This is a genomic window from Streptomyces liliiviolaceus, from assembly GCF_018070025.1.
Classification (GTDB): Bacteria; Actinomycetota; Actinomycetes; order Streptomycetales; family Streptomycetaceae; genus Streptomyces; species Streptomyces liliiviolaceus.
The window spans coordinates 3,206,745-3,321,533 of sequence record NZ_JAGPYQ010000001.1; the positions used below are offsets into that span (position 1 = coordinate 3,206,745).

Below are 114,789 nucleotides of genomic sequence, written 5' to 3' on the forward strand. Positions count from 1 at the left end.
TCCCGGTCTCGATCTACGACGCCGAGAACCGCCAGCAGTCGTTCGGCCAGGTGCGCAACGCGTTCATCCGCGTCGTGAACCAGGCGGGCGAGGCGGAGATCGCCCGGTACGACCTCTCCGAGGACGCCTCGACGGAGACCGCCATGGTCTTCGGCGAGCTGTACCGCCACGGCGCGGAGTGGAAGTTCCGCGCCATCGGCCAGGGATACGCCTCGGGCCTGCGCGGCATCGCGCAGGACTTCGGCGTCAACGTCTGAGCCGTTCCTCGGGGCCCAGACGCCCCGAGTCGCTCCACCGCTTCCCGTCCGGCGCCGCACACTCCTAGTGCGGCGCCGGACGTGCTGCTACCACGGCACAACCAAACGGCTTCACCGGGGAGGACCAAACATGGGTGTCACGCTCGCCAAGGGAGGCAACGTCTCCCTCTCCAAGGCCGCACCGAACCTCACGCAAGTGATGGTCGGGCTCGGCTGGGACGCACGCTCCACCACCGGAGCGGATTTCGACCTCGACGCCAGTGCGCTGATGTGCAACGGGGGCCGGGTGCTCGGCGACGAGTGGTTCATCTTCTACAACCAGCTCAAGAGCCCCGACGGCTCGGTCGAGCACACCGGTGACAACCTCACCGGTGAGGGCGAGGGCGACGACGAGTCCATCCTCATCGACCTCCACAAGGTCCCCGCCAACGTGGAGAAGATCGTCTTCCCGGTCTCCATCCACGACGCCGACAACCGCGGCCAGACCTTCGGCCAGGTGAGCAACGCGTTCATCCGGGTCGTCAACCAGGCCGACGGCCAGGAGCTCGCCCGCTACGACCTCTCCGAGGACGCCTCCACGGAGACCGCGATGATCTTCGGCGAGGTCTACCGCTACGGCGGCGAGTGGAAGTTCCGCGCGGTCGGCCAGGGCTACGCGTCCGGGCTGCGCGGCATCGCCCTCGACTTCGGGGTCAACGTTTCGTAAAGCCGCGTGCACGGAAGGCGACCCCTGTGAGCGGAGGGGTTGCCGTGCTGTCACGGCGTGGTGCCGGCGCATGAGACGGCCCAGGTGGCAGAAGGTGCGTCACCTGGGTGGGGACCCCCTTGGACCTGCGACTCTTCGGGCGAAAGGGCCCGGCCCTCTCCTTCGGGGAGTCGGCCCTCTAGACTTCGAGGTCAATGTTTCGTAAAGCCGGGTACGGCGGGGGGAAACCCCCTCCGGACTTCGTCCGGGGGTAGCCCCCCAACCTCACGATTGGGTAGCCAGTGGTTCTGAAAACCTTCGGCTGGTCGTTCGCGGTCACCGCGCTCGGCCTGGTCGCAGCGGTTTTGATCGGCGGATGGACCGCGTTCGGGATCGTGCTGATCCTGTCCATCCTCGAAATCTCGCTGTCCTTCGACAACGCGGTGGTCAACGCCGGAATCCTGAAGAAGATGAGTGCCTTCTGGCAGAAGATCTTCCTCACCGTCGGCATCCTGATCGCCGTCTTCGGAATGCGGCTCGTCTTCCCCGTCGTGATCGTCGCGATCAGCGCCTCGCTCGGCCCCATCGAAGCGGTCGACCTCGCTCTGAACGACGCCGACCGCTACCAGGAACTGGTCACCGACGCCCACCCGTCGATCGCCGCCTTCGGTGGCATGTTCCTGCTGATGATCTTCCTCGACTTCATCTTCGAGGACCGGGACATCAAGTGGCTGGGCTGGCTTGAGCGCCCGCTCGCCAAGCTCGGCAAGGTCGACATGCTCTCCGCGTGCATCGCCCTGATCATCCTGCTCGTCACCGCGCTGTTCCTGGCCCCGCAGGCCCATCTGCACGCCGGCTCCGCCGACAAGGCCGAGACGGTCCTGCTCTCCGGCGTCGCCGGCCTCATCACCTACCTCGTCGTCGGCGGGCTCTCCGGGTTCTTCGAGAACCGCCTCGAAGAGGCCGAGGAGCGCGAGCACGAGGCCGAGGAGGAGGCCAGGGCCAAGGGCAAGGAGATCTCCGCCGGCGCCCTGGTCGGCAAGGCCGCCTTCTTCATGTTCCTGTACCTCGAAGTCCTGGACGCGTCCTTCTCCTTCGACGGCGTCATCGGCGCGTTCGCCATCACCAACGACATCGTCCTGATGGCACTGGGCCTGGGCATCGGCGCGATGTACGTCCGATCGCTGACCGTGTACCTGGTCCGCCAGGGCACCCTCGACGACTACGTCTACCTGGAGCACGGCGCCCACTACGCCATCGGCGCCCTCGCCGGCATCCTCCTGATCACCATCCGCTTCGAGGTCAACGAGATCATCACCGGCCTCATCGGCGTCGTCCTGATCGCCTGGTCCTTCTGGTCCTCCGTCCGCCGCAACAGGGCGCTGGAGGCCGCGGAGGGAAAAGCTGACCCCTCGGACGACAAGACAGAGGTCTCGTCCGGGGTGTGACACCGGTCAGGTTGAGGAACGCTCTGTGAGGGGCGGCTGCCGAGGAGTCCTCGGCAGCCCCCCGGCGCATGCGGGCCCCGATCCTTCGTCGGGGCGGGGTGAAGGGCGAGGTGGGGGCGGGAATGAGTTTCTGGGATGGCCTGTGGCGCGGGCGGTCGACGCAGTTCGACTCGGGCAGCGCGGCGACGAACGCCATCGAACTGACCAAACGGAACCAGACGATCTCACTCAGCAAGCAGGGTGCGGCCACCGGCAATCTCCGTATCAACCTCTCGTGGCGGATGCGGACCTCGGACATAGGCGGGGCCCAGCGGGGCAGTCTGCTGCGCCACCCCTTCAAGGCGCTGAAGCCGGAAGTGGTCCAGGCGCACACCCAGTCCATGGTCAACGTCGACCTCGACCTCGGCTGCATGTACGAGCTGGCCGACGGCAGCAAGGGAGTCGTGCAGCCGCTCGGGGGCTTCCTGGGTGACCTGAACGGCGCGCCCTACGTGAAGCTCAGCGGCGACGACCGGTTCGGCTCCGGCTCGGGCGAGACGATCTTCGTCAACCTCGATCACCGGGAGAACATCAAGCGGCTGCTGGTCTTCGTGTACATCTACGACCAGACCCCGGCGTTCGACCGTACGCACGCGATCGTGACGCTGTACCCGAGCAACGGACCCCGGATCGAGATCGGGCTCGACGAGCGGCACTCCCAGGCGCGGTCCTGCGCGGTCGTCATGATCGAGAACGTCAAGAACGAACTGGTGGTACGGCGCGAGGTGAAGTTCGTGTACGGCTTCCAGGCGGAACTGGACCGCCTCTACGGCTGGGGCCTGCAGTGGGGCCGCGGCTACAAGGCGAAGGCCGACCGTTAGCGCCCGTCAGGCCCGGCCCCGTGAGGGGCGCGGGGAACGGCGCGCCCGGCCACGAATCACCCGCGGTCGTGGACGCACGGGGACCCGTCAGGGGCGCGGGGAACTGCGCGATCCGCCCCCACCGGCCCGCAGCCGACGCACTGCCCGCGGTTGGCTCCGCCGGGGCGCCCTTGAGGTCGGGAGCGCGCGTTCAGGGGCGGGTGCGGCGCCGTCGTGGCCGGTCGCGCAGTTCCCCGCGCCCCTAGGGGCGCTAGCGCCCCTAAAGGCAGAAGATTGCGCCGTTCCCCGCGCCCCTGAGGGGGCAGGGCGTCGGCGCATGTCTCTATCGCCCGATGAACTGCGGCCCCTGCGGCGGGAGTCGGAAGTCCGGGTCGGGGCCCGGCCCCACCGGCTGGGGGTAGCCGTACCCGGACGGAGCCGCCGCGGCGGGCTGGGGCGGCGGCGGATACCCGTACGCCGGCGCACTGGTCGGCTGCGGATACCCGTAAGCCGGCTGCGTGGCCGGCGGCTGCTGCCGCGTCGGCTCCGGACCGGGCGCGGCCGGCGGATACCCGTACGCGGGCTGCACCGGCTGCTGCGGCACCTGCGTGGTCGGCTCCTCGGGCGGCAACGGCTGCGAACCGGCCTGCCCGGGGGACGCCGCGCCTTCCTCGGCCCGGGAGGCCCCGGAGGCCACGGACGCTCCGGCGGTGTCGGACTCGTCCACGTAGATGCCGAAGTCGGCCGCAAGCCCCTGCAACCCGTTCGAATAGCCCTCGCCGAGAGCCCGGAACTTCCAGCCCTCGCCGCGCCGGTACAGCTCACCGCAGATCAGCGCGGTCTCCTCACCGGTCTCCGGCTTGATGTCGAAGTACGCCAGCGGCTCGGCGTCCGCGATCGTGGCGTCGAAGACCACGATCCGCAGCCCGCGTACCTGGTCGAAGGTGACGTCTTCGGCGGAAGCGACAAGGAGAATCCGTCCCACACCATTGTCAACGCCCGCCAGATCCGACTGAATCGTATCGGTGAGTCCCTCGGCGAGACCGTCGTTCACGCGCTTCTTGCCGAGTCGCCAGACCTTCCCCGAAGGATGCCGGGGCTGGTTGTAGAAGACGAAGTCCTCGTCGGACCGCACGCGGCCGTCGGGACCGAGGAGGAGTGCGGAGGCATCCACGTCCGGGACACCCCGTCCCGGCGTCCAGCGCAGCACGGCGCGCACCGCCGTGGCGTCCAGCGGGACGTTCGACCCCTTCAGCATGGCGTGCGTCATACGGTCATCCTGCCTTCTCGGCCCAGGTCACGACAACGTGGGGGTGCGCTCCCGTCGAGCTCCCGCCCGGCTCCCCGTACGGATGTACGCACGGGCGGACGGCACAATGGTGTTTGTCCGCGTTACCTGAATTTCATGCCCGATGGGAATCCCGGACACGGATCTCTACGTACTATTACCGGCCACATATCGTCAGGCCATCCAGCCGCCCCGGGGGAGACTCATGCGTCATTTCGGGCACATTGCCCCTGAGGTGCGGGACCGCCTCTTCTTCCAGGAGCCGTGCGTCTTCACCGCGGACTCCTCGCCCCGGGTGCTGGCCGCCGCACTCGGAGCCACTCTCTACAGCCCCGCGACCAGGCCGAAGCTCGCCGACGACATCGTGAAGCAGGCCGGTGCCGGAGTCGTATCGATGGTGGTGTGCCTGGAGGACTCGATCGGCGACGCGGACGTCGCGGACGCCGAGGAGAACCTCGTCCGGCAGTTCCGTGAACTGGCCGACCGCCCCGATGACGAGCTTCCCCTGCTCTTCGTCCGGGTCAGAGCGCCCGAGCAGATACCCGACCTCGTCCGGCGGCTCGGCGCCTCCGTGCGGCTCCTGTCCGGATTCGTACTGCCGAAGTTCACCGAGGAGCGGGGCATCCCGTTCCTGGAGGCGCTCACCGAGGCCGAGGGCGCGAGCGCGCGGCGGCTCTTCGCCATGCCCGTCCTCGAATCGCCCGAACTGCTGTACCGCGAGTCCCGGGCGGAGATCCTCGCCGGGATCTTCCGGGCCGTCGACAAGTACCGCGACCGCGTGCTCGCCCTGCGGCTCGGCGTCACCGACTTCTGCTCGGCGTACGGACTGCGCAGGGCTCCCGACATGACCGCGTACGACGTGCAGATAGTGGCCTCCGTCATCGCCGACGTCGTGAACGTCCTCGGGCGGGCCGACGGCACCGGTTTCACGGTGACCGGGCCCGTGTGGGAGTACTTCCGCGTCCAGGAGCGCATGTTCAAGCCGCAGCTGCGCCGCAGCCCCTTCCTCCCTGAGGCGGACGCCCTGCGCGCCACCCTCATCGAGCACGACATGGACGGCCTGCTGCGGGAGATCTCCCTCGACCGGGCCAACGGACTGCAGGGCAAGACCTGCATCCACCCCTCGCACGTACTGCCCGTGCACGCCCTGTCCGTGGTCAGCCACGAGGAGTTCAGCGACGCCCAGGACATCCTGCGTCCCGAGCGGGGCGGCGGAGGCGTGCTGCGGTCCGCGTACACGAACAAGATGAACGAGGTGAAGCCGCACCGTGCCTGGGCGGAGCGCACCCTCCAGCGCGCCGAGGTCTTCGGCGTCACCAACGAGGACATCGGCTTCGTGGAGCTGCTCGCCGCCGGAATCCCCGGCTGACACCCTCATCCTCGGTTGACACACGTCCCCGGCCGACATGCAAGGAACTCATGAACAAAGCTGTGAACGACGGGTCCGGCGTCTGGTCCGCGACGGGCTTCCGCCCCGGAACCAGGGCCGGAGCGCGCGGCCCCGTCGACGGGCGCGCCGACGGAACCGGCGAGGGCCGCGCCGGTGAGGACTCCGCCGGTGAGGTCTGGTCCGGGAGCTGGGTCGCCGGGCGCCTCGGCGTCGAACTCGTCGGGGACGAGGGACTCGGGGAACTGCTCGGGCTCGCGCTCCGGCGCAACCCCAAACGCGCGCACCTGCTCGTGTCGAACGTGCTGGGCAAGCACGTACCGCAGTCACCCGCCGTCGTGTACGGCTACGGATTCGCGCTCGGGCTGCGCGTACGCGACCTGCTCGGGGAGGACGAGGCCGGCCGGGCCGTCGTCCTCGGGTACGCGGAGACGGCCACCGGGCTCGGCCACTCGGTCGCGGACGGCGTGGGCCTCGCCTCCTGCCTCCACTCGACCCGGCGCCCGGTCGAGGGCGTCGCGACGGCCGGCGGCTTCGAGGAGTCCCACTCGCACGCCACCTCGCACCTGCTCCTCCCGGAGAACCCGGACCTGCTCGCCACCGACGGTCCGCTCGTCCTCGTCGACGACGAGTTCTCCACCGGCAACACGATCCTCAACACCATCCGTGACCTGCACGCACGCTATCCGCGCGGCCGGTACGTGATCGTCGCCCTGGTCGACATGCGCTCGGCGGCCGACCTCGGCCGCCTCGCGGACTTCGCCCAGGAGATCGGCGCGACCGTGGACCTGGTGACGGCGGCCTCCGGCACCGTACGGCTGCCCGAGGGCGTACTGGAGAAGGGGCAGGCGCTGGTCGCCGAGCACGAGCGTGAGGCGGCTGTCGCGGCTCCCGCTCCCGGGTTCCGCCCGGAGCCCGGCACGATCGCCCGCGTCGACCTCGGCTGGCCGCAGGGCCTCGCCGACGGCGGACGGCACGGCTTCACGCCCGAGCACCGCGTCCGCCTGGAGGGCGCCCTGCCCGCCATGGCGGCCCGAATAGCCGAGGCACTCCCGCTGCGCGCCCGCCGCGGCCGCGTCCTCGTCCTCGGCTTCGAGGAGCTGATGTACGCGCCGCTGCGGCTCGGGGTCGCGCTGGAGAAACTGACCGACGCCGAGGTGCGCTACTCCACCACCACCCGCTCACCCGTGCTCGCCGTCGACGACCCCGGCTACGCGATCCGCACCCGGCTCGTCTTCCCCGCCCACGACGGCCCGGCCGACGGGCCCGGCGAGCGGTACGCCTACAACGTGGCGGGCGCCGGCTTCGACGCCGTCGTCGCCATGGTCGACTCGGCCGCCGACACCCCCGAACTGCACGCCCCGGACGGCCTGTTGGCGCAGCTCGCCGCGCACGCGGGCAGTGTGCTGCTCGCGGTCGTCCCCTCGTACGTCCCCGAATCCGTACCGGAAACCGCAAAAGAACCTGTACCAGAGTCAGTTGAAAGGTCCTCGATGCTGCCCGAGCCCCTCCGTGGCCCCGACTTCTCCTCGTACGCGGCGGACGAGGTCGGCTGGCTGCTGCAGGACCTCTCGGACACCCGCCTCGAAGCGCCGGTCGAGGAGCGGGAGGAGGCCATCCAGAGCGGTGGCGCCCACTACGCGGAGTCGCTGCCGGTGGAGTACCAGCCGAGCCCCGAGTACCAGGAGCTGTTCCGCGACGCGCTCGCCGGCTCTGCCGCCCGGATCGCCCTGGCTGTCGGCGCGGTCACCGAGACCGTCCTCGCCGAACGCTCACCGCGGCCCGTGCTCGTCTCCCTGGCCCGCGCCGGGACCCCCGTCGGCGTCCTGATGCGCCGCTGGGCCCGGCACCGCCACGGCCTCGACCTGCCGCACTACGCCGTCTCCATCGTGCGCGGACGCGGCATCGACGCCAACGCCCTGCGCTGGCTGGCCGCCCACCACGACCCGGCCGACGTCGTCTTCGTCGACGGCTGGACCGGCAAGGGCGCCATCACCCGCGAACTCGCCGAAGCCCTGCGGGAGTTCGAAGCCTCCGACGGCATCGGCGGCTTCGACCCGGAGATCGCGGTCCTCGCCGACCCCGGCTCCTGCGTGCGCACGTACGGCACCCGCGAGGACTTCCTCATCCCCTCCGCCTGCCTCAACTCCACGGTCTCCGGGCTCATTTCGCGTACGGTGCTCCGCGCGGACCTGGTCGGGGAACACGACTACCACGGGGCGAAGTTCTACCGTGAACTCGCCGCCACGGACGTCTCCGTCGAGTTCCTGGACGCGATCTCCGCCCGCTTCGACGAGGTCGGCGACGCGGTGGACGACCGGGTCAAGGAACTGCTCTCCGCGGACCGTTCGCCGACCTGGGAGGGCTGGGCGGCGGTCGAGCGGATCAGCGAGGAGTACGGCATCCACGACGTGAACCTCGTCAAGCCGGGTGTCGGCGAGACGACCCGGGTGCTGCTGCGCCGCGTCCCCTGGAAGATCCTCGCCCGGACCGGGGCGGGCGCCGACCTCGACCACGTACGCCTGCTCGCCGAACAGCGCGGTGTACCCGTCGAGGAGGTCGCCGAACTCCCGTACACCTGCGTCGGGTTGATCCACCCCAAGTACACGCGCGGCGCGACCGGCGCCGACGGCAGGGCGGTGACGGTCTGATGCCCGGACCCGCTCCGCGCACCCTGGTCGCCAGCGACCTCGACCGCACGCTCATCTACTCCGCCAACGCGCTGGCACTGACCGGACCCGACGCCGAGGCGCCGCGCCTGCTGTGCGTCGAGGTGTACCAGAACAAGCCGCTGTCGTACGTGACCGAGACCGCGGCCGGGCTGCTCACCGAACTGGGCGGCGCGGCGGACTTCGTCCCGACCACGACCCGTACGCGCGAGCAGTACCACCGCATCCGACTCCCGGGCCCCGCCGCGAAGTACGCGATCTGCGCCAACGGCGGCCACCTGCTCGTGGACGGTGTCTCCGACCCCGCCTGGCAGGCCCGGGTGACCGCGCGCCTGGCGGACGAGTGCGCCCCGCTGGACGAGGTGCGCGCGCACATGGCGGCCACCGCCGACCCGGCCTGGGTGCTCAAGCAGCGGGTCGCCGAGGACCTCTTCGTGTACTTCGTCGTCGAGCGCGAACTGCTCCCGGCCGACTGGGCGAAGGAACTGGCCGCCTGGGCGGAGAACCGCGGCTGGACGGTCTCGGTCCAGGGCCGCAAGGTCTACGCCGTACCGAAGCCGCTCACCAAGAGCGCGGCCATGCGGGAGGTGGCCCGCCGCACGGGCGCGGACCTCACGCTCGCGGCCGGCGACTCCCTGCTCGACGCCGACCTGCTGCTGGCCGCGGACCGCGCCTGGCGCCCGGGCCACGGCGAACTGGCCGAGGCGGGCTGGACGGCGCCGGGGGTCACCGCGCTGCCGGAGCGGGGGGTGGTCGCGGGGGAGCGGATCCTCGGGGAGTTCCTCAGCGCGAGCGCGACTCGGTAGGGGTGGGGTCGGGGGTACGGGGGTCCTTCGCCTCACGGCGTCGGCCGCCGCGCCCCGGCCGGAAGAGGCGCACGCCCACGAGCACCAGCAGCGCGAGGGCGGCGCCGGCCAGCACCACCTTCGAGTACGTGGACACATAGCCGGCGACGTCGGTCCAGTTCTCGCCGAGCAGATAGCCGGCGAGGACGAAGACGGTGTTCCAGATGGCGCTGCCGAGCGTGGTCAGACAGAGGAAGACGGGCAGGGGCATGCGCTCGACGCCCGCCGGCACGGAGATCAGGCTGCGGAAGACGGGGATCATCCGCCCGAAGAAGATGGCCTTGGTCCCGTGCCGGGAGAACCACGCCTCGGTCTTCTCGATGTCCGACACCTTGACCAGCGGCAGCCGTGCCGCGATCGCGACGGTGCGGTCGCGGCCGAGCAGCGCGCCCACGCCGTACAGCGCGAGCGCCCCGACGACCGAACCGGCCGTCGTCCACAGCAGGGCGGCGAACAGGTTCATCTGCCCCGTGCTCGCCGCGAACCCCGCCAGCGGCAGGATCACCTCGCTCGGGATGGGCGGGAACAGGTTCTCCAGGGCGATGGCGATGCCCGCGCCGGGGGCGCCGAGCGTGTCCATCAGGCCGTTGATCCACTGCGGTGCGCTGCTTTCGGTCACGCACCGACGCTAGAGAACGAAAGCTGAAGCCAGACTGAAGCCGGAAGCCGGAAGCCGGAAGCCGGAAGCCGGAAGCCGGAAGCCGGAAGCCGGACCGATGGTGGGCGTCAGCCGCAGCAGCCCCCGCCGCAACAGCCGCCTCCGCCACCACCACTCGCGCCGCCCGGTGCGGGCGCGGGCGCCGAGGCGGAGCCGCCGACCGCCACCGTCGACAGCAGCTTCACCGTGTCGTCGTGACCGGCCGGACAGTCCGTGGGCGCGGACGACTCGGCCATCGGACGGCTCTTCTCGAAGGTGTCGCCGCAGGTCCGGCAGCGGTATTCATAGCGAGGCATGCGCTCAGGTTAGCGGTCGGAGCGCCCCTCTCCCAGAGGAGCCGGAGCGGGAGCCGCACCGGCCGCGGGGGCTGTGCCCCGGTCCAGTGCCTTCGCGCGCAACTCGGCCCCCGCCTTCACCCGCTGCTCACGCTCGGCCTGTTCGGGATGGCGGGACCGCCAGTACGGGTTGTCGTGGGGCAGGGCCGAGCCGACGCGCCCGTACATCCCGAAGAACATCAGCATCACGCCGACCACGAAGCTGAACAGCACGTTCGGGATGCGGAAGGCGAGGAAGTTGGCGTCCGTGTCGAGCAGGGCGAGGTTCACGAAGCCGCTGAGGATGAACAGGACACCGAGGACCATGTTGATCGTCGAGGCGACGTTGCCGCCGATGACCATGCCGACGAAGAGCAGCAGCCCGGCGCAGATCGAGATCACGCTCAGCGCGCCGTTGGTGCTCAGCCCCGAGACCTTGTCCCCCTGGGTGTCGAAGAATCCGACCCGGTCGATCAGCCCCAGAATCCCGAAGGCGAGCAGCACGAGCCCCATGAGCCCCGCGCCGATCCGGTAGAACGTACTGAGCCGATGATCGACCGGCAGATGCTCATCGAGCCTGATCCGCCGCCTGGGCGCCGTACGAAGAACATGCGAGGCCATGTCCGCCTCCTCGGGTGCGATCCGCGGGTGGATCTCGGGTGGATCTCAGGTGGGTGCGACTGGAGGGCGCCAGTCCTCTCCCACCCCAGCATCCGCCCGAAGAGCCGCTCCCGCCATCTCTGGCCCGAACCGGCCAGGGCACACTGTGCCTGTCCGTACAGGCGGTTCTGACCGGGGGAGACGTGCACAAGGGTTGGCCGAAGCGCTGGTGGACGACGGCACTCGTGGCCGCGGCACTGGCAGGCATCGTGGTCTACGACGTCTGGCGGATCGCGGAGCTCCTCGCGAACCCGCAGCCGCAGCCGGACTGGTGGGAACTCGCCGGCCGATGCCTGGGCGGAACGTGGTTCGCGTTCCTCGGGGCATCGACGGCCCGACGCGCGATCGCTCTCCGGACGGAGGCAGCGCACGACCGCTGAACCCTGACGGCCCCGACGCCCCTGCTGGGAAAGCCCAAGGCCCAGGCATCCGGCATCACACCGGCTGACCTGGGCCTTGGTTATGTCCTGGACCTGGTGGGCGCGGACGGTTTCGAACCGCCGACATCCGCCTTGTAAGGGCGGCGCGGTCGCTGGCGGGGCCGGCGCAGGTCCATTGCGCTGTCCGGGCTGCCCAGCTCATCCGCGCATCCCGACTGCGGCGAACCGCCATTGACCGTGGTTGACCGCACGATATGGCACGCATGTGGCACGGAGCTGGCACGCCCTGGCTGAGCTCCCGGCGCCCCTGCTAATGGCTGATCGGGATCTCGTAGACGATCTCGCAGTGAGCCACGGGCACCACGATGTCCGCCGTCTCGACGGGCCGTCCCTGATCGCTGTAGTACGTCCGCCGGATGTGCGTAACGAGCGCGGCCTTCTGAATACCGAGCAGCGAGGCTTCCTCGGCGGTCGCCTGCCGGGGCTCGGGCTGCTCCACGGCATGGCTCACGGTGATGCCGATAGCGGCCATGCGGTTCACGACGCCTGCTCCGGCGTGCGGCCCTCCCTCGGGAAGAACGATGAGTGTCCCCGCGGTGAGGTCGTACGGCTCCCAGCTCGTCGACAGCTGCACCGGCCGACCGTCGGCCAGAAACTCGTACGACGTCCGGACGCACAAGGCACCCTCGTCGACGCCCAACCGTGCCGCGACATCCGCTGGGGCCGGCACCTTGGCGTCAGTCCGACTCTCCCAATCGCCCAGCTTGCCGACAGCCTTCATGTCCGCGCGAAAGGGCGATCCAGTGGGCTGCTCGCGCGCTGAGGACCGAACGATCCGAACACGCTGCTGAGGCTCGGCGACGTACGTACCTGATCCGGCGCGACCTTCCAGCAACCCTTGGGAGATCAGCAACTCCTGCGCCCGACGAATCACGTTCTCGCCCACGCCGAGCTCCTGGCCGATCTGGGCGCGGGAAGGGAGCCGGTCACCTGGCTCCCACACATGCTCCGTGATTCGTCGCCGGAGCTCATCGGCGACGCGGAGGTAGGGCGGTTGCTCAGGCATGTGGAAAATCTAGTCCACTAGCTCTAATCTAGTTAACTAGCTTCACTCAAAGTGATCGCTGGTTAACGGAGGCTGCCCTGTGCCCGCTTCGGGAGTTCGCGCGGCGGCCATCGCTGCCCGGCTGTCTGCCGTCGGACTCCCCGCGCGCGTGGAGGAACACGCCGAGTTCACATCGGTCGAAGCGGAGGTGCCGGAAGTGCTCTCCGCCGAGTCGTGGAGGGAGGCCTTGGAGGTGGTGGCCGAGGCCGATCGGTTCGGCCTCCTCGCCACGAGCCTCGGTGACCGCACTCTCTGGGCGGTCTTACGCAATACGGCCCCGCGACGGACGACGTCGCAGGACCGAGCCATCAGCGACAGGAGCTGATTCAGCGTGCTCAACCGCATCCGCCGTGCCGCCACGCTCACCAAGGGGCGGCACTCATCCAAGGGAAAGCATCGCCGCCCCTTAACGCCCGCCCGGCCGTCGGCCGCTCCCGCTTCTGTCGCGTTCACCGACGAGCCGACGGTCATCTTGGCTCGGGCCTCCGACTTGGCGGGGCATCGTTACGTGCTGACAGGCGAAGAGAACGCGCTCGTCCGCCCGTACATGCTGGCTTGGGAGAAGCAGACTCGACACCGTCGAGCAGTTCCCCAGGTTCCCTACCTGCCGGCCGAAGCGCGAGCCGCGTTCGTGGGGGTCGTCTGATGTTGCCTCGACAGCAGCCCCCCAGCTCGAACGCTTCCTACCGTTCTATCGCTTGCCGAATCGGTACGCACCATGCGTGTGCTGAGTCCTCTCCGGCTTCGGCTCCGATCGATGTGCCAGTGATCTACGAAGCCTGTGACTGCCTGTGTCATCCCGTGGCCTACTGCCTTACCGCCGAAGAAGGCGAACCGCTGAGCGACCGGACGCCTGGCAGTGCACCGACGTTCAACTTCGACGCCACTGGAGGACAGACGCGGTGATGACGGAGAAGAGTGAACTACGGCTGCTTCCGTGGGCAGGGCCAGAAGGTAAACCGTGCTACCTGAGCACCAGCGATGCCGACGGTTTCATGTCCCGCCTGGCAGATCGCATCGAGACGGATCAGCTCGACATGGCGTCCGAGCTCCTGAAGTACGCACTTCAGGTACTTGATCACCAGGCGGGAGACTTCGACGGACTGCCTCTTCTTGTTGCCCAACTGGCTGGGGCACTGGAAGACGTACTGCGTGTGGCGGCCAGCCGCGGGAGCCGCTTGGAGGCACCGGAAAATCCTTGAGGAGAAGAACGTCTGACCGTTGAGAGCCCCTCACGGTTAGGTCGTGTCCAACATGGCAAGGAGCCCCAGGCAATGGCCGAGGGCTCCTTGCCATCGTTGATGACAACCGGTTGCAACGACTGGCCGATCGCACGCCTACACGTCCTGCCTCACCGCACCGACCTGGTCGAGAAGTACACGGCTCTGGAGGCCGCTTGTATCCCACGTACTTGAGCCGGTCAAAGGGCCTGGCGATGGCTGACCATTCTGCTTCGGTCCACGGATGGTCCATGGGGCGGGACTCGCCGGCTGGCTCAGGAGCACTACGGAGCGGCCCAGACACCCGGGCTTGTCCCCTGCTGTGCGCCACTGAAGGCTGCCGCGCTCCAGAAGAACGCTAGTGCAGCCATTAAGAGAGGACGAAGCCGCCGGGCCCCAACTAAATGAGACGACGTACAAGCCGCGGCTTCTCGCGCCACCGTCGACCATGTAGGAGCTCGTGAGGACACAAGATGAGACGATGCGCGGATGGCGGGAGATGTCTTCGGTTTCCATGTACCTCGTGTTTGCCGCATCCGCGGCGAGAATGTCAAAACAGATGAAATTGCCCATCTATCCGGCGAGGGATTGCGCCCTGATTACGAGGATTTGATCACGGATGGGGTAAACCTCCGTGATGGAGCGCTGGCACCGCCTGCGGTGGTGGCGGCAGCCGGGGCCATGGTCGTGCTGGGTGAGCCGGGCGCGGGAAAGACTTCGGTGCTGGAGGATCTGACCAGCGACCTGCCTCGCGTCGGAGACGCCTGGGGCAGAGACGCCGACGCCTGCTTGTGGATCTCGGGTGCGGACCTGACGGAAGGTTCGTACCAGGACGAGCTGGGACGCCATATCGATGCGCTGCCGCAGAACGGGGCCGACACGGGGTCTTCGGGTGTGCTCACGGTGGTCTTGGACCAGGCCGACGAAAGCCCATATCTTGGGCGTTTGCCGCGACGCTTGAGGAAGGCGTTGGACAATCGAGACCTGAGCCGCGTTCGGTTCCTGATGGCCTGTCGCTCGGCTGACTACCCAGCGACGATGACACCTGTACTGGCCGGAGCGTTTCGTGCGTGCCGACAGGTCGATCTGGCTCCGCTGAGCCGGAAAGAGGCTGTGGAACTGGCCAACAGCGCCGACGTTCACGGGGAGGAGTTGGTAGCGGCGGCCGAGCAGGCAGGTGCCGCGGCGCTGGCCGGCGTTCCGCTGACGTTGGGACTGCTCGTTCTCATCTACAGAGCCGATGGTCAACTGGTTGGATCTCCCGAAGACTTGTTCGCCCGGAGTGTGGCGCACCTTGCGGAGGAACCCGACCCGGGCCGCCTAAGCCTGGCGACGGAGACCACTGCTCCACAGCGCCTGCGGGTGGCAGGGCGTATTGCCGCTTGGATGTTGCTGTCCGGTCGGCGGACTGTGTGGAGGGGCAAAGCACTTGAAGCAGGGGCCTTCGACCTGCCGGGAGGCTTGCTGGCCGGAGGCTTTGAGCGGGCACCGGCGGGGTCGTACGAGGTCAGGCCCTCGATTGTCAAGGAGACGCTGGCGACGGCTCTGTTCTCGTTGCCGGACGACAACAGGGCTACGTTTCGGCACTCGTCGGTGGCCGCGTATCTGGCAGCCAAATACCTGACAGATCGGGGGACCACACAACAGCAGCTCGCGAATCTCTTCCTTGTCCGTTCTCCGACCGGAGACACAACGAGCGTTCCGCCACCTCTACGGGAGACCGCTGCCTGGTTGGTGGCCCTGAACTCGACGGCAACCGCCTGGCTGGCTGACGCCGATCCTGAAAGCCTGGCCGTGCACAGCGCCCTCGTACGTTCGGACGAGGTGCGGCAGCTGACGGTGGCCAGACTCCTGGAACGCGCGCTCGAAGTTGAACTCAGTGACACCCGCTGGCAGCTCTCCCGATGGGATCTGTTCCACCCTCTGCTCGCGGACCAGCTCGCCGATGTGCTTGCGGCAGCTCCTAGTAGCGAATCAGCCGAGTGGCGCACCCGGGCGCGTGTTCGGCTGGCCGTCCAGCTGGCCCAGGAGGCCGGAGGCGCGCATCCGAGACTGGCGGATGAACTCCTGAAGGTGGCGGAGCAGGATGCCTGGCATCAAACAGAACGGCGCCTGGCCGCACGTGCAGCGTTCGCATGCGACGCCGAGCGAGCCGTTCCCGTACTCACGCGCATTCTCACCTCGCTGAGCGAGCCAACCTACGCGGCATCGATCGACCCCGATCACGATCTTCGGGGCACGATCCTGCTGCTGCTCTGGCCAGACCACCTGGACGTGACTGCGATGCTGGCCGCACTTCGCCCTCCGCCGAAGCGCAACTACAACGCCTACACAGAATTCTTGCGAACCATGGCAGGCAAGAGCACCGACGAGCACATGCCGTCTTTCTTGGACTGGACCCGTACGGCCGTCGTCGACCAGGACCCATCTGGCGCCGGATTCGGTTTCGAAGCGCACAGCACCGAAACCGACTGGGTCAACTCGTTGATCGATCGAGCATTGCGAAGTCGGCATCCGGAAGCACACCTTGGCACCCTGGCGAAGATTCTTCTCGGTCTATGCCGAAGGAACTATGAACTCCGCCTGCCCGAATGCCTACAGCCCGCTGCGCAGGGGCCGGAACTTTCGGCAACTCGGTCACTGCGTCGATACCTGGCAGGGGCCCTGGTCGAGGAGGCCGCCGCCTCGGGAATGGAACCACGTGAAGCGTCCCAGGTCATCGCGTACGACTGGAAATACCAGCGCCCGTTTAGGTTGGATACTAGGAACCAGCCCGACGTCCCCGTACGACACCAGTTGCTGGACGCAGAAGACTTCAAGTGGGCCCGCGAACAGACGACGCATGCCGCGTCAACTGGAAGCGACAAGCTCGTCGCCGTCTATGGCGAACTGGCCGCCTGCCTATTCCCCCGTGACGACCACGTCGCATTCGAGTCGGCTTATGACCAGGATCACCCGGCATGGCGCTACCTACGCGCCTTCTACGACCCCATCGAGCTCGGCAGTCCGCTGGCTGAAGCGCTGCGCCGCAACCATGAGGCGACGAAAAAGCCCGAGTGGCCACAGGCGGCGGTGTTCGCGGACAACCAAAGGAAGCTGCTCACCCAAGCCAAAGACGGCGACAACAGCAGCCTATGGCTCTTTCTTTGGAACCTGCGTGCCGACCCTCACACGGGACGGTTCACCCACCTGGAGTCCGACGACATCCGTCAATGGCCCGGTGCCACCGCATACAGTGACGATCTGGCGGACCTGACGGACCTCGCGCTGAGTTATCTGACAACCGAGAACGACCACGCCGATACTTGGCTCGGCCAGTCAAAGCACGACAAGCGATCCTGGGCCGGCTATCTTCTTCTCACCGAGGTGCACCGCGCCGAGCGACTTGATGAGCTAACTGGGCCCGTGTGGACCTCGTGGACAGCGGCAATTCTCAGCGAGATGCCACTGGGGGCGAGCAGCTTTACCGAATCCGTGCGCAGAGATCTGCTGCATCGAGCCGCCACACACGCACCAGGATCTCTCGCCCTCAGAGCCACCCAACTGGCGTCGGCTGCAGTCACAGTCGGTCGACAGCCCATCGAGCTTAACCCCATTGACCCGCTCTGGGATCCGGAGCTTCGGACGGCAATGGAGGACCTCGCCGTGCGACTCTCCTCTCTGCTCGAAGTTCCGCTTGCAGCTGGCGACAACTCAGTTCCGGACAGAGCCTACGAGAGTGACGCCCTCACGCTGCCGGACAGTGACGAAGGCCGGCAAGTTGCTCTGCGTACCTGGTACAGCCTGCTTGGCTCTCTGCTGAGAACACAAAGCCCGACAGCGAACGCCATCATCGACGCGGCGCTCGACGGAAACCCGCGGACGCAGTTGGCCACACAGGCCGCTCTTTATGCAGCGAGGCTCCTGCTGGCAACCGATGCCCAGAAGTATTGGCCACGGGTCAAAGAATTCGCGGAGGGAGACGATGAACTCGGTCGCAGACTGGCCGCCCTGTGTACACACGATGAAACGCACCACAAAATTAACCGCGCCCTGACCGAAGCCGGACTCGTAGATCTCTACCTTTGGCTCAGCGGTATCCATGTCCCCGAAGCGGATGCGCCGTTCCAGTCAGAGGGCTGGGTTAGCACAGAGCAAGAGGTGCAGGACTGGAGGGACGGTCTGCTGCGCGAGCTGGCCCAGCGAGCGACCACAGAGGCGGTCCAACTGCTGCGGCGCCTCGCTGATCGGTATCCAGACCGCTTGTCCGTGACTGTGGCGCTCATCGCGGCTACGAAACAACACGCAGCCGCAAACTGGAATCAGGTAAATCTGGAGGACGTCGTCCAAGTTCTCCAGAGTCCCACACGGCGGGTGATCCGCAGCAGTGCGGACCTACTTGATGTCGTCTACGAAATCCTGGAACAGGTGGAGAAGGAGCTTCCTTCACACTGTGAATTGCTGTGGGACAGGAAACCAGGGGCGCGAGCGAAGAAAAAGACAAGTTCCACGGCAGCCGTGCCAGCTGTTCCGGATACTTGGCGCCCCAAGCCCGAGGCTGCACTTTGCGCCTATATCGCACACGAACTGATTCATCGTCTGGCTGGCCATAAGGTCTCAGTGAACCGGGAGGTACTGGTTCGCCCAACCGACCCCTATGGGGCAGGGGACCGGACCGACATCCTCATCGAAGCCCAGATCTCACCGACGGATACCCCCGACACGACTACCCCGGTGTCAATCAAACTCGTTGTTGAACTTAAAGGATCTTGGAATCCGGGCATCACCACCTCGCAGGAGACACAGCTGGCAGACCGGTATCTGCCGGAAGTCGAAACAGATGTCGGAATCTACCTGATCGGTTGGTATCCCATTGAGCTCTGGGATGTCACCCGAGACGGGCGCAGGACGCAAGCGAAAAAACTGACGCACGACAAACTGATGGCTGATCTGGAAGAGCAGGCATCGATTCTTTCCAAGGCGCGGACGATTCAGTTGAGACCTCTGGTAATTAACGTCCCACGGCCCCACAAGCAATGATGCCTCTGCTGTGACATCGTCGACGCTCATTGCTAGAGCTTCCGCAACACCGACACTCGGTGAGGCTGTGGAGACGTACCTGCTCCCTCTTGTAGATCTACTGCAAGGGCGGCATGGACGTCTGACGCTGCATGTGCACGCAGTGAGTGGGCTGGACAACCACTTTAGGAGAGAGGGTGGGTGATCTGGTGGCTGAGCTGCGACTTCGCCCATCGAGGGAGGGGCTGGGTACCCGACCGCGAGGTACCGGTGTTAACCGTGGCTGACCCCTGCATCTGGCACGGTTGTGGCACGAGCATCAGCCGACGAAGGCCAGCAACGATGGCGGGCATGCCTGCCGACCGGGCGCGTATGTCTCGCTGCACCCCCGCCTGCCTCAACCACGCTACCGGGTTGTGTCGTCAACCAGGGGAAGTCACGATGGCTGGCTCGTGACGACGGTGCGCGAGCCCTCAGCTTGGGAAGCTGCGGGCATTTATAACTGGTAGGCCTGCTGAACTAGGCTTTCACCTGGCACCGGGTCTCATCGCCCTCGGTCGCTTTCGCCGTGGTTCCCCGCTGTTCCTCGTTTGATCTGGTGCGCTTGTGGTGTGTCGGCCGTGTCCTGCCCTGGAGTCGTCGGCTCGTCTGCTCCGCCGTACAGATTGGCACGGAGACGCTCCATGGCCGCTTCAAGGCGTGGGCCGTAATCGGGCATGAAGATCTCGCTCAGCGTCTTGTCCAGCGTTCCGGAGATCGCATAGATCGGCGACCAGACAGCTCGGTCGTGCATGATCCCCTCCAGGTCGTCGGACTGGAACATGACTCGATAGAGCCAGTCCGACAGCACGAACGCTTGCTCGCGCGTGAGCTTGATGGTGATCGCTTCCTCGTCCACGCCCTCAACCTAGCTGCCGGCACTGGCGGTGTCGTGGGTCGGCGCTTCCATGAGGGCCAACACGTTTTCCAACTGTGAGGCTGCGGTGTTGGGGTGCGTGCAGAGGCGTTCACCTGGATTCATGGGCGGTCGGCTGTCGGAGCGGGGGCAGCTCCGGGTCTCGCCTGAACGGCCGTGAACGGTGCTGACTGAGACGGAAACTGAGACGGCCGCGTGTACTGCCTACTGGCACGGCAGATAGTGGGGTAGGTCGCAGACGACGTCCCGGGTATGCAGCCTGCGGAGGTTCTGGCCCAATCCGAAGGGATACGGATGCATCGCCCACTTGGCGCGATGGCCAGCTTCGTCATGCTCCCTGAGCACAGTATCGACGGCAGTCCAAGGAGCGTGAGCTAACACCGGATGCGGATTCGGGGTGGGGCTGGCCGGGTGCCGGACTCACCCCGGCAGGTATGTATTGTCGTTCGTACGCATTGTAAATCGGTATTCAAGTCCGTTCGACGGACCCCAATTTTGGGGCAGCGCCCATCGACCCAATGAGCCCGAAAAGTCAGCTATGTATGGGCGGCTTCGTCTCCTGAGCGCGTTTGCTGATGAAGTTCTGTCGCTGCTGTCCACTGGTATCCGAGGGCCTTGATGCGCTGTCCTGTCGTGTGGACGCTCGCCGTGCAGCGGTAGCGCTTTTCAGAGCGTTGAAGTACGCCGATCCGGGAAGAAGTCAGGAACTCGAGGGCTTCCACGACCGTGTCCTCGTCGACGCGGTACCCACGAGTCCGAAGCTCTCGTCGGATCGACGTTAGATCGAGCCAGCCACCCTCCTCCAGGGGGTCCTCAGCTTCGGCATTCAAGATGTCCACCAAGGCGTACTCGAGGCGGCTGCGCATGTCCTGGGCCTCCCAGTACCGGCGCAGGGCGTCACCGCGCTGAGCTGCCTTCAGTGCTGGCTCAACGAGGGGCGCCAGTTGGGTCAGGGTGAGCGGCGTCTGCTCCTGGCGACGGACGACTTCGGCCATCAGCCCGGTATCGATCACGGCGATGGCGGGATCGTCGTCGGCTTCCTTGAGCATGCGACGTTCGAAGCCTGGCCCAACGAGGAGGTGAATATGTGCCCCGACCCTGACTCGATGCTCCGACAACCCGAACAACGGCTGGTCCCTGACAGGACCAGTGGCCGAACTCTTCGCCTCGATAGCCAGGATCCGCGAATCTGCACCGACACCGAAGCGCACATGGCCGTCCACCCCTCCGGAGCCGCCTACGTGCTGGCCTGGCATGCCCAGGTAGCCCAGCGCAACGACGACGGCCTTCTCCAAGCGCTTGGGGTTGGCGCTGTCCCGTGCGGCATCCTCCAGCACCGCAGCGATGTGTGAACCCAAGGAAACGACTTGGTGAGTGGTGCCGGAAGGGCTGTCGTTGTGGTGGATTTCGGCGGCTCCGTCGGACGGAGCGCGACCGGCGGCGTCGTTTGGCTGGAAGCAGGGCAGCGACTCCTTGAACGATCGCCCAAGAGCCGTCGTACGGTAGGTGGTCTGCGAGAGCCGGGTGACGAGCCCGCAGGCATCCAGCAGGTTCAGGCGCGTATTGACCGTGCTGCGGGACAGAGGCTTCCCGCGGTTGGGGAGGTAAAGCGAACTACGTTCCGTAAGTGTGCCGGTCGTGGGTCGAACCGCCTGGTCAAGTTCTCCCAGGACTTCGCCGAAAAATGCGATCGCGGAATGAACAGTGCGTGCAAGGTCGAGCGGTTCGCCCGACTGGACCCAAGCAAGGGCAGCCGGCGTGGCGGTCCAGCTCTCGGATGACGTTCGCTGAATCAGTCCGAGCGCCTTCAGGGTGTCCTTGGCCGTTCGTGCCGTGGCCACAGTTTGGGCCTTGGGGAAGTTGCTCTGTACGGATCGCACGAAGTCCGCGTCACTGATCGACGGAATGGCCGCCTCGGTGAGCACCCGCAGCGCATCCAGCACCCCGCCGTTAGCAGCGATTCCCGGAATGTAGAGATTCGCGCCGTCCGCCCTCTCCCTGAGGCCGGATTGGTCGAGCTGTTCGACAAGCCTGGCGATGACTCCGGGTGTGGGGGCGAGCTGTACGACGGTGTCGGTCTGGTCGCGATCGGGCTTCCCCAGCTCGATGGCCGCAAGAACGCGCCGGCCTGCTTCTGTCAGGTGGACCTGATGGTCGAAGAGGTCAACCATTCCCGTGACAGCGAGCCAACCCGTGCGATCACGTACAGGGGCTGCGGTCTCCCACTGCAGGTCGAACTCTTCGCGGGCCAGCTCCAGCAACTGATCATGTGTACGAGGCCCGGAGGACAAGGCGTCCATGGCTTCGCCCACGAACCTGACGTTGCAGTGGAGCACTTCAACGAGCACGGCAGGGTCGCCACTTTGACTCCAAGAGGCGGCAGCCGCACTGGGCGTAAGCGTCGCCCTCGCGTGAGAGAGCAGTCCGGCGCGGACGAGCCGCTGAAGCTGGTGCCTGTCCAGTCCACCGGTCCGAGGTAGTGGCACGTGATCGCTTGAGGCTGGCTCCCTGTTGGCAGACAGCTCTTTGATAAGCGCTTGAAGTGTGATGAGCCAGGTCGACCTTGCGCCTGGCAGCACTGGCATACCTGTTGATCTTTCTGCCCAGGCCCGTGTGCGTATGAGGTCTCCCATGGCTACGCACGTTACGTTCATCGTGGCGGCGATGGATCAATCTTTGGAGAAAATGTTGCCGGGAATCGCAGGAGTCATTTCGCACATCGGGTCGCCCCTTGGCTCCTCCGACTGAACAGTGTTCATCGGGTGATCGGAGATCGCGAGGCGGGTGCGGGTGAACAGGAGGGCATGTTTCCTCTGTCCGTCCTCGGGCGGCTCCCATGAGCCGCCCGGCATCCAACCTGATGAGCCTGAAGACACTTATGGCATGCGAATGGCACGTGGGCAAAATAAAGAAGCCCTGGGCCGTTGGCTTGCGGCCTTTCGTGGAGCGGGTCGCGAGAATCGAACTCACGCTCTGAGCGTGGGAAGCTTGGGTTTCTGGGCAGGACTACCACACCGAGCTGAGACGGAACCCTGTGTCGTCCCATGGCGACTTGTGGTCGCCTCCCCGCTGTTCCCCGTGAGTCCGCGCGGGGTTCTGGCACGAGAATGGCACGCCTCTTGCCCTCGTCATACCCGAACGACTGGAGGCGGGGTCTTGGATGCCACTGTGCCTCAGGCGACGAACGTCAACCACGGTGGTGGGTGCGTCGAACGATCAGGCGCGCGTATGTCAGAGCAACCATCACTGGGCCTCAGCCACGGTGCCCGGTGACGTCCGTCAGAGCAAGCCGCGTCGGCAGCACTGGGGTTGTGGGCCGTTGGGCGATGACCTCTTTGTCCCGAAGCAACTGGGGCGGGGCAGCTACCTTGGGCTGGAGCGGTTCTCACCTGAGCTGATGGTCCGCAGCAGTTCGCGCTCGTTCGCCGGAGTTCGTGGACGTTGTCACGCAGTTAGACACTCACATGGTGCCGCTCCTCGTCCGTGGGGGAAGCGTGCTGGAGCGATAGACCGTCCAGCAGAAGGTGCCACCTGGCTTCCGGGGTGTCTAGCGCAACAGAGAAATTGGATGCAGGCTGTGCCTGGGGCCGGCCCGGGACCAATCCGATGGTCTGGCTTCGTCGATTACCGAGGGGGCACTTGCCAGCGCTGGCTCCGCACCGAGTACGGTCGCACCCTGCCTCAACTCGCTTACCGAAACGACGGTTACCCATAAGTTGCGGCCGAAAGAGGATTAGGGCAGAAAGCCACCAGTGTGACGGGGAACCGGCAATGCCGCACGCGCGTCTGAAAGGTGGTAGGAGACTCATTTCAGTTAGGGAGGCACGAGTGAAGCGGGCATTAGTAGGGCTTACAGGGCCGGTTTGCTACGATTACAAGAATTACTTGACGGTTCGGTCAGGAATGTTCCCTAATCCGATATTGGAGAACGTTACCGGCCTGGTTCTCTCTTACGACGAAATTTGGTTTGTATGTAGGGAGCTATGTCCGAGCGACCTCCAAAAGGCACCCTTCGTTAAATTTATCGAGGACGATCCACTCCTCTTGGATCGCGCTATCGTTGCCCTAGAGCAGTTCACGAACATGGCGATCGGCATCCCCCAAGACGAGATTATGCGGCGGGATAGAATAGCTGATAGGGGAATGCATCGCTCGATAGAGCGTATCACCCAAGCGGTCCCATTTGAGTTCACGCCCGATCATCACAGTCAACAGCTCGCTAATTTCCGCATCGCCGGGCGTGCGTTTAATGCTTCCGGGCTGCGCTTCGAAAACGTAGTCGCAGATATGGGCATTGCGGCGGCTCTGGATTTGAACATTGACGTGATCTTCAACAGCTATGCGTCAGGGGCGGCAGGGTTGGTTCAAGAAAGGCCCCAAGTTGGTGACCGGCTAGTATTGGCGGAGCAAATCACTGGCTTTCACACTTTGGATTATCTGGGACCGCAGGGGGCATTCCATGAAAGTCTCCATGATCTCCGATCCCACGCACAGATCGCCGAGTTCCGCAAGTTGCTTGCGGAAACCGAAGTCGAGGGCAAAGACCTCAAAGTCCTAGCGGCAGAAGTGGCAGCGCAGGCCGATCGGCACGCGCGCGATGTTCTTGATCGATTCATTAAAGGTAAGGGAAAAATTAGAACCTATGGCGTCCCCGCGGCAGCTGTGTTCCTAAACCACATCCTCCCAGGTGCAGGAGCGGCCTTTGGGGGAATATTCAGCGCTAAGGACTGGCTAGACGATCGAGAGGTAAAGAAGCGCGTCGGCTGGGCTCCATTCGTCCTTGATGCGCGCAACCCTCGAAAATGATCGAGGTTCGGCAGCATTGATTCAGCGCGCCGAGTGGGGTGTTCATCCGGCAGTCGCGCGTGACTATTCCTTGTGATGTAACACCCACCGTCAGGGGCACACATGGGGCCCTCGACACGGTGCTTGGTGAGCCGGTCGGGGGTCGGCGCGCTGTGGGGTGCCCGCGTCCTCGAAGGGCTGGCCCGACACGGCTCGGTCGGCTGGAGTAGGGAGGCGTCTAGAAACTCCGAGCGGCGGCTGGTTCGGTCTGCTTAGTCTCGTGGTCATGAGTGATGGTTCTCTGGTGGGGCCTGATGGCGGGCGCCTGTTTTGCATCCCGATCAACTCGGTGTTCGCGCAGGCCAGTTCAGATGTGCTGCGTGCGTTCCGTGAGCACGCCAGCCGCGCGGTGGAGTTGCCGGCGGGGGCAGTGCCGGGTGGAGTGTGGGCTAATGAAGCCGAAGCTCTCAACTCCATGCCTGAGGGGCCGGAGCGGGACGCCCGGTGGGATCTCCACAATTTGCTGGTCGACGCATGTCGGCTGATCTGGACACACGCGCTCGACCACGTGCGCGCGCTGGAGTACGACTTGATGATGTCGCCGCCTCCGGTGTGGTCGCCGTTGACTTTGTGTCGGGCGACGTTGGAGGGTGCGGCCTTCGTTGGTTATCTGTGCGACCCGGCTGTGTCGGTGGGGCAGAGGATTGCTCGGGCGGCCAGTCTGAGGGTGAAGGAGGCACAAAACCAGAGCGGGGCGGCCGTAATGCTCGGTCCGGAGGAACAGGCCGCTGCCGTGCGTGACATTGCAGAGGCTGAGCAGCTGGTGACCGCTGCGGGCGCCGTGCAGCAGGTCAACCGGCGCGGGAGGCTGGCCGGGTACGCGGTGGATGGGGAGTCGGCGCCTCTCGACCACAGCATCTCTGCGGAGATCAGGGCGTTCCTGCCGTCATGGAGCACGAGCTCGTACCCATTGGTGTCCGGTGCGGCGCACGGACGTCCCTGGATGATTGCGCGGGGGCGGTCGGCAGACGGCTCCTGGACAGGGGAGGCCGCCACGGTGGTGGCCGCTCTGATCACCGTCATGGGTGCTTTGGAGGCAGGCATCGAGGCGTGGGGGACGTACCTGGGGCGGGATGTCAGTACTGTCCTGGTGGAAATGGAGGAGGCGCGGATGTCGTTCCTGTCGGACTCTTTCGGCCTGGCGTACAGGTCGTCCTGAGTGGTCGGACGTCGGGACAGTGCCTCGCCCAGGGGCGGTGCTTGGAGCTCGCGCACTTCTATCGCTGGCCTATCGCGATCAGTGCGCAGCAACGACAAAGAGCGGAACCCAGTGAGACTGGTTCCCGCTCTTCATTCGTGGCATCTGCACTGATTAATCGCATCATCGCGCTGGTTGAAGCGATGTGCCCACGGCAAGATTCGACGCTGAGCACACTGCTCCGGAGGGCCCTTGTGGGATCGACTCCTCTGCTGGTCAGCCAGCCATCCCAGTGCGAGTAAGTATCTCTTGTCCACGCATGGTCCAGCTCCTACTCCTCGATCCAGTCCTCCGATACAGCTCGGATGAAGGTGACTAGGTCGTCTTCTTGAGGTGGAATGCGTGTTGGATGCCGCGATGCGAAGACGGCGTAGTAGCGGTTCACGCGCCCACGAAGTTCATCCTCTTGAGGTTCTTCCGTGACCACGGCCAGGTGGACCTTCCCAGGATCCCCGCATGCCGTAAGCGGACGCCCATGGCCGTCGTAACCCTCGTGAAGCTCGTCCTCGGTCTCGATCAGATCGTCGGCAAGAGCTGAGTCCTGGAGGACGAACATGCGCCCGGCCTCGTCGAATAGGAGAACAGGATCTGCCGGATACATCAGATTGTTCCTCCAAGGCGACGGTGTTCGACTCTGTTCCGAATCATTGCTTTATGACCGTCAGCGCCCTCGCTGCGATTCACTCGCTCCCGGCGACGCCTCGCGCGCCTCTACGGTCGAATCTCTTGTGAAGGTAGCCACTAGCAGTCAGAGCCGATACGAGTGACAGCGTGTTAGTGAGTGCATTCGCCATCTCACTGAAAACCGGGCATGCCAAGATCACTATGACGATCACTGTGATCACCCAAATAGGTGCGGCCGGAGTAAGCGTAGTGGGGTGGACCTGGGTAACGCGCATTTCGATGTCTCCGCGGTGGTCGTTTGTTCGTCCGTGTCGCCCCAGCTTTGCCGGATCGATGGCGTGGCGAACAGGGAAAGTCGATGCCGCAATGATGACTTCACTCTGGAGGCATGGCTAGCGGGCAGCACGCTATTCACATAGCGGGCATAACGGAATGCGATCCGTTTGGTCAATCTCTATCGCGTGACCTTGACCTGCCCTTATGTAAATACCTCGTGCGACAAATAGGTGCAAAAACCGGAGACGGGTTTCTGGGCCCCGGTGAGGTGGGTGCGAAAGGACAGAAAGTACACATTGTCGACCATTATGTGTGAGGCAAGTCACGTCCGGCCTGCGGCAGATGCAGGGTCGCACCCGCAAGCGAATGCGCCACTGTCAGGCGGTCGTCGCACCCGTCAACCAGTGAGCCTGTGGAGTGCTGTCGGTTCAGCGGGACGCATGCAGTCGCATGGTGTGATGTGACCGGCGTGACTGGGTGCCATATGAGGCTTACGTTAGGGATTGCAGAAAAGCCGAGCGGATTCGGCGCATGATCATGAAAAGCGTCAAAAGGAAGTGAGCTAGAAGGACTATGAGGACACTGCTCAGCCAACAATTAATCTTTTCCATGCCCATGCCTGAAGCCACTCCCAAAATGCCTGAAGCTGCCAGGGCGATGAGGAGCGCGTACGTGACATTTGCTTGCAGCTGTTTTGCTAGCTTTAGGCGTGTGTTCTGGGCGCCTAGGCCGCCAGCCTGAGCGGCTTTGGCTGCCACATCAAAAAGTAGCACCAAGAGGTTGAAGAGAAGTCCGGCCAAAATGGCGAAGGCGGCCAGAATGTTGCCAACTCCTTGCACCTTCCAATTCAGGAAGACGCTCAGCGCGCCTAGCAATGCAGGCGCGCCGAAGAAGAACGAGACCTCTCCCCACATGATTTGGTTAGTGGCGTGGCTTCTTAGAGTTTGGAAATGATCCTTGATGATCGGTACTAGATCAATCATGCGGATCAACGGGAGCCTCCAATCGGTAACGATCCCAGAGCTCGGGCCAGTCGAAGCCTCGCCGCATGGCTTCAGTACTCATGCCCATTGTCTGGGCGATATCTTCGGCTAGATCTCGGGCTTTCGAATAGACCCAAGAGTCTGTCATCTCCGGGAGACCGTCCCGCTGGAGCTCGGAATCCAGGTCGTAGAGCATGGCAGGAGTTGTGCCGGACGATACTGACAAAGTGCGCATCGAACCGGCGATCTTGACTACCACCTTCATCTCTCGATACTCGACGCCGCGCCATTCGAGCATGCTGGACACGTCTGTGTCACCGGAGAATGCTGACTCGATTTTCTGCTTCCCGAAGGCGCCGAGGCGCGGTGGCCGCATCACCACCTCGATAGATCCGAGATCACGTTCCGTGCTACCCATTCCAAGCACCTCTGCCACGTCATGGGGGATAGCTTGTCGAACGAGGCGGATGGCTTTGATCTCGCCACTGGCAAGGTACGTTCCGAATGCGGCTTCAGAGGTCATGTTGTTGATCTCTAGTGTGTAGCCGGAATGCTTAGCTGCGAAGGCTTTCTTGAATGCCTCGGACAGGACGGCAATAACGCCATTGCCCTGAAAGCGTTCAGTAAAAAGGAGGCCGGAAGTGGAGTTGTGGGGAACGATCACGAAATTGCGCAGGTCGGTGAGGTCGATGTGATCTTCCTCCTTCTGGAAGACGACCTGACCTGAACTTCTGTCACGGATCCTGGATTGCGCTCCGTAGCTCCCGTAACCCAGCTTGAAATTAAGCGAGCGATTATCTTTGTGAATCTCCTGGCATTCCAGAGATCTTTCTTTGCTTGTAATCTCGTAAGGGCGCTCTTGTAGACTTAGGAGAAAGCCGTAAATCTCTTTGAGGAGATCTCCTCCGCATCGATCGAAGTCATCGAGTGGCAGATACTCTGTTTCCCGATTCCTGCGAATCCTCACTGCGTAACTTGCGAGCGTGTACTTCGCCACTCGGCACCTCCCCTGGTGAGTATCAGATCTTCCCACAGCTGCGGTGAGTTGATGCTGCCAAGGGCAAGGCATGCAAGTGGCGGCCAGGGGATGCTCACGACGGTCAGTGATCACGCCTGCAGCGGTCAGCCTCAGACCATCTGGAAGGCTGAATCCTCCTGGCTTGGCCAGGCGAGCGTCACGCCAACTCGCCGGCACAGGGTGATCCACCGGAGTTCGGACGGTTCTCGTTCGACCCATAGGACTGCCGACACAGTAGGGGCCCGGTCGCTGAGCTGATCTTGATAGTCGAGGACCTGACCAAGTCCTGCACGAAGCTGGCGAGCTTCGTTGGCGGGTGTCAACGACTTGACCTCGCAGACCGTCAGTCCCCCCTCGGCGTCGCGCCAGGCTAGATCGAAGTTGGGATCGGATACGTCAGGAGACAACGCTGTAAAGCCCCGATTCTGTGCATGTCTGGCGAGCTCGTTCTGCAGCCTTCGGTGTGTGGACAGATTGCGGCCCACTAGATCTGGATCGGGTGCGCTCGGTGTGGCGGGCGTGGGCCTGATGCTTTCGTCTGGCGTCACGTAGTCCTGCCCGATCGCGACTTCCGGGACGCTGATGGTGGCCCTGACCGGGACGAGGTGGAAGCGAATCACCTTGCGGAGGTCGCCACCTCCAGTGGCTGGCGCCTGATGCTCCGAGTAGGGATGGTCGGGGTCTAGCGTCCATTCTCCGAGGTACCGCACTGTTCCGCGGGCGCCGTCGAAGAGGCGCAACCGTTTGCCTGTCTCGCGGTGCTCCAGGATCGCCTTGTTACCTCGAACCATCCTCTGATCGCCGGTTTGCCCTTCGCCGGTGTAGTGGAACGTGCCGTCCTCGTTCCATACGTCGAAGTAACCGTGCTGGTGCCCCGAGCTGGCCGCGGTGAAGATGAGAATGTTGTTCGTCGTGGCTGACGGGCTGATCCCGTTTTGTGAGCTTCCCCCGAACTGTGCGTGCAGTTCGACGCGGCGAATCCCTCCACCCGGGTTGAGAGTCCATCCGGGGTCTTCTTCTTGCGCTGAGTTGAGCGCCTCGCGGATCGCCTCCCACTGAGCATCATTCAGCCGGTGGGGGTTCCGTCCTCCGGGCATTGTGAGGATAGTGGCGCCGGACATGCGCGGGTCAGCGGCAAGTTGGGACTTTGGAATGCGCCGGTCCAGCCACTGGTCGACCTCTATCGGGACGTAGTCGCGCTCCCCTGGATCAGTCAGCCAGTAAGCGGCGTCCGGCCTTCCGCGCGCGGCTTCGCCAGTGAGGTGACCGTAGGCGACGACCCCAGCGTTAGTGCCGGACATCCACAGGACGAATTGGTCGCCGGCTGATACGTCCCGCTTGTGCTGAGAGATCGTCCATGAGGTGAGCTCGTTACCCTCATCGCGGAAGCGCGGAAGGTCGAAGACACCGCTCGGATTGCAAGTCAAGAGCCACGCAGCCACAGGCCCCCCAGGGCTCCGGAACAGACAGGTGAGAACACTCTAGGGCAGGGGTCTGACACAGCTCTGACGGTGCCGTGCTGAGCGGAAGTAGCCCTCAACGCTGGGCTACCGGCCGTAACGGCTGCTAAGGCCAAGCTGGGCAAGGAAGGATCTGATGGCGCTGGACTGGCGCCCGAAAAGTTCGCGAGAGAGTCAAGGTCTCGCCGTAGGGCCTGTCCACCGCTGCCGATCCCGCCCCTCGGTGCGATCTGCGGGCCGGGGGGTCGTTGAGGGTGTGTTCGCTGCTCACGAGAGGTGCTAGCGGTTCACATCGGTTGCCTACGGTTTGTGTAGTTGCTGCACATCTCTGCCGTACAGCGGAGATGTGTAGCCCCGCGCCTCTATGATCAGTCCCCTTCCCCGAGTGCCCACTCGTTCTGGCGCAAAAAGCGGCACAGGAACAATCACCACCGTTTGCACAAGTTATGAGCGCTGGCTGGGTGTCAGTCCGTGACCGTACCCAAGCTCGAAGCCGGCTTCGTCACCCATGAGGATGGAGTTAGCCGCGCCGGCGAACATCTCGCGTGCATCCTCCAAGCCGTCTGCTTGCCTTTCCAAATATGTGTAGTAGTTCGTTGTGTCCCCACTCAGAGTGTCTTCCAGGAAAGCGCGAAGAGTCCGGACACTTCCCCACACGTTACGGCCGTATCCCCACATGCCTTCAGGGCCAGTGATAGCCAGCCGTAGATGCGCCTTGTACAGACCAGGCATCGCGCTTTCGAGATCGTCAAGTGCCTTGCGCAGAACCGACGATTCCGGTGGTTCTTCCGGAGGGGGATCGCTCTTGTAGAGAAGGACATGAAGAACGTGATCGAGAGGTTCGGCTGCTTCCATGAACACCAAGTAAGACTCTCGCCGTTCTTCCCGAATCTGGCGTCGGTGGTCCGCCTCGCGCTGGTCATGGGTTTGCCGACGGGAAGCGACCTGTGTGATCCAGGTTGTACCGAGAGTCCCGGTTACGCCGACGGCTGCCCCAAGGAGTGCTGCTAGTCCTTGATCCATAAGATCATTGTGGTCGCAACAGGCGCGAGCTGTCCCAAGCTTTGACGGTGAGCAACGACTTGCTCAAACCCACCACTCGCCCCAGCTCCCATCCCGTCTGCCGTCGACCCACACATCGTGGAGCGGGCGTGGTTCAGGGCGTCAAGGTGGAGCGCGCCACTGTACGAACGACCTTGACGCCCTGGGCCGCGGCTGCTCGGCTCTGCCTGGGGCGATGGCAGACGGGATGGGAGCATCTCAACGCACGCCCTCTGCGGGCCGCAACTCGCGAACGTGCCCCGCCATCTCGGAGCCTGAGCGCCCCCGCCGGAGGCATGCTTGTATCTCCTACCAGACCGCCGCGGGATACTCAACGCACGTCGAATCAACCCAGGCTCTCAAGGCCGAGCTTTGCCAAACGGGAGCCGATGGCGCTGGGCTTTCGGCCGAATTCCTTGCCGAGGGAGTCGAGGTTTCGTTCGCCTTGCTGGTAAAGGGCAAGAAGACGTTTGTCGTCTTCGGCGGACCAAGGTGCGCCCAGGCGGGGGTACCGCGCTCGCAGCTCCTCCGGGGATTCCCGGATCTTGCCTGGCTGGGCATCGAGGCAAACCGAGTCGATGATCCCTAGAGGGAACTGTCCGACCTCAGTGCCGGCGAGCCAGAGCGTCAGGTGCTCATCCCGGAAGGTGAGTCGGTCCGCCTGGATAGTGACAGCTCGGCGTAGGACGTCGCTGTCGTGTGGGTCTTGGCGGTAGTCGGTGAACGTCACACGGAATACGGCGTGTTCTGCGGATGCCCCCATGTCGTAAGTCTGGCCAGCGACTCACGTGCTTGGTAGATCATTTCTCGCCTACCCGCTGTACGTAGCGCGCCGTGCGCGGGCCTTGATGAAGTAGGGAAAGTTCTACCGCGCACTCTGAGCGTCTTTGATCATCTGCGTCGGGCAACCTACTCACGTGAGCAGGTACAGGGCTACGCTTGCTGCGCCTGAAGACGTCAGGACGTCGCGACGACAAGGAGCGTGCTCACGGGATGGGACCGAAGTCTGAGCGGGTCTACCGCACGATTCGCGAGTGGATCACGACAGGCAAGTACCACCCCGGTGCCAAGCTTCCGTCGGAGCGGACCTTGTCCGAGGAACTGGAGATCGGCCGCACCGCCCTTCGTCAGGTGCTGGCGAAGCTGGTGGCTGAGGGTGCCGTCGAAGTGCACGGCCGTAGTTCATACCGCGTTCCCGATCGGTCCGTAGCCACGGAGACCCCGACGGACGTCGAGCCGTGGCAGATCCATGGCGAGCGGACTCTGTACGACAACCGCTGGGTGAAGCTCGGTCTCGTCGACGTCGAACCGCCCGGTGTCGAGCGCTTTGAGCATCACGTCGTACGCCTGCATCACGTGGCCATCGCTGCCGTCATCGACCATCAGGACCGTGTCCTCATGATGTGGCGGTACCGATTCGTCCCCCAGTCCTTCGGCTGGGAGCTCCCTGGCGGGATCGTCGACGAGGGGGAGAACTCCTTGCAGGCGGCCCTGCGCGAGGTCGAGGAAGAGACCGGCTGGCGGCCCGACGGGCTTGAGCACGTGGTCACCTATCAGCCGATGGTTGGCATGGTCGACTCGCCGCATGAGATCTTCGTGGGCCAGGGCGCGAAGCTCGTTGGCGAACCGACCGACCTGGAGGAAGCCGGGCACATCGCCTGGGTTCCCCTCGCCGACGTACCTGGCCTGATGGCTCGTGGTGAACTCATGGGCTCGGGAACCCTCGTTGCTTTGCTGCACGTGCTTGCTTCCCGGGGTGACGGCGCTTCGCCTACAGCCGCTGGGTGAGCTGTTCGATTCGGCGTCGGTGACGCACGGACCCCGTACGGCTTGCCACCAAGCGAGCTTGGCGCAGGTGCTCGTGCGCCTGGTCGTACTCGCCGCGGGCCACGTGCGCCTGCGCGAGATCACAGCGCAGTCCTGCTGATGCCCGGATGAACGTCGGATCGGTCGCTTCCAAAGCGGTGTACAGGCTGCCTACCGCTTCCTCATCGCCTATCAGGGCCAGTGCGTTGCCTCGCCACCTGGCCAGGTGACCGCCGTTGAGGAAGATGCTCAGCATGTCGGGGTCGCGGGCTTCCTCGCCCGACGGTAGGCACTTCATCGCGTTGTCGAGTGCGCGCCGGCACTCATCCTGGAGCCCTGCTCTTGCGCAGATCTCGGCTTCGGCCGCGTACAGCCATGCCCTGAGCCGCGGGGACATTGCCTTGCCGCCGAGTCGCTGCGCGTCTCGTACCAACTCGACAGCCATCGGGGCCCGGCCCGCATCGCAGAGTACGTATGCCTGCTCCGCGGTGGCGTGAGCCAGATACATCGGCTCGTCTGCCTCCTGGGCGGCCCGCTTGCCCAACTCGTAGTGGCGCCAGGCTCGTTCGACCGCTCCGACGTCGAGTGCCTGCCATGCCGCCAAGGTCGCCGCTCCGGCTAACGCCACCGCTACCGGGCGTCGCGTCTCGGGCAGTACGGCGAACGTGAGGGCGTCTTCCAGCGTCGACAGGTGCGCGGTCATCTGGTCGACAAGGCTTGCCGCACCGAGCTGCCGGTCGATGGTCCGCAGTAGTTCGGTCTGGTCCATGAACGTCTTCACCATGGTCTGGCTGACGTTGCGGGCCGCGTCGATACGGCCCATGAGCTCGTCGTAGCCGTCGACTGCGGAGCCGCTGGTTGGTGCCTCCGGCTTGCCGGTCAACTCGTCGTCCGTGACGCCCAGGAGGACGCGGAGGATGCTTGCGTACCGGGTCGAGATGGCGCGCCGGCCGTTCTCCCACTCCGAGACGTACACGCGCAGGCTCGCTGTCGACGCGACGCTGAGCATGTGCTGACGCGCATGACGCTCGATCTCGCGAACCAGACGCTCTTGCGACCATTCGCGCGCGGTTCTTGCTGTCCTGAGTCCGTTCATCACCTGTGCCGCTCCGCATGGGGTGTTGAGCCGTAACAGCAGCATGCCTCACATCGGTGCAGGTCGGCAGGGGTTAACGAGACGCGTGTTAACCCCTGTTGGCTACCGAATCGTTGGCGCGAGCGCTTCTCTAGAAGTGTCGCAGCAAAGCGAGTTGCACCACCGGAGTCACTGCAGCACTTGACTTCTGGTGCGCACCAGTTGCAACCTACTGGTGCGCACCAGTAGGACGGTGCGAGTGCCTGCGGCTTCGCTGCGGACCACCCGTCAACGCACAGGAGCGGCGTCCCCACCGCCAAGTAAGCACGCCGCTCCCACCCTCAGAGAGGTACTTCCATAATGCGTCAGATCCCCGTCGACACTTCCAACGCCACCGTGATGGTCGCCAAGGCTCCGCAGACGAAGCTGAAGGACCGCCGGACCGGTGAGATCGCCATGGACGCCGAGACCGGCGCGAAGCTGCTAACCGTGGACGTCATGTTCGCGGCAAACAACGAGGTGGAGATCCTTTCCCTGACCGTTCCCGAGTCGGGCGTCTCCGAGGAACTGGTCATGGGCACCCCGGTCGTGCTGACCGGCCTGATCGCCCGGCCGTGGGAGAACGAGTTCAACGGCCAGAAGCGCCACGGCATCGCCTTCCGCGTGGTCGCGGTCACCTCGCTGGCTGTCGCGGGCTCGGCTTCGCAGGCGGCCTGATCATGACTGCCTTCCTGATCGCCCTGGTGCTGGTCGTCGCCGCTGCAGGTCTCCTGCGGTGGCGGCGCCCCGCCTGGTACTGGCTGGTCTTCGGCGTCACCTTCGCTGTCCTGCGGGTCCTGGTCCGTTACGTCTCAGTCATGGACGCCTGCGGGCTGACGGTGCCGCCCTCCCGGTGGCGCCTGGCCCTGGCCCGGATCACCAACCGGCCGGTGCCCGAGTCTCGTGTCCCGCGCATCCTGCGGGTCCGGCCCACCCGTACCGGCTTGGTAATGCGCCTCAAGCTCCGGCCGGGGCAGGACGCCTTCGACGTCTCGGCCGCGTCGGACCGGCTCCGTCACTCCTTCGGCATGTACGGCGTGACCTCTCGTGAACTTCGCTCCGGCGTGGTGGAGGTCCGTATGACCGGCTACGACGTGCTCAAGCGAGTACAGATGCCGGCCACCGCTGCTCCCCGGCCGATGCGGGTACCGGTCGCGTTACGTGAGGACGGTTCGGTCCACTACCGCGACTACCGGGCCGTGCCGCACGGGCTCACGCTCGGCGCCACTGAGTCAGGGAAGTCCGTGTATCAGCGCAACCTCGTTGCCGGACTCGCCGCGCAGGACGTCGCCTTGGTCGGCATCGACTGCAAGCAGGGTGTCGAACTCTTCCCGCTCGCCCGGCGTTTCTCTGCTCTCGCCGACAACCCGGACACTGCCCTCGAACTCCTCGAAGCACTCGTGACGCACATGGAGGACGTCTACCAACTCATCCGCGCTCAGCAGCGCATCAGCGTCAACGTCCCGGACGCACAGATCGCCGCAGACATCTGGGACCTGCCCGCCGACATGCGCCCGGTCCCGGTCGTGGTCCTGGTCGACGAAGTCGCCGAACTCGCCCTGTTCGCCACCAAGGATCAAGAGAAGCGCCGGGATCGCATCGTCACCGCCCTGGTCCGGCTCGCCCAGCTCGGCCGTGCCTCCGGGATCTACCTGGAGATCTGCGGGCAGCGCTTCGGCTCCGAACTCGGCAAGGGGATCACCATGCTCCGCGCCCAGCTCACCGGCCGTACCGCGCACCGCGTCAACGACGAATCCTCCGCGAACATGGCCTTCGGCGACATCGCCCCGGATGCCGTCCTCGCCGCCATCCAGATCCCCACCGAAACCCCCGGCATCGCCGTCACCGGCGACTCCTCCGGCGGCTGGGCCCGCATCCGCGCCCCGCACACCTCGCTGCGCCAAGCCGTGAACATCTGCAACAAGCACGCCGACCGGACCCCGGACCTGCCCGCCCTGGAGCCCTTCCGGCCCGTGGTGGCTCCGCTGCCCTCGGCCCGAGTGCCGCTGTCCAAGACGGCCTCCGCCACCGCTTGATCCTCCCCGCACCCCCGGTCGGCGCGACCGTCCCTCGCGCCAGGTCCCTACCCCCTCCATGCCTCATTGCCGGAAGGAGCCGTGATGGCCCGCCCCGCCCTCCGAGTTGACGCCGTGCTCGTCCAAGCCGTCATCGCCGGGGCACTCTCCTTCGCCCACCTGCACGACCTGGCCGCCGCTGCCGGACAGAGCGGCTGGAAAGCCTGGGCCTACCCGATCAGCGTTGACCTGCTCCTGGTCGCCGCCTGGCGACGACTGCGCTCCGACGGTCCGTCCCGGCTGGCCTGGTGCTGGTTCGTCATCGCCCTGGTCGCCTCGCTCGGCGCCAACATCGCCACCGCCGGGCTCCTCGACCTCGACCGGGTCCCTGCCTGGCTGCGCATCCTCGTCGCCGCTTGGCCCGCCCTGGCCTTCATGGGCGGCACGCTCCTGGCCCATTCTGCCAACGACCACCCGGCGGCGCCCGAAGTGCCGGCTGCGGCACCGGAGCCCGAGACCGGTCCCGAACCGATCACCTCGTCTGAGCTGGGACCCATGCCGGTCGCGCTGAACGAGCCGGAGGAAACTCCCGCACTCCCGGCCGCCGCTGTGCCGACCTCAGCTCCTGAGCCTGCCCCGGGTCCGCCCATGGCTGCGACTCCGTCGGTTCCGGCCGCGCTGGTCGACCACGCACGCAAGGTCGCCGCCGACCACCACGCCCGTACCGGATCGCCGATCGACACCGACACCCTGCGCCTCCGCCTCGGCGTCCCGTCCCAGCTCGCCCACGCCATCGCCGCCCAACTCGCCTGATCAGAAAGGAGCGCCACCGACATGCCTGCTCGCGACCACTTCCACTCCGTGATGCGGATCGGGCCCGTGCAGATCGGCACCCACCGCGACCGCAACGGCCAGACCAAGCACGCCGTTGTGTGCACCAACGACCGGTGCGGCTGGTCCGCCGACTACGGCAGCGCGACCGCAGCCCAGCTCGCCGCCCGTACCCACCGCTGCACCGCCCGATAGGAGCCCGCCCCGTGGACGTCCCGCTCTGGCTCGCCCTTGCCGCCGTCGGCTACCTCGGCATCAAGCTCATCCGCCCGCCCCTCTGGCTGGTCCTGGTGCTGCTCCTCGGCGGCTACCTCATCGCGGACAGCCTCCTCGCCCCGGTCATCGACACCGCCGTCAAGTAAGCCGTCCCGAAGGGAGATCCGCTGATGTTCCGCCCGAAGATCCCGGCCATGCCGCAGCCCACCGGCTTCATCACCCCGCCCGTCGTCATCGAGCCGACGGCTGTCATCCAGCACACCCCGACTTCCCCCGCGCCCGTACCCGTTGCTCCGACTCGGCCGACTGTTCAGCTCACCCCTGGCGCCGTCGTCGCCCTCGTCGGAAGCGGCACGGCCGTCGTCCTGGTCGTCGGCGCCGTACTTGTCTCGATGCTCCTGGCGGTCGCCATTACTGGTGCGTCCGTCGCCATCTGCGCCTTGGTCATCCGCTCGCTCATCACGAGCGAGGCGAAGCACCGCTGACCGACTCCCGGGCGGCCTCAACCACCAAGTCTCCGCGGCCCGGGAGCCGTGCCCCTCTCCGATCTCGCAACCGGAAGGAACCCCCAGCATGCCCCCGCACAGCCACCCGCAGGCTCACATCTGCTCGAACTGCAACGGTCATGCTTCCGTCGCCATCACCCTCGGCGGACGTGACCGGCACGGCCACCTGCGGATCATCACCGCCAACTGCCGGGCCTGCCACGGCACCGGTACCTCCCGCCGCTCGACCGCAGGGGAGGGCGCCCGTGCCTGACGTCCTCCTCAACCCGATCACCCTCGGCGACCTGCTGAGGGTGGCTGCGGCCGACGACTTCGACCGCTGGCAGGACCAGATCCGCCGTACCGGCGGCTGCGCCGATCCGATCCACCTCACCGGCTGGACCCTCGCCAAGGACAAGACGACCGGCGAGACCCTGCACCGCTACTCCACCGAGAACGAGCCCGGCGGACGCCTCCGCGTCGCCTGCGGAAACCGCCGAGCCTCCCGCTGCCCCTCCTGCGCCTGGACGTACGCCGGAGACACCTACCACCTCATCCGCGCGGGCCTGGCCGGGGACGACCGCCGAGACATCCCCGCCACCGTTCGCGACCACCCCCGCGTCTTCGCCACCCTCACCGCTCCGTCCTTCGGACCGGTCCACAACCGTCCCGACCGAGGCGCCTGCCGCTGCGGCACCCACCATGCGTCCGATGCGCTTGAGCTCGGCACGGCACTCGATCCGAAGACGTACGACTACGCGGGCGCCGTCCTGTTCAACAACTACGCCGGACAGCTGTGGCAGCGGTTCACCAACCGACTGCGCCGCGAGATCGCTGTCCGTGCCGGCCTCACCCAACGCGAACTCAAGGAAGTCGCTCGGCTCTCGTACGGCAAGGTCGCCGAGTTCCAGAAACGCGGCGCCCTGCACTTCCACGCCGTGATCCGTATCGATGGCCCGGATGGACCCGACACCCCGCCCCCGTTCTGGGCATCGGCTGACCTGCTCTCGGATGCCATCAAGGCCGCCGCCGCGCACTCCTACACCTCTGTCTCCGTGCCTGCCATCGAGGACGAGCCTGCCCGCACCTTCCGGTGGGGCACTCAGCTCGACGTGCGGCCCGTGAAGGCGTTCGGCGACGGCTCCGACATCACTGAACAAGCCGTGGCCTCGTACGTTGCCAAGTACGCCACCAAGGCCGCCGAGAACACCGGCTCCATCGACCGCCGCATCGGCGAACTCTCCGAACTCGACCGCCACGGCGTCCCCGACCACACACGCAGCCTGATCGAAGCGTGCAAGCGACTCGACCCGCTGTACCCGGACCGGCGCCTCTGGGCCTGGGCTCACATGCTTGGCTTCCGCGGCCACTTCTCCTCCAAGTCCCGGCGCTACTCGACCACCCTCGGGGAGCTCCGGCAGGCCCGTGCCGACTTCCGTGCCGAGCAGGAACGCCGAGCACTCGGCCTCGACGACATCGAGCCGGACACCGTCCTCGTCCTCGCCGACTGGCAGTACGCCGGGCATGGCCACACCCCCGGCGAATCCGCACTCGCCGCCACCATCGCCCGGGACCTGCAACTCAACCGTGAAACCGCACGCGAAGCCCTACGCGACCAACGCGCCACGGAAGGAGCCGCAGTATGAAAGACCGCTACCTCAGCGTCGACCAGGTCGCCGAGCTGCTCGGTACGACGGCCCGTTTCCCTCGACGCCTGATTGCCGAGCGGCGCATCACCTTCGTCAAGGTCGGCCGTCACGTCCGCATCCCCGAAAGTGCTGTGGACGCCTTCGTGGCGGCGCACACCGTGGAGCCGATCACCGGTCGTACCTCGCACCTCAAGGCGGTGGCCTGATGCCCAACGCCAAAGGGCGCCGTCGCCGCTTCGGATCCGTACGCAAGCTGCCCTCGGGGCGCTTCCAGGCCCGCTACCGGGGCCCGGACGGTCTGATGCGCACCGCGGACAAGACGTTCGCCACGCAGACCGACGCGGACCGCTGGCTCGTGAAGCAAGAGGCCGAGATCCTCGACGGCAACTGGCAGAAGCCTGACGTCACGGTGACTTTCGGCGACTTCGCGGAGTCCTGGTTCAAAGATCGCGACTACGCCGCCACCACTCGGGAGCGCAACGCGGGCGTGCTCAAGCTGCACATCCTGCCGACCTTCCGTGCGGTTCCGCTGCGGGAGATCACCACACCGCAGGTACGGCGCTGGCGTACCGATCTCCTCGCTTCCGGGGTCGGCGCGGCCACCGTCTCCAAGTCGTACCAAGTACTGCGGGCCATCATGAACACGGCCGTGGATGACGGACTGATCCAGCGCAACCCGTGCCGGATCAAGGGTGCTGGGGCAGTCACTCACACCGAGCGGCCGTTCCTGTCCGTACCCGAGGTCTACCGGCTCGCCGAGGCCGTTCCGCCGCACTGCCGCGTCTTGATCCTCCTGGCCGCGTTCACGGCGCTCCGCTTCGGTGAGCTGGCCGCACTCCAACGCCGTGACATCGACCTGGAGGCCCGTACCGTCTCCGTTCGTCGCGCGTACGCCGAGACACGTACGGAGGGCCTCACGGTCAAGGCTCCCAAGAGCGCGGCCGGTGTCCGCACCGTGGCGTTCCCGGCCTCGCTCGTCGAGGAGCTGGCTCACCACCTCGCCGAGCACGCGAGTGCCGGCCGGACCGGGCTCGTCTTCGTCGGGGCCCGCGGTGGTGTCCTGCGGCGGAACAACTTCCGGAGGATCTGGCTCCGGGCGCTCGACTCGACCGGCCTCGGTGACGTCCACTTCCACGATCTCCGGCATACGGGGAACACCCTCGCCGCGACTGGTGGGGCGACCACGCGAGAGCTGATGCATCGTATGGGGCACTCGTCCGTGCGGGCTGCGCTCATCTATCAGCACCTCGTCAACGGGCGGGACCACCAGATCGCCGATTACGTCGATGGGCAGATCCGGAAGGTCAAGCGGCCTCCGCAGGATCCTTCTGGCACGTAAGTGGCACGGCGGCGAAAACGCGCCGACAAAGATCAAGGCCCAGGCATCCGGCTTCGCACCGGTTGACCTGGGCCTTAGTCGTGTCCTGGAGCTGGTGGGCGCGGACGGTTTCGAACCGCCGACATCCGCCTTGTAAGGGCGGCGCTCTACCGCTGAGCTACGCGCCCGGGACGAGTCGACAGCCTACATTGCCCGGGGTGGTGCCCCGCAAACCCGTTCCCGGGGGTGCCGTGCGGGGGTTTTCCCCACCCCCGATCCGGGAGTGGTCCGGATCCCCCGGCCGGGGCCGGATCCGTACGGTCGAAGTGTGTCCCGGTACGACGGGGCGAGGCCTTGGGCGTTCGGATCTGGGGGAGTTTCGGTATGAGTGGTCGTCAGCGTTTGTCGGGTAGTCGTGGGTGGCGGCGTCGTGGGGGGCTCGGTGCCGTCGGCGTGGGGGTTGTCGCCGTGGGGCTGCTTGCCTCCGGGTGCGGGAACAGCGCCGAGGAGGACAAGGATCCTGAGACGCGGTCCTTTCAGCTCCAAGGGCGTTCGCTGACCGTCGACTCCGACGACTCGGCGCTGGAACTCGTCGTGGGGGACGTGGACGACGTACAGGTCACCCGGTGGTTCAAGGCCAGTGTCGCGATCGGCAAGGATCCCGAGATCACCTGGAGCATGGACGAGGGCGACACTCTGAAACTGCGGGTGCACTGTTCCGGTGTGGTCACCGACTGCTCGGCCAAGCACCGGATCGTCGTGCCGCGCGGGGTCGCCCTCACGGTCAAGGACCAGGACGGGAGCGTGCGGGCCACCGGGTTCGAGGAAGCGCTCGATATTCGCGCCGCCGACGGGTCCGTGCGGGTTCAGGATGTTTCCGGGCGCCTTACGCTGCGTACCGAGGACGGGTCCGTCCATGGCAGTGGTATCGACTCCCGGCAGGTTGAGGTGAACACGCAGGACGGGGCCGCCCGTCTCGAATTCGTCTCCGTTCCGGACCGGGTCTCGGCGCGTGGGCAGGACGGGTCTCTCACCATCGGGCTGCCGGATGCGAAGTACCGGGTCACGACCGGTGCCCAGGACGGGTCCGTGGACGTGTCCGTGCCGCGTGACAACAGCAGCTCCCATGTGGTGTCCGCCCACACCCAGGACGGGAAAGTCACGGTGCGTACCGCGAACTAACCGGCCCGTGTGTTCGTCTTTACCTGGTGGGAGAATGAATCGGGGCCACCACCGGGGCAGGACGGATCTCAGCACGGGAGAGGGAAGTGACGGCGACACCGGCGACACCTTCACAGCCGTACACGCCGTTTGTGCCGTGCGCACAGCAAGTACCCCGGTCCCGTGCGGGCCGTGACCTGTTGGGCCTCGTTCTGCTGCCGCTTCCGCTGGTCGCGCTCATGCTTCCCGCCGCCTTCGCCGGCGGGGGTACGCGGCGGTGGTTCGGGGGGCGTTCCGAGAGCCAGCGGGCCGAGGCGCAGGCCGCGAAGGATGCCGCGGCGGCCGCGTTCTACGAGCTCGACACCGCGCAGCGTGATCTGCGGATCTCGATCGAGACCATCACCGCCGTCGACGACACCCCGCCCGCCCGGCGCGCGGTCGCCGACTTCGAGGCGCTCGGCCGGCGCATCGACGAGGTCAGTCATACGTACATCGACGCCGTCGACGCCCATGATCTCGACCGGGACGATCTGGAGGCCTCCGTCGCCGCGCATGCGCGTACGGAGCTGACCAGGGCCAAGGACGAGCTGGTCCGCGTCAAGCAGGAGCTTGATCGGTTCGAGCGGGGGCTCGGGCCGCTGCTCGGGAAGGCCGAGACCCAGCTCGCCCGGCTCGCCCCTGCCGTGGAGCGCGCCCGGCAGTCCCTGCTTGCCGCGTCGAACGCGCTCGACGCGGTGCGGGGGAGCGGCCTCAAGGCCGACGATCTGGCCGCCCGTCTTGCCGCGCTCGCCCCCGAGCTCACCAAGCTCAACCAGGGTGCCGGGCAGCACGGCGTGCCGGAGACGCTGGAGCGGGCCGACCGGGTCGCGCGGGACGCCGGGGCCGTGCGCGCGGAGGCCGAGCGGTTGCCGGAGCGGGCCACCGAGATCGACCGCCGTCTCGTGTCGCTGCGTACGCGCGCGCAGGCGCTCACCACGCGGTCCGGGCAGGTCAATCCGGTGCTCAGCGAGTTGCGGCGGCGGTTCGTGGCTGCGTGCTGGCAGGACCTCCAGCATGTGCCCGACCAGGCCGAGGAGGCCGTCCGGCAGGCGGAGACGAAGCTGGCGGAGGCGCGGGCCGCTCGGGAGGAGCAGCGGTGGGCCGATGCGACGGCCCTGCTGTCCACCGTGCGGGCGCTGTTGAACACGACCGATGAGGCGGTGTCCGCGGCGGGGGATCGGTTGCGGCGGCTGAACGAGGTGTCGAAGGATCCGCAGCGGGAGATCGAGCGGACGCGGTTCGCGATCCGGGATGCGCAGCGGCTCGCCATGGCCGGGCGCAACACGCCCGATCCCCGGCAGGCGCGGCCGCTCGACGAGTCGGTGGCTCGGCTGGAGCGGGCTATCGGGGGGTTGGAGGGGCGGCATCCGGACTACTGGCACTTTCTGACCGAGTTGGAGGGTGTGCGGGGGACTGTTGCGGGGGTTGTTTCGCAGATTCGGGAGGAGCGGGGGGCTGGGGCCTAGTCGGGTCGCCTTGCGGCTCCGACTCCGGCTCCGACTCCGGCTCCGACTCCGGCTCCGGCTCCGGCTCCGACTCCGGCTCCGGCTCTGGCTTGCGGCTTCGCCGAGGTGGGGAGTGTTTTGACTGCGGGGCGGTGGGGGTTGGTTGCGCAGTTCCCCGCGCCCCTGGGTGGGTGGGGGTGTGCCCGGGTTTTGGAGGTCCGGGCTGGCTTGGGTGGGGGACTTTGGCTGCGGGCCTGGAGGGGGCTGGTTGCGCAGTTCCCCGCGCCCCTGGGTGGGTGGGGGTGTGCCCGGGTTTTGGAGGTCCGGGCCGGTCTGGGTGGGGGACTTTGGCTGCGGGCCTGGAGGGGGCTGGTTGTGCCGTTCCCCGCGTCCCTGAGGGGGGTCGCGGGGCTATGACGGGGGCTGGGCCGCCGTCTCCCCCGCGTGCTTGACGCTCATTCTTGCGTCCACCTTTCCCGCTGGTGGGACCTCCGACCAGAAGCGGTGGCAGGTTACGAAGACCGCCAGTTCTCGTTCGCGTTGGCGGAGCTTTTCCACTTCTGCCTGTTCGTCGGGGGTCCAGCCCGGGGAAGCGGGGCGTTCCACCTTGCGCCAGCCGTGGTCGTCGCTGAAGCCGTCCAGGGGCTCGACCGACCAGGGGAGCCGCTTCAGCAGGGCCAGGAGTTCGGCCCGGACCTGATGCAGTTCCTCCTGACCGGCCAGGAGGTCGCTTGGGAAGTCGTAGGTCTCAGCCACCCGGCAATGGTACGTCTGTTCGATTTTGCGATGCGAGTTCTTTGGGGGACTTCCCAGGGGGAGTTCACACGAACGCTCGCGTTGTCAGTGCCGCGCGCGAGACTGGACGTATGTGCCGCAGCATCAAGACTCTCCGACCGCCCGTCCTTCCCGAAGAGGCCACGGAGGACGACATCCGCGCCGCCGCTCTTCAGTACGTCCGCAAGATCTCGGGCTTCCGCGCCCCGGCCGCCCACAACCGCGAGGTCTTCGAACGCGCCGTCGACGCCGTCGCCGAAGCCACGGCCGAACTGCTGGCCGGACTGGAGGTGAGGGGACGGACCCGCGCCTCCTGAGGCGGCCCCGTCCGAGGGCAGCCGCGTCTCAGGCGCTCGGGCCCGGCTCCGGTGCGGATACGGGTACCAGCGCGGATGCCGGCGTCTGCGACGGGCGTCGCATCAGGTACGCCGCCCCCGCGCCCGCCCCGAACAGCGCCACCAGCGAGATGCCGGAAGCGAGCCACGTCGCGCCCAGCCACTGGCCGCCGAAGTAGCCGAGAGCCACGCTGTACGCCGCCCACGCGAGGCCCGCGAGGATCGACCAGGGCAGGAACTCGCGTACGCGCCGGTGCGCGGCGCCCGCGCCCAGCGAGACCAGCGAGCGGCCCGCCGGGGCGAAGCGGGCGAGCACGACCAGCGTGCCGCCGCCGCGGGCGAGGGCCGCGCCGAGACGTTCCTGCGCCGCGCTCAGTCGCCGGGAGCGGGCGATGGCGCGGTCCAGGCGTGCGCCGCCGCGCCAGGCCAGCCGGTACGCCACCAGGTCGCCCAGGACCGACGCGGTCGCGGCGGAGAGAGTCAGGGAGAGGATGTCCGGCACGTGCTGGACCGCCGCTCCGGTGCCCGCCGCGGCGGCCGTCGCCGCCGTGATGACCAGCACGCCGCTCGGCAGTACCGGCAGGAACACGTCGAACAGGACCGACAGCGCCACCACGGCATAGATCCATTGGCTGTAGATCCAAGGGGTGCCGGACAGCGACCCCACACTCTCAAGCACCGAAACTCCCCTGTGTCTCCCCCGTAGGCCCGGACCGTGCCGTGTGCCGCGGTGTCGCGGGGGAGCGGCAGGAGCGGCCTGTGACAGCCATACAGCGTACGCCTCGGGTGGGGCAGGAGATCCACAGGGGGCTCGTGTGTTCGCCACACCATGTTCACCCGGCTGCCACACCCCCGGGGCGGACGGCCCGCAGGTCCCGTACCAACGGAAAGGGGCCACCGAGCACCCGAGCACCCGATCACCCGAGGAGCGGAACCGACGATGACGTCAGGCATAGACAGCACACAGGGCACACAGGGCACAGAGAGCACAGAGGGTGCCGAGGGCGCGGACCGCCTGGGTGGCATCGCGGGCGCCGTCGTGCGGCGAACCGTCCTGCTCCTCGCCGGGACTCTCGCCTCGGTCGCCCTCACCGCCTTCACCGCCGGCACCTCGGACGCCACGGTTTCCGCGGACTCCGCTTCCGCCGGCTCCGGTCCCGCCGACTCCGCTTCTACCGATTCCGATTCCGATTCCGCGCCCGGCTACCGGATGCGGACCGACGCCCGCTTCGCCCCGCCCGGCGCCTTCGTCCCGTCGGCGGCGGTCACGTACGACGGCACCGGACTCGTACCGCCCGCCGCGTGGATCGAGGTGAGTCAACGCAGCGAGGAACGCGGGCGTACGACCGTGGCGTTGCGCGTCACGGGGCTCAAGGCGGGGCACGCGTACGGGGTTCATGTGCACCGGGACCCGTGCGGCGCCGAGCCGGCCGCGGCGGGCGGGCACTATCAGCACCGGCCGTCCACGGACCCCGCCGCGGCCAACCCCGAGAACGAGGTCTGGCTCGACTTCACCGCGGACGACCGCGGCGAGGGCGGGGCGAGTGCGCGGCACGACTGGAACTTCCGGCGCGGCGAGGCCGCCTCCGTCGTGCTGCACGCCGAGCCGGGCGGTGCGGGCGCCCGGCTGGCGTGCTTCACCGTGCCCTTCGGGTGGGCCGGCTGACGGCACGCCCCGCGGAGGGGACGTATCGGCGTCGTGCAGGGACGCGTCGCGGCCTGTGCGTCAGGCCGCGACGGGCTCCGAGGGGCGGTTCTCCTCGGCCGTCGTGGACGGACGGCCGGGGATCAGCCGGTCCAGGCCGAACGCGCCCGAGCCGGTGAAGACGAGCAGGAGCATCGACCAGCAGTACATGGCCGCGCCCTCACCGCTGTTCTCGATCGGCCACAGCGCCTCGGGCTGATGGACCTTGAAGTACGCGTAGGCCATCGCGCCCGAAGCGATGAACGCGGCGATACGGGTGCCGAGGCCGAGCAGGACCAGGGTGCCGCCGACGAGTTCGATGACGGCCGCGTACCAGTTGGGCCAGGCGCCGGTCTCGACGGTGGCGCCCTTGCCGTTCAGACCGCCGAGCACGCCGAGCAGCGAGACGGCCCCGTGGCAGGCGAAGAGCAGGCCGACGACGATGCGGAACAGGCCGATGGCGTATGGCTGGGCGCTGTTGAGGCGTCCGGTCATGTGGGATGACTCCTTCGGTGTCGGTACGGTCCTTGGAGGACCGGTGGGGAACGTAACCGAGTGAGTGCTCTACGTTAGGTCTGCCTATTCAATGCTTGCAAGTTCAACTTTGGGCCATGGCTTTTCGGTCGATACGGGTGTCGATACGGGTTCCGTTTTCGTCTCCGTGCCCCGTCCGACCTCGGCGGCAGCCGTTCGCAGGACGGCCCGCGCCACCGCGTCGGCGTCCGACAGCGTGACCGAGTCCACCCCTGGACGGACCCCGGCCGCGGTCACCCAGTGCACCCCCTCCGTGGGCACGCCGAACGCGAACCGCCGTGCGTGCGGCTGCCCTTGACGATCTATCAGGTGGTAGGGGCGCTGTGTTACGTCGAGCCCCCCTGTCTCGTAGCCGTCCACCGTGTGCGGGCGGCACTGGCCCGTCTTCAGCAGTCGGGCGAGCAGCGCGTCGGCGGTGCGCCGCAGATCCGGCTCCGGCAGCCGGGCCTCCACGAGCGTGGTCGCCGACACGGTCGAGCCGGGCACGTCGGGGGAGTGTGCCACCCATGCCCCGTCCTCGGCCCGCACCTCAAGGCGCGGGCCGATCACCTCCAGCACGCCCGCCTCGATGAGCGCCGCCATCTCCTCGATACGGCGCCGGGGCGGGCCGATGGACAGGAACGCGTTGAGCGGGGTGTACCAGCGGTCCAGATGCTCCCGGCGCGAGGAGCCCGCGAGGCCGCCGTGGTCGACGATCTGCCGCAACTCGTTGCGCAGGTCGCGCAGCACGTCGAGAGCCGCCTTGAGCGGGCCGTCGACATTGCCGAGCGCGGCCTGTTCGGCGTCCTCGCGCAGATGGGCCAGCAGCCAGCCCCGGAAGTCGGCGGGACCGGTGAAGACCCGTCCGCCGTGAGGGCGTGAGACGCGGTCCCAGGACCAGCGGTCGGCAACCGCGATCCCGAACTCGTCGAGCACCGCCACCTCTTGGGGGTCCCGGTGCGCGACGGCGAGGAACCGCTCACGGAAGCCGCGTACCGTCGGTGTCCCCGGTGTCCCCGGTGCTCCCGGGATGCCGGTAGTGCCGGTAGTGCCGGTGGTGCCGCGGGTCAACAGCGTCTCGTAGTAGACCGTTTCGACCTCCTTCGCCACCAACGGCCATATCTCCGTGAGGAAGTCGGGGGCGTCGCCCGAGTCCGCGCGCTTGCGGAAGCCGGAGATGGCCTCCGGGGTGAGCACGAGCGGGAGATGACGGCCGTACGGGCCCTTCGCGTTGTCGCCGCGCGCCTGGTACGGGATGCCGCGGCGGGAGCCGGCCACCAGGCGCGGCTCGCGGCCCGAGGGGAGGTAGCGCGTACCGGCCGGGGTACGCACGAAACGGCCGCCGCGGCCCGTCGTCAACAGGGCCATGTGGTCGAAGAAGTTGAGGCCCAGACCACGCAGCAGGACGGTCTCGCCGGGGGCGACGCGGGAGAGGTCGAGGTCCGCCGGGTTGGCGGGCGGGACATGGCGGAGCCCGTGCCGCTCGGCGTGCGCGGACAGCCGCTCCTGCGCCTGGTCCGCCACCGCCGGCAGATGGCCCTGGGCGAGGACCACGGCCGCCAGGTCCGTCAGGGCGACGCCGTTGTCGAGTACGAGGGTCTGGGGGCCGTCGGCCGTGCCGTCGAGGCGGGTCGCGCGCGCCCGGTGCGTCTCGATCCGCAGGGCGGGCGGCGCCCCGCGGACCACCTCGCCGAAGACCCACTCCAGGTACCGGCCGTACTGGGCGCGGGTCGGGTAGTCGTCGGGCCCCAGCGGTCCGACCGCTTGCGAGCCTGCCCAGTCGTGGAGGCCGGGTCCGGGGCGTATCGGGCCCGAGCAGTCCACGCTGTCGTCGGTGAAGAGGGTGACCTGCGAGGCCACGGTGTTCATCAGCAACTCGGCCGGCTGCGCGGTGCGCCAGACGCGGCCGGGGCCCGGCGGGGACGGATCGACGACGTGGACCGTCAGACGCGTACCGGGCGTGAGGAGTTCGGGTGCGGAGGCGCACAGGCGTTCCAGCACGCTGGTGCCGCGCGGTCCGGCGCCGACCAGGGCCACGGAGAGGCGGTCTGTTGGTTCCGACAAGGGTGTGACTCCCGGACAGGTGGGGCATACGCGGCTCATCGCCCCGGTGGAAGCGGACGGTCCGCATCATCATGCCGTCGCACGCCACGGGAACCGACCCCTGGAGCGGATCAACGGTGCCGGTTGTGGGATGCCTCACGGGACGCTCGGTACTCATGCGCACCAAGCACCAACATCACGGGCAACACGCGCAATAGACGTACGAGGCGCCGTCAGACGTACGAGGTCCCGTCGGCGGCAGCGCCTCGTAGGGGCAGTGCCCCGCAAGAGGTGCGGGGAACCGCGCGCCCGGCCCCCACCGGGCCGGCAGCCGAACAACCGCCCCCAGGGGCGCGCTCGGCCGAGGACGGACCTTCAGCTGAGGACGGACTCCACGATCGTCCGCAACCGCGCCCCGCCCCCACGCTCCTCACGCGCGTGATCCAGCCGCAGCCGCGCCGAGCGCCCGTTCAGCGTCAGCGTCATCAACTGGTTGCCGAACCAGGGTCCCCCGGTCTTGCGCCAGTCCACCGGCGGAGCCGCGACCCTGCCGTGCCGGGCGAAACGGCGGCCGAGCGCCCGGCCCACCCCGCTCCAGCCGAAGCGGAAGCCGACTCTTATGTACGACGGGATGGAGTTGTGGACGGGGGAGCAGGTCAGCTGGACCACCCGGGCGTTCGGACCCGTCAGGCCCTCGCGCCAGACCGGCTCGGCGACGTACGCGTGGTGCACGTCCCCGGACAGCACGCACACCGTCGCGGGCGCCTGCGGGCCCGAACCGGCCTCGGCGATCAGCTCCGCCAGCTTGTCGAAGGACGACGGGAACGCGGCCCAGTGCTCCAGGTCGGCCGCCCGCCGCAGATTCTCCCCCCGCCGCGCCCAGCGCTCACCCCGCTCGCCCCGGCACATCGCGGCGTTCCACGCCTCCGCGTCGTGCACGAGGTGGGGGAGCAGCCAGGGCAGGGAGGTGCCGATGAGGAGGTGGTCGTAGGCGCCGGCGCCCTCGGGGGCCTGCTCGTCCAGTACGTGGCCGTCCAGTATCTGCTCGCGCAGCCACTCCCATTCCGCCGGGTCGAGCATCGAGCGGTTCTGCTCGTCGAGGACGCGGGCGGCGCGGCTGTCGACCATCAGGAGGCGGGTGCGGCCGAAGTCGCGGCGGTAGCTCCAGCGCACCGAGGCCGGGTCGGCGTCGGCCCGGGCCGCGAAGGCGCGCAGCGCGTCCGTGCCGTCGGGCGTGGCGCGGACCTCCTCGTACAGGGGGTCCTCGGCGAGGCGGTCGGGGGAGAGGTTGCCGAGGTGCTGGTGGACCCAGTACGACATCAGGCCGCTGAGCACGCGCTCGCGCCACCAGGGGGTGTCCCGCATGTCGGAGACCCAGGCCTCGCTGGTGTTCCAGTCGTCGATGACGTCGTGGTCGTCGAAGATCATGCAGCTGGGGACGGTGGAGAGCAGCCAGCGGACCTCGGGGTCGAGCCACGATTCGTAGTAGAGGTGCGTGTACTCCTCGTAGTCCGCGACCTCGGCGCCGGGTGGCTGGTCCAGGCCGCGGCGGGACTGAAGCCAGCGGCGGGTGGCCTTGGACACCTCGTCCGCGTACACCTGGTCGCCCAGCAGCAGGAGGACGTCCGGGCGCTCGCCCTGCGGGTCCGCGGCGATCCGGGCCGCGAGGGTGTCCAGCGCGTCCGGGCCGACCGGGTCCTTCTCGCCCTCGGGCGGTGAGGCCCAGCGGCAGGAGCCGAAGGCGACGCGGACGGTCTCGTGGTCGTCCACGGGGGTGTGGATGGCCGAGGGCGGAAAGGGGGAGCCGGGGAGGGGCCAGACCCGCTCCCCGTCGAGGAGCACCTCGTACGCGGTGGTCGTGCCCGGTGTCAGTGCGGTGACCGGGATCAGGGCGTAGTGGTGGCCCGACACCTGGAAGGTACGGGACTCACCGCCGGAGCCGTCCGCGCAGCGCACCTCGGCGGTGGCCGGACGGCTCGCCTCGACCCAGACGGTCGCGGACGAGCCGTCGACATACCTCAGCAATGGACCCAGGCGCAGGCTCGCCACGTGATCACTCTCCTCCGTCGCCCCGTACGGTACGGAACGACGGAGGCCGGTGGGGAGGTTCCGGCGAGAGATCGCGGGAGATGGCGGCAGATCGCGTGCGATACGGGTCCGATACGGGTCCGATGCGGGTCCGACAGGGGTCCCGCGCCGGGTCAGCAGCCGCTGAGGACCGAGGTGAGCTTGCTCTTCTCCGCGGAGTCGACGGAGAGGTCGTAGTAGTACTTCACCTGGACCCAGGCGCGGACGTACGTGCAGGCGTAGGCCGTGCGGGACGGCATCCACTCGGCCGGGTCCTGGTCGCTCTTCGACTGGTTCACGTTGTCCGTGACGGCGATGAGCTGGGGGCGGGTCAGGTCGTTGGCGAAGGCCTGGCGCTGCGCGGTGGTCCAGCTGTCGGCGCCGGAGTCCCAGGCCTCGGCCAGCGGCACCAGGTGGTCGATGTCGAGGTCGGAGGCGGCGGTCCAGGTGGCGCCGTCGTAGACGGAGTACCAGGTGCCGCTGGTGGCGGCGCAGGCGGAGCTGGTGACGACGTTCGTGCCGTCACGCTTGAGCACGGTCTCGCGGGTGTTGCAGGTGCCGCTGATGGTGATCCAGTGCGGGAAGAGGTCGCGGTCGTACCCGGTGCGGTCCTCGGTCGCCACGGTGAGCGAGGCGAGGTAGGTGCGGGCGGTGGCGGCGCTGACCGGGGTGGGCAGCGCGGCGGAGGCGGCCGGGCCGTTGAAAAGCCCGACCATGGCTATCAATCCGGCGAAGGCGGCCACTAGACTCAGCCGTCGACGCGCGTAGACCTTCGGCATGCGAACTCCCTAGGGGTGGGGGGAAGTTGACCTGCGAGCGACTGAATGCTCGCGGGGGCCGATTTCCGGGAGATGTGCGTCAGGTGAGAAGTTAATGACGTGGGCATGACACGACAAGGTGTTCGGCGGGATTCCTGGAGCGGACTGCCTGCTTTGTCATGTCCTCGTGAGAAATGGGAGGGGACCCCCGGGTAGCGGGATCACTCCTTTGTTTTGTACCGTGGAGAAACAAAGTGGTCCCCGCTCGCACTCCCTGACCGGCGGGCGGGGCCACCTTGTTCCCCCGGGGGCGTGCGGGGTCCTCCTCGCGCCTTGATCCCACGCTTTTGGAGCCTGCCGATGACGGCCTCGACCGTGCTGACCGCCCGCGCCCTGCTGCTGGACATGGACGGCACCCTCGTCAACTCGGACGCCGTCGTCGAGCGCGTCTGGCGCCGCTGGGCCGACCGGCACGGGCTCGACGGGGACGAGGTCATGAAGGTCGTCCACGGGCGGCAGGGGTACGCGTCTATGGCCGTGCTGCTGCCGAACCGGCCCATGGAGCAGAACTACGCGGACAACGCGCGCATGCTCGCCGAGGAGACCGCCGACATGGAGGGGGTCGTCGCGATCGAGGGGGCGGGGGAGTTTCTCGCGTCCCTGCGGGAGTCGGGGGTGCCGCACGCGCTCGTCACGTCGGCGGACGTCGGGCTGTCCGCCGCGCGGATGGGGGCGGCGGGGCTCGCGCTGCCCGAGCTGCGGATCACCGCGGAGTCCGTGGGGGCGAGCAAGCCGGATCCCGAGGGGTTCTTGAAGGGGGCGGCGGAGTTGGGGGTCGCGCCTGAGGAGTGTGTGGTGTTCGAGGACTCTGGGGCGGGGATCTCGGCGGGGCGCTCCGCGGGGATGCGGGTGGTGGGGGTTGGGCCCCGGGCCGGGTTTCATCGGCCCGATGCGGTTGTCCGGGATCTTCGGGGGGTTCGGGTCGAGGGGTTGGAGGGTGGAAGGGTTCGGTTGCGGGTGGGGTGATCGGTCCTTTTTGGGCGGGCTGGGGCTGGGGTTGGGTTGTGTGTCGGGTGCGGGTCGGTGGGGGCTGGTCGCGCAGTTCCCCGCGCCCCTAAAGGCGACAGGGGTGCGCCCCGGAAGGCACAGGTTTGCGCCGTTCCCCGCGCCCCTGAAAGACGAAAGATTGCGCCGTTCCCCGCGCCCCTGGGGGTGGGGGATCCCTGCGTTGTTCGTGCGGGTGAAGGCGAAGGATTGCGCCGTTCCCCGCGCCCCTTAAAAGCGACAGGGGTGCGCAGTTGCCTGCGCCCGCCCCTCGGAGGTGCGGGTTTGTGCCGTTTCCCGCGCCCCTGAAAGACCAAAGACCGCGCCGTTCCCCGCGCCCCTACGTGCGGGGCGGGGTCAGGGTTCTGTTGTTTCTGATTCCAGGCGGGATCGGGTTTCTTCTGTGTAGACGCCCTGTTCTTCGTCCAGGCCCCGGGTGAACTGGTAGTTGCGTACCGCGTTCTCGGTGCGGTTGTCGTACTCGCCGTCCGCGTCGCCCACGTAGAGGGCCAACTGCTTGAGGCGCAGCTGAAGTTCGGTGACCTCGGGGCCCTCGTCGCCGCGGCGCAGCACCGCCGGGCCCGCCTTGTCCGTCGGGTCGGCGGACGGCGGGGCGGTGCTGACCGCCGAATCCTCGGGCGACGGGGCCCGCGTCGTGGCGGACGTCCTGGAAGGGGTGGCCGAGGCGCTCGGTGACTCCGAGGCCGAGGCGGTCGGGCTCTCGCTCGCCGACGCGGACTCCGAGGCCGACGCCGATTCCGACGGTGACTCGGAGTCGGACGGGGACGGCTCGTCCACCGCCGTGTCCGGCACGCTCGCGCGTATGTCGTCCGGGGCCGCGCCGTTGCGCGACGGCGACTCGTACGAGAACAGTCCGCTCGCGAACCCCGCCGCCGCGACCACGACCGCCGTGGCCCCGGCTCCCACGAGCACGAAACGACGCCGGCGGCCCGAGTTCCCGGGGGCGTCCGAGGAGTCCGCGGGGTCGTCGTAGCCGTCGTCGGCGGCGTGAGTGTCCGGGAAGTCGTCGGGCGGGGTGCGCTGGAGAGGGATCGAGATGGTCGGCCGGTCGGCCGGCCCGTGACCGGGCTCCGGCGCCGGAGACGTCTGCGGGCCGCTACCGGAGCCCGCCGCGGCGCCCTCCGCGGGTACTTCCAGGTCCACGTAGGGGCGTATGCGCAGCGGATCGAAGTCCTCCGCGGCCGCCGTCTCGGCGGACCGGGTCTCCAGGAGCTCTTCCGCCGCTCTGCGGGCGCAGCCGCATGTGGGGGAGCCCCCCGACTCCCTGGGTGTCCCGCATTCCGGGCATATGTGGCCGCTCCGGTCGTTCACGTCGTGGATCCTTCCCCGTACGAACTCCAGCGATTATGCAGACCCCCTCCACACAATCTCCCGGTTACCCCCGGAATCCCGAACTCCTGGCCGAATTCAACAGGCCATAACCGGTCACACCGACCAGGATGGAAGAGGAACGGGATTCTCGCGGCCGGGAGGTCCTCATGGCCGAGGATGCGCACGACAGGGGTGGCAGCACGGGTGGCGGAAAGGGGTACGGGGGCGTGCCCGCGGCGCCGCACCCTGACGGTCTTCAGCCTCGTCGTCCACGGGATCACTCACGCGGCGCCGGCGCCGTTCCCCCGCACATGCAGGGCGGCGTCCTCGTCTCCATCGGGGCGCTGCTCCTGGGGCTCCTGCTCGCCGCGCTCGACCAGACCATCGTGTCGACCGCGCTGCCGACCATCGTCAGCGATCTCGGCGGGCTCGACCATCTGTCGTGGGTCGTCACGGCGTATCTGCTGGCCTCCACGGCCGCCACCCCGCTCTGGGGCAAGCTCGGTGACCAGTACGGACGCAAGAAGCTGTTCCAGGTCGCCGTCGTGATCTTCCTGATCGGCTCGGCGCTGTGCGGCATGGCGCAGAACATGCCCCAGCTGATCGCCTTCCGCGCGCTCCAGGGCCTCGGCGGCGGCGGGCTCATCGTGCTGTCGATGGCGATCGTCGGCGACATCGTCCCGCCTCGCGAGAGGGGCAAGTACCAGGGGCTGTTCGGCGCGGTCTTCGGCGCGACCAGTGTCCTCGGGCCGCTGCTCGGCGGGCTGTTCACCGAGCACCTGAGCTGGCGCTGGGTCTTCTACATCAACCTCCCCGTCGGGATCGTCGCACTCGCCGTCATCGCCACCGTCCTGCACATCCCGGTCCGCTCCCGGAAGCACACGATCGACTACCTCGGTACGTTCCTGATCGCGGCCGTCGCCACCTGCCTGGTCCTCGTCGCCTCGCTCGGCGGCAACACCTGGGGCTGGGGCTCGCCGCAGATCATCGGCCTCGCGGTCCTCGGCGCCGTGCTCGCCGTGGAGTTCGTGGCCGTCGAGCGCCGCGCCGCCGAACCCGTGCTCCCGCTGAAACTGTTCGGCATCCGCACCTTCACCCTCGCCGCGGTCATCAGCTTCGTCGTCGGCTTCGCGATGTTCGGCGCGATGACGTACCTGCCGACGTTCCTCCAGGTCGTCCAGGGTGTGTCGCCCACCATGTCGGGTGTGCACATGCTGCCGATGGTGGCCGGGCTGCTGGTGTCCTCGACGGTCTCCGGGCAGATCGTCAGCCGGACGGGCCGCTGGAAGGTGTTCCCCATCGCGGGCACCGCCGTCACGGCCCTCGGACTGCTGCTCCTGCACCGGCTCGACGTGGACAGCTCCACGGCCGAGATGAGCCTGTCCTTCCTCGTCTTCGGCCTCGGCCTCGGTCTCGTCATGCAGGTCCTCGTCCTGATCGTGCAGAACGCCGTCTCGTACGAGGATCTGGGCGTCGCGACCTCCGGCGCCACCTTCTTCCGGTCCATCGGGGCCTCGTTCGGTGTGGCCGTCTTCGGCTCGGTCTTCACGAGCCGGCTGAGCGGGGAACTCGCCGACGCGCTCCGGGGGCAGACCCTCCCGGCGGGCCTGGGCGCCGACGCGCTCAAATCCGACCCGAAGATCATCGGCGAACTGCCGGCCGCACTGCGGCCCCCCGTCGTCGAGGCGTACGCCGTCTCCATCACGGACGTCTTCCTCTACGCGGCCCCGGTCGCGTTCGTCGGCTTCGTCCTCGCCTGGTTCCTGCGCGAGGACCGGCTGCGGGGCTCGGTGACGGCGCCCGACGCCACCCAGACGCTCGCCAGCAACCCGGTGGAGCGCTCCTCGTACGACGAGGTGTGCCGTGCGCTGTCCGTGCTGGGCACCCGGGAGGGGCGGCGGCGGATCTACGAGAAGATCACCGCCCGCGCCGGCTACGACCTGCTGCCCGCCGCGAGCTGGCTGCTGCTGCGCGTCAGGCACTACGGCTGGGCCGAGCCCGCCGCCCTCGCCGAACACAGCGGGGTGCCCCTGCAGATCGTCATCGCCGCCGCACGCCAGGTGGAGGAGCGGCGCCTGGGCGTACGGGAGGGACTGGACCTCGTCCTCACCGAACAGGGGCGTGCGGTGGCCGGGAGGCTGGCCGCGGCCCGGGAGGAGTCCCTCGCCGAACTCCTCGGCGACTGGTGGGGCCCGGACCGGCCCACCGACCTCACCCAGCTCGTCACGGAACTCAACTCCGAGCTGTGCGGTTCCGACGCCGAACGGCCCTACGCCGACTCGGCGCCGAAGCCGGCCGGGCGGGCATGGCTCGCCAAGTGAGCTGATCCGAGGCGCACTTGGGCGCCTCGTGACGTGGATCCGGCCACGGGCCGTTTGGTAGCCCAAGTCCGGGCAACCCGACGGAAGAAGCGGCCCGCTGGGCCCAGAACCCGGAAGGCAATCCATGTCCACAGGCGTGATCATCGTTCTGATCGTGATCGTGGTGGCCGTCGTCGCCGCCGTGATCGCTCGGCTCGTGATGGCCCGCGGGGCGGGCGGCGGGCAGAGCCTGAAGCGGCGCTTCGGGCCCGAGTACGACCGGGCACTCGCCCGGCACGACGGCGACTCGCAGGCCGCCGAGCGCGAGCTTGAGGAGCGCGTGCAGCGGCACGGTTCACTGCGGCAGCAGCCGCTGGACCCCGCGGCGCTCGACCGCTACACGGTCCGCTGGACCGCGATCCAGGAGCAGTTCGTCGACTCGCCGCGCGACGCCGTCGTCGAGGCGGACCGGCTGCTCGCCGAGGTGGCGGGCGCGCGCGGCTTCCCGGCGGGCGACCGTTACGAGGAGCAGCTCTCCGCGCTCTCCGTCCACCACGCGCACCACGTGAACGGCTACCGCCGTGTCCACCTGGCCGCGCACCCGAACGGGGCCGGCGCCGACCGGGCCGACACGGAGCAGCTGCGTGAGTCCCTGGTCGAGGCCCGTGCGCTCTTCGAAGCCCTGACCACGTCGGCGGCCCCTTCCGCGCGCGACGACAGGGCGCAGCTGCGGAAGGCCGACGGGGACGGCGGCGAGGAAGCTGCCGGGACCACGCGAACCGACAGCTCCCGCGGCCGCTCGCATGCGCCGTGGGCGCTCAACAGGCGCCATGTGAAGGGGAGTTGAGACGTATGCCGGACAACACCGCGGCAGGGCCCGCCAAGGACCGGCGGGACGAGCGCGAGGAGAGGGGCGAGGTGACCAGGACACCGGGAACGGGCGGCACGGCGGGGCCCGAGGTCTCGACGGGTGCCCCCGGGGCGGGAACCGGCACGCGTGACGGCGTGCCGGGCGGCCGGGACACGGCGCCCCTGGAGCGCGTCAGGGACGACGGCCAGGACACCGTGGTCGGCGGGCGCGTTCCGGCCGTCCCGCGCACGCCGGAGCAGGACCGTTCGCCGGGGCGCGAGGGCGCCAGGGGGAAGGGTGCCGCCGCTGCCGCCAGGACCGCCCCCGACCCCGCCCCTGCTCCTGCTCCTGACCCCGCCTCCGGTACCGGGAGGGCCACGGGCGGCCGGAGCGGCGCGTCCCGCGAGAGCCTCCTCGGCGCCGAGGCGAGGGTGAACGCCGGGACCAGGGCCGGTACGGACTCCGGCGGGCGGCTCATGCCGCACGACGAGGGCGACAAGTGGTCGCAGCAGTTGCAGCACGCGGTCGCCGGCTTCGTCGACGGGCCCCGCGGCTCGGTCGAGGAGGCGGACCGGGTGCTCCAGGAGGTCGCCGAACGGTTCACCGAGGCCGTGAACCAGCGGCGGCGCGCCCTGAGCACGTCCTGGCAGAGCCCCGCCGACGAAAAGGCCGACACGGAGCAGTTGCGGCTGGCCCTGAAGGACTACCGCGAGCTGACGGAACGGCTGTTGAGGATCTGAACCCGACCGCTGCCGTGCAACTGGCCTGTTTGATGGGCCAGTTGAGCTGAGTTGATTGAGCAGAGTGAGGCCCCGCCGGGCAGTGCGCCGGGCGGGGCCTCACTCATGGGCGCGTACGTGGGGCGCGTACGTGCGGGCGTGTACGTGTCCCCGACCGTCGAGCCGATCGGTCGTGGACGTGGACGTGGACGTGTGGCCGAGGCCGTCGGAGGTCAGGCCGCCCGGCGCTCGTGCCAGGCGCGGACGATCTCCTCCACGTCGTACGGCTTGAGGCCCAGGGGCGGGCCCGGTGGCGGCTTGAACATCATGTCGCGGATCTTCGCGTTGATCTCCGTGACGATCCGCCGCACCACCCGCTCCGACGGCGCCGCGGCGGCCTGTTCCAGCGCGTCCTCCGCCTCCTTGCGCAGCGCCAGCGTGGGAGGCAGCACGGACATGCCCTCGCGGGCCATCTTCTGCTTGATCCACCACAGTTCGTCGTACGACGTGTCGGGGCCGCTCGGCAACGGCTTGCCCGCACCGGCGAGTTCGGTGAACTCGCCGCGTGCCTCCGCCGCGCGGATCTGTCGGTCGACCCAGGACTCGAAGCCGACCCCGGGAGGTTTGCGCTCGGTCATGCGTCCATTGTGCCGGAAGCCGTGCCGGAAGCCGTGCCGGAAGCCGCGTGACAACCCCGTTCCGGAGGCCGTGCCGAGAACACCCTTTCGGAGGCCGTGCGGGGGCCCGCGAGCGGTATGCGAGTGTGCCGCACGGTATGGACTGCGCGGAGCGGTATGCGACTGTGCCGGACGTCGTACACGTCGGCGCTCTATCATTCGGCGGCGATACGTCGCCGGGCGTCGAACACGCTCCGGCGCGGGACAATCGGAACGTCGGAACGCGGAACGCGCGGGAACGAAGGAGCGCACGTGCTCGAACTCACCATGGCCTCGGTGTCCGGGACGGACGCCGGCGCGACGGCCGGAATGCAGATGGCCGACGCGCCGAGCGAGCCGGGTGCCGTGCTGCGGGTGGGGCGCGACCGGGGCGCGTGCCGCCTCGCGACGCCCGACGACTGGCTGTTCGTCTCGCGGGTCCACCTGGAGTTCCTGTGCGGGCCCGAGGGGACCTGGCAGGTGACCTGGCTGCGGGGCACGCACGACGACCCGTCGTCCGAGGTGCGGTTCTCGCTGGTCGGCGGAGGCGGCGGAGTCCTCCAGCCGCTGCCGTACGGCGGGACGGCGAAGCTGCCCGTGGGCGGCTCGGGCGAGCTGGTCATACACGACCGCACGGGCCCGCGCAGCGTGAACGTGGGCTTCTACCACGAGGTCTGAGACCCACGAGGTCCGAGACCCACGAGGTCTGAGGCCCACGAGGTCCGAGGTCCCTGGGGTACGGGGAGAGCGCTGAGCGCGCCGCCTACGGCAGTACGCGCGCCAGCGCGAACCCGTCGTACCCCTTCACTCCCACCGTCTGGATCGCCGTGGCGGTCACCTTGGGGTGCGCGGCGAAGAGGTCGAGCGCCTCGCGGGTGCCGCGCACACTCGGGTCGTCGCTGGTGGCGTCGGTCACGGCGCCCTCGCGTACGACGTTGTCGAGGATGATCAGGCTGCCCGGCCGGGTGAGCTTCAGCGCCCACTCCACATAGCGCGGGTTGTTCACCTTGTCCGCGTCGATGAAGACCACGTCGAAGGGTGCGGGGTCCTCGTCGGCCAGCGTCTGCAGGCCGATCAGGGCCGGCCCCACCCGGACCTCGGTGATCTTGTCAAGACCGGCCCGGGCGAGGTTGTGCCGGGCCACCTCGGCGTGCTGTTCGCTGTACTCCAGGGTGATCAGCCGGCCGTCCTCGGGGAGGGCGCGGGCCAGCCAGATCGTGCTGTAGCCGCCGAGCGTGCCGATCTCCAGGATGCGCGTCGCGCCCTGGATCACGGCGAGCAGATGCAGCAGTTTGCCCTGGTTCGGGGCGACGTTGATCTGCGGAAGTCCGGCGGCGTCGCTGTCGCGCAGCGCCTCGGTCAGGGCGGCGTCCGGTGGGGCGAGGAGCCCGGTGAAGTAGTCGTCCACATCGTGCCAGAGCTGCGGCTCGGTCATGCGGTAAGCCTTTCGTCTGTCTAGTTAGACGCGCTAATTAGTTCGGTAGCCGAATATAGCCGGTTCCCGGCGGGTTGGGTGGTTGTATTCCCGTCACGGCCTCGCGTGGCGGCGTGACGGGGACGCTCTTCGGCCTTACAACACCTCCATCGGGACAAAAGAACGGAGGACGTCAGGTGAAGAGGGGGTTGCCCGCGTCTCACATCGGGGGTGGTGCGAGCCTCTTAGGGTTCGAACAGGAAACAGACGCACGGGACCCCCGGGACTCTTGGGGCTCAAGGGGCGTAGAGGACGAACGGGGCGGGAGGGCCGACGGCACGTGGCAAATGTGGAGCACGGCGGACGACCAGGTGATCCTTTCGGAGCGACGGCGCCCGAGGCGGCCAGAGCGCGGCTGGGCCTGGTCCGCGCGGGCCTGTGGCTGATCGCCGCGGTCCTGGCCGTACGACAGGTCGCCGTCGTCCTGAGTACGCCCCGGGGTGAGCGCCTGACGGATCTGGAGACCTGGGTCGGACCCGACGGCGTGCTGCATGTGAACGGTTCGCTGTACGACTCGACGCGCTTCACGGGCACACCCTTCGGCGGACTCGTCCTCAAGCCTCTCACCAAGGCGGCCGAGCAGGCCCTCGGCTGGGGCTGGACCTTCGGCACCCTCCTGCTGGTGGTCGCCCTCGGCCTGGTCGCCGCCCGCGCCCTCCCGCAGCCGGTGAGCCGCCGTACGGCCCTGCTGGCGGCCCCTGTCACGATCAGCCTGCTGATGCTGTCCCTGCCCGTGCGCAACACCCTCTACCTCGGCCAGACCAGCATCATCCCGGTCCTGCTCGTGCTCCTCGGCTGCTTCGCCGTACGCGGGGAGCGGGCGAGCGGGGTGCTGATCGGCCTCGCCGCCGCCCTGCAGCCCACCGTCCTGCTGTTCGCGCCGCTCCTGTGGTTCACCGGCCGCCGCCGGGCCGCCGTCTCCTCCGGGCTCACCTTCGCCGCGCTCACCGCGCTCGCGTGGGCCGCGATGCCGCACGACTCGTACACGTACTGGGTGCACCACCTGGCCGGGGTCGGGCTCGGGCGGCCCGCCGACGATCTCGCCAACCAGTCGCTGCACGGGGCGCTGCTGCGGCTCGGCATGGAGGGGCCGCTGGAGATCGGGCTCTTCCTGGTGCTCGGCACCGCCGTCGCCGTGCTCGGCCTGCGCCGCGCCGTGCGCTACGCCCGCGACGGACAACTGCTCCTCGCCGTCGCGGTCACCGGCTGCGTCGCCGTCGCCGTCGCGCCGACCACCTGGCAGCACCAGCTGCTGTGGGTGCTGCTCGCGCTGGTCGGCCGCGTCGGCAAGAAGGCGGGCGACCGGTACGTGTGGCCGGTCGCCGTCATCCTGGTGATGACCCTGCCGGCCAAGATGATGCTGCCGAACATGGAGTCGCTGTACCCGCTGCGCGACAACGTCGTCCTGCTGGCCGCCCTCGCCGCCGCGACCGTGGTTCCGTTTCTGTCCCGTACGTCGGAGCACTACCACGCGCCCGTCCCGACCGAGTACGCGCGGCCGGTGCCCACCCGCTGGAAGCACGTCCCGCTGCTGCCCTTCCTGCGCCGGGTCCTCACCCGGCCGAACCTCCTGCTCGAACTGCTGCTGATCCGTGTCGGCTACTCCGCGTACCAGCAGGTCAGGCTCGCGGCGACCGGTGGTACGAACACCGGGGGCCGGGCCACCGCCGAACAGCACGGCGAGCAGATCCACTCGATCGAGAAGTTCCTCTTCATCGACATCGAGCACTGGGTCAACCACGCGGTCGTGAAGGTCGGGTGGCTGGAGGACTTCTTCAACTTCTACTACACGTCGTTCCACTTCGTGGTCCCGCTGACCGTGCTCGGCGTCCTGTACGCCCGCCGGCCCGCCGAGTACCGCTGGGCCCGCGCGGCGCTCGGCTTCGCCACGCTGTTCGCGCTCGTCGGCTTCTGGCTCTATCCGCTGGCCCCGCCGCGGCTGATGCCCGACCTCGGTTTCATCGACACCGTGCACGGGGTGCAGGACTTCTCCCAGCCGGACTACGGGACGCTGACCGCGCTCACCAACCAGTACGCGGCGATGCCCTCGCTGCACTTCGGCTGGTCGCTGTGGTGCGGGCTCGTCATCGCGATCATCGCCCCGAAGTGGTGGATGAAGGCCCTCGGTCTGCTGCACCCGCTGTTCACGGTCTCCGCGATCGTGGCGACCGGCAACCACTGGGTACTGGACGCGGTGGGCGGCGCGGCCGTCGTCGGCGCCGGCTTCGGGCTGACCTATCTGCTCCAGGGGCCGCGGCCCCGCCCGCACGCGCTGACGAAAGCGGCGGAAGGAGCCTCCGAGGAGGCCGCAGTCGCGGAGAAGAGCGGGGAGGCCGCGGACGCGGAGGCGGTCAGCACCGCGGGGCCGGGCCCGGCGAAGGGCCGTACCCCGAGCTGATCCGGTACTCGCCCGGCTCGGTCACCGTCAGCCGCGTGAACTCGCCCTCCTTCGCGAGGCAGCCCCCCTCGGCGTACAGCCAGGGCGAGAACGCGACCCGCACGGTCACCGGGCCGGGGCGCGGGACCCGCACCACGACCGCCGCGCTGTCGGCCCGGACGACCGTGGCCGGCGCCGACACCAGCGGTACCGCGCCGCGCACCCGGTAGACCCGCCAGTTCGGGTCGCGCCACACCGGCTCCAGCCACGGCGTGCCCTTCCTGACCAGGCGCGCCTCGTCCTCCGCGAAGCCGTCCGGTTTCCCCTCGGGCAGCACCACGAAGCCGACGGCCCACCGGTCGAGCCATTGCCGGTACGTCTTCTCCGAGAACGTCCCGTCGTAGAAGAGCCGGCCCCGCTCCATGTCCAGCTGCCGGTTCCAGCCGCGCGCCAGGTTCACGTGCGGGGCCAGCGCGGTGGCCTCGCGGTGGTTGCGGGCCGGGACCACCTCGACGCGCGTACGGTCCGCGCCGAGCCGGTCCAGGGCCTCCACGACGCTGGTGGTGTCGTGCGCCCAGGCGGGCACCACGGTCGACACCGCCAGATCGTCGACGGTCTTCTTGCCGACCCAGCCCACGGAGAACACCAGCGCCATGGTCAGCGCGACGCGCCGTCTCCGCTGGGCGGGCGGCCCCGACCTCGGCACCGCGAGCAGGGCGGCCAGCAGCGCCGCCGGGGCGAACAGCTCCGCCAGCCGCTCCACGTTCGTGCCGACCGGCGAGGGCACCAGATACGTGAGGACCGTCCCCGCCGCGTACACGACCGCGCCCCAGCGCAGCACCCGCCAGCCGCGCGGGGCCAGCGTCAGCACGACGAGACCGATCAGGACCGGCGGCCAGATCCGGGCGGCGGGCATCAACTGCTCGCCGGCGAACGGGAAGAGCAGGGTCGTCGCGCCCACCACCACGACCGGCGGCGCGATCAGCGCGGCGGCCCGCGCCCGGTCCCGTACGAGGGCGTAGCCCGTGCCCGCGACGACCAGGAACAGGCCCGCCACCGGGCTGGCCATGGTCGCGAGCGCCGCGTACGCCCACGCCAGCGGCAGGCGCCGCTCCCGGGTCAGCAGGACACAGGCGGCGAGTCCGAGCGCGACGCCGAGCGCGAACGTCGTACGCCCCGACGCCACGTTGCACCACAGGGCGAGCGAGGCGAGCAGCGCCGGGCCCAGGGGGCGGCGGATCCCCGTACGGACGATGAGGGCCGCGGCCAGCCAGGCGGCCAGCAGCCCGGCCGCCACGGTGACCGTCCGCACACCGAAGGCGGCCATCAGATAGGGCGAGATCAGGCTGTAGTTGGCGGTGTGCATCCCGCCGTACCAGAACAGGCTGTACGCCGAGCCGCCGTGCCGGGACGCGAAGTCGGCCCAGGCCTCCTGCGCGGCCAGGTCGCCGCCGCCGGTGGCCAGGAACAGCCACCACACCACGTACAGCGGGACGGTCGGCAGGGTGGCGAGGAACGGCACGCGGTGCCGGGCCCACACCGGCTCCCAAACCGGTCGGAGGCCCCGCTTCCGGGCGGTCCACGCGCCCTCCTGTCGGGCGGGGGACAGTTCGGCTGGGACCACGGCTCGGTATTTCCGTTCGAAGTCTTCGAAGGTGTGGGTTTGCTGTGCCACCTGTGAAGACGCTCGGCGGACCGAAATCGTTCACCGAGTACCGAAATGTGCGCCGGCCGGGGGAACGTCCGGTCGGGGAAGGCCCGGTCGGCTCGGCGGGATTCTCCGGTCGGCGTTCTTCGGCCGGCGTTCCTCAGTCGACGCCGACCTGCAGCTCCTTCACTCCGTTGATCCAGGCCGAGCGCAGCCGGCGCGGGTCGCCGGTCAGGTGCACACCGGGCATCGCGTCGGCGATCGCGTTGAAGATGAGGTCGATCTCCAGGGTGGCCAGGGATTTGCCGAGGCAGAAGTGCGGGCCGCCGCCCCCGAAGCCGAGGTGGGGGTTCGGGTCGCGGTGGACGTCGAAGACCTCCGGTGTGTCGAAGACCTCCGGGTCGTTGTTGGCGGACGAGTAGAAGAGGCCGACGCGGTCGCCCTTCCTGATCTGCTTGCCGCCCAGTTCGGTGTCCTGGGTCGCGGTGCGCTGGAAGGCGACGATGGGCGTGGCCCAGCGGACGATCTCCTCCGCGGCGGTCGCCGGGCGCTCCCGCTTGTAGAGGTCCCACTGGTCGGGGTGGGTGAGGAAGGCGTGCATGCCGTGCGTGATGGCGTTACGGGTCGTCTCGTTGCCGGCGACGGCCAGCATCAGGACGAAGAAGCCGAACTCGTCGGAGGCGAGGTTGCCCTCGTCCTCGGCGGCCACCAGCGTGGTGACGATGTCCTTGGCGGGGCACTGCTTGCGGTCGGCCGACATGTTCATCGCGTAGGCGAGGATCTCGGTGGCGGCCTCCTGGCCGATCTCCTCGGTGATCGCGTACTCCGGGTCGTCGTACGCGATCATCTTGTTGGACCAGTCGAAGATCTTGGCGCGGTCGTCCTGCGGGATGCCGATGAGTTCCGCGATCGCCTGGAGGGGCAGTTCGCTGGCGACCTCGGTGACGAAGTCGAAGGAGCCGCCGGGGCCGGCGTTCGCGAGGGCGGTCTCGACGATCCGGGTCGCGCGCTGGTGCAGGTTCTCCTCCAGGGCGCGGATGGCGCGCGGGGTGAAGCCGCGCTGCACGATCTGGCGGACCCGGGTGTGCTCGGGCGGGTCCATGTTGAGCAGGATCAGCCGCTGGGCGTCGATGGCGTCCCGCTCCATGTGCGGGCCGAAGCGGATGATCGCGGTGTTGAGGGTGGAGGAGAACAACTCCGGGTGCGTGGAGACGTACTTGACGTCCGCGTGTCGGGTCACGGCCCAGTAGCCCTCGTCCTGGAAGCCGGCGACGTTGGCCGGCTGCGGGATCCAGCGGACCGGTTCGGCCTGGCGCAGCTCGGCGAACTCCGGGAGGGGCACGCGGTGGTGCAGCAGATCGGGATCGGTGAAATCGAACCCGTCGGGCAGCGCTGGACAGGGCATGGGCAACTCCAGGTCGTGAAGTCCAGGTCGTACGACGGTCGGGTTCTGACGGTCCATCAGGCACCGGGAATTGCCGTGAAGGTAGTAACGGGTTCTACAAGAGGCAAGAGGCACGGCACCCCGAATCTCGATGCGTGCTTCCTTTCCGTGCCGGGTCCACTTCTGTGCAAGCTCCGTGCAGATCGCCACTTCGGGAGCTGCACGACCCTTGCGGTGGCGGACGCCGGGTCAGCAGACTGCACACAGAACTAGAACGCGTACTAGTTCAGCGTGGCGGGTGGGCCGGGACGCCCGCGCCGCGCGGGTGACCCGAGGAGAGGAACTCCCCATGGCCGCGGAACCCGTGATCGTCGAAGCCGTACGCACCCCCATCGGCAAGCGCGGTGGCGCGCTCGCCAATCTGCATCCCGCCTATCTGCTGGGCGAGACCTACCGTGAACTCCTCGGCCGTACCGGCATCCACGCGGACTGCGTCGAGCAGATCGTCGGCGGCACGGTGACGCACGCCGGTGAGCAGTCCATGAACCCCGCCCGCACGGCCTGGCTGACGATGGGACTGCCGTACGAGACGGCGGCGACCACGGTCGACTGCCAGTGCGGCTCCTCGCAGCAGGCCTCGCACATGGTCGCCAACATGGTCGCGGCCGGAGTGATCGACGTCGGCATCTCGTGCGGTGTCGAGGCCATGTCGCGGGTGCCGCTGGGCTCCGGGTCCAAGCACGGGCCGGGCAAGCCGTTCCCCGACGAGTCGAACGTGGACCTGCCGAACCAGTTCGAGGCGGCGGAGCGGATCGCCCGCCATCGCGGGCTGACCCGCGAGAACGTGGACTCCCTCGGGCTCGTCTCCCAGGAGCGCGCGGCCGTCGCCTGGTCCGAGGAACGCTTCAAGCGCGAGACGTTCGCCGTGCAGGTGCCCACGACGGAGGACGAGCAGCGCGCCGGGCAGGGCATGTGGCGGCTCGTCGACCGCGACGAGGGACTGCGCGACACGTCCATGGAGGCCCTGGCGAAACTCAAGCCGGTGATGCCCACGGCCGTCCACACCGCCGGCAACTCCTCGCAGATCTCCGACGGCGCCTGCGCGATCATGTGGGCGTCGAAACGGATGGCGCGGGCGCTGAAGCTGCGCCCGCGCGCCAGGATCGTGGCCCAGGCGCTGGTCGGCTCCGACCCGCACTTCCACCTCGACGGGCCGATCGACGCGACGAAGGCCGTCCTGGGGAAGGCCGGCATGTCGTTGAAGGACATCGACATCGTCGAGATCAACGAGGCCTTCGCGTCGGTGGTGCTGAGCTGGACCCAGGTCTTCGGACAGGACCTGGCGAAGGTGAACGTGAACGGCGGCGCGATCGCGCTCGGACATCCGGTGGGTGCCACCGGGGCACGCCTCATCACCACGGCACTCCATGAACTGGAGCGCAGGGACAAGGAGTTCGCGCTCATCGTGATGTGCGCGGGCGGGGCGCTGTCGACGGGGACGATCATTCAGCGGCTCTGAGCGGCTCTGAGCGGCTCCGAGCGGACGGAGTGTCGGTCGCTGGGACTAGGTCCCGCGCCCCATGCGGGTCGCCGGCCCGCTGGCTAGGGTCGGCAGCCATGCGGATCATGGGAACGGAGCCCCGCCGGACGCCGGAGCGCAGGCGCGACACGCTGCAACGCCTCGACACGGAGCGGGACGTCTGGGCGTCGACGGCCCATCCGGAGCACGGGCCGCACCAGGTGCCCCTGTGGTTCCGGTGGGACGGACACGCCGTCTGGATGTGCACCGGCGCGGCCTCCGTGACCGTACGGAACATCCGAGCGGAGCCGCGTGTGCGCCTCGCGCTGCCGGACGCCTTCGACGTGGTGCTCCTCCAGGGCGAGGCGGAGTGCTTCCCCGACGACCGGGTGCCCCCGGACGCCGCGGAGGCGTTCGCCGAGAAGTTCGGCTGGGACCCGCGCGCCGAGGAGGGGCCCTTCGTCTACGTACGCGTGGTGCCGAGGACCGTGCGCGCCTGGCGCGGCGAACCGGAGCTGCGCGGGAGGGTCGTCATGCGCGACGGGACATGGGTGGGCCACCCCCGCCCGGGCGAGGGTGACCCACCGGCGGGCGGTTAGCCGCGGGGCAGCGAGGTGTTGGTGACCGGGAGCGAGCGGATCGCGCCGGACACGTACATGTCCCTCGGGGCCGTGCGCAGCGTGAACGTGTCGTCGTAGTCGCGGACCCGCGCGAGCAGCATGAAGGTGCCGTCGGCCCTGGTGGTCGTCCTCACGCGGTACTGACCCTCCCAGTAGGTCTGCAGGAAGACCTCCGTGTCACCGGGCTCGACCCCCTGGGGGAGGGCGACCCTGCCCTGGACGACGAGGATGTCGCCGGCCTTCAGTCTCTTCCTGTTGACCGTGTAGGTGACGGAACTGGGCCTGGCGTCGGCGGTCACGGTGGTGTCCGCGAAGTAGCCGTCCTGCGGGGTGTTCAGGTCGCCGTCCTCGTCGTAGAAGGCCGTGATCTGCACCCCCTGCTGGACGTTCAGCAGACTGCTCGTGCCCACGTGGTCGATGTCGACGTCCGGGATCGTGAACCTGCCGTCGGCGTCGCTGACCGGCCTGCCCAGTTCGCGCGGCTCGTAGTAGGTGGGGTCGATCGGGTCGCCCCACGGGTTCCAGGTGGTGAAGCGGACGACTTCCTCGACGGTGACGGGGATGTGGGGCGCCGGGGTGCCGTCCGCCTTCGTGACGGTGCCGGTGACGTCGACGCGGCGGTGGTCGTGGTCGGTGGTGGCCGGGTCGGTGCTCACGGTCAGCACGTAGGCGTCGCCGGGAGCGGCGTCCGCGGAGTGCGCGGAGCTCGCCGAGGCGGCGGGCGTGGACAGGGCTCCGGTGGTGAGCAGGAGCGCGGCGACGGCGGCGAGCCGCGTCGGCAGGGACTTCCTGGGCACAGGTCAACTCCTGGTTCGGTCGGGACTGCGGGATCCGGACTGCGGGATCGGGACTGAAGGAGTCGCGCCGGGCGGCACCGGTTCCGCCACGGCGCAGATGTGCGACGCACCGGGTTCGACCGGCCGGGCGGAACGGGAGTTGTAGCTGCGCGGGCCCCGTTACAGGGCTGTGGCAGGGGGTTGTTTTGTACGGGTATCGGGTTCACCTGGATGACGGCCGCAGGATGCCGGGCGTGCCCCGGGCGTGCCCCGGGCGTCCCTCGGGCGCGCCCGGGGCGCCGGGGACGAAATCCAACAGGCGTGTTCCTGCGAAAGCTCAGAGGCGGCAGCGAAACGCATGGCTGACATGGGCATGACTCGCTGTCGAGCGCGCGGCAGGAGTCACGGCAGGAGTCGCGGCAGGAGTTACGGCACGAGTCACGGCAGCCTACGGAGGCGCGATCATGCGGGATATTTTCGACGTCCTGGAGCACCAGGTCACGGACAACGCCAGAAACGCCGTCGAGATGTACGCGAAGGAACTCCCCGAATACCAGCGGGCACAGAGCGAACCGCGCCTCCACGACGCGATCATGGAGTTCGCGGTCTCCATCCGCCGCCGCACCATCTCCCTCGCCCGGGAGGGAGTTCCGCTCTCGGACGAGGACCTCTCCTTCATCTCCTCGATCGGCCAGGACCGCGGGGCGAAGGGATTCTCCGAATCGTCCCAGCAGAACGCCCTCACGCTGCACACCAGCTCCATGCTCCGCGAGATCAGCGAGGCGCCCGCCACCCACGACATGGACGGTCTGCTGCGCATGGTCACCTGGTTCTCCGCGCAGGCCGGAACGGCTCGCGGCGCCTATGTGCTCGGCTTCGAGAAGGGGCGCTCCCGGGCGCTGTCGGCGGTGGCGCGGGTCCAGGCGTGCGCGAAGATGCTGCTGACCGACGACCCGACAGCTCCCGACGTCGTCCGGAACCTGGGCCTGCCGAGCCCCGGCCGCTATGCCGTCACCGTGCTGCGGTTCCCGGCGTCACGCGCGCTTCCCGACAGCGGGACGCGTGCCGCGCTGCTCGAACCGTTCCTCCTGAGCCATCGGGTGCCCATGCTCTGGCGGCGGCCGGAGGAGTTCGTCGCGCTGGTCCCGGCCGACGACACGGACCCGGCGGCGGTGGACCGGCGCGTCCTCTCGCTCGCCCGGGACTTCTCGGCGGCCGTCGGACTGCCCTGCGCGGTCGGCACGGCCACCGGAGCGGTCTCCGCGCTGGCCGAGGCCGCGCGTACGGCCCACCTGGTCAGCAGGGCCGCGCCCGTCGCCCGTACCCCCGACCGCGCCTGCACGGCCGCGGACGTCTTCGTCGAGATGGGGCTGGTGCAACTGCCCGAGCTCGACGACTGGTTACGCGGCCTCACCAGACGTCTGGCGGAGGGCCCCGATCTCGTGGCGACGCTGGACGCGTACTACCGCGCCGACATGAACCGGCTGCGGGCCTCCGCCGCGCTGCACGTCCATCCCCGCACCCTGGACTACCGGCTGCGCCGGGTGCGGGCCCTGACCGGCGTGGACCCCGGCTCCACCAGGGGGGTCCGCCTTCTCAGCGCCGCCGTCACCCGGGTGCGGGCCGGGGCGTGGGGCTGAGTGCCGCCGCGTGGCGCACGCCGCGCATGGCGAAGGCGGCGGCCCGGGGATCGGGGCCGCCGCCTTCGCGTACGGGTGCCAGCGCACTGCTGGGGTGGTTCTTCGGCTGCGGGTGCGTCGTGGCTGGTCGCGCAGTTCCCCGCGCCCCTTTGGGGCGTGCGGGTCGGCTCAGTACCAGCCGTTCGCCTGCCAGAAGTTCCAGGCGCCGACCGGGCTGCCGTAGCGGGAGTTCATGTAGTCGAGGCCCCACTTGATCTGGGTCTTGGCGTTCGTCTTCCAGTCGGAGCCCGCGGAGGACATCTTCGACCCGGGCAGGGCCTGGACCAGGCCGTAGGCGCCGGAGGAGGAGTTCGTGGCGTCGACGTCCCAGCCGCTCTCGTGCTCGACGATCTTCGAGAACGCCTTGTACTGGGCGTCGTCGTGGATCATCTTCTGCGCGATCGTCTTGGCCGACGCGGAGGAGGCCACCGTGGGGGTCGCGGCCTGGGCGGGGCCCGCCGCGATGACCATGCCGGCGGTGGCGGCCGCCACGGCGGCGCCGGTGAGGGCCTTCTTCGGGGTGGCGATGAGACGGATGCGGGTGGAGAAGGACACGGAGAACCTTTTCTTCGGGGACGGGACGGTCGCTCGTACGCCCTGACGTCCAGCCCTGGCATGCGGCGGCGCCGAGGCCCTGCGGGGCACGTCGGCGCCTTGCGACTCCACCAATGAACCAGGCCGGAAGCCTGTCCGCAATGACCCCTTTTGCTAGTTGTGGTCGTACCCGTCGCGAAAGGTCCCTCTGTGACGTGGCTCTCAATCCGCAGGTCAGAGGCGGTTGGGCCGTGGGCATGACAAGAGCCGCGGTCTACGGCCGCCCGTAGTAGAGGACCAAGGTCCTGTGGGCCGCCTCACGAGGTGCGCACGGTACGCGTGACACCACGTGGTCGCGGCTTCTACAGCGTGCGGCCGGGCGGTGTGACCGGCGCCGCACCACCGTGCTCACCACCGTGGCCGCCGCCGTGGGTGCCGTCGGGGTCCCCGAACGTGACCGGCGTCTCGAAAGCCGCCCTGCGCGTGGCCCGGCGGAGCGCCTTGAGGACCGTCGCGCCGAGAGTGAGGGTCAGGACGACCGTCACCGTGGCCCGGCCCAGGTCCCAGCCGAGCGAGGTGGCCAGGCAGTACGCGACGAACCGGGCCAGATTCGTGTGCACGGCGTCGTGCGCGTCGAAGGCCACGCTCGACGACAGCGCGTCCATGAAGGGCCAGCCCGCCAGATTCATGAACGTGCCGTACGCGAAGGCCGCCACGAAGCCGTACGCGGCCAGCATCGCCAGCTCGCCCCGCCCCCGCAGCCGGTCCGGGCCGGGGAGCAGCCCCGCGCCCATCGTGAACCAGCCCATGGACAGCATCTGGAACGGCATCCACGGCCCGACCCCGCCCGTGAGCAGCGCGGACGCGAACATCGTGACCGAGCCGAGCACGAACCCGAACCCCGGCCCCAGCACCCGCCCGCTCAGCACCATCAGGAAGAACATCGGCTCGATGCCCGCCGTACCGGCCCCGATCGGGCGCAGCGCGGCCCCGGTCGCCGCCAGCACCCCGAGCATGGCAACGGCCTTGGGGCCGAGCCCCGACTCGGAGATCGTCGCCGCGACGACCCCGACCAGCAGCACGAGCAGCCCCGCGAACAGCCAGGGCGCGTCCTTCGAGTGGGCGCCCACCTGTGAGGTCGGCCCACTGAAGAAGGGCCAGGTCAGCGCGGCGAGTCCGATGGCACCGACCAGGACGAGGGCGGCGACGGACCGCGGGCCGAGCCGGATGGGGCGGACCTGGGGCCGGCTCTGGTGCGGGGTTCGGGGGTGGCTTTTCATGACTGCGCGCCCCCGGCCGGCCCGGACGCGCTCAGTGCCTCGCGCACCTGGGAGACCGTGAGCCACTTCTGCGGGGAGAGGACCTTGGTGACCTGCGGGGCGAACGACGGGGAGGCGACGACGACCTCCGCCGTCGGACCGTCGGCGACGGGTTCGCCGTCCGCGAGGATGACGACCCGGTGCGAGAGCTCGGCGGCCAGCTCCACGTCATGGGTGGCCAGGACGATGGCGTGCCCCTCGGCCGCGAGCGCCCGCAACAGCGTGACCAGCCGGGACTTGGCCGCGTAGTCGAGACCGCGGGTCGGCTCGTCGAGGAGGATCAGGGGCGGCCGGGCCGTCAGGACGACCGCCAGGGCCAGGGTGAGCCGCTGCCCCTCAGACAGGTCGCGCGGATGGGTGTCGTCCGCGATGCCCGGAAGCAGCTCGGACACCAGGTCCCGGCAGGCGCCCGCCCCGGCCCCCGCGTCCGAGTCCGCCGCCGCGCACTCCCCGGCCACCGTGTCCGCGTACAGCAGATCGCGGGGCTCCTGCGGTACGAGGCCGACGTGGCGGATGAGGTCGCCGGGCGCCGTGCGGTGGGGCTGGAGCCCGCCCACGCGGACCGAACCCGCCGAGGGGGGGACGAGACCGACGAGGGCGGAGAGCAGGGTCGACTTGCCCGCGCCGTTGCGGCCCATGAGCGCGACGGTCTCGCCGGGGGCGACGGACAGGGTGACGTCGTGGAGCACCTCGGTGCGGCCACGGCGGACGGACAGGCCGGTGACCACCGCCGGGCGGCCGGTGACGGATGCCTCGGGCGGGCGCCTGCGGAAGAGCCGCGGGCGGCGGGCGGGGGCCGCAGCACCCGTCACGGAGAGGGTGGGTACGGGGCCCGGGGCGCCCGGTCCCTCGTACGGGAGTCCCCGCAGGCGGTTCCGCAGGTCTCCCGCTCTGCGGCGGGCGTCCCGGACCGTGAGGGGCAGGGGGGACCAGCCGTCGAGCCGGCCCAGGGCCACCACCGGTGGGTACACCGGCGACACCGCCATGACCTCGGCCGGTGTGCCCAGCAGCAGAGGGGCGCCGGGGGAGGGGAGGAGGGCGACCCGGTCGGCGTACTGCACGACGCGTTCCAGGCGGTGTTCGGCCATCAGGACCGTCGTGCCGAGGTCGTGCACGAGGCGCTGGAGGACCGCGAGGACCTCTTCCGCGGCGGCCGGGTCGAGGGCCGAGGTCGGTTCGTCGAGGACCAGGACCTCGGGGTGCGGGGTGAGGACCGAGCCGATCGCGACCCGCTGCCGCTGTCCGCCGGAGAGCGTGGAGATGGGGCGGTCGCGCAGGTCGGCGAGGCCCAGCAGGTCGAGGGTCTCCTCCACGCGGCGGCGCATCACGTCCGGCGCGAGGCCCAACGACTCCATGCCGTAAGCGAGTTCGTCCTCGACCGTGTCCGTGACGAAGTGCGAGAGCGGGTCCTGGCCCACCGTGCCGACCACGTCGGCGAGTTCACGTGGCTTGTGCGTGCGCGTGTCACGGCCCGCGACCGTCACACGTCCGCGCAGGGTGCCGCCGGTGAAGTGCGGGACCAGTCCGCTCACCGCCCCGAGCAGCGTCGACTTGCCGACGCCCGAGGGGCCGACCAGCAGCACCAACTCGCCCTCGGGAACGGTGAGTTCGATGCCCCGGACGGTGGGTTCCGGCGCTCCGTCGTACGTCACGGAGACATCCTCGAAGCGGATCATGAGGGCTCCTTGGCGATGGTGGCGCTGTCCGAGGGGGCGGGGGCGACGAAGGCGGGGAGGAGGCCGAGGAGGATCGCCGCGGCGGGCCACAGCGGAAGCGTCGGCGCGGTCAGGGGGACGACACCGGGGTGCAGGGCCGCGTAGGCGTACGGGCCGGTCGAGGCGTACAGGACGAGGAGCGCGGCGACGGCCGCGCCGGACGCGGCGACCAGCCACGCGCGTACGCCCCAGGTGTCCGGCCGGTACCGGGTGCGCAGCGAGCGGCGTCCGCCCAGCCACAGGCCGCCGAGGGCGGCGGCGAGTCCGGCGAGCAGCACGGGCAGACCGTAGGTGCCGCCCTCCGCGGTGAGCAGACCGTACGTGCCCGCGCAGACCCCGACCAGCCCGCCGAGGGTGAGGGCGGCGGTGGTACGGCGGACACCCGGGGGCACCTCGGCGGAACGGCCGTAACCGCGCGCGTCCATCGCCGCCGCGAGGGCCACCGAACGCTCCAACGCGCCCTCCAGGACCGGCAGTCCGACCTGGAGCAGCCCGCGCAGCCCGTGGTCGGGCCGGCCGCGCAGCCGCCGGGCCGCGCGCAGCCGCTGGACGTCCGCGATCAGGTTCGGGGCGAAGGTGAGGGCGACCACGACGGCGACTCCCGCCTCGTACAGGGCGCCCGGGAGGGACTTGAGGAGACGGGCCGGGTTCGCGAGGGCGTTCGCGGCGCCCACGCAGATGAGGAGCGTGGCGAGCTTCAGGCCGTCGTAGAGGGCGAAGACCAGGCCTTCGGCGGTGACCCGGCCTCCGACGCGGATGCCCTGCGCCCAGTCGGGGAGGGGGAGTTCGGGGAGGGTGACGAGGGTGTGCGTGCCCGGAATGGGCGAGCCGAGGAGGACGGCGAAGGCCAGCCGGATGCCGAGCACGGCGAGCGCGAGCTTCACGAACGCGCCGTAGGAACGGGCCCACGGAGCCTCCGTCCGGCGCGCCGCCACCACGTAACCGGCGACGCCGACGAGGAGGGCGAGGAGGAGGGGGTTGGTCGTGCGGGACGCGGCGGTCCCGAGACCCAGGGCCCAGATCCACCAGGCGCCGGGGTGGAGGGCGTTGGTGCGGGTCGCGCGGGGGGCGCGGAGGCGTGACCGGGGGGTGGGGGTGGTGGTGCGGGTGCCGGTGTTTTCGCCCGTGGTCATGGTCCGTGTCCCGTCCTCGGCCCGTCAGCCGCGGCGACGGCGGGACTGCCAAAGCGTGGCTGCGGCCAGGGCGGCCACGGCGGCGATTCCGGTCACCAGGCCCACGGAGGGGCCGCCGCCACCGTTACCTTCCCCGTTCGCGTCCCCGTCTCCGTCCCCGGGTTCGCTCGCCGCGCGAGGCGGTGGGGAGGCCTCAGGGCTGTCGCCCGACCCGGCGTCGTCCGACACGGTCTCGCCGCAGCCCGTGCGCGGGTAACCCGCGATGGCGCACAGCAGGGCGTTCGTGTCGTAGCGCAGGGGCTTGGCGACGGCGGCGAGGGCGTCCGCGGTCGTCGCGTCCTCGTCGACGCGGGCGCAGGCCGTGCGGGGGCTCGGATCCGGGGGTGTCGAACCGGCCGGCGCGTCCCCGGCCGTACCGAAGTCGAGGACGAGCGCGACCCGCTTGGCGCCCTCCCGCGCCGGTGTCTTCGCGCAGATCGCCGCGAAACCGCTCTCGCCGCGGGGCTTCGCCGAGTGCTTCGAGTCCTCGCTCACCGAGAACCGGAAGCCCTGGACGTCGCCGTCGGACGGCCGCGCGGTCGACGGGCCCTGGGTCGCGTACACCCACGTACCGCCCGCGGAATCGCGGTCCCAGAACGACCAGTAGCGATAGCCGACCGCCTGGGCCCGCCCCGCCGTGCCGAGTACGGCGAGCAGGAGGCCCAGAACCAGCAGGGCGCGCAGGGCCGGGCGGTCGAGGGTCACGGCTGCTGCTTCTTGTTCCGGCCGCTGAGGAGGAAGCCGATGCCGATGCCGCCGACCAGGCCGACGCCGACGATCCACCAGACGCTGACCCCGCCGTCGTCCTCGCTCTCCTCGCTCTCCTTGCTCTTGTCGTCCTTGGTGTCCTGGCCGTCCTTGGCGGTGGACTCCGCCGCCGGACCGGTGGCGCCCAGCTGCTTCACCAGGTCGGCGCCCCCGAAGTCGCGCGGGTCCGTCCCCGTGGCGTGCGCCGCGAAGATCAGCTGCGCGTACGCGGCCGGGCCGCTCTCCGCCGCCCAGGAGCCGGAGTTCTTCTCCAGCCAGGCCAGCGGCTTGCCCGCGTCGGCCGGCCGGCCCGCCGCCGCGAGTGCGACGACCGTGTCGGCGGTGTTGCCGTAGTCGGGCTGGTCCTCGGCGCCCGCGAGGGCGGACTCCAGATGACCGGACTCGGCGACCGCGCCGACGAGGTACGCGGCGCCGTTGGCCGCCGCCTGCTCCGGGGTCGGGGAGTCGCCGCCCGCGCACTCGGTGGGGGGCGTGGCGGACTGCCCGTCGTCCTCGGGGTCGGTCACCAGGCCCTCGCCGAGCGAGCCGAGGACGCCCGCGGCCGTGGCGTCGGCGTTCGCCGCGAGCTTGCCCTTCTTGTCGGGCTGGAAGGCGAAGGCGCCGCCGCTCTTCCCGCCGTCCTCGCCGCAGGGGAGGGCGAGGCCGAGCAGGGCGTCGTACGGTGTCCGGTCGTCCTTGGACCGCAGGTCCTCGGTGTCGGTGTCCGCGGCCTCCAGGGCGCCGATCACGACGGACGTCGAGTTGGTGTCGCTGGCGCCGCCGGGGAGGTAGCCCCAGCCGCCGTCCTCGTTCTGCACGGACTTCAGCCACTTCACGGCCGCGGCTGTCGCGTCCGCCGTTCTGGTGTCGTCGGTGTCGAGCGCCGTCAGGGCCTGGAGCGCGGCGCCGGTGCTGTTCGTGTCGATCTGCGTCTTGGCGTCGCACTTCGCGGCCGGGTCCGCGCGGTAGGCGGCGAAACCGCCGTTCGCGCACTGCTGTCCGGTGAGCCAGTCGACGGCCTTCGCGGCGGGCCGTACGTCCACGATGTGCTGGGCGAGCAGCGCCAGCGACTGCCGCCAGACACCGTCGTACGTGGGGTCGGTGCTGCCGTACAGGCCGGAAGGCAGTGTCAGGGACGGGGACGGGGAGGGCGACTCGTCGGCGAGGGCGGCCGGCGCGAACGCCGTGCCGATCACGGCGGTGGCGGCCAGTACCGCGGCGCTGCGGCGGACAAACATGATCGGCGGATGCCTCTCTGTACTCAGCGGTTCGCCGACGGGGGTGCCCCTTCGGCTCTCCCGGTGCGGGAGGAGCCGGGCAGCCCGGAGCCCCGGGCGGCTCGGCTCCGTATGCCTCGACGGTGCCGGTCACCGGAGGTGCCGGTGACGCGAGCCGGTCACGGTCCGCACGGGGCAATCCGGCTTGCCGCCCGGTGGGGACGGGGCGGCACACGGCTGCGGGTCAGCGCCGGATTTGCACCGGCTTCCCCCCGTACGGGTGTGATGACGACCTGCTCACTGTACCGGCCCGTAGGAATGCGAGTGCCTGCCGGCGGGGGGCTCCGGGGTGGTTCGGGGGGTGGCCCGGGGTGGCTCGGCTGCGGGTCGGTGGGGGCCGGTCGCGCCGTTCCCCGCGCCCCTGAAAGGCGGGGCTGCGCCCCTGCCTGAGCTCCGGGTGCGGGTCGGTGGGGGCTGGTCGCGCCGTTCCTCGCGCCCCTGAGGGGCGGGGCTGCGCCCCTGCCTGAGCTTCGGGTGGGGGTTGGATCGGGGCGTAGCCCCGGTTTTTGGGGGCGCGGGGAACTGCGCGGTCAGCCCCCACCGGCCCGCACCCGGGACGCGCCCCCCCCTGGCCCCCCCCTAGCCCCCCACCTGCGCCGGCAAGGCGGACGCGTGGGTGGGTTGGCAGAGGATGAGGGCCAGGTCGTCCGTGGGGGGTTTCGTCGTGTGGGTGAGGAGGCGGGCGTACAGGGTGTTCAGGGCCTCGTCGGGGAGCGGGTCCCGTAGCGCGTGGGTCGCTTCCGTGAGGAAGGGGAAGAGCGTGCCGTCGGGGGAGCGGGCCTCCGTCAGGCCGTCGGTGTAGAGCAGGAGGCGGTCGCCCGGCTGGAGGCGTACGCGGTACTGGAGGGGTTCGGGGTGCAGCCCCAACGGGAGGGTGGTGACCGCCGGTTCGAGCAGTTCCACCCGCTGGCCCGAGCGCAGCGGCGCGGGATGGCCGCAGTTGACCAGCCGGACCTCGCCCGGTGCGAACTCCACGAGGAGCGCGGTGACGAAGTCCTCCGGGCCCAGGTCCGGCGCGAGACGTTCGTCCAGGCCGGTGGCGAGGGACGGCAGGTCCGGGACGGTGTGGGCGAGTTCGCGGAAGGCGGCCACCGTCTCGGCGGTCAGCCGGATGGCCTCCAGGCCGTGTCCGCGCACGTCACCGACGAGGACCCGCAGGCCGAAGGGCGTCACGGCGACGTCGTACAGGTCGCCGCCGAGCGCCGACTCGCGCACGGCGCAGTGGTAGCGCGTGGAGACGTGCGTGCCGGCGAGGTTGCGGGAGAGCGGCCGCACGATGGCCTCCTGGGTGATCCGCGCGACCTCGCGCACCTCGGCGAGTTGCGCGAGGAGCCGCTCCCGCTGCCGCACGGCGTGCACGGTCAGCCCGCAGCCGAGCAGCAGCTGCGTGAGGGTGACGGCGGGCGGGACATGGTCCAGCAGGAGCGCGGGGGCGGCGATGAGCCCGCCGACCGCCGACGGCGCGAGCAGCCGCCTCTCGGAGAGCCGGCGGAGGTCGCCGTACGCGCCGCACCGGGCGGACCGGCCGGGGTCGCGCAGGCGTCGCCATCGGCCGAGTCGGCTCTCCTTGCTGTCGCGGGTCATCCGCTCGCTCCGCCCTCTCTTCTCCGCCCCTCGCGACGGACTTCGCGCGACGGTCTCCGAATATCCCCTTCCGCTCCCGCGCCGACAGGGTGTTGATCGGATCTCGACGCAATGTGCCCGGAAGTGACGGCGTGGGACCGAGTTCGTCCGCGGCGCGGGGGAGCGATTCGAAGTGGCCCGCCGGCCGCGTCACACTGGCCGGGTCGCACGATCCCGCGGGGGCTCGCTCGTACGCCGTGCAGGGAGCCGTGCGGGGAGGGGGTGTTGCCGTGCCGGAGAACACGACGGCCGAGGGGCGGGCGGGGAATCTGCCGCCGGAGACCCGGAGCTTCGTCGGCCGACGACGGGAACTGGCCCGGCTCGACGCGCTGCTGGACCCTGCGGACGCGGGGCACGGACCACGCCTGGTGACGCTCGTCGGCACCGGCGGTGTCGGCAAGACCCGGCTGGCCCTGAACGCCGCCCGCCGCGCCGCGCACCGGTACCCGGACGGCGTCTGGTTCGTGGAGCTCTCGCCGCTGCGCGCCCAGGGCCTGGTGGGCTTCGCCGTCGTGGAGGCGCTGCGGCTCGCCGACCAGTCGACGTCCCCGGTGACCGAGGTGCTCGCCGACTGGCTGGCGGACAAGGAGGCGCTGATCGTCCTCGACTCCTGCGAACACGTGCTCCCCGACTGCGCCGACCTCGTCCGCGCCCTGCTGGCCGCCGCGCCCGGTGTGCGGTTCCTGGCCACCAGCCGGGAGCACCTCGGCCATCCGTCCGAACTCCGCGTGGAGACCGACCCGCTGCCGGTGGGCGACGCGGAGGACCCCGGTGGCCGGGGAGGGGGCCGGCCCGGTGACGCGCTCGACCTGTTCGCCCAGCGGGCCGCCGAGGCGCGTACCGGCTTCGTGCTCGACGAGGACTCGGCCGGGCCGGCCGCCGCCGTCTGCCGTCGGCTGGAAGGCATTCCGCTGGCCATCGAACTGGCCGCCGCCCGCCTCGGCGAACTCTCCCTCGGTGAACTCGACGAACGGCTCGGCGAGCGGCTGCCGTCCCCGCTCGACCTCCTCGCGGCGGGACCCGACGAGGGGCCGCTGCGGCACCGCACCCTGCGGACGGCCATCGGCTGGAGCCATGAACTGTGCGCGCCCGTCGAGAGGTTGCTGTGGGCGAGGCTCTCCGTGTTCACCGGCGGCTTCGACCTGGCCGCCGCCGAGGACGTCTGCTCCGGCGGCCCCCTGCCCGCCGCACGGATCGAGGCCCTGCTGGAACGGCTCGTCGAGCAGTCGATCGTGCTGCGCCACCGCACGGACGAACGGCGCTTCCAACTCCTCGACAGCGTGCGGGACTTCGGCGGTGACTGGCTGCGCGCCCTCGGTGAGGAACGGACCCTGCGGCTGCGTCACCTCGACCACTACCGCAGCCTCGCACGCGCCGGCTGCACGGAGTGGAACACCGGCCGCCAGCTGCAGTGGTGCGAGCGCGTGATCACCGAACACGACAATCTCCGTACCGCCATGGACTGCGCGCTGTCCGAGCGCGACGGCCCCACCGCCCTGCGCACGGCGGCCGACATCGGTTTCCTGTGGCGCCACTGCGGCTATCTGCGGGACGCCCAGCACTGCCTCGACCAGGTCCTCACCGCCGATCCGGCGCCCGGCCCCGACCTCGTACGGGCCCTGTGGGCGAGGGCCGCGGTCGCCCTCCTCCAGGGCGACCTGGACAGCGCCGAACGCTGGGCGGCGGTGTGCACGGCGGCGGCCGTGGAACAGGGCGACCCGGTGGCCGTCGTCGGCGCCGCGTACGTCACCGGCGGGCAACTGCTCCTGCGCGGGCGGCTCGGCGAGGCGCTGGTCGTCCTGGCCGCGGCCGACCTGCTCCCGGTCCGCGACGACTGGCTGGGCTCCGCGCAGCTCCAGGTGCGGCTCGCGCTCTCGCTGAACCACCTGCTGCGCGGGGACCTGGCCGGCGCCAGGGCGGTCGCCGACGAGGTCCGCGCGGAGAGCACGCGGCGCGGCGAGCGCTGGGCGGGCGCCTTCGCCGACTGCTTCCTCGCCCAGGTCGAGCTGGCCGAGGGCGACCTGGCCGCGGCGGCGCGCAACGCCCGTACGGCCGTCGTGGCGCACTACCTGCTGAACAGCACGCTCGGTGTCGCCCACACCCTCGACATCCTGGCCTCTACGGTCGTGGCGACCGGGGACGGGCGGCGCGCGGCCCGGCTCCTCGCGATCGGCCAGCGCATCTGGGAACGTCTCGGCAACGCCCAGATGCAGTCACCGGACCTGATCTCCGCCCGCCGCTCCTGCGAGGACCTGGTCCACCAGAAGCTCGGCACCGAGGCCTACACACGGGCGTACGCGGAGGGGCTGGCCATGTCGTACGAGCGGGGCATCGCCTACGCGGTGGAGGACGTCCGCGACGACTGACACGCGGGGCAGGACGTCCGCGAGGGCTGATACGCGGTGCAGGACGTCCGTGACGGCTGACGTTCCGTCACATCACCCTGTACGTGACCGGATCGCTGCCCGGTACCGGCTCCGCGCGGCCCAGCTTCACCAGGCGGCGCAGATGGGCCTCCGCCTCCGAGACGGCGATGTTCCTGGAGCCGTACGGGATGTCGGCCCAGGGGCGGTTCCACTCCATCCGCCGGGCGACCTGCCACACCGTGAGCGGGGTGGAGAGGAGCGTGAGGAGACCGGTGAGGCGTTCCTCGTGGTGGTCCAGCAACTCCCGTACGCGGGACGGGGCGTCGGTGAAGGCGTGCAGATGGGCCGGGAGCACCTCGGCCGGTTCGAGGCCGCCGATCCGCTCCAGGGAGTCCAGGTAGTCGCCGAGCGGATCGGGCTCGCTGTCGTCGTCCGGGTCCTCGTACAGGCCGATGTGCGGGGTGATCCTCGGCAGGAGGTGGTCCCCGGAGAACAGCCTTCCGTTGCCCGGCAGTTGGGCTGGATGCCCCTCCTCCAGATGGAGGCAGACATGGCCGGGTGTGTGGCCCGGGGTCCAGACCGCGCGCAGCCGCCGGCCGGCGAGGTCCAGGAGTTCGCCGGGGACGATCTCCCGGTCGGGGAGCGCGGGGGAGAGGCCGGGGAGCCGGGAACGGGCGGTGCGCAGCGGTGCCACATGCTCCTCGGGCGCGCCCGCCGCGGTCAGCTTGTCCGCCATGTACGTGAACCAGCGGCCTGGCCTGGTCTCGCGGGTCCGCCGCACGATGGCGATGTCGGCGGCGTGCATGGCCACCCACGCGCCCGACGCCTCGCGCACCTTGGCCGACAGGCCGTGGTGGTCCGGGTGGTGGTGGGTGATCACCACGCCGTGGATCTCCCCGACGGCCGTCCCGCAGGCCGACAGTCCCTCGGTGAGCGCGTCCCAGGAGGCCGGATCGTCCCAGCCCGTGTCGATCAGCACCGGTCCGCGGTCGGTGTCCACGACGTACACGAGGGTGTTCCCGAGCGGGTTGTCCGGGATGGGGACCTCGATGGACCGTACGCCCCCGCCGTGATCGGTCACCTGTGGCATGGGCTCCCCTGTCGCCGACTCCCGACTCCCGGCCACTATAACTAGAACCGGTTCCAATGGGAGTGCTGTGCGCTCCGTGGACTCCTCCAAGTGGAACTGGTATCAGTTTCAGTGTCTGATGCACCGTCAGGAGTCGTCCTCGTTGTCCTCGGAGAGGCAGTCGGTCATGACCGAACTCGTGGAACACGCACAGCTGTTCATCGGCGGCGAGCTGACCGCTCCCAGCGGCCGGGACGTCATCGAGGTGGTCTCCCCGCACACCGAGGAGGTCATCGGCCGGGTGCCGCACGCCGCACGGGAGGACGTCGACCGGGCCGTCGCCGCGGCGCGCACCGCCTTCGACGAGGGGCCCTGGCCGCGGATGTCCCTCGACGAGCGCATCGAGGTGGTCACCCGGATCAAGGACGCGATCGCCGTACGGCACGAGGAGATCGCCCGGGTCATCTCCTCCGAGAACGGCTCCCCGTACTCCTGGAGCGTCCTCGCGCAGGCGCTCGGCGCGATGATGGTGTGGGACGCGGCGATCACGGTCGCACGGGACTTCACGTACGAGCAGACGCGCGACGGAGTGCTCGGGAAGATCCTCGTACGGCGTGAGCCGGTCGGGGTCGTCGCGGCCGTCGTCCCGTGGAACGTGCCGCAGTTCGTGGCGGCGGCCAAGCTCGCGCCCGCCCTGCTGACCGGCTGCACGGTGGTGCTCAAGCCGTCGCCCGAGTCGCCGCTGGACGCGTACATACTCGGCGAGATCACCAAGGAGGCCGGGCTGCCGGAGGGCGTCCTGTCGATCCTGCCGGCGGACCGTGAGGTGAGCGAGTACCTCGTCGGGCATCCCGGGATCGACAAGGTCTCCTTCACGGGGTCGGTCGGGGCGGGCCGGCGCGTCATGGAGGTCGCCTCGCGCAACCTCACCCGCGTAACCCTGGAACTGGGCGGGAAGTCGGCGGCCGTGGTCCTGCCGGACGCGGACATCGGGACCGCGGTGCCGGGCATCGTCTCGGCGGCCTGGATGAACAACGGCCAGGCGTGCGTCGCCCAGACCCGCATCCTGCTGCCGCGCTCGCGCTACGACGAGTTCGCGGAGGCGTTCGCGGCGGCGGCGAACGCGCTGGTGGTCGGCGATCCGCTGGATCCCGCGACCCAGGTCGGCCCGCTGGTCGCACGGCGGCAGCAGCAGCGCAACCTCGACTACATCCGCATCGGCCAGGAGGAGGGCGCCAAGATCCTCACCGGCGGCGGGCGGCCGGCCGGACTGGACCGCGGCTGGTACGTCGAGCCGACGCTCTTCGGCGACGTCGACAACTCCATGCGCATCGCGCGCGAGGAGATCTTCGGGCCGGTGATCTGCCTGCTCCCGTACGGCGACGAGGCGGAGGCCGTGAAGATCGCCAACGACTCCGACTACGGGCTGAGCGGGAGCGTGTGGACGGGGGACGTGGCGCGGGGCATCGACGTGGCGCGGCAGGTGCGGACCGGTACGTACTCCGTGAACACCTTCAGTCTCGACATGCTCGGGCCGTTCGGCGGCTACAAGAACTCGGGGCTGGGGCGGGAGTTCGGGCCCGAGGGGTACGGGGAGTACCTGGAGCACAAGATGATCCATCTGCCGGCCGGGTGGGAGGCCTGAGGATGGGGGACCGCTGGCATGTGGAGGTCGACCGGTCGCTGTGCATCGGGTCGGCGCAGTGCACGCATGTCGCCCCCGCGGCCTTTCGTCTCGACTCCGCGATGCAGTCGCATCCCGTGGAGTCCGAGACGGATGCCGGTGAGGAGATTCTGGAGGCGGCGGAGGGGTGTCCGGTGGAGGCGATCATGATCACTCTGCTGGGGAGCGGGGAGACGGTGTTTCCTCCGGAGGAGTGAGGGCGCCTGCCGGCCGGTGGGGGCGGGCCCAAAAGATCGCGCAGTTCCCCGCGCCCCTGGGGGGTGGGGGCGAGGTGGGTCGTCGGGTGCGGGTGCGTCGTGGTTGCTCGCCTCGGCCCGCGCCCCGTCAGGGGCGCGGGGAACTGCGCGACCAGCCACGACGCACCCGCGCCCGGCAACGCGCCATGCGTGCAGCCCCGCAGCGTCAGTCCCGTGGGGATGTCAGGTCGATCAGGCGGCAGACCGTTTCAATGTCGATCTTCACCTGGGCGATCGAGGCCCGGCCGGAGAGCCAGGTGATCAGGGCCGAGTGCCAGGTGTGCTCGATCACGCGGACCGCGGAGAGCTGGGCGGGCGTCGGGTCGTCGAGGCCCATCGCGTCGAGGATGATCACCGTCGTCTGGCGGGAGACCTGGTCGACCTCCGGACTGACGCTGCGGTCGGCGAAGGTGAGGGCGCGGACCATCGCGTCCGCGAGATGCGGCTCGCGCTGCAGCGCGCGGAAGGCGCGCATCAGCGTCTCCGCCACCCGCTCCGCCGCCGTGTCCCCCGTCGGCGGCTTCTTGCGGAGCGTGCCGTGCATATGGGCCAGCTGGTCCTGCATGGTCGCGACCAGCAGATGCACCTTCGACGGGAAGTAGCGGTAGAGCGTGCCGAGGGCCACCTGGGACGACTCCGCGACCTCCCGCATCTGGACCGCGTCGAAGCCGCCCCGGCTCGCCAGCTGCGCGCTCGCGTGCAGGATCCGCCGTCGGCGCGCCTCCTGGCGCTCGGTGAGCGGGGGAGTGACCGGCTGCGCGGCCCGTACGGGCGGCTGCGCGGCCTTCGCCGCAGTCTTGGCTTCCGCAGGCATGGATCCCGTTCCGTGACGTTCGTACAACAGAGGGCGGTGGGGCGGGCGGGGGCGGGTCGGGTGACAGCAGAGTAGAGGTCCCGCCGTGGCGTGAATCACCCGATCCACCGCTCACAGGAGGGCTACCTGCCGGTAGATTCAGTGCTCCCTGAACGATCAAGTCTGAAACTTGTTCTAGATTACCGTCCCGAAGTAATCTCGCGGGAACGTGCTGGAAGAAGGGGGCCGAGAGTGACCCATGAGGCCATGGAGGCAGGCCTCCACGCGGGCTCGGCCGCCGACGCCGACCGACCGCTGCGCATCGCGCTCCTCACCTATAAAGGGAACCCGTTCTGCGGCGGCCAGGGTGTCTATGTACGTCACCTCTCGCGTGAGCTCGCCCGGCTGGGCCACCACGTCGAGGTGATCGGCTCGCAGCCCTACCCGGTGCTCGACGAGGGCGAGGACCTGGACGGGCTCTCCCTCACCGAGCTGCCCAGTCTCGACCTGTACCGCTCGCCCGACCCCTTCCGTACGCCGAAGCGCGACGAGTTCCGCGACTGGATCGACGCGGTCGAGGTCGGCACGATGTGGACCGGGGGCTTCCCCGAGCCGCTGACGTTCTCGCTGCGCGCCCGCCGCCATCTGCGCGCCCGGCGCGGCGACTTCGACGTCGTGCACGACAACCAGACGCTGGGGTACGGGCTGTTGGGCGACGTGGGCGCCCCGCTGGTCACCACCATCCACCACCCCATCACCGTGGACCGGCAGTTGGAGCTGGACGCCGCCGGAAGCCGCCGCAAACGGGCGTCCGTGCGCCGCTGGTACGCGTTCACGCGGATGCAGAAGCGGGTCGCGCGCCGTCTGACGTCCGTGTTGACCGTGTCCGGCACGTCCCGCCAGGAGATCGTCGACCACCTCGGCGTACGCGACGAGCGGATCCACGTCGTCCACATCGGCGCCGACACCGACCTCTTCTCGCCCGATCCGTCCGTGCCGAAGGTGCCCGGCCGGATCGTCACGACCTCCAGCGCCGACGTCCCCCTCAAGGGGCTCGTCTTCCTCGTCGAGGCGCTCGCCAAGGTCCGCACCGAGCACCCCGCCGCGCACCTCGTCGTCGTCGGCAGGCGCGCCGAGGACGGGCCGGTCGCCCAACTCATCGAGCGGTACGGGCTCGAAGACGCCGTCGAGTTCGTGAAGGGCATCTCGGACGCGGAACTCGTCGACCTCGTACGGTCCGCCGAGGTCGCCTGCGTGCCGTCCCTGTACGAGGGGTTCTCGCTGCCCGCCGCCGAGGCGATGGCCACGGGTACGCCCCTGGTGGCCACCACCGGCGGGGCCATCCCCGAGGTCGCGGGGCCCGACGGCGAGACCTGCCTGGCCGTGCCGCCCGGCGACGCGGGGGCGCTGGCCGTCGCGCTGAGCAGGGTGTTGGGCGACCCCGGTCTGCGTGCGCGGCTCGGCTCGGCCGGGCGTGCGCGCGTACTGGAGAAGTTCACCTGGGCCCGCGCCGCGGAAGGGACGGTGGCCCGCTACCGCGAGGCGATCGCGAACGCCCACCGCTCCGAGCCGGCAGCACACAGCCGCTCCGCGCCAGGAACGGACAGCCGCTCCGCGGCCCGACAGGAGGGGGCGGCCCCCGCCGCCACCCCCGTGGACACCCCTCACCGTGAAAGCAGGACCACGTGCTGACCGTCGACTTCTCCCGGTTTCCGCTCGCCCCGGGGGACCGTGTGCTGGATCTCGGATGCGGGGCCGGACGCCACGCCTTCGAGTGCTACCGGCGCGGCGCCCAGGTCGTCGCACTGGACCAGAACGGTGAGGAGATCCGCGAGGTCGCCAAGTGGTTCGCCGCGATGAAGGAGGCGGGTGAGGCGCCGGAGGGCGCCACCGCCACCGCGATGGAGGGCGACGCGCTGCGGCTGCCCTTCCCCGACGAGTCCTTCGACGTCGTCATCATCTCCGAGGTGATGGAGCACATCCCGGACGACAAGGGCGTGCTCGCCGAGATGGTCCGCGTGCTGCGGCCCGGCGGGCGCATAGCGATCACCGTGCCGCGCTACGGGCCCGAGAAGGTCTGCTGGTCGCTGTCGGACGCGTACCACGAGGTCGAGGGCGGACACATCCGCATCTACAAGGCGGACGAACTGCTCGGCAAGATCCGCGAGGCGGGCCTGCGGCCGTACGGCACGCACCACGCCCACGCGCTGCACAGCCCCTACTGGTGGCTCAAGTGCGCGTTCGGCGTCGACAACGACAAGGCGCTGCCGGTACGGGCGTACCACAAGCTCCTCGTCTGGGACATCATGAAGAAGCCCCTCGCGACCCGGGTCGCCGAACAGGCGCTCAACCCGCTGATCGGCAAGAGCTTCGTCGCGTACGCGACCAAGCCGCACCTGCCCGCGGCCACCCTCACGGACGCTTCGTGACGACTCCGCGCACCGAACACCTCGTCCTGACCGGGGTGCTCACCGCGGAAGAGGCCGCGCAGACCGTCCGGGGCATCCTGGCCGTCCAGCGCACGGACGGCGCCATCCCGTGGTTCCGCGGCCACCACCTCGACCCGTGGGACCACACCGAAGCCGCCATGGCCCTGGACGCGGCCGGCGAGCACGAGGCCGCCGCCCGCGCCTACGAGTGGCTGGCACGGCACCAGAACGAGGACGGCTCCTGGTACGCGGCCTACGCCGACGGGGACGCCGCCGAGGTCACCGACCGCGGGCGCGAGACCAACTTCTGCGCGTACATCGCCGTCGGCGTGTGGCACCACTACCTGGCCACCGGCGACGACACCTTCCTGGACCGGATGTGGCCCGCGGTGTTCGCGGCCGTCGAGTTCGTCCTCGAACTCCAGCGGCCCGGCGGGCAGATCGGCTGGAAGCGCGAGGACGACGGCCGGGCCGTCGAGGACGCGCTGCTGACCGGGAGTTCGTCCGTCCACCACGCCCTGCGCTGCGCGCTCGCCATCGCCGAGGAGCGCGAAGAGCCGCAGCCCGACTGGGAGTTGGCGGTGGGCGCGCTGCGCCACGCGATCCGCCGGCACCCCGAGCGGTTCCTCGACAAGGACCGCTACTCGATGGACTGGTACTACCCGGTGCTGGGCGGCGCGCTCACCGGCGCCGAGGCGAAGGAGCGCATCGAGCGGGACTGGGACCGGTTCGTCGTCCCGGATCTCGGTGTGCGCTGCGTGGTGCCCAACCCGTGGGTGACGGGCGGCGAATCGGCCGAACTCGCCCTGGCCCTGTGGGTCGTGGGCGAGTCCGACCGGGCGCTGGAGATACTGCAGTCGATCCAGCACCTGCGCGACCCGGCGACGGGCCTGTACTGGACCGGTTATGTCTTCGACTCACGGGCGATCTGGCCGGAGGAACTCACCACGTGGACGGCGGGTTCCCTGCTCCTCGCCGTGGCCGCACTGGGCGGCGACGAGGCGACCTGCGCGGTCTTCGGCGGCGACCGCCTGCCGTTCGGACTGGACCCCGACTGCTGCCGGTAGGGGGTCGGGCGCGTACATGGCCGGGACGGGATCAGCTGCGTACGCGATTGGCGATCGCGTGCCCGATGAAGAGGTAGACGACGGCTGCGAGACCGTAGCCCGCGACGACCCGTGCCCACTGCTCGTCGAACGTGAACAGGTCGTGCGACCAGCCGGCGAGCCAACGTGCGGAGTCATGGATGAACTGGACGAACGAATTGCCCTGGTTGGCGTCCAGCAGGTACATGAGGATCCAGAGGCCGAGGATGCAGGCCATGATGTCGGCAACGACGGCTATGACGCGGCCGGCTGAGTGGGAACCGTTGCGATATCGAGGGGACATGTCATGCGGGTAGCCCTTGAATCCCGTATGAAACCTCCGGCTCTCCTCGTGATGGTTCGTCAGCCCGTACCCTGGATCTCAACTGCCGTTCGCCGTGAGGTGGTTCGGCGGTAAGCACGGTCACCGACGATCTGCCCCACAGTAGGGGGAGACGCCGGTGTCCGCGAACAGAGCCGAGAGACCCGCACGACCCGTCGCACGATCCGCGGGACCCGCCCGCACCGATCCGCCCACCGGCCCCGGACCCGCGCAGCCCGCGGAGGAACCCCGGCTCCCGGTCGGCGGGCCCGTCCGGAGCCGGCTGCGCCGCACGCTGGCCCTCGCGCTGCCCGTCCCCGTCGTCGGCCTCGTCCTGCTCCTGGCCTCCGGCCATCTGACGCTGCCGCTCGACCGGATCGTCACCATCGAGGCGAAGATGGCCTCCAAGCGGGACTTCTTCGAGAACCCCGAGGTCCGGCGCATCCTCATGAAGCACGGCTTCCGGGTGCACATCACCCGCATGGGCTCCCGGGACATCGCCACGCAGGACGTCGCGGGGTACGACGTCGTCTTCCCCTCCGGACAGCCCGCCGCGGACCTGATCACCCGCGAACGCGCCGAGGCCGGCCACCCCGCCCTCACCTACCGGCCCTTCGTCAGCCCCATCGTCCTCGCCACGTACCGGGAGTACGCCGAGACGCTGGACGACGCGGACATCGCCGAGCCCCAGCCGGCCGACACCTCCGACACCTCCGACAGCTCTGCCGACGGCTCCGCCGAACCGCTGTACTACACGCTCGACATGGGCAAGTTCCTGCGGCAGACGAAGCAGGGCAGGCGCTGGGACGACCTGGGCATCTCGAAGCACGGCGTCCACAACGGCAACAAGATCCTCGCCCAGACCTCGGACGTCTGCGACTCCAACTCCGGCGGCACCTACCTCGGCCTCGTCTCCTTCGTATGGCACGGCAACGACGCTCCCGGCAACGGCAAGGACGCCGACAGCTACGCGCGGGACATCAAGGACCTGCTCATCGAACAGGGACTGCCGGGCTCCGAGCGCGCCGAGACCTACCTGTCCGTGGACGGCAAGAGCATCGCCCCGATCTCGGTGATCTACGAGCACCAGTTCCTGGCCCACCAGATCCGCTACGAGGCCGAGCACGGCAGGCCGGACAGCGGACGCGTCCTGCTCTACCCCTCGACCCGGTTCGTCACCGAACCCCAGCTCGTCGCCCTCACCGGGGACGGCGAACGGCTCGGCGAACTGGTCACCGAGGATCCCGAACTCCAGCACAAGGCGATGGAGTTGGGCTTCCGGGTGCGGGACGCCACCAGCGACTCGACCAGCGACCAGCTGGCGGCCTTCCTGGCGGACCGCGGCATCCAGGTGCCGGCCACCTCGGCCGACGACACCAAGGCGGTCCTGCCCCGGCTGCCCCTGCTGGAGCGGATGATCCAGACGGTCGGCGAGTGCCCGCCCGCGCAGTCGCCTCGGCAGGACGCCAAGTGAGGCGCGCGACAAGCATTCTGACGCTGTGTCTGGCATTGGCCGTCACGCTCACGCTGTCCCTGACCGCGGCCTGCTCCGGCGCCGGTGACGAGGACCCGACCACCCTGCGCGTCCTCGCCGGCCCCGATCTCGCCGTACTGGAGCCGCTGCTTGACGAGTTGAGGTCCGAGACCGGGGTCGAGCTGAAGATGGACTACCGGGCCGACGCCGACACCGGCGAGGAGCTGGCCGCCGCCGGAGCCTCCACCGCGAAGGGCGGCGGCGGCCACGAGGCCGCCTGGCTCTCCACCGACCGCTCCTTCCAGCTGCGCCACAAGGACATCGCCCGGGGGCTGCTGCGCACCCCGACCATGCTCTCGCCGGTCGTGGTCGGCCTGCGCGCCGACGCGGCACGCGCACTCCACGCCAAGTCGCCGGGCACGCAACTGAGTTGGGCCGACCTCGCCGACGCCGCCGCCACCGGCACCCTGCGCTTCGGCATGGCCGACCCGCGGCGGACGGGGACCGGCCTCGCCGCACTCGTCGGCGTCGCCACCGCGGCGGCCGGCACCGGCGGCGCCCTGCGCGAGGACGACGTCTCCTGCGACCGGCTGCGCGGCTTCCGCTCCGGACAGCGGATCACCGCCGCCTCCACCCGCGACCTCCTCGACGACTTCACCGACCACCCCGGTAGGGCGAACGCGCTCATCACCTACGAGTCCGACCTCCTCGCCCTCGACTCCGGCGGCCGGCTCAAGGAGGAGCTGGAGATCGTGCGCCCCAAGGACGGCACGGTCCTCGCCGACTTCCCGCTGCTCCTCCTCGACCCGGGCCGACGGGCCGCCTACGACAAGGTCGTCCAGTGGCTGCGGCAGGACTCCGTACAGCGGAAGATCATGCGGACGGCACTGCGGCGCCCGGTGAACCCGTCGGTCGCCAGGGAGGGGGAGCTGCGGGCGCCTCTCGGCAACGCGCTCTACTTCCCCGACCGGCCGGACGTCCTGGAACGCCTCCTCGACGACTACGGCGATCCTGCCCACCGCGTCGCGGACCAGGTCGTCTTCCTGCTCGACTTCTCCGGCTCGATGCGCGGGCAACGCATGGCGGAGCTGCGCGAGGCGTTCGCCGACCTCAGCGGCGCGGACTCCTCGGCGACGGGCGCCTTCGCCCGCTTCTACCAGGGCGAACGGCTGACCGTCGTACGGTTCGGCGGCCGGGTCCTGGAGGAACGGACCGTCACCGTGCGGGGACAGCGGGACCTGCGCACCCTCGCCGACGTCGTCGCCCGCGGCGGCTACGGCGACGCGACCGCCGTCTGGACCGCGCTCGACCACGGCTACCGCACGGCCTCCGCCGCGCTGGCCGACGAACCCGAACGGTCCGTGTCCATCGTGCTGATGACGGACGGCGAGAACAACGCGGGCATCGCGTACGAGGAGTTCGTACGCCGTTACGAGGCGCGGTCCGCCGGAACCCGTGCCGCGGTCCACACCTACCCCGTGCACTTCGGGGAGGCAGACGCCGGAGCCCTTCGGCGCGCCGCCGACAGGACGGGCGGACGCATGGTGGACGCGGACGCGCGGGGATCGTCCCTTTCCGAGGCGTTCAAGGAGATCCGTGGCTGTCGTTGACGCGCAGTGGTGGGGTGTGTGGTGGCCGTGGATGACGGTGTGGCTCGTCACCGCGGCCGGTGTGGTGACGGTCTGCGCCGTGCTGGTGCGGCATGTGCGGGAACGCGGGCGCGGGAGCCTCGGCCGGCGGGGTGTGGGGCAGAGGTCCGCGTACAGCGTCTGCTTCTACCTGGACGAGAAGGCGGTGATGGATCTCTACAGGATCGGCAACTACAGCGCGGCGCTGGAAGAGGCCGTCGAACACCGCACCAACGTCAACACCAGCGTGGGACTGTGGGGCAGGCTGCTGCCGTGGACGGTCAAGGCCAACCGGGACGTCACGCAGGAGAAGTTCAGCAGTTACGTGGCCAAGAGCGAGCCGATCTCCGTGATCGGGATGCTGCTGGACGCGTTCGAACGGGCCGATGTCATCGTCCACGCGGACCTGCGCACCGGGGATGTCACTCCGAACCGCGCCCTCGCCGAGGCGCTCGGTGGCGGGGCCGACGGGGGTGGTGTCGCGCTCAGCGACATCGAGGAGTTCGTGTCGGTCCGGGGGCGCTTCCTGGTGGAGCCGCAGCCGGAATCCGGGGCGGCGCGGGAGATCGTGCTGCGGGCCCCGTACGGCGACGACGCCGAGCGGCCCGCGCACGTCCGTGTGACGTGCGCGCCGGGGGGTCTGCGCAACGAGCGCCTCGGCAGTGGCACGTTCCAGGCGCGGTGCCTCGGCAAGATGACGGGGTGGCGTGAGGACACGCGCGAGGTCACGCTGGAAGCGATAGCCATATTCCGCTGACCCACCCTGCGGTGACCTGCGGGTCCGCGTCCCTGAAGGCCGGGGCCGGGGTGACGTCTCGCCTGCGGGTCCGCTGTGGCTGGCCGCGCAGTTCCCCGCGCCCCTGAAACCCCGGGGGTGCGTTGTCGTCTGCGAGTCCGCTGTGGCTGATCGCGCAGTTCCCCGCGCCCCTAAAAGCAGGGGCTTCTGGCGGGCCCCGTTAGGGGCGCGGGGAACTGCGCGGCCAGCCCCCACCGGGCCCGCAGGTGAAGAAACAGTCCAGCTCAGCGCCGCTGTCAGTTCAGGTCTGCCAGGACTCTTAGCGTGTGGGGGTCCGGGGACAGGAGCAGGAGGTCCGTCACCGGACCCTTGCGCCACAGGTCCAGACGTTCAGCGATCCGTTCGCGCGGGCCGATCAAGGAGATCTCGTCCGCGAACGCATCCGGCACGGCAAGCACCGCCTCCTCCCGCCGCCCCGCCAGAAACAACTCCTGCACCCGCCGAGCCTCCTCCTCGAACCCCATCCGCCCCATCAGATCCGCATGGAAGTTGCGCGCCGCATGCCCCATCCCCCCGATGTAGAAGCCGAGCATCGCCTTCACCGGCAGCAACCCCTCGGCGACGTCGTCGCACACCTTCGCCCGGGCCATCGGAGCGACGAGGAACCCCTCGGGCGCGGCGTCCAGGGAAGCCTCGTACACCGCTGTCCGCATCGGCGACCAGTACAACGGCAGCCAGCCGTCCGCGATCCGTGCCGTCTGGGCGATGTTCTTCGGCCCCTCGGCGCCCAGCAGGACGGGCAGGCCGGACCGGAGCGGGTGCGTGATGGGCTTGAGGGCCTTGCCGAGCCCGGTGCCGTCCGCGCCCCGGTACGGGTGGGAGTGGAAGCGGCCGTCCAGTTCGACCGGCCCCTCGCGCCGCAGGACCTGGCGTACGACGTCGACGTACTCCCGGGTCGCTGTGAGCGGTGACTTCGGGAACGGGCGCCCGTACCAGCCCTCGACGACCTGCGGCCCGGACAGCCCGAGGCCGAGCATCACGCGCCCGCCCGAGAGGTGGTCGAGTGTGAGCGCGTGCATCGCCGTCGTGGTGGGGGAGCGGGCCGCCATCTGCGCAACCGCCGTACCCAGCTTGATCCTTGAGGTCCGCGCGGCGATCCAGGTGAGCGGGGTGAAGGCGTCCGAGCCCCAGGACTCGGCGGTCCACACCGAGTCGTAGCCGAGCCGTTCCGCCTCCAGGGCGAGGGGCACATGGTCGGCCGAGGGGCCGCGGCCCCAGTATCCGAGGGCGAGTCCGAGCCGCATACACCACTCCTGACGGTACGTCAGATGTCATCCGGGCCGGCCCGACTGTACGGGAACGGCCCCCCGCCCGGAAGGGCTCCGAGGAGCACCCTGGGCGGAGGGCCGTGACGGACCGGCGGTGACGGGGTCAGCCGCGCTGGATCCCGGACGTGTCCTGCAGCACACCGCGGCGGCCGTCCTGCGTCTGGGCCACCAGGCTCGGACCGCGCTGCTCGACGGCCAAGTACCACGTACCCGGCGCCAGTTCGGCGATCGGCGTGGGCGAACCGTCCTCCGCGAACAGCGGACGGGCCACCGGCACCGCGAACCAGAACGGGGCGAAGTCACCCGCGGGCTGCTGCGCCTGCGGAGCCTGCGCCTGGTGGGGCTGCTGCGGCTGGGGCTGGCCGGGCTGGCCGCCGAACGGCTGGCCCTGCTGCGGCTGACCGGGCTGGCCGCCGAACGACGGGCCCGGCTGCTGGGCGCCCGGGTAGCCGTAACCACCCTGCGGCTGACCGCCGTAGGGCTGCGGGGCGGCCGGCTTCGGGGGCGGCAGGAGCGCGCCCTTGAGGGCCGGGACCAGCGGGGTGGCGATCGCCGCACCGGCGAGCACCAGCGTGGCGATGAAGCTGAGGATGAGGCCGGTGCCGCTGCCGATGGCGTCACTGCCACCGTTGTTGTCGAAGCCGCCGGCCGGGTCGAAGATGTTCCCGAGGGCGCTCCAGGCGGCGAACACCGTGAAGGCGACACCGAACGGACCGAGGTCGAGACCGGCGACCTTCGGCGCCTGCGGCAGACCGCGGGCGACGACGATCAGCGCGGCGCCGATGATCCCGGCCAGGGTGACGCTCAGGAGGACCGGGCCACTTCCCCAGGCGTTCGGGATGTCGGCGCTGTCGGGGGCCCCGTCGATCGAGTAGATGTCGAGGAACGACGCGATCAACAGCAGAACCGCTGCTCCGATCACCACGCCGTCGCCCCTAGTGAGGGAGCGGATATTCACTTCAGGTCCTTCGTCAGTCGTCTCGTCATCGGTAGAGGCGTCGCTCCCACCACGTCGCCGTCAGGTCGTGGTGTGCAGCGCAGGGGTGGCCCCTTATCGTAGGGAGGACACTATCGCCCGCCCTACACGGGTGTCCGCCCGGATGTCCCCTCTGATCGCTACCCGCGCAGGAAACTCACGATTCCCTCAGAGATTCCCTCCGCCGCCTTCTGCCGCCAAGTGCCGCTGGTCAGCTGCGCGGAGTCCTTGGTGTCACGCATGTTGCCGCACTCGATGAACACCTTCGGAACCGTTGACAGATTGAGACCGCCGAGGTCTTTGCGGACATCGAGGCCGGTCCCGTCACCGATGTAGTTGGAGGGCGGCCCGCCCGTGGTGCGCAGGAAACCGCCGGCGATGCGTTCGCCGAGCGCGCGCGACGAGGCCACGATGGGGCGGGTGTCGGCGGCGCCGGAGTGCACCGAGCCCGGCAGGATCACATGGAAGCCGCGGTTGCCGGCCGCCGAGCCGTCCGCGTGGATCGACACGACGGCGTCCGCCTCGGCCTTGTTGCCGATCTCGGCCCGCTCGTCGACGCACGGGCCCCAGGCGCGGTCGCCGTCCTGGGTGAACTTCACCGTGGCGCCCTCCTTCTTGAGGATCGTGCGCAGCCGGTGCGAGACGTCGAGGGTGAACTCGGCCTCGGTGTAACCGGCGTTGGTCGACGTGCCCGTCGTGTCGCACTCCTTCCAGTTCGTCCCGATGTTCACCTTGCGGTTGATGTCGGACGGGTGCCGGAAGTTGCCGGGGTTGTGACCGGGGTCGATGACGACGACCTTGCCCTTGAGGGGGCCGGAGCCGGCGGGGGCGCCGGACTCCTCGCCGCCGCCCGACTGGCCGGTGCCGCCGCCGGTCTGCTGTTTGCCGTCCTCGGAGGGGCCCGGCAGCTCGGACGAGGGCGCGGACGCGGCGGCGCTCGCGCTCGCCGAGGCCGACGTCTGTGCGGCCGCCGATCCGTCGCCGTCGGAGTCGCCCACCGCCTGCCACACCAGCCAGCCCACGAGGGCTCCCGGTACGAGCGCGGCGACGGCGACGGTCAGGGGTGCGCGCAGGGGGTGGCGCGGGGGGCGTGGGGGTTCGAAGTCCGGGCCTACGTATGACACGGCCAACACCTTACGGGTCGACCGGGTGGTGTGCGGGTAGGGAGGGGGCCGGGGTGGCGCTCGCCGGATCCCTCGTACGGATCCTGCCTGCGGCTCTCTCAGATCCCCTCGCCCGTGCGGCGCAGCACCCGCAGGGAGTCCGTCGCCGAGACCTCCGTGAACGCGCCGGACTCCAGCGCCCGCAGATACACGCGGTACGGCGCCTGGCCGGTGAACTCGTCCACCGGGTCGGGGAACACGTCGTGGATGAGCAGCAGCCCGCCCTCGGCGACATGGGGCGCCCAGCCCTCGTAGTCGCCGCTCGCGTGCTCGTCGGTGTGGCCGCCGTCGATGAAGACGAGGCCGAGGGGGGAGTTCCAGAAGGCGGCGATCTGCGGGGAGCGGCCGACGACCGCGACCACGTGGTCCTCCAGGCCGGCCCGGTGGAGCGTACGGCGGAAGGTCGGCAGGGTGTCCATGAGCGCCAGCTCCGGGTCGACCGTGGAGGGGTCGTGGTACTCCCAGCCGGGCTGCTGTTCCTCGCTGCCGCGGTGGTGGTCGACGGTGATCGCCGTGACACCTGCCTCGCGGGCGGCGTCGGCGAGCAGGATCGTGGAGCGGCCGCAGTACGTGCCGACCTCCAGCAGGGGCAGCCCGAGCCGTCCCGCCTCGACGGCGGCCCCGTACAGGGCGAGCCCTTCCCGCACGGGCATGAACCCCTTGGCCCCCTCGAACGCGGCGAGCACTGCGGGGGTGGGGGCCGGGGGCATGGGGTTCCTCCAGGTCGTACGTACGGATGTGCCGCCATGGTGCCCCACGCCTGCGGCAGCGCGCCGTCAGGGGCGCCCTCAAGGGGCGCGGGGAACGGCGCGCCCAGCCACGACGGGCCCGCACCCGACGACGCGGGCCTCGTGGGCGCCCCGTCAGGGGCGCGGGGAACGGCGCGAGCAACCACGACGTACCTGCACCCGACGACTGGCCCCTTAGGGGCGCGAGGAACTGCGCGGCCAGCCACGACGTGTCCGCAGCCGACGAACTGCCCCGTTAGGGGCGCGGGGAACTGCGCGGCCGGCCACGATGTGGCTGCGGTCGGCCATCCGGCCCGGGGATGCTGGGATTCGTCTGCGGGCCCGCTGTGGCTGGCCGCGCAGTTCCCCGCGCCCCTTAAGGGCGCCCTTCGGGCTGCCCAGCCCGGGGATTCGTCTGCGGGCTCGTCGTGGCTGGCCGCGCCGTTCCCCGCGCCCCTAAAGGCGCCCGCACCCCTTACGGGGCGCGCTACGCCAGGACCGTGGCGCCCGGGAGCGCGAGGTCCATCTCTATCGGGTGGTCGTCGCCGGGGTGGCTCGCCGCGGAGGCCAGCGGGCCGTGGCCGCCCGCCGTGACGGCAAGGACGTACGCGCCGGCCGCCGGCACGGCGAGCGCGTACCCGCCGTCCGCCGAGGACAGCGTCGCCCCCGCCTGCCGCCCCCGCCGGTCGATCAGCGTCACCTTGGCCCGCGCGACCGGCTCACCGTCGGAGGTGAGGACGCGGCCGCGGAACCCGGTCAGGACCGGGGCCGCCGCCGCGGGCGCAGGCTCCGACAGAGGGTCGCTGGAAGCGACCAGATGCGGCTTCGCCGCGTTCACCGCCGCCCGCCGCCCCGGCAGGAACGCCGCGAACACCAGCCCCAGCAGCACGGCACCCGTGGCGATCAGGAACGACACCCGGAAACCGTGCATCGTGGGAACCGCTACACCGCCCACCTGGTCCGCGGTGTTCGCCAGGACCATGCCGATGACGGCGCTCGACACGGACGTACCGATCGAGCGCATCAGCGTGTTGAGCCCGTTGGCCGCCCCGGTCTCCGACGCCGGCACCGCGCCGATGATCAGCGCGGGCAGCGAGGAGTACGCGAGTCCGATGCCCGCGCCCAGCACCACCGCGATGACGATGGTCTGCCAGGCGGCGCTCATCAGGCCGAGCCCGGCCCCGTACCCGACCGCGATGATCAGCAGGCCGATCATCAGGGTGACCTTGGGTCCGTACTTGGCGGAGATACGGGCGTACACCGGCGCCGTGAACATCATCGTCAGGCCGAGCGGCGCCACGCACAGGCCCGCCACGACCATGGACTGGCCGAGGCCGTAACCGGTCGACGCGGGCAGCTGGAGCAGCTGGGGCAGGACGAGGGAGACGGCGTAGAAGGCGACACCGACCATGATCGAGGCGAGGTTGGTGAAGAGGACGGCCGGGCGGGCCGTGGTGCGCAGGTCGACCAGCGGAGCCTTGACACGCAGCTCCATCACGCCCCACAGGAGGAGGACGGCCACCGCCGCGCCGAACAGGCCGAGCGTCGTGCCGGACGTCCAGCCCCAGTCGCTGCCCTTGGTGATCGGCAGCAGGAAGAGGACGAGACCGGCGGACAGGCCGAGCGCGCCGAGGATGTCGAAGGTGCCCACCGCACGCATCGGCGACTCGGGTACGAAGATCAGGGTGAGCACGATCGAGACGACGCCGAGGCCCGCCGAGCCGAAGAACAGCGCGTGCCAGTCGGCGTGCTGCGCCACCAGGGCCGCGACCGGCAGCGCCAGTCCGCCGCCGACGCCGATCGAGGAGCTCATCAGGGCCATCGCCGAGCCGAGCTTCTCGCGCGGCAGCCCGTCGCGCATCAGACCGATGCCGAGCGGGATGGCACCCATCGCGAAGCCCTGCAGGGCGCGGCCGACGATCATCACGAGCAGTTCGCTGGTGAACCCGGCGACGAGCGAGCCCACGACCATGACGGCGAGGCTGGCTATGAGCATGCGCCGCTTGCCGTAGAGGTCACCGAGGCGGCCCATGATCGGCGTGGACACGGCGCCCGCGAGCAGGGTGGAGGTCATGACCCAGGTGGCGTTGCCGGGGGAGGTGCCCAGCAGCTCCGGCAGGTCCTTGATGACCGGCACGAGCAGGGTCTGCATCACCGCGACAACGATGCCCGCGAAGGCCAGTACGGGGACGATTCCGCTGCCGCTGGGCCTTCGGGTGTGCGGATCCGTCGCTGTCCGGGTCATACGTGCGGCCTCCAGAGGCATGGGTCAGGTGGAGAGGTACGGGTACGGGGGTGCGGGGGTACGTGCAGGGTGAACCCCGTGCGCCCAGGCAACTATTCCGTTGCTTCGAGCCGCTAACGAATTCTTGACCTTCTCATTACATCTGGCCCACCCCGGACCTTCCCTCGGAATGGAACGTGTTCTAGTCTGCCGCCCTACCGGACCGTGGGGAGAGCCATGAGGACGAAGGCGTACGTCGTCGGGGTGGGCATGACCAGGTTCGAGAAGCCGGAGACACGGGACTGGCAGTACTGGGACATGGCACGGGAGGCGGGCACCGGCGCCCTCACCGACGCCGGGATCCCGTACAGCGCGGTCGAGCAGGTCCCCGTCGGTTACTGCTTCCAGGCCTCCACGGCCGGGCAGCGGGCCGCCTACGAACTGGGCCTGACCGGTGTGCCCGTCTACAACGTGAACAACAACTGCGCGACCGGCGCCACCGCGCTGATGCTCGCGCGGCAGTTCGTCGAGGGCGGCGCGAGCGACTGCGTACTGGCGCTGGGGTTCGAGAAGATGGCGCGCGGCGCGCTGGGCGGAGGAGCCGACGGCGGCGACTTCGCGACCTCGCCCGTGGCCCGCCACTACGCCGTCATGGCGGCCCGGCACGGCTTCGAGATGACGCCGCCCACCGCCCAGATCTTCGGGAACGCGGCGCGCGAGCACATGGAGAGGTACGGCACCACGGAGGCGCAGCTCGCGGCCGTGGGCGCCAAGAACCACCGGCACTCGGCGAACAATCCGTACGCGCAGTTCCAGGACGCGTACACGGTCGACGAGATCCTCGCCGCGCGGACCGTCCACTCCCCGCTGACCAAGCTCCAGTGCTCGCCCACCTCGGACGGGGCGGCGGCGGCCGTCGTCGTGTCGGAGCGGTTCGTCGAGCGGCACGGGCTGGGGGAGCGGGCCGTGGAGATCGTCGCGCAGGCGATGGCGACGGACACGGAGGAGTCGTTCGCCTCCGGGTCGTGCATCGACGTCGTCGGGCAGCCGATGTCCCGGGCCGCCGCCCGGCAGGTGTACGACAGCGCCGGGCTCGGCATCGAGGACGTCGACGTGGTGGAACTGCACGACTGCTTCTCCGTCAACGAACTGCTGACCTACGAGGCGCTCGGTATGTGCGAGCCCGGGGAGTCCGGCAAGCTCGTGGAGTCCGGCGCCACGACGTACGGCGGGCGGTGGGTGGTGAATCCCTCGGGCGGGCTCATCTCGAAGGGGCATCCGCTGGGCGCCACCGGTATCGCGCAGGTCGCCGAGCTGACCTGGCAGTTGCGGGGCGAGGCGCGGGCGCGGCAGGTGGCGGACGCGTGCGTGGGGCTCGCGCACAATGTCGGGCTCGGGGGTGCGGCGGTGGTGACACTGCTCAGACGCGCCTGACCGTCTCCAGGAGGGCGCGGCCCTGCTCTCCCTCCCACGGGGGGTCGGCGTGCACGGCCGGGTGCGGGCGCATCGTGGCTGGCCGCGCAGTTCCCCGCGCCCCTGAAAGGCAGGGGTGCGGCCTTGCTCTCCCTTCCCCGGGGGGCGTGCATGGCCGGGTGCGGGTGCGTCGTGGCTGGTCGCGCCGTTCCCCGCGCCCCTGAAAGGCGGGGGGCGACATGCGTTGTCGGGTGCGGGTGCGTGGGGGCTGGTCGCGCAGTTCCCCGCGCCCCTGAAGGCGGGGCTGCGCCCCTGCCTTCAGCCTCTTGGAACCGGCCGCGCCCTTCTGCCCCTTCAGGGGCGCGGGGAACTGCGCGCTCAGCCACGACGTACCCGCAGCCGACGAACTGCCCTATAGGGGCGCGGGGAACTGCGCGGCCAGCCCACACCGGCCCCCACCCGTGCCAAAGGGCTAGGCCTACAGCCACCCCTGGTGGCGGGCCTCGCGCAGTGCCTCCATGCGGTTGCGTGTCGCCGTTTTGCCGATCGCGGAGCTGAGGTAGTTGCGGACGGTCGACTCGGACAGGTGCAGCTTGGACGCGATGTCGGCGACCGTCGCACCGTCCGCCGACGCCTTCAGCACATCGCACTCACGCGCCGTGAGCGGATTCGGCCCCGCCCCCAGCGCGGCCGCCGCGAGCGCCGGATCGATGACGGTCTCCCCGGTCAGCACCCGGCGGATCGCCTGCGCCAACTCCTCCACGGGCCCGTCCTTGACGAGGAACCCCGCGGCGCCCGCCTCCATGGCCCGCCGCAGATAACCGGGCCGCCCGAACGTCGTGAGGATCAGCACCCGGCAGTCGGGTGTCTCCTCCCGCAACAGCGCGGCGGCGTCGAGCCCGCTGATGCCGGGCAGTTCGATGTCCAGCAGCGCGACATCGGGCCGGGACTCCAGCGCCGCCCCCACGATGGCGTCGCCCGTCCCGACCTGCGCCACCACCTCGATGTCGGCCTCCAGTCCGAGGAGCAGCGCCAACGCGCCCCGCATCATCCCCTGATCCTCGGCGAGCAGCACACGAATGGACTTGGCGGGCCGATGATCCCGGGGCATCTCGTTCACACCCCAACATTAGGCTGCCCCGGCTCCAACGCTCAGGGGACGCGGCCTCCGAGGGGCACAGCCCCCAAGGGGCGCGGGGAACTGCGCGACCAGCCCCCACGCACCCGCACCCGACAAAACCCCCCCGGGCCCCCTCAGGCCGCAGCCACCCCCACAGGAAGCTCCGCCATCACCACGAACCCACCCCGAACCCCAGGCCCCGCCTCCAGCAGACCCCCCGCCGCCGCAAGCCGCTCGGTCAGCCCCTTGAGCCCGGTCCCGCCGACACCCGGCAGGACGGAGGGTGAGGAACCAGGGGGCGAGGACACGGGCACGGCCGCACCCCCGCCGTCGTCCGACACCCGCACCCGCACCCGTTCCGACCCCCCGTCCACCGTGATCGAACAGCGGCGGGCGCCACTGTGCCGCACGGCATTGGTGACGGCCTCCCGCACGACCCACCCGAGCAGCGCCTCCGCCTGCGCGGACAACGGCGGCCCCGACTGCCGTACGACGGGTTCGATCCCTGCGGCCTGCAGTGCCGACCGCGCCCGGTCCAGATCGGTGGCCAGGCTGCCCTCGCGGTACCCCGTGACCGCCTCACGGATCTCGGTGAGCGCCTGCCGGCCGACCGACTCGATGTCGGAGACCTGGACGAGCGCCGCGTCCAGGTCCCGGTGGGCCAGACGCCGGGCCGCCTCCGACTTCACGACGATGACGGAGAGCGTGTGGCCGAGCAGGTCGTGCAGGTCGCGGGAGAACCGCAGACGCTCCTTCTCGACGGCCTGGTGCGCCAACTCCTCCCGCGCTGCCCGCAGTTCACGTACGGCGTCGGACAGGGACAGGATCGCGGCGGTCACCATGGTGGACAGGAACGTGCCGTACGCGACGTTCACCGCGCCCCAGCCGTCCCGCAGCCCCGCCACGACACCGGCGAGCACGCTCAGTCCGATGCCGGTCCTGCCGAGCCACGGCCCCCGGACGATCGCGCCCGCGGCGAGCCCGAGCAGCGGGAAGAAGAGGAGCCAGCTGCCCCCGTACAGACCGCCGAGGAGGCAGGTCACCACGCCCAGTGCGATCAGCGCGCCCCGGGTGGAACGGGCCTCGCGGGCCTCCTTGCTGAAGGCGCGGAACACCACGTGGATGTAGAGGGAGTTGAAGAGGAGGAGTCCGATGCCGCCGATCCACGGGTTCGAGGTCCTGCCCTGGAAGAGGTTGGAGAAGGCGCCCATTCCCATGAGGAGCCAGGGCAGCAGCGCGAAACCGCTGGGCGGCGGGCCCAGGTGCTCGGGGAGCTTCCCGTTCCGCTGCCCGGTCCGCTCCTCCCGCCGGTCGGCCATCCGGCAACTGACGCTCCGCAACCAGGACATCCACCCAGCCCCCGTTCCCGTACCTGTGCCCGTGCCCGTGCCCGTGCCTGAACCTATGCCCGGTTCCGTTTCCGTTCGCGTTCCGGTTTCCATTCAGACGGTCCGCGCGGTCCTGCGGTACGAGACCACAGCGTACGAGCCGAAGAGCAGCAGCCAGCCGGTCAGCACCAGCACGGCCGCGAGTGCGGGCGCCCGCCCGTCGGCGACGGCCGTACCGAGCTGCGCGAAGCGGTTCGTGGGCGTGTACGACGACAGCGACCGCAGCCAGCCGGGGAACAGGGCCAGCGGGAACCACAGCCCGCCGACCACCGCGAGCGTCAGATTGCACACCATGTTCACCACGCCGGTGGCCTGCGCGGTCAGCCGGTAGCCGTTGCCGAGCCCGAGCAGGGTGAAGGGGACCGAGCCGAGCCAGAGCGACAGCGCGATCACCGCCCACTTCCAGGCGTCCATCCGTACGCCGTTGACCAGGCCGCCCGCCGCCAGGACCGCCACGATCGCGGGCAGGACCGTCACCGCGCCGGTCAGCGCGCGCCCGGCGACCACCTGGCGCGGACTCATCGGAGTGATCCGCAGCTGCCGCAGCCAGCCGGTCGAGCGGTCCTCGGCGACGCCGCCGCCGGTGTTCAGGGCCGAGCCCATCGCCCCGTACGCGGCCATGCCGATCATGGAAGCGGTCTTCCAGTCGCCGTCGGCGCCGTCACCGAGGTTCGTGAACAGCAGATACATCACCACCGGCATCACGACCCCGCCGATCATGAAACCGGCGTCGCGCAGCGTCCGGCGCACTTCGAGCCGCAGATAGTCGAGCATCATCACACCGTCTCCAGGGAAGCGGGCCGGGCCACCGTGCCGGAGGCCGGGGCGGAGGTCGTGCCGGAGACCGAGTCGGAGGTCGAGTCGGAGTCCGTGGCGGTCAGGGCCAGGAACGCGTCGTCCAATGAGGCCGGAGCGACCTCCAGGCCGCGTATCGCACCTCGTTCGGCCAGCGCGATCACCGTCGCGTCCGGGTCGTCGGTCCGCAGCCGGGCCCGGTCGCCGCGGACCTCCAGGGAGACCACGCCGGGCAGCAGGGACAGCCCGTCCGTACCGGCGCCCGCGAGGTCGAAGGCGACGAGGCTGCCGCCGGCGGCCCGCCTGAGCTGCTCGCCGGTGCCGTCGGCGACGATCCGCCCGTGGTCGACGACCACGATCCGGTCGGCGTTGGCGTCCGCCTCCTCCAGGTAGTGGGTGGAGAACAGGACGGTGTGGCCGTGGCGCGCGTACGACCGCATCGAGTCCCAGAAGGCGTACCGGGCCTCCACGTCCAGCGCGGCGGTCGGTTCGTCCAGCACGATCAGCGCGGGTTTCCCGACGAGGGCGACCGCGAACCGTACCCGCTGCGCCTGGCCCCCGGAGAGCCGGTCGACGCGCCGCCCGGCCAGTTCGGCGACGCCCGCCAGCGCCAGCGCCTCCCGGACGGGCATCGGCGCGGGATACGTACGGGCCACGAACCCGACCAGCTCGCCCACCGTCACCCGCGGCACCGGCCGCCCGTCCTGGAGCATGGCACCGACCCGGCCGGCCCGTACGGCGTGCTCCGGGGCGGCGCCGAAGAGGCGGACGGTGCCCTCGTCGGGCTTGTCCAGGCCCAGCAGGAGGGAGAGTGCGGTGGACTTGCCCGCGCCGTTGCGGCCGAGCAGCGCGACCGTCTCGCCGCGGGCGATCTCCAGGTCGACGCCGTCCACGGCCCGTACCGCACCGAAGGCCTTGACCGCCCCCGTCATCCGCACGGCCGCCGTCCCCGTTCGCGTCCCCGCCGTCGTTTCCGCCGGCGTTTCCGCCGTCGTCCCCGTTTTCGTCCCCGTTTTCTTCATGGGGACGACGCTACGGAGCGGCGGGCGGGGCGCGGCAGATGCGCATGTACGGACTCGGGCAGGACAAATGTCACTGCCTGGGCACGTCCAGGGGGCTGCGGGACCCGAGCGGGTGTGCGGCCCCGCGGGTATCTGACATGGCGTCAGGAGTCTTCACATGTGCCGGGGGCTCGGCTATACAGGGGATCGCCGGTACTGGAACGCGTTCTAGAACGGGCGGGTTCCAGGCCCCCGGCCCAGAGTCGACCTCGGTGCGACCGACGGTGCGGACGGCCGCATCGAGGTCTTCCCGTGCCCTTCCGTGCCCTCCGTGCCCGTTCGTGTCCGCCCGGTCCGCCCGGTCCGCCCGTCTTCTCCGCGCGGCAGTCAGGAGCCCCATGCCCATCGACGTTGCCCAGGCCCTCGCGGCCGAGCCCCGGTCCGCCGGGATCGCCTGGGGTCACAAGGACGTCCAGCTCTACCACCTCGGCCTCGGCGCCGGTGCGAACCCCGACAGGGACACCCCCGCGACCGACCCCGACGAACTGCGCTACACCCTGGAGTCCAGGCTGCACGTCCTGCCGAGCTTCGCGACCGTCGCGGGCGCGGGCTCCCCGGGCGTGATCAGCGGCCTCTCCATGCCGGGCGTCGACGTCAACCTCGCGCACGTGCTGCACGGCGGCCAGACCATCACGCTGCACCGGCCGATCCCGGTCGCGGGCGAGGCGGTCGCCACCGCCCGGATCGCCGCCGTGTACGACAAGGGCAAGGCCGCCGTCCTCGTCGTACGCACCGAGGTCGCCGACACGGACGGGCCGCTCTGGACCAACGACGCCCAGATCTTCGTACGCGGCGAAGGCGGTTTCGGCGGCGACCGGGGCCCCTCCACGCGTCCCGAACCGCCGACCGGCGCGCCGGACCGGACCGTCGAACGCCCGATCCGCGCGGACCAGGCCCTCCTGTACCGCCTCTCCGGCGACTGGAACCCGCTGCACGCCGACCCCGAGTTCGCCAAGCTCGCCGGTTTCGACCGCCCGATCCTGCACGGGCTGTGCACGTACGGGATGACGCTGAAGGCGGTCGTGGACACCGTGCTCGGCGGCGATGTCACCCGGGTCCGCTCCTGCGCCACGCGCTTCGCCGGGGTGGTGTACCCGGGCGAGACCCTGCGCGTGCGCATGTGGGAGGAGGACGGCCGGGTCCGGGTGACGGTGGGCGCGGCCGAACGCGACGACGCGCCCGTCCTCACCGACACCGTCGTCGAACACACCTGAGCGTCCCGAGGACGAGGGGCGCGTGTCGTATGTACGTTCCGCACGTTCCGCACGTTTTCGAGGGGAGCCGCACCATGCGCGCAGCCGTACTGCACGAGATCGGCCAGGACAAGCTGGAGATATTCGACGACATCGAGGCGACGGGCTTCGGGCCGGGCCGGGTACGCATCCGGGTACGGGCCACCGGCCTGTGCCACTCGGACCTCTCGGCGATGGCCGGTGTGCTGCCGCAGCCCGCCCCCTTCATCCCCGGGCACGAGGGCGCCGGGGAGGTCCTGGAGGTCGGCGAGGGCGTCACGAACGTCAAGGCCGGTGACCGGGTCGTCGTCTGCTGGCTGCCCGCGTGCGGCGCGTGTCCCGCCTGCAAGCGCGGCCAGACCGAGCTGTGTCTCGCCGGGTTCATGAACGCCGGCACGCCCAACTTCAAGCGCCCCGGCGGCGATGTGTTCGGCTTCGCGGGCACCGGGACCTTCACCGAGGAGGTCGTCGTCGACGCGGGCTGCGCGGTGCCGATCCCGGACGACGTGCCCTTTGACATCGCCGCGCTCATCGGCTGCGGGGTCACCACGGGGCTCGGTGCCGCCCTCAACACCGCTGATGTGGAGGCCGGTTCGTCGGTCGCCGTCATCGGCTGCGGGGGCGTCGGCATCTCCGCGATCCAGGGCGCCCGGCTCCGGGGCGCCGCGGAGATCGTCGCCGTCGACCCCGTGCTCTCCCGCCGCGAGGCCGCGCTGAAATTCGGCGCCACCAAAGCCGTCTCGCCCGACGAACTCGCCGACGCCAAGCAGTCGGTGACCGCGGGCGAGGGCTTCGACTACGTCTTCGAGGTCGTCGGCCGCTCCGCCACCGCCCGCACGGCGTACGAGAACACCCGCCGCGGCGGCACGCTGGTCGTCGTCGGCGCGGGCGCCATGGACGACTTCCTCCAGCTCAACATGTTCGAGCTGTTCTTCGACGAGAAGCGGATCCTGCCGTCCATGTACGGCGGAGGGGACGTCCTGCGGTCGTACGAGCGGACCATCGCGCTGTGGCGCGCCGGACGCATCGACCTGGAGGGCCTGATCACGCACCGGGTGCCGCTCGTCGACATCAACGAGGCGCTCGACCAGATGCGTACGGGGGTCTCGCTGCGTACATGCATCGAGATCTGACGCCGACGCTGATGCTGCTGTCGCTGCCGCTGCTCCGAACCCCCGGTCACGGCCGGTCGAGCCGAAGGGACTTCCATGTCATTGCCACGTCTGCCGCGTCCGCCCCTTCTGCCGCTTGAGGGACGGGCCGCGGTCGTCACGGGGGCCGGGCGCGGGCTCGGCCGGGCGGAGGCACTGGAACTGGCACGGCTGGGGGCCGCTGTCGTCGTCAACGACTACGGACAGCCCGGCCGGGACGGTTCCGGCGACGCGTCGGCCGGGCCCGCCGAGGAGGTCGCCGCCGAGATCCGGGCGGCGGGCGGCCGCGCGCTCGCGCACACCGGGGACGTGGCCGACCACGAACAGGCCCGGGAACTGGTGGAGTTGACGGTCGCCGAGTTCGGGCAGCTGGACATCCTCGTCAACAACGCGGGCATCCTGCGGGACCGGATGGTCTTCTCCATGTCCGAGGACGAGTGGGACTCGGTGATCCGCGTCCATCTGAAGGGCCACTTCAACACCACCCACTTCGCGTCCGCGCACTGGCGGGCGCGGTCCAAGGCGGCGGACGCGCTGGTGTACGGGCGGATCGTGAACACCTCCTCGGAGGCGTTCCTCGCGGGTTCCGCGGGACAGCCCAACTACGCCGCGGCGAAGGGCGGGATCGTCGGGCTGACGACCTCGACGGCGCTGGCACTGTCCAAGTACGGCGTCACGGCGAACGTGATCTGCCCGAGGGCCCGGACCCGTATGACGGCGGACGTCTTCGCGGGCTTCCAGGAGCCGGGGGAGGGGGCGGAGAAGGGTGTCGGAGGGCGGCGCGCCCCGCTCGCCCCGATCGACCCGCTCGCGCCCGAGCATGTCGCCCCGCTCGTCGGTTACTTGGCCTCGCCGGCCGCGGCGCACGTCAACGGTCAGCTGCTCGTCGTGCACGGCGGGATGGTCGCCGTCGTCGAACGGCCGCGGGTGGCGGCGAAGTTCGACACGAAGCAGGACGCTTTCACGTACGACGAACTGGACGCGCTGCTCACCCCGCACTACGCGGACCGGCCGCGGGGGGAGACGTTCGCGGCGGCGGAGGTACTGGGCCTGAAGCACGAGTAGGCGAGCGTCACGAGTGGGCAAGCGTCATGAGTGGGCAAGGGGTTCGAGTGGGCAAGGGTTTCGCGCCCCCATGCGGAACGGCCCCGTCCGACGAGTGTCGGACGGGGCCGTGTCGTGTCGCGGCCCGTGGTGTGGTCAGGCCCCTGTGTCGTGCTGCTCGGCCGGCCTGCGGTGCCGGCCACGGGGGATCGCCCCGTCCTCCTGTGCGGAGACGGGCCCCCGGTGCCGGCCCTGTCCACCGTCGTCGTCGGCCTGCGCCGACGTCCCCCGCAGGTCGGTGGCCGTCGTCTCCATGGTGTTCGTTTCGCTCATCTGGAATTCACCCCGTCAGCAAGATCCTTCGGTACAGCGCCGGAGATTCTAACGGTCGGTTGTGACCGACCTGAGGGGTGGTGGGGGCTACTCGGTGGTCACTTTGAGAGAACTCGGAGACGACCCGCCCCCGGCGCCCACGCGCAGCCCCCGGAGGTCGGCGGGCGCCTCACAACTGACCCGCTCGACGTGTAGTGGCTGCGCCGGCTCGGCCTCGACGCTGAGGCTGAGGCTGAGGCCAGGGCTGGGCTCGGATCCGGCTCCCCTGCGCGGGGCATCGTCCGTTCCTCCGCTGCGAGCGCCGTCCGGAGCCGCGTCCCGACCTCCGGCGGGCGCCTGCCCGGGAGCCCCACCCGGGTCTCCGCCCGTCACCCCGCGGTGGGGCTGGGCCGGTGCGCTGCTGGGGGCTGGGTCCGGAGCGGCACCCTGGCCCTTCTTGGGAGCCCTGTCGGGGCTTTCGTCCGGCCTCCAGCTGTCAGCGACGCTCGGCGCCCTGCCCCGACTCCCCTCCGGCATTCCGCCGGGAGTCAGGCTCGGGGCCTCGTCGGGTGTCCTGCTGCGGGGCAGGTCCGGAGCGGCCTCCGTAACCACACCTCGGCTTCCCCCGGGAGCGCTGCCCGTGCCTCTGTCCGGCCTCCGGTCATCAGCGGCGCCGGGGACCGTGCCCTGACTTCCTTCCGGCGTACCGCCGGGAGCCAGGCGAGGTGTCCCGTCGGGCGTCCCGCTAGGGGCCGCACCTCGACCTACCGCGGGAGCCCTGTCGGAAGTTACGCCCGAAGCCTCGTCGGACGCCCCGCCGCGAGCCAGGACAGGAACCGCGCCACGACCTCCCATCGGCGTCCAGCCGGGGACCTGGCCTCGGGCTTCGTCCGCCGTCCTGCTCCGACTTCCCTCAGGCGCCCCGCCGTGTGTTCCGTCCTGCGCCTCGGGGCGGGCTGGGGCTGGGGTCGGGGTTGCCGTTTGGCCTTCCGCCGGTGCCCGGTCGGGAGTCGCGCCCGGGGCGCGGTCGAGCGCCGCGTTGCGAGTTACGCGCGGCGGCCTGCTGCGGCCTTCCTCCGGCCCCCAGGCCGGGGTCTTGTCCTGGGGCTCGCTCGGCGTGCTGCCCCGGCTTCCTTCTGGCGTGCCGCCGGGTGTTCCGTCCTGCACCTCGCGGCGGGGTGGGGCTGGGGTCGGGGCCGCAGTTTGGCCTTCCGCCGGGGTCCAGTCGGGGGTCGTCCTGCCTTGGGCCTCGCTCGGCGTGCTGCCCCGGCTTCCTTCCGATGTGCCGCCGGGTGTTCCGTCGGGAGTCGCGTACGGGGCGCCGTCGAGCGCCGCGTCGCGGGCTACGCCCGGTGCCGAGCTGCGGGCTACGCCGGGAGGCGTGCTGCGAGTTATGCGCGGCGCCCTGCCGCGGCCTTCCTCCGGTGCACGGTCGGGGGTCGTCCTGGCCTGGGTCTCGTCCGGCCTCCTGCCGAGAGCTGCGTCCGGCGTGCCGTCCCGATCGCCCCGCCGCGTTCCGCCCGGTGTTCCGCCCTGCGTCCTGCGGTGCGCTGGGCCCGGAGCCGGGCCCCGGCCTTCCTCCGGCCCCCAGCCGAGAGTCCTGCCCGCGGCTTCGTTCGGCGCCCCGTCGCGAGCGAGGCCCGCAGGCGCGTCCCGGTTTCCCTCCGGAACGAAGTCCGGAGCCTTGCCCCGGGCGATCCCCGGAGCCGGAGTCGGAGCCGGAGTCGGAGCCGGATCGGGCCTACGGTCCGGAGGACCGTCCGGAGCCCGGTCCATCGGCCGGGTCCGAGTCCCGTCCGGTGCCCGGTGCAACGGCCGTTCCCGGGCCCGTTCCGGGGACCGGTAAGGCGCCCCGCCCGGCCCCCGCCCCCTCCCCGCCGCCTGCGCCGCACGGCGGCCCGCGAAGGCGTTGGTGACCGCCTGGGCCGTCAAGGGGGCTTGTTGGAGCGGTACCGGGCGGGCCGCCCCCGGTTTCTGTTCCGGGTTCGGCTCCGGCGGCTCCTGGGGGGCCTCACCCGTACCGGCCTCGTCGCCCGCCCCCGTGGGCGCCTCGACCCGTGCCACCCCGCACGGCACCGCCCTCGTCGCGTACGGCAGTTGAAGTACTCCGTCCCTGGTCCAGCGGCCGGAGCCGGTCAGCCAGCCTTCCGGCGGGGGGAGCTGGTGGAGGTGGCGTTCCGTCGGGCGCCAGACTCCCAGCCAGCTGCCCGAGGCGCCCGCGCCCGCGCCGCCGCCGTCGATCCGCAGCGCGACCCCGCAGCTCTCCGGCGTCAGCACCAGACCCGGCTGGATCGCGAACGGCGTGACCGTGCAGCCGGCCGGCTGGAGGCACTCCGGGAAACGGACCGGCAGCGTGCTCCCCAGCACACCCCAGCCGAGCCGCTCCTGCCCGGGGGAGGGCGCGTCCGAGCGGATCAGGAGCAGCCCGCTGTCCGCGTCGGCGAGCAGCAGCCGGTCGTTGCTCTCCTCGGAGATCTGCAGCAGCGGCGACACCTCACCCCCGCGCTCCAGATCCACCACCACCGTCTTGGTCCTGCCCTGCGACTCCCGGTCCAGCGCGAGCAGCCGGTCCCCGCCGCCCAGCCACACCCCGCCCGAGCAGCGCCCCGGCACCTCCGCGAGATGCTCGGGCCCGAACGCGCCCCCCGCCACCAGCCACACCGCGGTCGAACTCGGGCCCACGGCAAGCGCGTACGCCCGTGTGCCGCCCGGCGCGGGTGGCAGCAGCCGCAGCCCCGTGCCCGGATCGGGGCACTCCACCGCGCCGAGCGGCACCTCGCCCGTCCCGGGACCCGTCGGGTACAGCAGGGAGAACGCGTGCCGCCCGTCGGTGAACCGGTGGATGAGCACCCGCCCGTCCGCCATCGGCAGCACCTCCGTACCGGGCTCCTCGGGCTGGTTGCCCGGCAGGGGCACGGCGTAGGGCTCAGGGCCGTCCAGCGTCCAGCGCTCCGGGAACCAGGATTCGCCGCTGCGGGCCAGCCGGGCCGCGTACGCCCCGTCGACGGTGATCACGCACCCTGCCCGCACGGCCCTTTCGTTCTCGGACGCCGCGGACTCGATCGCACAGGCCGCCATCGTTCGGTCACCTCCGGCGACGAAACTAGTTTTCGCACGCACAGACGTGGGACCTGCGGGCAGCCCCTTCACACATAAGAGTGGCCACCTTCCGATTCACCTGAGGGAACGGGGGCGGGTGTGCTCGACGGGAGCGGAGGTGCTTGTGATCAGGGCCGCCCGAGCACGACCGACCCGGCCTCCGGGACCACCTCGCCGAGCAGTCCGGGATCACCGTGCCGGGCAGGCGTCGGGGCAGGTGTCGGGGCGGTCACCGGGACAGGCGCCGGGGCGGGCGGCCGGCGCGGGGTCGCGCGGTCGCGGCAGGTCGAGCAGCCCGCGACCGGTAGGGCACGCGCACAAGGCAGGTAGCCTTTTGTTCGTGCCCCGTCTGTCTGAAGCAATCGCCGCGCTCGACGCCCTCTGGCCCCTCGGGAGCGCGGAGGCATGGGACGCGGTCGGGACGGTCTGCGGAGACCCCGACCAGGAGGTCTCCCGTGTCCTGTTCGCCGTCGACCCGGTCCAGGAGATCGTGGACGAGGCGGTGAAGCTGGGCGCGGACCTGCTGGTCACCCACCATCCGCTCTATCTGCGCGGTACGACGACGGTGGCGGCCTCGACCTTCAAGGGCCGGGTCGTGCACACCCTCATCAAGAACGACATCGCGCTGCACGTCGCCCACACGAACGCCGACCGCGCCGACCCGGGGGTGAGCGACGCCCTCGCGGGCGCGCTGGACCTGCGGGTCGTACGTCCCCTGGTGCCGGACCCCGCCGACCCGGCGGGCCGCCGGGGCCTCGGTCGGGTCTGCGAGCTGGACCACCCCGTCACCGTCCGCGAGTTCGCCGCGCGTGCGGCGGAACGGCTGCCCGCGACGGCGCAGGGCATCAGGGTGGCGGGCGACCCGGAGGCACTGCTGCGGACCGTCGCGGTCAGCGGCGGCTCCGGCGACAGCCTCTTCGAGGACGTACGCGCCGCGGGCGTGGACGCCTTCCTCACCGCGGACCTGCGCCACCACCCGGCGTCCGAGGCCCGCGCCCACAGTCCTCTCGCGCTGCTCGACGCGGCGCACTGGGCCACCGAGTGGCCCTGGTGCGAGCTGGCCGCAGCCCAGCTCGACGAGATTTCCGACCGTCACGGCTGGGACCTGCGGGTCCATGTCTCGAAGACGGTCACCGATCCGTGGAACTCCCACTCCCCTTCACCTGGAGCCCCCAACTGAACGCCGCGCCCGCCGACCAGATCCGACTTCTCGACGTCCAGTCCCTCGACGCCCGCCTCCAGCAGCTCGCCCACAAGCGGCGTTCGCTGCCGGAGCACGACGAGATCGAGTCGCTGACCAAGGACCTCACGCAGCTGCGTGACCTGCTCGTCGCCGCCCAGACCGAGGAGAGCGACTGCTCCCGCGAGCAGACCAAGGCGGAGCAGGACGTCGACCAGGTGCGCCAGCGCGCCTCGCGTGACCAGCAGCGGCTGGACTCCGGCGCCGTCACGTCCCCGAAGGACCTGGAGAACCTCCAGCGCGAGATCACCTCGCTGGCCAAGCGGCAGGGTGACCTTGAGGACGTCGTCCTGGAGATCATGGAGCGCCGCGAGTCCGCGCAGGAGCGGGTCGGCGAGCTGACCGGGCGGGTCTCGTCCGTCCAGTCGAAGATCGACGACGCGACGAGCCGCCGGGACGCGTCCTACGAGTCCTTCGACGGCGAGAGCGCGACGCTGAAGAAGGAGCGCGAGGTTGTCGCGGGCTCCGTCCCCGCCGACCTTCTCAAGCTCTACGAGAAGCTCCGCGAGCAGCAGGGCGGCGTCGGCGCGGCCCGCCTCTACCAGCGCCGCTGCGAGGGCTGCCGCCTGGAGCTCAACATCACCGAGGTCAACGAGGTGAAGGCGGCGGCCCCGGACCAGGTCCTCCGCTGCGAGAACTGCCGCCGCATCCTGGTCCGCACATCGGAGTCGGGCCTGTAGGGCCCCGCGCCCCGGTCCGAGGGGCCCCGGGCGGGGCCCCGTAAGGGGCGCGGGGAACTGCGCGGCCAGCCACGACGGCGGGTCAGCCGCACGTCGGCCCGGGTTCTCGCGGCGCGAATTGGCCTACGGCTTCGGGCGGCAGCCGCTTGCGGGCCGTCCAGGGCCCAGCCAAGGGGCGCGGGGAACTGCGCGCCCAGCCACGACGGCGGGTCAGCCGCATGTCAGCCCGGGCTCTCGCGGCGCGATTTGGCTTACGGCTTCGGGCGGCTGCCGTTTGCGGCCCGTCCAGGGCCCAGCCAAGGGGCGCGGGAAACTGCGCGCCCAGCCACGACGGGCGATCAGCCGATCGACAACCCCCGTACCACCGACTCACAGGCAGCCAAAAATGACCCGCCCCCCAGACCTGGGCACCCCCACCACCTTCGTACTCCTCCGCCACGGCGAAACCCTCCTCACCCCGCAGAAGCGCTTCTCCGGAAGCGGAGGCGGAAGCGGAGGCGGAGGCAGAAGCGGAGGCGGAGGCGGGAGTGGGACGGGCGGCGCCGCCACCGACCCACCCCTCTCGGACACCGGCCGCCGCCAGGCGGAGCGCGTCGCCACCGCCCTCGCCGCCCGCGGCGCCGTACAGGCCATCGTGTCCTCCCCACTGACCCGCTGCCGCGAAACCGCCGAGTTCGCGGCAGCCCGTCTGGGCCTTGACGTACACATCGAGGACGGCCTCCGCGAGACGGACTTCGGCGCCTGGGAAGGCCTGACCTTCGCGGAGGTACGGGAGCGCCACCCGGACGACATGAACGCCTGGCTGGCCTCACCGGACGCCGAACCGACCGGCGGCGGCGAGAGTTTCGCGGCGGTCGCGCGGCGCGTGGCGGCTGCGCGTGACGGGCTGATCGCGGCGTACGCGGGGCGTACGGTGCTCGTCGTTTCGCACGTGACGCCGATCAAGACGCTCGTGCGGTTGGCTCTCGGTGCGCCGCCGGAGGCCTTGTTCCGGATGGAACTGTCTGCGGCGTCGCTCTCGGAGGTGGCGTATTACGCGGATGGCAACGCGAGCGTGCGGTTGCTCAACGAGGTCACTGCGTTGAGCGCCTGAGGGGCCGGTCGCTGGTCGTTCGCGCAGTTCCCCGCGCCCCTTCGTGGGGATCGGTTGTTCGTCGGGTGCGGGTCGGTGAGGGCTGGGCGCGCCGTTCCCCGCGACCCCGAAGGCGCCCTGGCGGGCGCCCCTACGGGCGCAAGCCCGCTGCCTCTCGGGCGAGTTTCTCCACTCGGGCCCAGTCGCCGGAGGCGGTCGCGTCCGGGGGGAGCATCCAGCTTCCGCCCACGCAGAGGACGTTCGGCAGGGCGAGGTACTCGGGGGCGACGGCCGGGCCGATCCCGCCCGTGGGGCAGAAGCGGGCCTGCGGCAGCGGCCCGGCCAGCGACTTGAGATACGCCGTACCGCCGGCCGCCTGAGCCGGGAAGAACTTCATCTCGCGCACCCCGCGCTCCAGCAGCGCCACGACCTCCGACGTCGTCGACACCCCCGGCAGGAACGGCACCCCGGACGCCTTCATCGCGTCGAGCAGCGCGTCCGTCCAGCCGGGGCTGACGAGAAAGCGCGCTCCGGCGGCGACGGAGTCCGTCACCTGGGCGGGCGAGATGACCGTGCCCGCACCGACCACCGCGCCCGGCACCCCGTCCGCGATCGCCCGGATCGCGTCGAGCGCCACCGGCGTCCGCAGCGTCACCTCGATCGCGGGCAGCCCGCCCGCGACGAGCGCCCGCGCCAGCGGAACGGCGTCCGCGACGTCCTCGACGACGACCACGGGCACGACGGGCGCGAGTTCGAGCACGGAGAGAGGCGACGGAGACGGCGACGAGGGCAGCGGCGAAGGCGACATG

General features: G+C 69.9%; 100 protein-coding genes, 1 tRNA gene, 2 pseudogenes and 1 riboswitch (1 of these 104 cut by a window edge). Of the genes and pseudogenes, 54 read left to right on the forward strand and 49 right to left on the reverse strand.

Translation table 11 applies throughout. From position 1 onward, the window contains the following. The 4 genes from J8N05_RS13995 to J8N05_RS14010 all read left to right on the forward strand — a co-directional run. Positions 1-257: the end of a TerD family protein gene (locus tag J8N05_RS13995; RefSeq protein WP_055617911.1), read on the forward strand. It extends 319 nt beyond the left edge of the window; only the last 257 of its 576 coding nucleotides appear in the window; its start codon lies beyond the left edge, outside the window; the stop codon is at positions 255-257. A gap of 130 nt (positions 258-387) precedes the next feature. Further along, positions 388-963, forward strand: coding sequence for a TerD family protein (locus tag J8N05_RS14000; protein WP_210882966.1), 576 nt, complete (start codon positions 388-390; stop codon positions 961-963). A 281-nt stretch (positions 964-1,244) separates the two neighbouring features. Further along, positions 1,245-2,390 (forward strand): DUF475 domain-containing protein, encoded by a 1,146-nt coding sequence (locus tag J8N05_RS14005; RefSeq protein WP_210882968.1) that lies wholly within the window; start codon positions 1,245-1,247, stop codon positions 2,388-2,390. Between the two features lie 122 nt (positions 2,391-2,512). After that, complete coding sequence (locus J8N05_RS14010; RefSeq protein WP_210882970.1) at positions 2,513-3,250, forward strand: TerD family protein; 738 nt, start codon at positions 2,513-2,515, stop codon at positions 3,248-3,250. Positions 3,251-3,572: 322 nt separating this feature from the next. Here J8N05_RS14010 and J8N05_RS14015 read toward each other — a convergent pair whose 3' ends face one another. Beyond that, positions 3,573-4,499, reverse strand: coding sequence for a TerD family protein (locus J8N05_RS14015; protein WP_210882972.1), 927 nt, complete (start codon positions 4,497-4,499; stop codon positions 3,573-3,575). Positions 4,500-4,722: 223 nt separating this feature from the next. Here J8N05_RS14015 and J8N05_RS14020 point away from each other — a divergent pair, with 223 nt between their 5' ends. From J8N05_RS14020 to J8N05_RS14030, 3 genes are read left to right on the forward strand one after another with little or no spacing between them, the layout of a single operon-like run. Continuing rightward, the gene (locus J8N05_RS14020; protein WP_210882974.1) at positions 4,723-5,886 is read left to right on the forward strand and encodes an HpcH/HpaI aldolase/citrate lyase family protein; all 1,164 of its coding nucleotides are present in this window, start codon (positions 4,723-4,725) and stop codon (positions 5,884-5,886) included. A 50-nt stretch (positions 5,887-5,936) separates the two neighbouring features. Beyond that, positions 5,937-8,555 carry a phosphoribosyltransferase gene (locus J8N05_RS14025; protein WP_210882976.1) on the forward strand — a complete coding sequence of 873 codons (2,619 nt, stop codon included), beginning with the start codon at positions 5,937-5,939 and terminating at the stop codon, positions 8,553-8,555. Next, positions 8,555-9,379, forward strand: coding sequence for an HAD family hydrolase (locus tag J8N05_RS14030; protein WP_210882977.1), 825 nt, complete (start codon positions 8,555-8,557; stop codon positions 9,377-9,379). The genes J8N05_RS14025 and J8N05_RS14030 overlap by 1 nt, the downstream gene beginning before the upstream one ends. On the opposite strand, the gene J8N05_RS14035 is transcribed toward J8N05_RS14030, so the two are convergent. From J8N05_RS14035 to J8N05_RS14045, 3 genes are all read right to left on the reverse strand, one after another. After that, entirely contained in the window at positions 9,357-9,998 is a 642-nt protein-coding gene (locus J8N05_RS14035; protein WP_210890176.1) for a DedA family protein, read from the reverse strand. The two genes, J8N05_RS14030 and J8N05_RS14035, sit on opposite strands and share 23 nt — an antisense overlap. Before the next feature lie 146 nt (positions 9,999-10,144). Further along, complete coding sequence (locus J8N05_RS14040; RefSeq protein ID WP_210882979.1) at positions 10,145-10,372, reverse strand: FmdB family zinc ribbon protein; 228 nt, start codon at positions 10,370-10,372, stop codon at positions 10,145-10,147. A gap of 9 nt (positions 10,373-10,381) precedes the next feature. Beyond that, positions 10,382-11,011 carry a DUF4383 domain-containing protein gene (locus tag J8N05_RS14045; protein ID WP_210882981.1) on the reverse strand — a complete coding sequence of 210 codons (630 nt, stop codon included), beginning with the start codon at positions 11,009-11,011 and terminating at the stop codon, positions 10,382-10,384. Between the two features lie 182 nt (positions 11,012-11,193). On the opposite strand from J8N05_RS14045, the gene J8N05_RS14050 reads away from it, so the two are divergent. Further along, positions 11,194-11,430, forward strand: coding sequence for a hypothetical protein (locus tag J8N05_RS14050; protein WP_210882984.1), 237 nt, complete (start codon positions 11,194-11,196; stop codon positions 11,428-11,430). Between the two features lie 310 nt (positions 11,431-11,740). On the opposite strand, the gene J8N05_RS14055 is transcribed toward J8N05_RS14050, so the two are convergent. After that, positions 11,741-12,496: a GntR family transcriptional regulator gene (locus tag J8N05_RS14055; protein WP_210882986.1), complete on the reverse strand. Its 756-nt coding sequence runs from the start codon at positions 12,494-12,496 to the stop codon at positions 11,741-11,743. A gap of 79 nt (positions 12,497-12,575) precedes the next feature. Here J8N05_RS14055 and J8N05_RS47300 point away from each other — a divergent pair. The 4 genes and pseudogenes from J8N05_RS47300 to J8N05_RS14070 all read left to right on the forward strand — a co-directional run. After that, positions 12,576-12,850: pseudogene (locus J8N05_RS47300) on the forward strand (hypothetical protein); the annotation flags it as partial. 16 nt (positions 12,851-12,866) lie between these two features. Further along, positions 12,867-13,181, forward strand: coding sequence for a hypothetical protein (locus tag J8N05_RS14060; RefSeq protein WP_210882987.1), 315 nt, complete (start codon positions 12,867-12,869; stop codon positions 13,179-13,181). A gap of 259 nt (positions 13,182-13,440) precedes the next feature. After that, the gene (locus J8N05_RS14065; protein WP_210882988.1) at positions 13,441-13,737 is read left to right on the forward strand and encodes a hypothetical protein; all 297 of its coding nucleotides are present in this window, start codon (positions 13,441-13,443) and stop codon (positions 13,735-13,737) included. 507 nt (positions 13,738-14,244) lie between these two features. Further along, positions 14,245-18,774, forward strand: a complete 4,530-nt coding sequence (locus tag J8N05_RS14070) for an NACHT domain-containing protein (protein WP_210882989.1) — start codon at positions 14,245-14,247, stop codon at positions 18,772-18,774. Positions 18,775-19,297: 523 nt separating this feature from the next. On the opposite strand, the gene J8N05_RS14075 is transcribed toward J8N05_RS14070, so the two are convergent. Both J8N05_RS14075 and J8N05_RS14080 read right to left on the reverse strand, forming a co-directional pair. After that, positions 19,298-19,651 (reverse strand): hypothetical protein, encoded by a 354-nt coding sequence (locus J8N05_RS14075; protein ID WP_210882990.1) that lies wholly within the window; start codon positions 19,649-19,651, stop codon positions 19,298-19,300. Positions 19,652-20,205: 554 nt separating this feature from the next. Next, on the reverse strand, positions 20,206-21,981 hold the full coding sequence (locus J8N05_RS14080; RefSeq protein ID WP_210882991.1) for a hypothetical protein: 1,776 nt from the start codon (positions 21,979-21,981) through the stop codon (positions 20,206-20,208). Positions 21,982-23,752: 1,771 nt separating this feature from the next. On the opposite strand from J8N05_RS14080, the gene J8N05_RS14085 reads away from it, so the two are divergent. Both J8N05_RS14085 and J8N05_RS14090 read left to right on the forward strand, forming a co-directional pair. Then, on the forward strand, positions 23,753-24,475 hold the full coding sequence (locus J8N05_RS14085; RefSeq protein WP_210882992.1) for a hypothetical protein: 723 nt from the start codon (positions 23,753-23,755) through the stop codon (positions 24,473-24,475). Between the two features lie 265 nt (positions 24,476-24,740). Continuing rightward, the gene (locus J8N05_RS14090) at positions 24,741-25,673 is read left to right on the forward strand and encodes a hypothetical protein (RefSeq protein ID WP_210882994.1); all 933 of its coding nucleotides are present in this window, start codon (positions 24,741-24,743) and stop codon (positions 25,671-25,673) included. A 310-nt stretch (positions 25,674-25,983) separates the two neighbouring features. Here the strand turns inward: J8N05_RS14090 and J8N05_RS14095 are convergent, their stop codons facing one another. The 6 genes from J8N05_RS14095 to J8N05_RS14120 all read right to left on the reverse strand — a co-directional run bounded on the left by J8N05_RS14095 (position 25,984) and on the right by J8N05_RS14120 (position 31,844). Continuing rightward, positions 25,984-26,313 (reverse strand): hypothetical protein, encoded by a 330-nt coding sequence (locus J8N05_RS14095; protein WP_210882996.1) that lies wholly within the window; start codon positions 26,311-26,313, stop codon positions 25,984-25,986. A 790-nt stretch (positions 26,314-27,103) separates the two neighbouring features. Next, positions 27,104-27,595, reverse strand: coding sequence for a hypothetical protein (locus J8N05_RS14100; protein WP_210882999.1), 492 nt, complete (start codon positions 27,593-27,595; stop codon positions 27,104-27,106). Then, entirely contained in the window at positions 27,588-28,592 is a 1,005-nt protein-coding gene (locus J8N05_RS14105; RefSeq protein ID WP_210883000.1) for a hypothetical protein, read from the reverse strand. Before J8N05_RS14105 ends, J8N05_RS14100 begins: the two co-directional genes overlap by 8 nt. Before the next feature lie 131 nt (positions 28,593-28,723). Further along, positions 28,724-30,055 (reverse strand): hypothetical protein, encoded by a 1,332-nt coding sequence (locus tag J8N05_RS14110; RefSeq protein WP_210883001.1) that lies wholly within the window; start codon positions 30,053-30,055, stop codon positions 28,724-28,726. A gap of 462 nt (positions 30,056-30,517) precedes the next feature. Further along, the gene (locus J8N05_RS14115; protein ID WP_210883002.1) at positions 30,518-30,928 is read right to left on the reverse strand and encodes a hypothetical protein; all 411 of its coding nucleotides are present in this window, start codon (positions 30,926-30,928) and stop codon (positions 30,518-30,520) included. Positions 30,929-31,460: 532 nt separating this feature from the next. After that, positions 31,461-31,844, reverse strand: coding sequence for a hypothetical protein (locus J8N05_RS14120; protein WP_210883003.1), 384 nt, complete (start codon positions 31,842-31,844; stop codon positions 31,461-31,463). A 263-nt stretch (positions 31,845-32,107) separates the two neighbouring features. Between J8N05_RS14120 and J8N05_RS14125 the strand changes: the two genes are divergently transcribed. Next, on the forward strand, positions 32,108-32,902 hold the full coding sequence (locus tag J8N05_RS14125; RefSeq protein WP_210890177.1) for a GntR family transcriptional regulator: 795 nt from the start codon (positions 32,108-32,110) through the stop codon (positions 32,900-32,902). Here the strand turns inward: J8N05_RS14125 and J8N05_RS14130 are convergent. After that, positions 32,886-33,929 carry a tetratricopeptide repeat protein gene (locus J8N05_RS14130; protein WP_210890178.1) on the reverse strand — a complete coding sequence of 348 codons (1,044 nt, stop codon included), beginning with the start codon at positions 33,927-33,929 and terminating at the stop codon, positions 32,886-32,888. The genes J8N05_RS14125 and J8N05_RS14130 overlap by 17 nt on opposite strands. Before the next feature lie 426 nt (positions 33,930-34,355). Here J8N05_RS14130 and J8N05_RS14135 point away from each other — a divergent pair, with 426 nt between their 5' ends. The 10 genes from J8N05_RS14135 to J8N05_RS14180 all read left to right on the forward strand — a co-directional run bounded on the left by J8N05_RS14135 (position 34,356) and on the right by J8N05_RS14180 (position 40,569). Next, on the forward strand, positions 34,356-34,712 hold the full coding sequence (locus J8N05_RS14135; RefSeq protein ID WP_210883004.1) for an SCO3933 family regulatory protein: 357 nt from the start codon (positions 34,356-34,358) through the stop codon (positions 34,710-34,712). Positions 34,713-34,714: 2 nt separating this feature from the next. Further along, entirely contained in the window at positions 34,715-36,070 is a 1,356-nt protein-coding gene (locus tag J8N05_RS14140) for an FtsK/SpoIIIE domain-containing protein (protein WP_210883005.1), read from the forward strand. A gap of 84 nt (positions 36,071-36,154) precedes the next feature. Then, on the forward strand, positions 36,155-36,862 hold the full coding sequence (locus tag J8N05_RS14145) for a DUF2637 domain-containing protein (RefSeq protein ID WP_210883007.1): 708 nt from the start codon (positions 36,155-36,157) through the stop codon (positions 36,860-36,862). A 21-nt stretch (positions 36,863-36,883) separates the two neighbouring features. Further along, positions 36,884-37,075 carry a mobile element transfer protein gene (locus tag J8N05_RS14150; RefSeq protein WP_210883009.1) on the forward strand — a complete coding sequence of 64 codons (192 nt, stop codon included), beginning with the start codon at positions 36,884-36,886 and terminating at the stop codon, positions 37,073-37,075. 11 nt (positions 37,076-37,086) lie between these two features. After that, the gene (locus tag J8N05_RS14155; RefSeq protein WP_210883010.1) at positions 37,087-37,242 is read left to right on the forward strand and encodes a hypothetical protein; all 156 of its coding nucleotides are present in this window, start codon (positions 37,087-37,089) and stop codon (positions 37,240-37,242) included. Between the two features lie 24 nt (positions 37,243-37,266). After that, a complete protein-coding gene (locus J8N05_RS14160) occupies positions 37,267-37,581 on the forward strand; it encodes a SpdD-like protein (protein WP_210883011.1) in 315 nt (104 codons plus the stop codon). 88 nt (positions 37,582-37,669) lie between these two features. Next, positions 37,670-37,855 (forward strand): hypothetical protein, encoded by a 186-nt coding sequence (locus J8N05_RS14165; protein ID WP_210883012.1) that lies wholly within the window; start codon positions 37,670-37,672, stop codon positions 37,853-37,855. Next, positions 37,848-39,227: a replication initiator protein RepSA gene (gene repSA, locus J8N05_RS14170; protein WP_210883013.1), complete on the forward strand. Its 1,380-nt coding sequence runs from the start codon at positions 37,848-37,850 to the stop codon at positions 39,225-39,227. Before J8N05_RS14165 ends, repSA begins: the two co-directional genes overlap by 8 nt. Beyond that, positions 39,224-39,436, forward strand: a complete 213-nt coding sequence (locus tag J8N05_RS14175; RefSeq protein ID WP_210883014.1) for a helix-turn-helix domain-containing protein — start codon at positions 39,224-39,226, stop codon at positions 39,434-39,436. Before repSA ends, J8N05_RS14175 begins: the two co-directional genes overlap by 4 nt. Further along, positions 39,436-40,569, forward strand: a complete 1,134-nt coding sequence (locus J8N05_RS14180; protein WP_210883015.1) for a tyrosine-type recombinase/integrase — start codon at positions 39,436-39,438, stop codon at positions 40,567-40,569. The genes J8N05_RS14175 and J8N05_RS14180 overlap by 1 nt, the downstream gene beginning before the upstream one ends. A gap of 92 nt (positions 40,570-40,661) precedes the next feature. Here the strand turns inward: J8N05_RS14180 and J8N05_RS14185 are convergent. Continuing rightward, positions 40,662-40,736, reverse strand: a tRNA-Val gene (locus J8N05_RS14185). Positions 40,737-40,932: 196 nt separating this feature from the next. Here J8N05_RS14185 and J8N05_RS14190 point away from each other — a divergent pair. Further along, a complete protein-coding gene (locus J8N05_RS14190; protein WP_210883016.1) occupies positions 40,933-41,730 on the forward strand; it encodes a DUF4097 family beta strand repeat-containing protein in 798 nt (265 codons plus the stop codon). A 179-nt stretch (positions 41,731-41,909) separates the two neighbouring features. Further along, positions 41,910-43,214, forward strand: coding sequence for a coiled-coil domain-containing protein (locus J8N05_RS14195; RefSeq protein ID WP_247706271.1), 1,305 nt, complete (start codon positions 41,910-41,912; stop codon positions 43,212-43,214). Positions 43,215-43,604: 390 nt separating this feature from the next. On the opposite strand, the gene J8N05_RS14200 is transcribed toward J8N05_RS14195, so the two are convergent. Beyond that, on the reverse strand, positions 43,605-43,949 hold the full coding sequence (locus J8N05_RS14200; protein ID WP_210883020.1) for a hypothetical protein: 345 nt from the start codon (positions 43,947-43,949) through the stop codon (positions 43,605-43,607). Positions 43,950-44,059: 110 nt separating this feature from the next. On the opposite strand from J8N05_RS14200, the gene J8N05_RS14205 reads away from it, so the two are divergent. Further along, entirely contained in the window at positions 44,060-44,284 is a 225-nt protein-coding gene (locus J8N05_RS14205) for a DUF2277 domain-containing protein (RefSeq protein WP_210883022.1), read from the forward strand. 28 nt (positions 44,285-44,312) lie between these two features. Here J8N05_RS14205 and J8N05_RS14210 read toward each other — a convergent pair whose 3' ends face one another. After that, on the reverse strand, positions 44,313-44,981 hold the full coding sequence (locus J8N05_RS14210; protein WP_210883023.1) for a DedA family protein: 669 nt from the start codon (positions 44,979-44,981) through the stop codon (positions 44,313-44,315). A 375-nt stretch (positions 44,982-45,356) separates the two neighbouring features. On the opposite strand from J8N05_RS14210, the gene J8N05_RS14215 reads away from it, so the two are divergent. Then, positions 45,357-45,968: a superoxide dismutase family protein gene (locus J8N05_RS14215; RefSeq protein ID WP_247706712.1), complete on the forward strand. Its 612-nt coding sequence runs from the start codon at positions 45,357-45,359 to the stop codon at positions 45,966-45,968. A 60-nt stretch (positions 45,969-46,028) separates the two neighbouring features. Here J8N05_RS14215 and J8N05_RS14220 read toward each other — a convergent pair whose 3' ends face one another. The 4 genes from J8N05_RS14220 to J8N05_RS14235 all read right to left on the reverse strand — a co-directional run bounded on the left by J8N05_RS14220 (position 46,029) and on the right by J8N05_RS14235 (position 51,388). Continuing rightward, a complete protein-coding gene (locus tag J8N05_RS14220; RefSeq protein WP_210883025.1) occupies positions 46,029-46,481 on the reverse strand; it encodes a DoxX family protein in 453 nt (150 codons plus the stop codon). Between the two features lie 84 nt (positions 46,482-46,565). Continuing rightward, entirely contained in the window at positions 46,566-48,602 is a 2,037-nt protein-coding gene (locus J8N05_RS14225; RefSeq protein ID WP_210883026.1) for an FAD/NAD(P)-binding protein, read from the reverse strand. 315 nt (positions 48,603-48,917) lie between these two features. Then, positions 48,918-50,591 (reverse strand): alkaline phosphatase D family protein, encoded by a 1,674-nt coding sequence (locus tag J8N05_RS14230; RefSeq protein WP_210883027.1) that lies wholly within the window; start codon positions 50,589-50,591, stop codon positions 48,918-48,920. Positions 50,592-50,743: 152 nt separating this feature from the next. Then, positions 50,744-51,388, reverse strand: a complete 645-nt coding sequence (locus J8N05_RS14235; RefSeq protein ID WP_210883028.1) for an HNH endonuclease family protein — start codon at positions 51,386-51,388, stop codon at positions 50,744-50,746. 339 nt (positions 51,389-51,727) lie between these two features. Here J8N05_RS14235 and J8N05_RS14240 point away from each other — a divergent pair, with 339 nt between their 5' ends. Continuing rightward, entirely contained in the window at positions 51,728-52,393 is a 666-nt protein-coding gene (locus J8N05_RS14240) for an HAD family hydrolase (protein WP_210883031.1), read from the forward strand. A gap of 375 nt (positions 52,394-52,768) precedes the next feature. Here the strand turns inward: J8N05_RS14240 and J8N05_RS14245 are convergent, their stop codons facing one another. Next, entirely contained in the window at positions 52,769-53,743 is a 975-nt protein-coding gene (locus J8N05_RS14245) for a peptidoglycan-binding domain-containing protein (RefSeq protein ID WP_210883033.1), read from the reverse strand. A gap of 167 nt (positions 53,744-53,910) precedes the next feature. Between J8N05_RS14245 and J8N05_RS14250 the strand changes: the two genes are divergently transcribed. The 3 genes from J8N05_RS14250 to J8N05_RS14260 all read left to right on the forward strand — a co-directional run bounded on the left by J8N05_RS14250 (position 53,911) and on the right by J8N05_RS14260 (position 57,633). Next, positions 53,911-56,064, forward strand: coding sequence for an MDR family MFS transporter (locus tag J8N05_RS14250; RefSeq protein ID WP_407699905.1), 2,154 nt, complete (start codon positions 53,911-53,913; stop codon positions 56,062-56,064). A 124-nt stretch (positions 56,065-56,188) separates the two neighbouring features. Then, positions 56,189-56,890: a hypothetical protein gene (locus tag J8N05_RS14255; protein ID WP_210883037.1), complete on the forward strand. Its 702-nt coding sequence runs from the start codon at positions 56,189-56,191 to the stop codon at positions 56,888-56,890. A 5-nt stretch (positions 56,891-56,895) separates the two neighbouring features. Further along, positions 56,896-57,633: a hypothetical protein gene (locus tag J8N05_RS14260; RefSeq protein WP_308286800.1), complete on the forward strand. Its 738-nt coding sequence runs from the start codon at positions 56,896-56,898 to the stop codon at positions 57,631-57,633. 212 nt (positions 57,634-57,845) lie between these two features. Here J8N05_RS14260 and J8N05_RS14265 read toward each other — a convergent pair whose 3' ends face one another. Further along, positions 57,846-58,250, reverse strand: coding sequence for a DnaJ family domain-containing protein (locus tag J8N05_RS14265; protein WP_210883039.1), 405 nt, complete (start codon positions 58,248-58,250; stop codon positions 57,846-57,848). Between the two features lie 291 nt (positions 58,251-58,541). Here J8N05_RS14265 and J8N05_RS14270 point away from each other — a divergent pair, with 291 nt between their 5' ends. Next, positions 58,542-58,946 carry a hypothetical protein gene (locus tag J8N05_RS14270; RefSeq protein WP_210883040.1) on the forward strand — a complete coding sequence of 135 codons (405 nt, stop codon included), beginning with the start codon at positions 58,542-58,544 and terminating at the stop codon, positions 58,944-58,946. An 85-nt stretch (positions 58,947-59,031) separates the two neighbouring features. Here J8N05_RS14270 and J8N05_RS14275 read toward each other — a convergent pair whose 3' ends face one another. Then, positions 59,032-59,703: an O-methyltransferase gene (locus J8N05_RS14275; protein WP_210883041.1), complete on the reverse strand. Its 672-nt coding sequence runs from the start codon at positions 59,701-59,703 to the stop codon at positions 59,032-59,034. Between the two features lie 319 nt (positions 59,704-60,022). Here J8N05_RS14275 and J8N05_RS14280 point away from each other — a divergent pair, with 319 nt between their 5' ends. Further along, a complete protein-coding gene (locus J8N05_RS14280; protein ID WP_210883042.1) occupies positions 60,023-62,140 on the forward strand; it encodes a bifunctional glycosyltransferase 87/phosphatase PAP2 family protein in 2,118 nt (705 codons plus the stop codon). On the opposite strand, the gene J8N05_RS14285 is transcribed toward J8N05_RS14280, so the two are convergent. Next, positions 62,094-63,659: a hypothetical protein gene (locus tag J8N05_RS14285; RefSeq protein WP_210890180.1), complete on the reverse strand. Its 1,566-nt coding sequence runs from the start codon at positions 63,657-63,659 to the stop codon at positions 62,094-62,096. The genes J8N05_RS14280 and J8N05_RS14285 overlap by 47 nt on opposite strands. A 268-nt stretch (positions 63,660-63,927) precedes the next feature. Then, complete coding sequence (locus tag J8N05_RS14290; RefSeq protein WP_210883043.1) at positions 63,928-65,172, reverse strand: cytochrome P450; 1,245 nt, start codon at positions 65,170-65,172, stop codon at positions 63,928-63,930. A gap of 328 nt (positions 65,173-65,500) precedes the next feature. Between J8N05_RS14290 and J8N05_RS14295 the strand changes: the two genes are divergently transcribed. Both J8N05_RS14295 and J8N05_RS14300 read left to right on the forward strand, forming a co-directional pair. Next, a complete protein-coding gene (locus tag J8N05_RS14295; RefSeq protein ID WP_210883044.1) occupies positions 65,501-66,670 on the forward strand; it encodes a steroid 3-ketoacyl-CoA thiolase in 1,170 nt (389 codons plus the stop codon). A gap of 98 nt (positions 66,671-66,768) precedes the next feature. Next, positions 66,769-67,269 carry a pyridoxamine 5'-phosphate oxidase family protein gene (locus J8N05_RS14300; protein WP_210883046.1) on the forward strand — a complete coding sequence of 167 codons (501 nt, stop codon included), beginning with the start codon at positions 66,769-66,771 and terminating at the stop codon, positions 67,267-67,269. On the opposite strand, the gene J8N05_RS14305 is transcribed toward J8N05_RS14300, so the two are convergent. Then, entirely contained in the window at positions 67,266-68,087 is an 822-nt protein-coding gene (locus J8N05_RS14305) for an acyl carrier protein (RefSeq protein WP_210883047.1), read from the reverse strand. The genes J8N05_RS14300 and J8N05_RS14305 overlap by 4 nt on opposite strands. Positions 68,088-68,530: 443 nt before the next feature. Here J8N05_RS14305 and J8N05_RS14310 point away from each other — a divergent pair, with 443 nt between their 5' ends. Beyond that, entirely contained in the window at positions 68,531-69,706 is a 1,176-nt protein-coding gene (locus J8N05_RS14310) for a PucR family transcriptional regulator (protein ID WP_210883048.1), read from the forward strand. Positions 69,707-69,874: 168 nt separating this feature from the next. Here the strand turns inward: J8N05_RS14310 and J8N05_RS14315 are convergent, their stop codons facing one another. The 7 genes from J8N05_RS14315 to J8N05_RS14345 form a co-directional block, all read right to left on the reverse strand. Further along, positions 69,875-70,300, reverse strand: a complete 426-nt coding sequence (locus tag J8N05_RS14315; protein WP_210883049.1) for an aggregation-promoting factor C-terminal-like domain-containing protein — start codon at positions 70,298-70,300, stop codon at positions 69,875-69,877. Positions 70,301-70,641: 341 nt separating this feature from the next. Continuing rightward, positions 70,642-71,559: an ECF transporter S component gene (locus J8N05_RS14320; protein ID WP_210883050.1), complete on the reverse strand. Its 918-nt coding sequence runs from the start codon at positions 71,557-71,559 to the stop codon at positions 70,642-70,644. Then, complete coding sequence (locus tag J8N05_RS14325) at positions 71,556-73,274, reverse strand: ABC transporter ATP-binding protein (RefSeq protein ID WP_210883051.1); 1,719 nt, start codon at positions 73,272-73,274, stop codon at positions 71,556-71,558. Before J8N05_RS14325 ends, J8N05_RS14320 begins: the two co-directional genes overlap by 4 nt. Beyond that, the gene (locus tag J8N05_RS14330) at positions 73,271-74,446 is read right to left on the reverse strand and encodes an energy-coupling factor transporter transmembrane component T (protein ID WP_210883052.1); all 1,176 of its coding nucleotides are present in this window, start codon (positions 74,444-74,446) and stop codon (positions 73,271-73,273) included. Before J8N05_RS14330 ends, J8N05_RS14325 begins: the two co-directional genes overlap by 4 nt. A 24-nt stretch (positions 74,447-74,470) precedes the next feature. Continuing rightward, on the reverse strand, positions 74,471-75,190 hold the full coding sequence (locus J8N05_RS14335) for an SCO2322 family protein (protein ID WP_247706273.1): 720 nt from the start codon (positions 75,188-75,190) through the stop codon (positions 74,471-74,473). Further along, a complete protein-coding gene (locus J8N05_RS14340; protein ID WP_210883054.1) occupies positions 75,187-76,470 on the reverse strand; it encodes a prenyltransferase/squalene oxidase repeat-containing protein in 1,284 nt (427 codons plus the stop codon). The genes J8N05_RS14335 and J8N05_RS14340 overlap by 4 nt, the downstream gene beginning before the upstream one ends. Positions 76,471-76,642: 172 nt before the next feature. Further along, a riboswitch (cobalamin riboswitch) is annotated at positions 76,643-76,721 on the reverse strand. Positions 76,722-77,088: 367 nt separating this feature from the next. Beyond that, positions 77,089-78,093: a PP2C family protein-serine/threonine phosphatase gene (locus tag J8N05_RS14345; protein ID WP_210883056.1), complete on the reverse strand. Its 1,005-nt coding sequence runs from the start codon at positions 78,091-78,093 to the stop codon at positions 77,089-77,091. A 269-nt stretch (positions 78,094-78,362) separates the two neighbouring features. Between J8N05_RS14345 and J8N05_RS14350 the strand changes: the two genes are divergently transcribed. Continuing rightward, on the forward strand, positions 78,363-80,498 hold the full coding sequence (locus J8N05_RS14350; RefSeq protein ID WP_210883057.1) for an ATP-binding protein: 2,136 nt from the start codon (positions 78,363-78,365) through the stop codon (positions 80,496-80,498). A gap of 67 nt (positions 80,499-80,565) precedes the next feature. Here the strand turns inward: J8N05_RS14350 and J8N05_RS14355 are convergent, their stop codons facing one another. Further along, the gene (locus tag J8N05_RS14355; RefSeq protein ID WP_210883058.1) at positions 80,566-81,588 is read right to left on the reverse strand and encodes an MBL fold metallo-hydrolase; all 1,023 of its coding nucleotides are present in this window, start codon (positions 81,586-81,588) and stop codon (positions 80,566-80,568) included. Between the two features lie 166 nt (positions 81,589-81,754). Here J8N05_RS14355 and J8N05_RS14360 point away from each other — a divergent pair, with 166 nt between their 5' ends. Next, entirely contained in the window at positions 81,755-83,212 is a 1,458-nt protein-coding gene (locus J8N05_RS14360; protein ID WP_210883059.1) for an aldehyde dehydrogenase, read from the forward strand. 2 nt (positions 83,213-83,214) lie between these two features. After that, the gene (locus J8N05_RS14365; RefSeq protein WP_210883060.1) at positions 83,215-83,448 is read left to right on the forward strand and encodes a ferredoxin; all 234 of its coding nucleotides are present in this window, start codon (positions 83,215-83,217) and stop codon (positions 83,446-83,448) included. Positions 83,449-83,653: 205 nt separating this feature from the next. Here the strand turns inward: J8N05_RS14365 and J8N05_RS14370 are convergent, their stop codons facing one another. Next, positions 83,654-84,301, reverse strand: a complete 648-nt coding sequence (locus J8N05_RS14370; RefSeq protein ID WP_210883061.1) for a TetR family transcriptional regulator — start codon at positions 84,299-84,301, stop codon at positions 83,654-83,656. Positions 84,302-84,532: 231 nt separating this feature from the next. Here J8N05_RS14370 and J8N05_RS14375 point away from each other — a divergent pair, with 231 nt between their 5' ends. From J8N05_RS14375 to J8N05_RS14385, 3 genes are read left to right on the forward strand one after another with little or no spacing between them, the layout of a single operon-like run. Then, positions 84,533-85,972, forward strand: a complete 1,440-nt coding sequence (locus tag J8N05_RS14375; RefSeq protein WP_407699906.1) for a glycosyltransferase family 4 protein — start codon at positions 84,533-84,535, stop codon at positions 85,970-85,972. Further along, positions 85,966-86,709, forward strand: coding sequence for a class I SAM-dependent methyltransferase (locus tag J8N05_RS14380; protein WP_107018434.1), 744 nt, complete (start codon positions 85,966-85,968; stop codon positions 86,707-86,709). Before J8N05_RS14375 ends, J8N05_RS14380 begins: the two co-directional genes overlap by 7 nt. Then, positions 86,706-87,776, forward strand: a complete 1,071-nt coding sequence (locus J8N05_RS14385) for a prenyltransferase/squalene oxidase repeat-containing protein (protein WP_210883062.1) — start codon at positions 86,706-86,708, stop codon at positions 87,774-87,776. Before J8N05_RS14380 ends, J8N05_RS14385 begins: the two co-directional genes overlap by 4 nt. A gap of 31 nt (positions 87,777-87,807) precedes the next feature. On the opposite strand, the gene J8N05_RS14390 is transcribed toward J8N05_RS14385, so the two are convergent. Then, complete coding sequence (locus J8N05_RS14390) at positions 87,808-88,098, reverse strand: hypothetical protein (RefSeq protein WP_210883064.1); 291 nt, start codon at positions 88,096-88,098, stop codon at positions 87,808-87,810. A gap of 157 nt (positions 88,099-88,255) precedes the next feature. Between J8N05_RS14390 and J8N05_RS14395 the strand changes: the two genes are divergently transcribed. The 3 genes from J8N05_RS14395 to J8N05_RS14405 are packed head-to-tail and all read left to right on the forward strand — an operon-like array spanning position 88,256 to position 91,975. Then, complete coding sequence (locus tag J8N05_RS14395; RefSeq protein ID WP_247706274.1) at positions 88,256-89,590, forward strand: hypothetical protein; 1,335 nt, start codon at positions 88,256-88,258, stop codon at positions 89,588-89,590. Then, positions 89,587-91,200, forward strand: a complete 1,614-nt coding sequence (locus J8N05_RS14400; protein WP_247706275.1) for a vWA domain-containing protein — start codon at positions 89,587-89,589, stop codon at positions 91,198-91,200. Before J8N05_RS14395 ends, J8N05_RS14400 begins: the two co-directional genes overlap by 4 nt. Further along, on the forward strand, positions 91,187-91,975 hold the full coding sequence (locus tag J8N05_RS14405) for a hypothetical protein (protein ID WP_210883065.1): 789 nt from the start codon (positions 91,187-91,189) through the stop codon (positions 91,973-91,975). Before J8N05_RS14400 ends, J8N05_RS14405 begins: the two co-directional genes overlap by 14 nt. A 275-nt stretch (positions 91,976-92,250) precedes the next feature. Here J8N05_RS14405 and J8N05_RS14410 read toward each other — a convergent pair whose 3' ends face one another. The 5 genes from J8N05_RS14410 to J8N05_RS14430 all read right to left on the reverse strand — a co-directional run bounded on the left by J8N05_RS14410 (position 92,251) and on the right by J8N05_RS14430 (position 98,394). Then, complete coding sequence (locus J8N05_RS14410) at positions 92,251-93,258, reverse strand: LLM class F420-dependent oxidoreductase (RefSeq protein ID WP_210883066.1); 1,008 nt, start codon at positions 93,256-93,258, stop codon at positions 92,251-92,253. Positions 93,259-93,385: 127 nt separating this feature from the next. After that, positions 93,386-94,240: a hypothetical protein gene (locus tag J8N05_RS14415; protein ID WP_210883067.1), complete on the reverse strand. Its 855-nt coding sequence runs from the start codon at positions 94,238-94,240 to the stop codon at positions 93,386-93,388. Between the two features lie 158 nt (positions 94,241-94,398). Then, entirely contained in the window at positions 94,399-95,382 is a 984-nt protein-coding gene (locus tag J8N05_RS14420; protein ID WP_210883068.1) for an N-acetylmuramoyl-L-alanine amidase, read from the reverse strand. Between the two features lie 98 nt (positions 95,383-95,480). Beyond that, a complete protein-coding gene (locus tag J8N05_RS14425; protein ID WP_210883069.1) occupies positions 95,481-96,131 on the reverse strand; it encodes a class I SAM-dependent methyltransferase in 651 nt (216 codons plus the stop codon). A 505-nt stretch (positions 96,132-96,636) separates the two neighbouring features. Further along, on the reverse strand, positions 96,637-98,394 hold the full coding sequence (locus J8N05_RS14430) for an MFS transporter (RefSeq protein ID WP_210883071.1): 1,758 nt from the start codon (positions 98,392-98,394) through the stop codon (positions 96,637-96,639). Positions 98,395-98,610: 216 nt separating this feature from the next. Here J8N05_RS14430 and J8N05_RS14435 point away from each other — a divergent pair, with 216 nt between their 5' ends. Beyond that, positions 98,611-99,807 (forward strand): lipid-transfer protein, encoded by a 1,197-nt coding sequence (locus J8N05_RS14435; protein ID WP_210883073.1) that lies wholly within the window; start codon positions 98,611-98,613, stop codon positions 99,805-99,807. 457 nt (positions 99,808-100,264) lie between these two features. Here J8N05_RS14435 and J8N05_RS14440 read toward each other — a convergent pair whose 3' ends face one another. The 4 genes from J8N05_RS14440 to J8N05_RS14455 all read right to left on the reverse strand — a co-directional run bounded on the left by J8N05_RS14440 (position 100,265) and on the right by J8N05_RS14455 (position 104,021). Then, positions 100,265-100,897, reverse strand: a complete 633-nt coding sequence (locus J8N05_RS14440) for a response regulator transcription factor (RefSeq protein ID WP_210890185.1) — start codon at positions 100,895-100,897, stop codon at positions 100,265-100,267. Positions 100,898-101,040: 143 nt separating this feature from the next. Continuing rightward, positions 101,041-102,225, reverse strand: coding sequence for a sensor histidine kinase (locus J8N05_RS14445; protein WP_247706276.1), 1,185 nt, complete (start codon positions 102,223-102,225; stop codon positions 101,041-101,043). A gap of 123 nt (positions 102,226-102,348) precedes the next feature. Further along, a complete protein-coding gene (locus J8N05_RS14450) occupies positions 102,349-103,068 on the reverse strand; it encodes an ABC transporter permease (protein ID WP_210890186.1) in 720 nt (239 codons plus the stop codon). A 2-nt stretch (positions 103,069-103,070) separates the two neighbouring features. Beyond that, the gene (locus J8N05_RS14455) at positions 103,071-104,021 is read right to left on the reverse strand and encodes an ABC transporter ATP-binding protein (RefSeq protein ID WP_210890187.1); all 951 of its coding nucleotides are present in this window, start codon (positions 104,019-104,021) and stop codon (positions 103,071-103,073) included. A 467-nt stretch (positions 104,022-104,488) separates the two neighbouring features. Here J8N05_RS14455 and J8N05_RS14460 point away from each other — a divergent pair, with 467 nt between their 5' ends. From J8N05_RS14460 to J8N05_RS14470, 3 genes are all read left to right on the forward strand, one after another. Beyond that, positions 104,489-105,364 carry a MaoC/PaaZ C-terminal domain-containing protein gene (locus J8N05_RS14460; RefSeq protein ID WP_210883077.1) on the forward strand — a complete coding sequence of 292 codons (876 nt, stop codon included), beginning with the start codon at positions 104,489-104,491 and terminating at the stop codon, positions 105,362-105,364. A 74-nt stretch (positions 105,365-105,438) separates the two neighbouring features. Beyond that, positions 105,439-106,515, forward strand: coding sequence for a Zn-dependent alcohol dehydrogenase (locus tag J8N05_RS14465; RefSeq protein ID WP_210883079.1), 1,077 nt, complete (start codon positions 105,439-105,441; stop codon positions 106,513-106,515). Between the two features lie 75 nt (positions 106,516-106,590). Then, a complete protein-coding gene (locus J8N05_RS14470) occupies positions 106,591-107,598 on the forward strand; it encodes a 3-oxoacyl-ACP reductase (RefSeq protein WP_210883081.1) in 1,008 nt (335 codons plus the stop codon). A 135-nt stretch (positions 107,599-107,733) separates the two neighbouring features. On the opposite strand, the gene J8N05_RS14475 is transcribed toward J8N05_RS14470, so the two are convergent. Both J8N05_RS14475 and J8N05_RS14480 read right to left on the reverse strand, forming a co-directional pair. Continuing rightward, positions 107,734-107,910 (reverse strand): hypothetical protein, encoded by a 177-nt coding sequence (locus tag J8N05_RS14475; protein WP_210890605.1) that lies wholly within the window; start codon positions 107,908-107,910, stop codon positions 107,734-107,736. 1,887 nt (positions 107,911-109,797) lie between these two features. After that, a pseudogene (locus J8N05_RS14480) lies at positions 109,798-110,967 on the reverse strand (hypothetical protein); the annotation flags it as partial. A 361-nt stretch (positions 110,968-111,328) separates the two neighbouring features. Between J8N05_RS14480 and J8N05_RS14485 the strand changes: the two are divergent. The 3 genes from J8N05_RS14485 (at position 111,329) to J8N05_RS14495 (ending at position 114,001) form a co-directional block, all read left to right on the forward strand. Continuing rightward, positions 111,329-112,168: a Nif3-like dinuclear metal center hexameric protein gene (locus J8N05_RS14485; protein ID WP_210883083.1), complete on the forward strand. Its 840-nt coding sequence runs from the start codon at positions 111,329-111,331 to the stop codon at positions 112,166-112,168. Next, positions 112,165-112,908 (forward strand): zinc ribbon domain-containing protein, encoded by a 744-nt coding sequence (locus tag J8N05_RS14490; protein ID WP_210890188.1) that lies wholly within the window; start codon positions 112,165-112,167, stop codon positions 112,906-112,908. The genes J8N05_RS14485 and J8N05_RS14490 overlap by 4 nt, the downstream gene beginning before the upstream one ends. A gap of 385 nt (positions 112,909-113,293) precedes the next feature. Then, complete coding sequence (locus tag J8N05_RS14495; RefSeq protein ID WP_407699907.1) at positions 113,294-114,001, forward strand: histidine phosphatase family protein; 708 nt, start codon at positions 113,294-113,296, stop codon at positions 113,999-114,001. 130 nt (positions 114,002-114,131) lie between these two features. Here the strand turns inward: J8N05_RS14495 and eda are convergent, their stop codons facing one another. Further along, on the reverse strand, positions 114,132-114,788 hold the full coding sequence (eda, locus tag J8N05_RS14500; RefSeq protein WP_210883085.1) for a bifunctional 4-hydroxy-2-oxoglutarate aldolase/2-dehydro-3-deoxy-phosphogluconate aldolase: 657 nt from the start codon (positions 114,786-114,788) through the stop codon (positions 114,132-114,134). Position 114,789: the final 1 nt, after the last annotated feature.

Bases quoted from the DNA above. Each gene is read 5' to 3' on its own strand.
- J8N05_RS14000 (WP_210882966.1), top strand. From the start codon at position 388: ATGGGTGTCACGCTCGCCAAGGGAGGCAACGTCTCCCTCTCCAAGGCC.
- J8N05_RS14010 (WP_210882970.1), top strand. From the start codon at position 2,513: ATGAGTTTCTGGGATGGCCTGTGGCGCGGGCGGTCGACGCAGTTCGAC.
- J8N05_RS14015 (WP_210882972.1), bottom strand. From the start codon at position 4,499: ATGACGCACGCCATGCTGAAGGGGTCGAACGTCCCGCTGGACGCCACG.
- J8N05_RS14020 (WP_210882974.1), top strand. From the start codon at position 4,723: ATGCGTCATTTCGGGCACATTGCCCCTGAGGTGCGGGACCGCCTCTTC.
- J8N05_RS14025 (WP_210882976.1), top strand. From the start codon at position 5,937: ATGAACAAAGCTGTGAACGACGGGTCCGGCGTCTGGTCCGCGACGGGC.
- J8N05_RS14030 (WP_210882977.1), top strand. From the start codon at position 8,555: ATGCCCGGACCCGCTCCGCGCACCCTGGTCGCCAGCGACCTCGACCGC.
- J8N05_RS14035 (WP_210890176.1), bottom strand. From the start codon at position 9,998: ATGGACACGCTCGGCGCCCCCGGCGCGGGCATCGCCATCGCCCTGGAG.
- J8N05_RS14040 (WP_210882979.1), bottom strand. From the start codon at position 10,372: ATGCCTCGCTATGAATACCGCTGCCGGACCTGCGGCGACACCTTCGAG.
- J8N05_RS14045 (WP_210882981.1), bottom strand. From the start codon at position 11,011: ATGGCCTCGCATGTTCTTCGTACGGCGCCCAGGCGGCGGATCAGGCTC.
- J8N05_RS14055 (WP_210882986.1), bottom strand. From the start codon at position 12,496: ATGCCTGAGCAACCGCCCTACCTCCGCGTCGCCGATGAGCTCCGGCGA.
- J8N05_RS14065 (WP_210882988.1), top strand. From the start codon at position 13,441: ATGACGGAGAAGAGTGAACTACGGCTGCTTCCGTGGGCAGGGCCAGAA.
- J8N05_RS14070 (WP_210882989.1), top strand. From the start codon at position 14,245: ATGGCGGGAGATGTCTTCGGTTTCCATGTACCTCGTGTTTGCCGCATC.
- J8N05_RS14085 (WP_210882992.1), top strand. From the start codon at position 23,753: ATGGCGATCGGCATCCCCCAAGACGAGATTATGCGGCGGGATAGAATA.
- J8N05_RS14090 (WP_210882994.1), top strand. From the start codon at position 24,741: ATGAGTGATGGTTCTCTGGTGGGGCCTGATGGCGGGCGCCTGTTTTGC.
- J8N05_RS14095 (WP_210882996.1), bottom strand. From the start codon at position 26,313: ATGTATCCGGCAGATCCTGTTCTCCTATTCGACGAGGCCGGGCGCATG.
- J8N05_RS14100 (WP_210882999.1), bottom strand. From the start codon at position 27,595: ATGATTGATCTAGTACCGATCATCAAGGATCATTTCCAAACTCTAAGA.
- J8N05_RS14115 (WP_210883002.1), bottom strand. From the start codon at position 30,928: ATGGAAGCAGCCGAACCTCTCGATCACGTTCTTCATGTCCTTCTCTAC.
- J8N05_RS14125 (WP_210890177.1), top strand. From the start codon at position 32,108: ATGGGACCGAAGTCTGAGCGGGTCTACCGCACGATTCGCGAGTGGATC.
- J8N05_RS14130 (WP_210890178.1), bottom strand. From the start codon at position 33,929: ATGCTCAGCGTCGCGTCGACAGCGAGCCTGCGCGTGTACGTCTCGGAG.
- J8N05_RS14135 (WP_210883004.1), top strand. From the start codon at position 34,356: ATGCGTCAGATCCCCGTCGACACTTCCAACGCCACCGTGATGGTCGCC.
- J8N05_RS14140 (WP_210883005.1), top strand. From the start codon at position 34,715: ATGACTGCCTTCCTGATCGCCCTGGTGCTGGTCGTCGCCGCTGCAGGT.
- J8N05_RS14145 (WP_210883007.1), top strand. From the start codon at position 36,155: ATGGCCCGCCCCGCCCTCCGAGTTGACGCCGTGCTCGTCCAAGCCGTC.
- J8N05_RS14150 (WP_210883009.1), top strand. From the start codon at position 36,884: ATGCCTGCTCGCGACCACTTCCACTCCGTGATGCGGATCGGGCCCGTG.
- J8N05_RS14160 (WP_210883011.1), top strand. From the start codon at position 37,267: ATGTTCCGCCCGAAGATCCCGGCCATGCCGCAGCCCACCGGCTTCATC.
- J8N05_RS14165 (WP_210883012.1), top strand. From the start codon at position 37,670: ATGCCCCCGCACAGCCACCCGCAGGCTCACATCTGCTCGAACTGCAAC.
- J8N05_RS14175 (WP_210883014.1), top strand. From the start codon at position 39,224: ATGAAAGACCGCTACCTCAGCGTCGACCAGGTCGCCGAGCTGCTCGGT.
- J8N05_RS14180 (WP_210883015.1), top strand. From the start codon at position 39,436: ATGCCCAACGCCAAAGGGCGCCGTCGCCGCTTCGGATCCGTACGCAAG.
- J8N05_RS14190 (WP_210883016.1), top strand. From the start codon at position 40,933: ATGAGTGGTCGTCAGCGTTTGTCGGGTAGTCGTGGGTGGCGGCGTCGT.
- J8N05_RS14205 (WP_210883022.1), top strand. From the start codon at position 44,060: ATGTGCCGCAGCATCAAGACTCTCCGACCGCCCGTCCTTCCCGAAGAG.
- J8N05_RS14220 (WP_210883025.1), bottom strand. From the start codon at position 46,481: ATGACCGGACGCCTCAACAGCGCCCAGCCATACGCCATCGGCCTGTTC.
- J8N05_RS14225 (WP_210883026.1), bottom strand. From the start codon at position 48,602: ATGAGCCGCGTATGCCCCACCTGTCCGGGAGTCACACCCTTGTCGGAA.
- J8N05_RS14235 (WP_210883028.1), bottom strand. From the start codon at position 51,388: ATGCCGAAGGTCTACGCGCGTCGACGGCTGAGTCTAGTGGCCGCCTTC.
- J8N05_RS14240 (WP_210883031.1), top strand. From the start codon at position 51,728: ATGACGGCCTCGACCGTGCTGACCGCCCGCGCCCTGCTGCTGGACATG.
- J8N05_RS14250 (WP_407699905.1), top strand. From the start codon at position 53,911: ATGGCCGAGGATGCGCACGACAGGGGTGGCAGCACGGGTGGCGGAAAG.
- J8N05_RS14255 (WP_210883037.1), top strand. From the start codon at position 56,189: ATGTCCACAGGCGTGATCATCGTTCTGATCGTGATCGTGGTGGCCGTC.
- J8N05_RS14260 (WP_308286800.1), top strand. From the start codon at position 56,896: ATGCCGGACAACACCGCGGCAGGGCCCGCCAAGGACCGGCGGGACGAG.
- J8N05_RS14265 (WP_210883039.1), bottom strand. From the start codon at position 58,250: ATGACCGAGCGCAAACCTCCCGGGGTCGGCTTCGAGTCCTGGGTCGAC.
- J8N05_RS14275 (WP_210883041.1), bottom strand. From the start codon at position 59,703: ATGACCGAGCCGCAGCTCTGGCACGATGTGGACGACTACTTCACCGGG.
- J8N05_RS14290 (WP_210883043.1), bottom strand. From the start codon at position 65,172: ATGCCCTGTCCAGCGCTGCCCGACGGGTTCGATTTCACCGATCCCGAT.
- J8N05_RS14295 (WP_210883044.1), top strand. From the start codon at position 65,501: ATGGCCGCGGAACCCGTGATCGTCGAAGCCGTACGCACCCCCATCGGC.
- J8N05_RS14300 (WP_210883046.1), top strand. From the start codon at position 66,769: ATGCGGATCATGGGAACGGAGCCCCGCCGGACGCCGGAGCGCAGGCGC.
- J8N05_RS14310 (WP_210883048.1), top strand. From the start codon at position 68,531: ATGCGGGATATTTTCGACGTCCTGGAGCACCAGGTCACGGACAACGCC.
- J8N05_RS14320 (WP_210883050.1), bottom strand. From the start codon at position 71,559: ATGAAAAGCCACCCCCGAACCCCGCACCAGAGCCGGCCCCAGGTCCGC.
- J8N05_RS14325 (WP_210883051.1), bottom strand. From the start codon at position 73,274: ATGATCCGCTTCGAGGATGTCTCCGTGACGTACGACGGAGCGCCGGAA.
- J8N05_RS14330 (WP_210883052.1), bottom strand. From the start codon at position 74,446: ATGACCACGGGCGAAAACACCGGCACCCGCACCACCACCCCCACCCCC.
- J8N05_RS14340 (WP_210883054.1), bottom strand. From the start codon at position 76,470: ATGTTTGTCCGCCGCAGCGCCGCGGTACTGGCCGCCACCGCCGTGATC.
- J8N05_RS14345 (WP_210883056.1), bottom strand. From the start codon at position 78,093: ATGACCCGCGACAGCAAGGAGAGCCGACTCGGCCGATGGCGACGCCTG.
- J8N05_RS14355 (WP_210883058.1), bottom strand. From the start codon at position 81,588: ATGCCACAGGTGACCGATCACGGCGGGGGCGTACGGTCCATCGAGGTC.
- J8N05_RS14360 (WP_210883059.1), top strand. From the start codon at position 81,755: ATGACCGAACTCGTGGAACACGCACAGCTGTTCATCGGCGGCGAGCTG.
- J8N05_RS14365 (WP_210883060.1), top strand. From the start codon at position 83,215: ATGGGGGACCGCTGGCATGTGGAGGTCGACCGGTCGCTGTGCATCGGG.
- J8N05_RS14370 (WP_210883061.1), bottom strand. From the start codon at position 84,301: ATGCCTGCGGAAGCCAAGACTGCGGCGAAGGCCGCGCAGCCGCCCGTA.
- J8N05_RS14390 (WP_210883064.1), bottom strand. From the start codon at position 88,098: ATGTCCCCTCGATATCGCAACGGTTCCCACTCAGCCGGCCGCGTCATA.
- J8N05_RS14410 (WP_210883066.1), bottom strand. From the start codon at position 93,258: ATGCGGCTCGGACTCGCCCTCGGATACTGGGGCCGCGGCCCCTCGGCC.
- J8N05_RS14425 (WP_210883069.1), bottom strand. From the start codon at position 96,131: ATGCCCCCGGCCCCCACCCCCGCAGTGCTCGCCGCGTTCGAGGGGGCC.
- J8N05_RS14430 (WP_210883071.1), bottom strand. From the start codon at position 98,394: ATGACCCGGACAGCGACGGATCCGCACACCCGAAGGCCCAGCGGCAGC.
- J8N05_RS14435 (WP_210883073.1), top strand. From the start codon at position 98,611: ATGAGGACGAAGGCGTACGTCGTCGGGGTGGGCATGACCAGGTTCGAG.
- J8N05_RS14440 (WP_210890185.1), bottom strand. From the start codon at position 100,897: ATGCCCCGGGATCATCGGCCCGCCAAGTCCATTCGTGTGCTGCTCGCC.
- J8N05_RS14445 (WP_247706276.1), bottom strand. From the start codon at position 102,225: ATGGCCGACCGGCGGGAGGAGCGGACCGGGCAGCGGAACGGGAAGCTC.
- J8N05_RS14450 (WP_210890186.1), bottom strand. From the start codon at position 103,068: ATGCTCGACTATCTGCGGCTCGAAGTGCGCCGGACGCTGCGCGACGCC.
- J8N05_RS14455 (WP_210890187.1), bottom strand. From the start codon at position 104,021: ATGACGGGGGCGGTCAAGGCCTTCGGTGCGGTACGGGCCGTGGACGGC.
- J8N05_RS14460 (WP_210883077.1), top strand. From the start codon at position 104,489: ATGCCCATCGACGTTGCCCAGGCCCTCGCGGCCGAGCCCCGGTCCGCC.
- J8N05_RS14465 (WP_210883079.1), top strand. From the start codon at position 105,439: ATGCGCGCAGCCGTACTGCACGAGATCGGCCAGGACAAGCTGGAGATA.
- J8N05_RS14470 (WP_210883081.1), top strand. From the start codon at position 106,591: ATGTCATTGCCACGTCTGCCGCGTCCGCCCCTTCTGCCGCTTGAGGGA.
- J8N05_RS14475 (WP_210890605.1), bottom strand. From the start codon at position 107,910: ATGAGCGAAACGAACACCATGGAGACGACGGCCACCGACCTGCGGGGG.
- J8N05_RS14495 (WP_407699907.1), top strand. From the start codon at position 113,294: ATGACCCGCCCCCCAGACCTGGGCACCCCCACCACCTTCGTACTCCTC.
- eda (WP_210883085.1), bottom strand. From the start codon at position 114,788: ATGTCGCCTTCGCCGCTGCCCTCGTCGCCGTCTCCGTCGCCTCTCTCC.